Source organism: Streptomyces xantholiticus, from assembly GCF_014651015.1.
In the GTDB taxonomy this organism is placed as follows: domain Bacteria; phylum Actinomycetota; class Actinomycetes; order Streptomycetales; family Streptomycetaceae; genus Streptomyces; species Streptomyces xantholiticus.
Window position 1 is genome coordinate 313742 of the sequence record NZ_BMWB01000004.1, and the last position, 112893, is coordinate 426634.

A 112893-nucleotide genomic window follows, 5' to 3' on the forward strand; every position below is an offset into this window, starting at 1 on the left:
CCCCCCCGCGGCCCCTGCCGGCGCATCACCCGCGGCGTCACACCGATCAGGCTGCTGGTGGACCTGGTGAGGGCCGGGATCGGCGTCGGGATCGCGCCACGCCGGATCGGCGAGGACGCCGGGCTGCCGTGTGTGACGATCCGGCAGCCGGAACAGGGCAGGCAGGTGGTAGAGCATCACCGCGCCTGCGGAAGCCCGCGGCCGCGGAGCTGCTCGACCACCTGACGGGTGCTACGGCCGCAGCGCCCTGAGCAGCATGTCGGCGAGGTGGTCGGCGACCTGCTGCTTGGTGAGCGGGCCGTCGGGGCGGTACCAGGTGGACAGGTGGTGGATCGAGCCGAAGTGGTAGTCGACGACGAGGTCGGCGGGTGTGGCGGAGGAGAAGACGCCGCTCTGCTGTCCCTCCTCCACCAGCGCGCGGAAGCGCTCGTGGTAGCGGCGGCGTTCGGCGCGCACCTGCTTGTGCTTCTCGGGGCTCAGGTGGTGCATGGAGCGGAAGAAGATGTCGGCGTCGTCGAGGTTGTCGATGGTGGTGACGACGACGTCCGCCGCCGCGCCGCGCAGCCGCGTCGCGACGGGTTCTTCGGCGTCCGCGTAGGCGTCGAGCCGCTGCTGCTGGACCCGCAGCACGCGGGCGTAGACCTCGTGGAGGAGGTCCTCCTTGGAGCCGAAGTAGTGGTACAGCGCGCCCTTGGTGACGCCGGCCGCCTCCACGATCTCCTGCACCGAGGTGCGGTCGTAGCCGCGCTCGGCGAAGAGCCGGGTGGCAGCGGCCAGCAGCCTCTGCGGCACGGGGGTGCCGTCCCCGTCCGTCGTCCTGGCCATTGCCGCAACCGCCTTTCTTTCTGTTCTTCGTTGCCGTTGCCCGATGCCTGTTACGCCGGGGAACGCAGTTCCCGCCTGAGGATCTTCCCACTTGTCGTCTTCGGGAGCTCCGGCAGTACCTCGACTTCACGGGGGTACTTGTAGGCGGCCAGCCGCTCGGCGCAGTACGTGGAGATCTCCGCGGGGTCGACGAGGGCCCCGGGACGCAGGCTGACGAAGGCCTTCACGCTCTCGCCGCGGTAGGAGTCCGGGATGCCGACGACGGCCGCCTCGCGGACGGCGGGGTGGGTGTAGAGCACGTCCTCGACCTCGCGCGGCCAGACCTTGAACCCGGAGGCGTTGATCATGTCCTTCTTGCGGTCGACGACGTAGAGCCATCCGTCGGCGTCCATGAAGCCGATGTCACCGGTGCGCAGTTCACCGTCGGGGAAGGCTTGAGCGGTGGCCTCGGGCAGCCGCCAGTAGCCGGGCACCACATGCGGGCCGCGGATCGCGATCTCGCCCTGTTCACCGAAGGGCACGTCCTGACCGTCCTCGTCGACGATCCGGACGATCGTGTCCGGGCCGGGTATCCCGACGGAGAGGGTGCCGGAGGCCGGGTCGACGGGGGCCTCCTTCTCCGGGGGCACGGAGGCGCAGGGTGCGGTGCATTCGGTGAGGCCGTAGCCATTGCGGATGTACGGCCCGAAGCCGGCCCGGAACTTCTCGACCAGTGCCGGCGGCACCGGCGCGCCGCCGGAGGAGATCACAGCGAAGGAGCTGAAGTGCTCCCGGGTGGCGGCAGGGTGGGCGGCGAGCGCCATGAAGGCCGTGGAGGGGCCGACGGTGTACGCGGGGCGGTGTTCCAGGAACGCGTCGAGGACGACACCGGCATCGAAGCGGTACGCGAGCGCCAGGGTGCCCGCGTTGGCAAGGCAGACGGCGAGCTGGCAGACCATGCCGGTGATGTGGAACAGCGGCGCGAGCACGAAGTAGCAGGCGCCTTCGGGCACCGGGTGGCCGGTGCGCTGGCGTTCGGCGTTGTAGGTGATGCCGCCGTGCAGGTTCATGGCGCCCTTGGGGGTGCCGCTGGTACCGGACGTGTAGCTGATCAACGCCACGTCGCCCGCGGCGGGTTCGCGTCCGGTCGGGGCGGGCAGGCCGCGGCGGGCGACGGCGAGCAGGTCGTCGGCGTCGGCGGCGGGCGCGCTGCGCTCGAAGCCGAGGACCCTCTCGTCGCCCCGGGTCTGCAGGTCGAGTTCGCAGGCGGTGAGGGCGATCCGTACGGGCGAGGCGGCGGCGCAGTCGCGCAGGTACGCCTCCCATGCCCGGTCGGAGCAGATCAGCGCGGTCACCTCGGCATCCGCGAGGACGTGCGCGACCTCGCCCGACTTGTACATCGGGTTGAGCGGGACGACGGTGGCCCCGGCCTTCCACGCTCCGAGGAGGGCGATCACGAAGTGCGGGGTGTTCTGCAGCATGATCGCGACGCGGTCGCCGCGCGAGACACCGCGGGCGGCGAGGTGGCCGGCCACCGCGTCGGACAGTTCGTCGGTCTCGCGGTAGCTCAGCCGGCCGTCGAAGTAGGCGAGAGCGGTGTGTTCGGGGGCGCGGGCGACGGCGGCACGGAAGGAGTGCACGACGGTCGGGTGCGGGTCGATCGGCGCCCGCTGCGCTTCGCTGAGCTGGGAGAGCCAGGGTTTGGCCGCGTAGATCGAGCTCATCGGCCGGTCTCCTCCCACTTCTGCTGGATGTGGTTCATGCCGGCCAGCCAGCGCTCGTTCTGCGTCGCGCGGGCCGCGTAGTACTCGGCGACCTCGGGATGCGGAAGGACGAGGAAGCGGTCCTCCGTCATGGCCTCGAAGAGGGAGGCGGCCACGTCCTCAGGCTCGATCGCGGTGGGTGTGAGGACCAGTTCGCCCGCCGTGCCGCTCGCGGTCAGCATGTCGGTGCGCACGCCCTGGGGGCAGATGGCGTGGACCTTGAGGCCGCGGTGCCGGTAGGTGAGGGAGAGCCACTCGGCGTAGGCGAGCGCGCCGTGCTTGGTGACGCTGTAGGGCGCGGCGCCGATCATGGTGAGGAGGCCGGCGGCGGAGACGGTGGAGACGAAGCGGCCGCTGCCGCGCTCGAGCCAGTCGGGCAGCAGCGCCCGGCTCGCCCGCACGTGCGCCATGACGTTGACGTCCCAGGCGGCGGCCCATACGTCCTCGTCGGCGAAGGCGTCGCCGCCGGAGCTCAGTCCGGCGTTGGCGCAGTAGACGTCGACGACGCCGTCGAGGGCGTCGCGGGCCTCGTCCACGATCTGCGAGGCGTCGCCCGGTACGGCGGTGGCGCCGATCTCGTCGGCGACGGTCTTGGCCTTGCCCGCGTCGATGTCGTTGACGACCACCCGGGCGCCTTCGGCGGCGAACCGTCGGGCCAGCGCGGCTCCGATACCGCCGCCCGCGCCCGTGACGACGACTCCAGCGCCCTGCACCGTACTCATCGGCTCAGCCTCTTCCTGGCTCTCGTACACCGGTCCCCGGCAGACTAACCAGTCGGTATGTCGCTGCGGAAGAGGAGAGACACAACCACGTGCCGGGATCGTTCCCCGGGGCCGACATGAGCGCTAGCGTGCAGTGGTCATGACACACGGTGTTCACGGAGGTAGCTCTATGAGCCTGTCCAGACGGGGTTTGCTGGTCGTGGGCGGCGCGCTGGGGGCGCTGGCCGCCACCGGCTCGCCCGCCGCGGCCCACTCGGGCCACGGCCGGGTCCGCACCGGATTCGAACGCCTGGCCGCCGACGGGTACGCAGCACTGTCCGGGCAGCGGGTCGGAGTGGTCACCAACCCGACGGGCATCACCCGTGAGGTCCGCCACATCGTGGACGTGATGCACGCCGACGACCGCGTGGACCTCGTCGCGGTCTTCGGCCCCGAGCACGGTTTCCGCGGCACCGCACAGGCCGGCGGCTCCGAGGGCCGCTACGACGACCCGGCGACCGGACTGCCCGTCTACGACACGTATCTCAAGAGCGGGCAGCCGCTCGCCGACATCTTCACGGCCTCCGGCGTCGACACGGTCGTCTTCGACATCCAGGACGCGGGCGCCCGCTTCTACACGTACATCTGGACGCTGTTCGACTGCATGCAGTCGGCGGCCCTCGCCGGCAAGCGCTTCGTCGTCCTCGACCGGCCGAACCCGGTGACCGGCAGAACCGCCCTCGGACCGGTGCTCGACAAGGCGTTCTCCACCTTCGTGGGCCGTGAGCCCATCTCACAGGCGCACGGAATGACGGTCGCCGAGCTGGCGCTGCTGTTCAACGGCGAGTTCCTCACCCGCCCCGTCGAACTCGAGATCGTGCGGATGAAGGGCTGGCGGCGGAGCGACTTCTTCGACGAGACGGGCCTGCCCTGGGTGCCACCGAGCCCCAACATGCCCACGCCGGAGACCGCGCTGGTCTACTTGGGCACCTGTCTGTTCGAGGGCACGAACCTCTCCGAGGGCCGCGGCACCACCCGCCCCTTCGAACTGCTGGGTGCCGAGGGCGTCGGCCCGGCCTGGGCGGAGGCCGCGAACACGCTCGGCCTGCCCGGCATCCGCTTCCGTGAGGCGTATTTCACGCCCACGTTCTCCAAGTTCCAGGGGAAGACGGTCGGCGGCGTCCAGCTGCACGTCCACGACCGCGCGTCCTGCGACCCGGTCCGCACGGGCATCGGCCTCCTGGTGACGGCGAAACGCACCTGGAGCGGCTTCGCCTGGCGCTCCGACAACTGGATCGACAAGCTGACGGGCTCCACCAAGGTGCGCACCCTGATCGACGCGGGCGCGGACACCGACGAGGTCGTCGGCGCCTGGCACGACGAACTGGCCGCGTTCAGCACCGTACGGAAGCAGTACCTCCGCTACTGACGCGGGGCACGCCGGGCGCGGTGCACGGTACGAGGTATGGCCGTTTCTCCTCTTGCGCAGGATGCTGGGTCGGCAGCGCAACGCAAGGGGAGGGGCGGGCCATGGCGGGGACGGGCATGCGGCCGTACCGGGAGATCTGCTTCGACGCGGACGGCGATCCGGGCGGCGGTCCCTACAACCTGCTCGCCGGTCTCGACGTCACGGACCTCGTCGTGTTCGCACATGGCTGGAACAACTCCCCCGCCACCGGCCGCCGGCTGCACTCGGCGTTCTTCGCGCCCTTCCCGAAGCTGCTGGCGGGCGCACCCGGCACGCGCGCCGCCTACGCCGGCGTGCTGTGGCCCTCGATGCGGTTCCCCGACGAGCCGTTCCCCGGCGCCGAGCGGGCCGAGGACGCCTCGGCGCCGACGGGCCGGGGGCTGGACAAGACGACGCGGGACCTGCTCTCCTGCCTCTTCCCCGGGCACGGGGCGACGGTGGACAAGCTGGCGTGGCTCCTCGACGAACAGCCCGGCTCCCGGGCGGCGTTCGCCGAGTTCGGGTTGCTGGCCCGGCAGCTGACGGCGGTGCCGCCGGGCGGGCTGGAAGCGGCGTTCGCGGAGGATCTGCCGCGGGACGAACAGAGCCCGCCGGCCGTCCTGTACGAGGACCCGCTCACGCTCTGCGGACGGCTGGCGGCGGCCCTCGGCGCAAAGGCGCCGGACGGCGGGCCGGGCACGGCCTGGCGGGGTGCGAGGGAACTGCTGCGGCAGACGACGTACTACGCGATGAAGCGGCGGGCCGGCACCGTCGGCGAGCTGGGCCTCGGCCCGCTGCTGGGTCGGCTGTCGCGGTCCGCACCCCACGTACGCGTCCATCTCGTCGGTCACAGCCACGGCGCGCGGCTGGTGGCGTTCGCGCTGCGAGGGCTGCCGGAGGGCGCGCGGAACGTGAAGTCGGTGACGCTGCTCCAAGCGGCCTTCTCGCACTACGCGTTCGCCACCGGTCTCCCTCACGCCCCGCACCGCTGCGGGGCGCTCGGCGCCCTGCAGCACCGGGTCGAGGGGCCCGTGGTGGCCTGCCATTCGCGGCACGACACCGCGCTCGGGGTGTTCTACCCGCTGGCGTCGAGTCTCGCCGGCGACACGGCCGCCGCCGCCGGGGCCGACCAGCGGTGGTGGGCGATGGGGCATGACGGGATCCGGGCCGTCGCGGACACGCCACGCCTGACGCTGGATGAGGCACTGCGCAGTGGGCTGCCCGCAGCCGGCTGCGTCAATGTCGACGTCTCCGCCGTGGTGCGCCACGGGTGGCCGCCGACGGGTGCGCACGGCGACATCTGCCATGAGGAACTGGCCCGGGTGGTGCTGACGGCGGGCCGTTTCACGGACGCCGCGACAGGGTCGTGATCCGGCCGAAGCGACACCGATCCCTTTTCGATGGAGCCGAAACGGGCACTCCTACGTCCATTCCTCAACGCCGATGTACCAGCGACGGAGGTGTCGTTACGATGGCAGGTTTCCGGAGTCTCGCGAGACAGGTGCGCGACCCGCGGTGTGATCTGGCGCTGCGGCGCTATTCCCTGCGCAAGTGCCTGGAACGGTTCGCCCCTTATGGGCACCGAGCCACCTGGGACCACCTGTGCGTCAGGCACCGTATCGATCCGGAGGACAGGGCTCCCGATCCGGCGCGGCTGGTGGCCGCGCTCGAGGAGCTGGAAGACGCGCGGGCCGTCTGGCTCGCCTACGAGGACAACTTCGCGGACCGTCGCAAACGGGAGAAGCACCACGGGCTGCGGCGGCCCGGACACATCGACGACTGGCACCGCAGGACCTGGGGCGGCAACGGCGTGGCCCGCTGTGACACACCGGCGGAGCACCCGTCCGCGCCGCTCGGCGAGGTGCTGCGCAGGCTGATCGGCGCGCTCGAGGCGGAGCCGGGGGCAGCGTGCCCGGTGTGCGGCCAGACGCACATCGTGTGGCGCCAGGACCTGGGGCACGAGCCGTGGTCCGGTCCGGTCTGCACCGGCTGCGGCATCGTCGTGCCGCAGCCGGTTCTGGCTCCGGAAGCCATCACGGCCGCGCGGCGGGCGGCACAGCGCGAGCTCGCGTCGGTGGCGTGATACGGGGCCCGGCCGTCGGCCGGGCCCGGTTCCGGCCCTGGAGGCCGGAACCCGGAGGGTCACGCGGGCGCGCGGGACCAGGTCTCCTCGGTGAAGCGCTGCTCGTGAGGGAGCGCCAGCAGGCCGACCTTGAACAGCAGCACCGGGTCGGCGTCCCGGGCACGGAGCCGGGCCGGTGCGTGTTCGAGGATCCACGCCTGCAGTTCGGGCAGCGGCTCGTCGCGCGTGTGGTCGCACCACCAGGGGACGACGTTCGTGCTGTCGTCGAGGAGTTCGTCGATCCACCACTCGACGAACAGCTCGAGACAGGCGTCCGCCCTGCCGCCGACCGGCTGCTCGGCCCATCGGGCGAGATACGGCGTGACGGTGCTGCTCGCGGTCACACAGGCCTGGAACACGGTCATCGCGTCCCACGGTTCGTCCTGCGTGTTGAGGGTGTGGGTCCACCAGGCGTGCAGGAAGTCCGCCACGGCGCCGGCCTGTTCGGCGGGCCAGCTCTGCCAGCCGGAGCGTCCGAGTCCGGTCAGGTCGTAGGCGTCGAGGTCGGCGAACCTGCCGTCGGCGAGTTGCTCGGCGAGCTGCGGCAGGATCCGGCGCATGGCGGCCTGGTGGTCGTCGAAGTGGCTCGGCACTTCGTGGGCGAACATCCGCAGGACGTCGTCGGGCAGTTGCGCTCCAGGCGTGCTCAACAGCGCCGTTTCCTCCGGCAGATGGCACATTCCGCAGCCCGTCTCCCCGGGGCTGGTCATACCGGCGAAGACCGTCCGGATGTGCTCGACCGCCGCGTCGAGTGCTGGTGAGGCCATGTGCGCCACGTCCCGTCGCCTACTCCGGTCGCGGCTCCCGCCCGCCGAAGAGCGCGACGCTACCAGTAGCGAAAACCGGTGGGCCAGCGGGATCCGCAGTGCGACAGTTGGCGGCGATGCGAACCACCACCGAGGAGCCCTGACATGTCGACGCTGCGCGTCACCGCCGAAGTACTGACCGTGCACCAGCACCCGAACGCCGATGCGCTGGAGCTGGCCCAGGTGGGCCTGTACCGGGCCGTCGTCGCCAAGGGCGTCTACCGCACCGGCGATGCCGCGCTCTACATCCCCGAGCAGGCCGTGCTCCCGGCGGCGCTCGTCGAGGAGCTGGGGTTGACCGGCCGGCTCGCGGGCGGTGACGCCAACCGGGTCAAGGCCGTTCGGCTGCGGGGGGAACTGTCGCAGGGGATCGTGTGCCGCCCGCGGGCGCTCGCGGACGTGGACCTGGTGCGCGCGGCGGCGGACGGCACGGACTTCGCGGACCGGCTCTCGATCACCAAGTGGGCGCCGCCGATCCCGCCGCGGATGAACGGCGAGGTCGAGGCGGCGCCGGACCTGCTGCCGTGGGTGGACATCGAGAACCTGCAGCGGTACCCGGACATCTTCGAGCCCGGCGAGCCGGTCGTACTCACCGAGAAGCTGCACGGCACCGCGTGCCTCATGACCTACAGCACGGCGGACGGCGGACGGGTGCAGGTCTCGTCCAAGGGATTCGGAGCCAAGGGGCTGGCCATCAAGGAGGATCCGGCGAACCTCTACTGGCGCGCGGTGCTCGGGCACGGTGTGCCCAAGATCGTGGCGCGCCTCGCCGAGCGGCTCGGTGCGAGCCGGGTGGGCGTGTTCGCCGAGGTGTACGGCGCCGGCGTCCAGGACCTCGGCTACGGCAAGAACGCGCGGGCGGAGAACGGGCTGGGCTATGCCGTCTTCGACATCTCGGCGGAGATCGACGGCCAGGTCCGCTGGCTGGACCCGGCGGCCGTGCTCCACGGGGAACTGCCGGTGGTGCCCCGCCTGTTCGCGGGTCCTTACGATGCGGACCAGGTGCTGGAGCTGGCGAGCGGCCGCGAGACCGTTTCGGGCCGGCGGCTGCATCTGCGGGAGGGCGTGGTCGTCCGTCCGGCGGTGGAGCGGTACAGCCCCGTCACCGGGGGCAGGGCGATCGCCAAGGTGGTCAGCCCGGCGTATCTGACCCGCAAGGGCGGTACGGAGTTCGAGTAGCGCGAGCAACGAGGCGGGCCCGTCACGGGGGTGCGGGCCCGCCTTCGGCCGTGTGAGGCCCGTCGTCCTTGGCGCGCCGCCGCTCCGCCTCAGGCCCCGTCGTCCTTGGCGCGCCGCCGCTCCGGCAGCAGGCGGGAGCCGGTCAGCCGGTCGCCGAAGACGTCGTCCGGGTTGGACAGCACACAGGTCTCCAAGGAGAGGCAGCCGCAGCCGATGCAGTCCGTCAGATGGTCGCGGAGCCGGCCGAGCTGCTTGATGCGCTCGTCGAGCTCACCGCGCCAGGCCTCGGAGAGCCGGGCCCAGTCGCCCCGGTCGGGCGTCCGTTCCTCCGGGAGCTCCGCGAGGGCCTGCCTGATGGTGGCGAGGGGGATCCCGACGCGTTGGGCGGCGCGGACGAAGGCGACCCGGCGCAGCGCGTCCCTGCCGTAGCGACGCTGGTTACCGCTGGTGCGGCGGCTGCTGATGAGGCCCTTGGACTCGTAGAAGTGCAGGGCCGACACGGCGGCGCCGCTGCGGGCGGAGAGCTGGCCGACCGTGAGCTCGTGGATCTTCTCTGGAATCTGTGGCACTCCTCGGAGCCTACTGGTCCGTCGTTGACAGGACGAAGCTCGCCCACCATGCTGAGCAAGCGCTTAGAAAGCATGACGAACGCTTGAGAGGCAGGGACCAGGGACATGGCTGAGCCGAGGATCTTCACCTCCCCCGAGGAGCTGCGCGCCGGTGTCGGCGAGCAACTGGGACACAGCGACTGGCTGGAGGTCGACCAGAAGCGGATCGACCTCTTCGCGGACGCCACGGGCGACCACCAGTGGATCCATGTGGACCCCGAGCGTGCCGCGAGCGGCCCCTTCGGCACGACGATCGCCCACGGCTATCTGACGCTGTCCCTGCTGCCCGCCCTGGTACCCCAGGTGCTGCGGGTCGAGGGCATGAAGATGGGCATCAACTACGGCAGCAACAAGGTCCGATTCCCCGCCCCCGTGCCCGTGGGATCGCGGCTGCGCGCCACGGCGGTGGTGCAGGACGTGACGGAGGCGGGCGGCGGCGTGCAGGTGACCGCCCTCGTCACGATCGAGCGCGAGGGCGGCGACAAGCCGGTGTGCGTGGCGGAGTCGGTGTCCCGCTACTTCTTCTGAGCACTCACCATGCGCAGGACGAGGTCGGCGTAGAGAGCGCCGACCTCGTCGGGCGTCCGGCGGCCCTGCGTGTTGAACCAGCGCGCCACGTCGATGCAGAGCGACAGCACGGCGACCGTGGTGCCGGGCACGTCCGGCACGTCGAACTCGCCCGCCTCCACGCCTTCGTTGAGGATGCGGCGCACCACGGCGTCGCTCTGTCTGCGCAATCCGAGGATCTCGGTGCGATGGGTGTCGCTCAGCGCGTCGAGTTCGTACTGGACGACGCGGGCGGTGGTGTACCGGCCGGCGTGCCAGCGGACGAAGGAGCGCACGGCGTCGGCGAGCCGCTCGGTGGGTGTGCCCACGCCGTCGTAGGCGGCGTTGAGGATCTCGAGGGCCTTGTCGTGGCCGATCCGGCTGATCCGGTGGAGCAGCTCTTCCTTCGTCTTGTAGTGGATGTAGAGCGCGGCCGGGCTCATGCCGGCGCGGCCGGCGATGTCGCGGGTGGTGGTGGCGTGATAGCCGCGCTCGGCGAAGGCCTCCACGGCGGCGACGAGCAGTTTCTTGGCCGCTTCAGGGGTGACCTCGTCCCACGGCTGCTCATCGCCGGCCGCCCGCTCCGCCGTCTCGTCCGCCGCGCTCATCGCTCGTTCGCCCCTTTCGTGGCCAGGCGAACACCATACCCCGAAGGTGAGCAAGCGCTTAGAGCTTGATCAGAGCTTCTGGAACGGATCATGCTCCGCGAGCAGCTTCTCCAGTCTGGCCTGATCCACTCGGCTCACGATCTGACCGGCCTCCTGCCGGTCCCTGACCACCTTGGCCAGGGTGAAGGCGGAGGTCGTGAGATAGAGGACCGCGATGCCGAGGAAGGCGCGCACCCAGGCGTCTGTCTCCATGTTGAAGATCCCGACGGCGACGGCCCCGAGAGCGATTCCGAAGGATGCGACGGCCTGACCGTAGTACGCCGCCGTGTTCTGCTGCTTGACCGGTGTCTCACTCATGCGGTCAGCTTCGCGGCGTGTCGCCGGGCCCACATGGGCGCTGGTACTCAGAACGGCTACTCAGCCTGCCCGGGCGGCGCGCCTCAGAACGCGGAGACCCCGGTCAGCGCCCGGCCGATGATCAGCTTCTGGATCTGGCTGGTGCCCTCGTAGAGGGTCATCACACGGGCGTCGCGCAGCAGCTTGCCGACGGGGTACTCGTCGATGTAGCCGTAGCCGCCGAAGACCTGGAGGGCGTTGTTGGCGGCGCGTACGGCGGCCTCGGAGGCGAACAGCTTCGCCTTGGAGGCGGCGGTGGCGAAGTCCTGGCCGCGGTCGATCAGATCGGCGACCCGCCAGGTCAGCAACCGGGCGGCGTCCACGTCGACGGCGATGTCGCTGAGCAGCTCCTGGACCAGCTGGTAGTGGGCGATGGACCTGCCGAACTGCTCGCGCTCCTTCGCGTAGCCCACCGCGGCATCGAGGGCCGCCTGCGCGATGCCGACGCAGCCCGCCGCGACCGACATCCGGCCCTTGGCGAGGGCGGACATGGCGATGGAGAAGCCCTTGCCCTCGGGGCCGAGCAGGGCGGACTCCGGCACCCGGACGTCCTCGAGCACCAGCTCGGCCGTGGCCTGGCCGCGCAGGCCGAGCTTGCCGTGGATGGTCCGGCGGGTCAGACCGGGAGTGTCGGTGGGGACGAGGAAGGCGGAGACGCCCTTGTGTCCGGGGGCGTCGTCGGTCCTGGCGAACAGCAGCACCACATCGGCCCAAGTGCCGTTGGTGATGAACATCTTGGAGCCGTTGATCACCCAGTCGCCGCCGTCGCGGACGGCCCGGGTGGTGAGACTGCCCGCGTCGGATCCGGTGCCGGGCTCGGTGAGGCCGAAACAGCCGAGCGCCTCCCCCGCGGTGAGCCGGGGCAGCCAGTGGAGCTTCTGGTCCTCGGTGCCGTACGCGGCGATCGTCTTGCTGACCAGTCCCAGCGACACCGAGACGATGCCGCGGACCGAGGAGTCGCCACGGCCCAGCTCCTCGGTGACGAGGCAGTACGAGAGGTGGTCACCGCCGCAGCCGCCGTACTCCTCCTCAATGGTGAGCCCGAGGAATCCGAGCGCGCCGAGCTTTTGGACGATGCCCCGGTCGACGTCCTCGGCGCGGTCCCACTCGACCACGTGCGGGGAGATCTCGCGGTCGACGAAGTCCTTCGCCAGCTGCCGGACGGCAGTCCGCTCCTCACCAAGCTCCAGATTCATGCGCGGTCACCCCACATTTAACTATCACTGCTAGTTTCTTTTGTGCAGGCCCTACTATGTGCCGCATGGCCCGACCGCGCAAGCCCCTCCTCAGCAGAGACCGCATCATCGAGACGGCGAGCGCACTCGTGGACGCCGAGGGGCTCGACGCGGTCTCCACGCGCCGGCTCGCCGCCGAACTCGGCGTCAGCGGCCCGTCGCTCTACAACCACTTCCGCAACAAGGACGAGATCCTCGACGCCGTCGCCGACGCGGTCAGCGCCCGTGTCGACCTGTCGATGTTCGACGAGGACGACGGCCGCGACTGGCGTACCGCGCTGCACGACTGGGCCGTCTCCTACCGCGCCGCCCTGAGCGCCCACCCCCACACCGTCCCGGTCCTCGCCCGCGGCCCGGGCCGCCGCCCGGCCGGCCTCAAGGTCGCCGACGCCGTCTTCGGCGCGATGGTCCGCGCCGGCTGGCCGCCCGCGCAGGCAACGTCCATCGGCGCGCTGATGCGCTACTTCATCACCGGCTCGGCGCTCGGCTCGTTCGCCCGCGGCTTCGTCGACGACGCATCGGCGTACGACCCGGCCGACTACCCTCACCTGGGCCAGGCCCATCTGCTCGCCGACCGGCAGGAGCAGGTCGACGAGGGCGCGTTCGAGACGGGGCTGCGGGCGCTGCTGGACGGGCTGGCGATGCAGTACGAGACCGTCGCGCAGGACGCGGCCGCGCAGGGCACCCTTCGGCGCCCACCGAAGAGTGCCTGACGCATCCTGGGAGGCATGACCTCCTCCCGGGACCTCGCCGCCTTCGCCGCACTGCTCGCCGACGAGACCCGTGCCGCCTTCGCCCTGGCGCTGCTCGACGGGCGGGCGTGGACCGCCGGGGAGCTGGCACGCCACGGCCGGGTCGCCCCGTCCACCGCGAGCGAGCACCTCGGCAAGCTCGTCGCGGGCGGGCTCCTCGCCGAGGAGCGGCAGGGGCGGCACCGTTATGTGCGGCTCGCCGACGACCGGGTGGCACATCTGGTCGAGGAGCTCGCCGCGTACGCCGCGCCGTGCCCCCTCCCGTCCCCGCGGAGCCTGCGCGAGTCCACCGCCGCGAACGCCATGGCACGCGGACGCACCTGCTACGACCATCTCGCCGGCCGGCTCGGCATCACGATCACCCGGGCCATGACCGACCGGGGACTGATCAGCCAGACGTCCGGGTTCGCCCTCACCGAGCGGGGCAGGGCCTGGTTCGGCGAACTGGCGATTCCGCTGGAGCACGCCGGCCGCCGGCCGCTGGCGCGCGGCTGCCTCGACTGGACCGAGCGCCTGCCCCATCTCGCCGGTGTCGCCGGCGCCCGGCTGTGCGGACACGCGTTGGAGGCGGGGTGGTGCGTGCGGATCGGCTCCGAACGGGCCGTGAAGGTCACCTTGGAGGGTGAGCGCGCGCTGAGCACCCTCCTCGGCATCGAGCCCGGGACATTGCGGTGAGCGCCGAAGCCTCCCGGCCGTACGGTCACCCCATGACGAACTCCAGCCGCCACGCGCGATGGCCCGCCCTCGTGGCCGCCGCCGTCACCGTCGTCCTGTGGGCCTCCGCCTTCGTGTCCATCCGCAGCGCCGGTGACGTCTACTCCCCCGGCGCGCTCGCCCTCGGCCGGCTGCTCGCCGGGGCGCTGGCCCTCGGCTGCGTCCTGCTGGTACGGCGCGAAGGTCTGCCGCCGCGCGCCGCCTGGCCCGGGATCGCCGTGTCGGGGCTGCTCTGGTTCGGCCTCTACATGGTGGTGCTCAACTGGGGCGAGCAGCAGGTCGACGCGGGCACGGCGGCCATGGTCGTGAACATCGGACCGGTGCTGATCGCCCTGCTCGGCGCGCGGCTGCTGGGCGAGGGCCTGCCGCCCCGGCTGGTGGCAGGCATGGCGGTCTCCTTCGCGGGCGCGGTGGTCGTGGGCCTGTCCATGTCGGGCGACGGCGGATCGTCCGCGCTGGGAGTGCTGTTGTGCCTGCTGGCGGCGGTGGGGTACGCAGGCGGGGTGGTCGCGCAGAAGCCGGCGCTGGTCCATGCGAGCGCGCTCCAGGTGACCACCTTCGGCTGCCTGGTGGGCGCGGTCGTGTGCCTGCCGTTCGCCGGGCAACTGGTGACCGAGGCCTTTGACGCCCCGCTCTCGGCGACGCTGAACATGGTGTACCTGGGGGTGTTCCCGACCGCGCTCGCGTTCACGACGTGGGCGTACGCGCTGGCGCGTACGACGGCCGGCCGCATGGGCGCGACCACGTACGCCGTCCCGGCGCTGGTGGTCCTGATGTCCTGGCTGGCCCTGGACGAGGTTCCCGGCCGGCTCACCCTCGCGGGCGGCGCCTTGTGCCTGGCGGGCGTGGCGGTGTCGCGGTCGCGCTCCCGTGCGGCCTCTGCGGCCGGTGCCGGGCAAGCGCCGACGCCGGCCGGTGCGGAACGCCGGTCACCTTCGCACTGAGTGCCCGCGGCCGGCCGAGTGCCGACCCGCAGCGGGCGTCGGCAGGTGCGCTTCCCGGCCGCGACGGGGCGCCGCGGCCGGGAAGCCCGCCTCACTCGGCGGAGGCCGCCGCGGGGACGGCCCCCGGTGCGGGGGCGTTCCGTGCGGCGCGGGTGGCCAGAATCCTGATCGACACCAGGGCGATCACGGCGAGCCCGATGATGTAGGCGGACACGGCCATCGACGTGCCGGTGGCCTCCAGCAGCAGGACCATCATGAACGGCGCGAGGCCACCACCGAAGACGGCCGCGATCTGATAGCCGAGGGACGCGCCGGTGTAGCGCATCTCCGCGGTGAACAGCTCGGCGAACAGCGCGGCCTGCGGCCCGTACATGATGCTCAGGAAGCAGCTGGTGACGAAGGTACCGACGCCGAGCCAGAGCAGCGAGGCGGTGTCGATCAGCAGGAACATCGGCACCGCCCAGACCAGCAGGCCGATCGCGCCCGCGGCGTAGATCCGCAGCCGCCCGATGCGGTCGGACAGGGCCGCCGCGGCGGGTATGAGCACGAGCTGGGTGAGGCTCACGCACAGGGACACCGCCAGCACGGCACTGCGCTTCATGTCCAGCTCACGGGTCGCGTAGTCCAGCACCCCGGTGATGATGATGTAGAAGGTGGCCGTGTTGACGGCGAACGAACCGCCCGCGAGGAACACGGTGCCGAGGTGGTTGCGCAGGATCGTGCGCAGCGGGGAACGGGCCGCGCTCTCGCCCTTCTCCTGCTCGGCGAGCGCGCGTTCGGCCTCGCGGAACGCGGGCGTCTCCTCGACCTTGGTGTGGATGTACCAGGCGAGACCGAGAACGAGGAATCCGACGAAGAACGGGACGCGCCAGCCCCAGGCGGCGAAGGTGCTCTCGCTGGTGACGGAACCGGCGACGAGGAAGACGGTGTTGGCCGTCACCACGCCGATGGGGACGCCGAGCTGGACGAGGCTGCCGTACAGGCCGCGCTTGCCCTCGGGGGCGTACTCCGTGGCCATGAGCATCGCCCCGCCCCACTGGGCGCCGACGGCGATGCCCTGCACGACGCGGAGCAGTACGAGAAGGATCGGCGCGGCGATGCCGATGGTCTCGTACGTGGGCAGTAGCCCGATCCCGGCCGTCGCGACGCCCATCAGCGTCAGCGCGAGGACCAGCATCGGCTTGCGGCCGCGCTTGTCGCCGAGCTGCCCGGCGATGACGCCGCCGACGGGGCGGGCGAGGAAGCCGACGGCGAAGGTGGCGAAGGCGGCCAGTACGCCGGCGGAGGAGCTGCCGGCGGGGAAGTACAGGTCGCCGAGGACGAGGGCGGCTGCGATGCCGAAGACGAAGTAGTCGTACCACTCGACGGCAGAGGCGAGCGCGGCAGCTGTGGCGACGCGGCGCCGATGGGGATCGGCCGGAGCGGTGGTCGGGACGGGGTTGGGAACGGGGGTGTCCATGCGTGCACACTCCACTGGGTGCGGGGACGAGGAGTGCGGGGAACATACCGACCGGTGGGTATGGAGTCAACCGGATGCACGGTGACGATTTCCGTGACCCGGCGCAGGCGTCCCCCGGCCCGCGGGCAGCACGAGAAACCCCGGCGGCGGCGCGTGCCGGGGCTCCGTGACCGGGGGCGTCAGAACACGATGAGCGCCCGCGCGCCCTTCCCCGCCAGCATGTTGTCGAACGCCGCCGGAATGCCGTCCAGCGCGATCTGTTCCGTGACGAGCGCGCTCAGGTCCAGCCGGCCCGCGCGGATGTGGTCCGCGAGGAGCGGGAGGTCCGCGGCCGGGTCGGAGTTGCCGTAGACGCAGCCGGAGAGCGTGCGGCCCCAGTGGAAGAGTTCCAGCGCGTTGAAGGTGACCTGCTGGTCCTTGCCGCCGATGCCGACGACCACCGTGCGGCCGCCGCGGCGGGTGGAGTCCCACGCGGTGCGGATGGTCGCGGCGCGGCCGACGCACTCGATGGCCACATCCGCGCCCCGCTTGCCGGTGAGCGCCCGGATCTCCCTCGCCGTGGTGTCGGAGGCGACGACGTACTCGGTGGCGCCCGCCCGGCGGGCGAGTTCCTCCTTCTCCGGGGAGACGTCGACGGCGATGACGGGCCCCGCGCCCGCGATCCGGGCCGACTGGAGGGTCGCGAGGCCGACCCCTCCGACGCCGAGGACCACGACGGACTCGCCCTCCCGCACGCGCGCCGCGTTGTGGACGGCGCCGTAACCGGTGAGGACGGCGCAGCCGAGCAGCGCGGCGTCGGTGAGCGGGACACCGTCGGGCACGGGCAGGACGCAGTTCGCGGCGACGACCGTCTCCTCGGCGAACGCGGCGACGTTCAGTCCGGGATGGAGCTCGGTGCCGTCCGCCGCGACGGCGTGCACGCGGCCCGCACCGGTCAGCGCGTCGGCGCACAGCCACACCTCGCCGATCGTGCAGGCGTGGCAGGCCCCGCAGGAGGGCGCCCAGTTGAGGACGACTCCGTCGCCGGGGGCGACATGGGTGACGCCCTCGCCGACGGAGACGACCGTGCCGGCGCCCTCGTGACCGAGCACGGCGGGAACGGGCACCCGCATGGTGCCGTTGGACAGGGACAGGTCGGAGTGGCACACCCCGGCGGCGGCGAGCCTGACACGGACCTGGCCGGGGCCGGGCTCCGGCAGGGAGATCTCCGTGATCTCCAGGGGAGATCCGACGGCGGGCAGGACGGCTGCACGGACCACGATGGTTTCCTTACCGCTCAGAGCTGTCGGAGCTGTCAGAACTGGAGGGACTTGGTCTGGAGATACTCGGCGAGGCCGTGCGGCCCGAGCTCGCGGCCGACGCCGGACTGCTTGTAACCGCCGAACGGCGCCAGCGGGTTGAACCGCCCGCCGTTGATGTCGACCTGGCCGGTGTCCATCCGGCGGGCGAAGGCCACGGCTTCGGCGTCGTCGCCCGCCCACACCGCGCCGGCGAGCCCGTAGACGGTGCCGTTGGCGATGGCGAGGGCATCGTCCTCGTCCTCGTACCTCAGGATGGAGAGGACCGGGCCGAAGATCTCCTCCTGGGCGATGGTCATGCCGGGGGTGACGTCGGCGAAGACGGTCGGGCTGACGTAGTAGCCCGTCTCCAGCGGCGCTTCGGGGCCGCCGGCAACGAGCCGGGCTCCCTCGGCGACGCCCTTCGCGATGTAGCCCCGGACTCGTTCCCGCTGCTTGGCGTTGACGAGCGGGCCCACCCGGTCGCCGGGTACGTACTTGGCGACGGCGGCCGCGGCGAGTGCGACGGCCTCGTCGTACCGGTCGCGGTGCACGAGCATCCGGGTCCATGCGCTGCAGGTCTGGCCCGAGTTGGACATCACGTTGGCGACACCGGCGTTCACCGCCTTCGCGAGGTCGGCGCTCGGCAGGATCACACTGGCGGACTTGCCGCCGAGTTCGAGCGCCACCCGCTTGATCGCGCCTCCCGCGGTGGCGCCGATCTGCCTGCCGACGGCGGTGGAGCCGGTGAAGGACACCAGGTCGACGCCTTCGTGCTCGGCGAGCGCCTGGCCGGCGACCGTCCCGAGGCCGGTGACGAGATTGAACACGCCCGCCGGGACGCCCGCGGCATGGACCGCCTCGGCGAAGAGCTGCGCGGTCAGCGGGGTGTCCTCCGCTGGCTTGAGCACGACGGTGCAGCCGGCTGCCAGCGCGGGTGCGACCTTGGCGACGATCTGGTGCAGGGGGTAGTTCCACGGGGTGATCGCGCCGACGACGCCGACGGGCTCCATCAGTACGGTGGAGTTGCCGAGCTTCTCCTCGAAGGAGTAGGAGCCGGCGAGCTCCGCGTAGGAGCCGGCGACCTTGACGGGCAGACTCGCGTGGACCGCCAGAGCCAGGGCGGGTGGTGCTCCGAGCTCGGCGGTGACCGTCTCGGCGATCTCCTCCGTCCGCCGTCCGAGCTCGTCGCGGAGTGCCGCGAGCCGCTGGGCCCGCTCGGCGGGCGGCGTCGCCGCCCAGGCGGGGAACGCGGCGCGGGCCGCGTGCACGGCGGCGTCGACGTCCTCCGCCGTGCCGGCCGGGACATGGCCGATGACCTGCTCGTCCGCAGGGTTGACGACCGCGATCGTGTCCGGTGCCGCGGCCGGCTGCCACTGGCCGCCGATGTACATGCCGTCGTGGGCCTTCATCGCTCTCCTCCACGCCTGGGGTAGGGTCCGCGCCCCAAACTAGCGCCGTTAGTTTTACGGCGCCAGAGGCATCCGGCGTGCCGACGGCCACTGTTTCAGCACGCACCGGGCGCTGACCACCGGGCCGCCCTCGCCGCGGTATCAGGCGTCGAGCCCCGGCAGGTCCATGGGGGCGGGGCAGATCCGGCGGCCCTGGTGGTCGAAGACGTAGAGGTGGGCGAGGTCGACGAGGAGCGGCACCTGGGCACCGGTGCGCAAGCTGAGGTCGGGGCCGGTGCGGACGACGAGGTCGCTCGGGTCGGCCGTCTGCCGCTCGCGGACGGGGGCGGGGTCCGGCTCGTCGAGCACCGCCACCGGCCCGGCGACCTGGGCGATCGCGCGGTCCTTCAGCCGGGTCAGCACCCCGGGGCCGGTACTCCTTCGCCGCCGCAGCGTCGCCTGCGGACGGGGGGATTCCAGATCGGCGACCACGGCAGGCCTGGAGCCGGTGTTGAAGTGGACCAGCGTCTCGTGCCCCTGGTACTCCGTGTGTTCGACGATCCCGGTCAGCGCGACCTCGCCCGGGCGGGCCTGGCTGGGCGGCGCGACCCGGGCGGCCTCCGAGCGCAGGCCCACGATGATCTGCCGTCCCTGCTGGATGCGGAGGAGTTGGTGGTCGGGGCTGAGGGGCTCCGGCAACGGCAGCCGTTGCCCGCCCAGGTCGATGGACATCCTGCCGTCGAGCGGCGCATGGACGACGGCCTGCAGCAGATTGATCCGGGGGGTGCCGATGAACGCGGCGACGAAGACGTTCGCCGGCAGGGCGTAGGTCTCGCGCGGGGTGCTGACCTGCTGCAGCACGCCGCCCCGCATCACGGCGACCCGGTCGCCGAGCGACATCGCCTCCGCCTGGTCGTGCGTGACATAGATCGTGGTGACGCCCAACTCGGCGGTCAGCCGGGCGATTTCGGCGCGCAGATGGTTGCGCAGCTTGGCATCGAGATTGGAGAGCGGCTCGTCCATCAGGAAGACGGAGGGCCGCCTCGAGATGGCCCGCCCCATCGCCACGCGCTGGCGTTCGCCGCCGGAGAGCTGTGCGGGGAAACGATCGAGGAGGTCCTCGATGCCGAGCATTCTGGCGGTGGCCTCGACGCGGGGATTGCGGTCGGCCCTCGGGTTCTCCAGCTTCAGCGGGAAGCCGATGTTCTCCCGGTTGGTCATGGTGGGGTAGAGCGCGAAGTTCTGGAAGACCATGGCCATGTCGCGCTCACGCGGCGGGAGGTCGTTGGCGTACTCGCCGTCCAGCAGCAGTTCGCCCTCCGTGATGTCCTCGAGACCGGCGATCATCCGCAGCACCGTCGACTTGCCGCAGCCGGAGGGCCCCAGCAGCACAAGGAACTCCCCCGGTGCGACACCGAGGGAGAAGCGGTCGACGGCGCGGGGAGCACGGCCGTATCTCTTGCTGACATTGTGCAGAGCGATGGCGCGAGTCATAGGGTCCCGCCCGGGATGAGAAGGGGCAGCTGCGTCGCCAGAAGCTAACCCACCGTGTCCCGTCAGGGAATGGATTGCGCACGGCGGAAAGTGCGCTTGTTACGCATGTGTCCACCATTCGAGACGGGTTCCGGCGAGCGGCCGGAAAGAGACGGTGCCGCACGCCTCACGGCCCGGCGCTCCGCCACTGTGCTCCCACCGCCCGGCGTCCGGCCGCGGGGCCGCCGCGCCGTACCGGCCGGCCCCGCGTGCCACGCGGTGGTCACACCTGTCGGACGTCCGTGAGATGCGCGAAGACGACGACATTGGCGGCGTATCCGGTCTTCTTGTCGAAGCTGCCGCCGCAGGTCAGCAGGCGCAGTTCGGGCCGGCCGGTGTGGCCGTACACCTCGGCGTCGGGGAAGTCCTCCTTCTTGTAGGTGCGCACCTTGTCGACGGTGAACACGGCCGTCCGCCGGTCCGCGCGTACGACGTCGACCTTGTCGCCCGGTTTCAGTGCGTTGAGGTTGAGGAAGATGGCGGGGCCGGTCCTGGTGTCGCGGTGACCGACCACCAGAGCGGTGCCCCGCTCACCGGGGGCCGGACCGTTGCGGTACCAGCCGACGATGCGCGGGTTGTTCACAGGAGGCGCGGTGAGCCGGCCGTGGCCGTCGAGACCGAGTCCCATCACCGGCGACTCGACGGTGATGGCCGGGATCGCCAGCTTCTTCGCCGGCGAGGGCGGCAGGGCGAGCACCGCCCCGCGCTGCGCCCCGGCCTGCTGCGCCGCCGGTGCCGGCTCGGAAGCCGGCGTCCCGGTCGCCGGCGTGGGCGCCGGGGCCGCGGAGCGGACGGTGAGCGGCGGCAGGTCGATGACGTTCGACCCGCGGGGGCCTGCCGCGCTGCCCTCTGCCGCCCTCCCGGCCTTGGCGTCGTCCGCCGCCGCATCGGCCGCGACGGTGGCCGGCGACGCGTCCGGGGACGGGTCCTCGCACCCCCGGACGAGGCCGGTGACCAGCATGGCCGTCACGCTGAGCGTGACGGTCAGTCGGCAGGCGCGGCTTGGTCCGCGCCGGCGGCGACGGCTGCGGATGTTACGCGGCGCCATGGGCGCGGCGGCGGGCCCGTCGGACGAGGACCAGCCCGGCCACTCCGGCGGCGCCCGTGACGACCGCGGTGGTCAGGCCTGTGGAGGAGCCCTTCTCCGCGCCGCTCCCACCGCCGCCGCCTGCCATACCGCCACCGCCTGCGGGCACGGCGCCGTGCGGCGAGTCCTCGGACCAGTCCGTGCCGTTGTCCTGGGGCTTGCCCTCCGGCCCCTTGGCTCCCTGCTTGTTGCCGTACTTGTCGCAGTCGACGGTGAAGACCTTCTGCTTGGGCTCGGTGTTGCCCGGGACCTCCCACGTGAGCAGGTAGTCGCCGTCGGGGAGCGCGTACTCCTCGGTGTGGCCGCGGCCGGCGATGAGCGCGATGGTGTCGTTCAGTGTGGGCCCGGAGGCCGACGGCGGCTGCGGAGTGATGGTCCACTCGAGCAGCTCCAGGCTTTCGAAGTTGAACGCGCTGAGGCTGAACTTGCAGACACCCTTGAGGTCGTCCCGCGTGTCCCAGTGCGGGACACCGGCGTTGTGGATCTTGAGGTCGCCACTGTCACCGGGCTGGGCGAACGCCGCCGGCGCGCCCGCCAGCGTCACTCCGGCACAGGCCAGAGCGGCGAGAGCGGCAGCCCCCGTGCGGACACGGCGGGGACGGAGAGTTGCGGTCCTGCTCATGCGAGGCTCCTTCAAGCCGATGCGATTGTCATACTGATCACGCGATCGCCTGACTAAATGTCACGGATTCGGCAGGAAACAGAGCTGAAACGCTGAGAAGCCGTCAGAAATGCCCCTACCAGGGGACACGACGTGTATGCCGACCGGGCGACTCCGCCCCGTTCGCACGCTGCGGTCCGCCGTCCTCCGCGGTCCCACCCGGGCGTCCGCCACCTGCGGGTTCATGTCCGGGTCTGCCCGTACGCGCGGCAATCGCACCCGAAGCGAACAGCAACGCGCCCAGCATCACGAACGGCGCCGCCGTACCGGCGACGCCGGCAATCAGTCCGGCACAGGCCGGTGCGGCCACCTGGCCGAGGCGGTTGCCGGTCAGCCGAAGGGCGAGCGCCGTCGACCGCGCCTGTACCGGGGCCGCCTGCACCACCGTCGTCATGGACAGCGGCTGCCCGACGCCCAGGCAGAAGCCGAGCGCCGCCAGCATCGGCGCGAGCGCCCACAGCGGCACCGGCAGGGCGATGCCCGCGCACAGCACACCTCCGAGCAGGCACGTCACGGTGAGAAGCACCGTACGGCCGAGCAGACGGATCAGCGGCGTCATCACCAGCCGGCACGCGATGGTGGCGGCGGCCCGCAGGCTCAGCAGAGCCCCCACGACGACGGGTTCGATACCGCGGTGCTCGCCGACCACCGGCAGGTACGCGGTGAGGATGTCGGTGGCCGAGAGCACGGCGAGGCTGATGCAGATCCCCGCCGGTACGCCTCGGGTGCGCAGGATGCGGTGCACGGGCACCTTCGCCGCCCGCTCGCCCTCCTGTGCACCGACTCCATCCACCGGGCGCTCGATACGCCACGACGAGGTCAGGGAGACCGCCGCGACACCGGCAGAGACGACGAGCGCCAGCGCGCTCGTACGGGCCATGTCGTCACCGATCAGCGCACCCGCGGCCACCGGCCCGGCCAGCTGACCGAGCGAGGCACCGATGGTGAAGTGCCCGAAGTTCCGGTCCTGTTCGGCCGGGGCGGACTGCCGGGCCACGATCGACTGTGCGCCTATGACGAAGCACAGATGGCCGAGACCCATCACGCCGCTCCACGCCGCCATCGCGGCGAGCGAGCCCGCCAGTCCGCAAAACGCACAACCGCCGGCGATCAGTACGACGCCGACCGGCAGCAGTGGCGCGCACCGGCCGCGGTCGGTCCTGCGGCCCAGCGGTACGGCGGCGAACAGCGGGAGCAGCGCGTACACACCGGCGATCACACCGATCGCCCACTCGTCCGCACCGAGCGAGAGCGCCCGGTACGAGACGGCCGGACGCGCCATCGACACCGCCCCCTGCGCGAAGCCGAAGGCGATGACGAGACGCAGCAGCCACAGTCGGCCCATGTCAGATGATGCCGAAGAGGATCCCGGCGCCGAGGACCACGAGGCAGGTGAGGGCGGCCCACTTGACGGTGAACCGGGTGTGGTCGCCGAATTCGACCTTGGCCATGCCCACGAGGACGTAGACCGCGGGGACGAGCGGGCTGGACATGTGCAGGGGCTGGCCGACGAGCGAGGCGCGGGCGATCTCCAGCGGTGAGACTCCGTGCGCGGCGCCGGCTTCGGCGAGGACGGGCAGGACACCGAAGTAGAAGCCGTCGTTCGACATGAAGTAGGTGAGCGGGAGGCTCAGCAGGCCCGTGACGATCGCCATGTGCGGGCCCATGGCCTCGGGGATGGCGCCGACGAGCCAGTCGGCCATGTGCTCGACCATGCCGGTGCCGGTGAGGACGCCGGTGAAGACGGCGGCGGCGAAGACCATGCCGGAGACGTTCAGGACGTTGTCGGCGTGGGCCGCGATACGGGCCTTCTGATCGGCCATCTTCGGGAAGTTGACGGTCAGGGCGAGGGCCGCGCCGAGCAGGAAGAGCACCGGGATCGGCAGCAGTTCCATGATCATGGCGGTGAGCAGGGTGAGCGTGAGACCGGCGTTGAACCAGTACAGCTTGGGGCGCAGGGTCTCACGCCGGGGGTCCAGGCCCTGGAAGGCGCCGTCATGGTGCGGGGCTTCGGCATCCGCGCCGGTGCCGGTGCCCGCACCGCCGGTCGCCGCGCCCGCACCGCCGGTCGCCGCGCCCTCGCCGCCGGCCTTGACGAGCACCGTCTCGGTCTGCGGCTGAAGCGCCTCGTGAAGGGTGAGGTGGCCGAGGCGGGTGCGCTCGCGCCGCCCCAGCACATAGGCGAGGACGAGGACGAACAGGAGCCCGACGCCCAGCGCGGGGATCATCGGAACGAAGATGTCGCCGGCGTCCAGCTTGAGCGCGGTGGCCGCACGGGCGGTGGGGCCACCCCACGGCAGGGTGTTCATGATGCCGTTCGCCGTGGCCGCGATGCCGGTCAGCACGACCAGGCTCATCTTCAGGCGCTTGTAGAGCGGATACATCGCCGAGACGGTGATCATGAAGGTGGTGGAGCCGTCGCCGTCGAGCGAGACGATCGCGGCGAGCAGCGCCGTACCGACCACGATGCGCAGCGGATCGGCCTTGCAGAAGCGCAGGATGCCCCGCACGATCGGGTCGAAGAGACCGACGTCGATCATCACGCCGAAGTAGACGATGGCGAACATCAGCATCGCCGCGGTGGGCGCGAGATTGCCCACGCCCTCGATGACGTAGTCCCCCAGCTGCGCGCCCTGCCCGACGGCGACACAGAAGAGTGCGGGGATGAGAACCAGCGCCGCGATCGGCGACATCTTCTTCATCATGATCAGGACCAGGAAGGTCGCGATCATGGCGAAGCCGAGGATTGTCAGCATGGGGACACCTAACGTTCATCCTTGAACGGCCACCGGCAGAAGCGGCCACCGGGTTGTGGTCCGGACGACGTTAGGTGTCCCCATCTGCTGTTAACAAGGTGTTGACGCATGAGCAATACGAGCAAAAGCCCAGGTCAAAGACTTGGCGTCACCTCAACCGGGATGGCGTTGAGCACCGCCGTACCGGACAGCGGGTCCAGCCGGGAGCCGTCCAGCAACTGGTTGACGTTGACCCCGGGGCGCTCGGCGGCCACCGACAGACGGGTGCCGGGGCGGTTGTGGCCCCAGCCGTGCGGCAGGCTCACCACACCGGGGCGTACGGCGTCCGTGATCTCCACGGGTGCCTCGACGCGCCCGCCGTCGGCGGCGACGCTCGCCGTGGCGCCGTCCTCGAGTCCCAGCCGGGTCGCGTCGTCCGGGTGGACATGGAGGGTGCAGCGGTTCGAACCGCCGTTCAGCGCCGGCACATTGTGGAGCCAGCTGTTGTTGGACCGCAGATGGCGGCGGCCGACCAGGACGAGGCCGGCGGGCCGCTCGGCAAGCGCCGCGCGGAGCCGGGGCAGATCGTCGGCGATCGGGCCGGGCAGCAGTTCGACGCGTCCGCTGCGGGTCCTGAGGATCTGCGGGACACGGGGCCGGAGGGGGCCGAGGTCTACTCCGTGCGGCGTCTGCAGCAGGTCCTCGAGGATGAGGTCGTACGGGCCGAGGCGGAGCATCATGTCCAGCCGCCGCTCCGGTCCGCTGCGGCCGCCCAGCAGGCGGGCCTGCTCCTCTGCGTCGGCCCCGAACAGCGGCGAGTGCGGGTCCGCGACCGCCTTGGCCAGCGTGTCGCGGATGACCATGTCGTCGACGGCGGACGGCTCGGCGCCGTGCATCCCGGACACGGCCAGGACCAGTCGCGCGTGGATCTCGCACTCGTCCATCAGCCCGGCCTCCAGCGGTACGGCGGCGGGGCTGTAACGGGCCTGGTTGGCGACGGCCAGCGCATTGAAGGCGAAGTCGAAGTGGGGGCTCTGGGCGGGCGGCGGCGGGGGCAGCACCACGTCCGCGTGGCGTGAGGTCTCATTGAGATACGGGTCGATGCTGACCATCAGCTCCAGCCCGGCCAGGGCCCGGTCGAGGCGGTCGCCGTCGGGTGCGGACAGCACCGGGTTGGCGGCGATCGCGATCACGGCGCGGATCTGTCCGTCTCCCGGTGTCTCGATCTCCTCCGCGAGAGCGGCGATCGGCAGTTCGCCCTTGGCCTCGGGGTGGCCGCTGACCCGGCTGCGCCAGCGGCCGAGCGCGAACCCCTTGCCGGGTGCCGCAGGACGGGGGGCGCGCTCGGTGGCCGCGAGCGGGAAGAGGGCGCCGCCCGGCCGGTCGAGATTGCCGGTCAGGATGTTGAGGACGTCGACGAGCCAGCTGGCGAGGGTGCCGTGCTCGACGGTGGAGCTGCCGATGCGCCCGTAGACGGCGGCGGTGGGTGCGCCGGCGAGCTCGCGGGCGATCGTACGGATCTCCTCGGGATCCATGTCGCAGGCCGCCGCGACGGCCTCCGGTGTGAAGTCCTTGACGGCCGCCTCGACCTCGGCGACGCCCTCGACGTGATCGGCCAGCCCGCCGAGGTCGGTGAGGCCCTCCTCGAACAGCACCTGGGCGAGCGCGGCGAGCAGCAACGCGTCCGTACCCGGGCGGATCGCGACGTGCCGGTCGGCGAGCTGTGCGGTACGGGTGCGGCGCGGGTCGACGACGGTGAGGGTGCCACCGCGGCGGCGGAGCGCCTTGAGCTTTCCGGGGAAGTCGGGCGCGGTGCACAGGCTGCCGTTGGACTCCAGCGGGTTGGCCCCGAGCATCAGCAGATGGTCGGTGCGGTCCAGGTCGGGCACCGGGATCGCGACGGCGCTGCCGAAGAGCAGTCCGCTGGAGACGTGCTTGGGCATCTGGTCGAGGGTGGAGGCGGAGAAGACGTTGCGGGTGCGCAGCGCGGAGAGGAGGACGGGTGGATAGAGGCCGCCGGCCATGGTGTGGACGTTGGGGTTGCCGAGCACGACCCCCACGCTGTTCGGCCCGTGCTCCTCGATCAGCGGCCCGATACGGGCGGCGATCAGCCCGAAGGCCTCTTCCCAGGTGGCGTCGCGCAGCTCGCCGTTCTCACGGATGAGGGGGGTGCGCAGCCGGTCGGGGTCGGCGTCGAGTTCACCGAAGGAGGCCCCCTTGGGGCAGATGAAACCCTGGCTGAAGACGTCGTCGCGGTCGCCCCTGGCGCGGGTGACGCGGGTGCCCTCGATGGTGAGGGTGAGCCCGCAGGTGGCTTCGCACAGGGGACAGACGCGCAGCGCGGTACGTGTCTCGCGGGCGTCGCGGGCGCCGGGTGCGCCCGGCGGGGACGTCGTCGTACGGGCGGCGGGTGCGGTGCGGGACATGAGCCCTCCCGGGGCGGCGGCAGCGGCGGCGGCAATGTGCCGGCCCGGCCGAGCATACCGACCGGTATGCATGCACGGAAGACCGTTCGCCGTACCCGCGGACCGTCCGCCCTCAGTCGAGGATCCGCGCCAGATAGGCGCGCAGCAGCTCACGCGTCTCGCTCACGATCGCCTCGTCCCCCGACGGCACCACCCGGAAGGCCAACTGGAGCAGCGCGTCCGCCGCCTCCACCGACACGAGGACCGCACGGCGAAGCTCCGCGTCCGCCGCCCGCCCCAGCTGCGCCGCGAGCAGTTCCGTCAGCCGCCCGGCCACTTCATGGTTGGCGCCGGCGGCAGGAGCGCCCACCGGGACCTGCGACCCGAAGTCGACCAGGGCGAACCCGGGCACGCTGCGCTTCATGGCCAGGTACTCGTCGAGCACGACGTCGACCGCACCGCGCCAGTCGTCGGCCCGTACGCCGGGCAGGCGTGCCGCGATCCGCTCGGCGTATCCATCCAGGTTGCGGCGCGCGAGCGCGTCGACCAGTGCACGCTTGTTGCCGAAGAAGCGGTAGACGGATCCGATCGGCACCCCTGCCCGCGCCGCGACCGTACGGGTGGACAGCTCCTCGTAGCCCTTCTCGTCGAGGACCTCCGCACAGGCGTCCAGGATCCGGGCGAGCCGGTCGGCGCTGCGCTGCTGGACGGGCGCGCGGCGCAGATGTGCCACGGAACGAAGCGGAGGACCGGCCTGGGACACGCGGTCCATCATGCCGCTCCGTTGCCGTTGACGGGGAGAACCTGTAATCCTACGGTTGTCCATAGGAATGGATTGCACAAATCCTTCAGCACCAGGAGCGGGCGATGAGCGGCACCGAGCAGGCGCGGAAGATTGTCGAGGGGCTGACCGATCAGTGGTTCTCCCCCGGCTTCGGCAACGAGCACAGTTCGGAGGCGGAGCCCGGCGCCCTTCCTCAAGGGCGCAACTCCCCCCAGCGCGCCCCCCACGGTCTCTATGCGGAGCAGCTCAGCGGCTCGGCCTTCACCGAGCCCCGCGCGCACAATCACCGCTCGTGGCTGTACCGGATCCGCCCCTCGGCCGCCCACCCCCCGTTCGTCCGCGTCGACAACGGCCATGTTCGCAGCGCCCCCTTCACCGAGACCGTGCCCGACCCCAACCGGCTGCGCTGGAACCCGCTGCCCGAGCCCGCGCCCGGCACCGACTGGCTGGCCGGTCTGTGGACCCTCGGCGGCAACGGCGACGCCACCCGGCGCACCGGTATGGCCGTGCACCTCTACCACGCCAATACGTCGATGACCGACCGGGTGTTCAGCGACGCCGACGGCGAACTGCTGATCGTTCCCGAGCGCGGCGGGCTGCTGCTGGTGACCGAACTCGGCCTGCTGCCGGCCCGCCCCGGCGAGGTCGCACTGATCCCCCGCGGTGTCCGCTTCCGCGTCGAGCTCCTGGACGAGACCGCCCGAGGCTACGTCTGCGAGAACTACGGCCGGCCCTTCCAGCTCCCCGACCTCGGCCCGATCGGTGCCAACGGACTGGCGAACGCCCGTGACTTCCTGGCCCCCGTCGCCGCGTACGAGGACGTCGAGCGCCCGGTGGAGGTGGTCAACAAGTTCTGCGGCAACCTGTGGGCGGCGACGTACGACCACTCCCCGCTGGACGTGGTCGCCTGGCACGGAAGCCATGTCCCGTACGTCTACGACCTGCGCCGATTCAATGTGCTCGGTTCGATCTCGTACGACCACCCCGACCCCTCGATCTTCACCGTGCTGACCTCGCCGTCCGACACCCCCGGCCTCGCGGGTGTCGACTTCGTCGTCTTCGCGCCGCGGTGGCTCGTCGGCGAGGACACCTTCCGCCCGCCGTACTTCCACCGCAATGTGATGAGCGAGTACATGGGCCTGATCGAGGGCGCGTACGACGCCAAGGCCGAAGGTTTCGTACCGGGCGGCGGCTCGCTGCACAACATGATGTCCGCGCACGGCCCCGACCGGGAGACGTTCGACAGAGCGAGCGCCGCCGAGCTGAAGCCGCAGAAGATCGACGACGGCCTTGCCTTCATGTTCGAGACCCGCTGGCCGGTGACCGCGACCGGGCAGGCGGCGAACGCCGACCACCTGCAGAAGGGGTACGACGACGTGTGGCAGGGTCTTGAGCGCCACTTCAGGCCGTAGTGGAGAGATGCCGTGTACGGAGATGCCGTGACCTCCTTCGCCCCCGACTCGCTGGTCCTGAACCGCAAGCTGCCGCTGTGGTATCAGGTCTCGCAGTCGCTGCGCGCCTCGATACTGGGCCGGACCCCCGAGGCGTCGCTGCGGCTGCCCACCGAGGAGCAGCTGGCCCAGCACTACGGCGTGAGCGTCCTGACCATGCGCCAGGCACTCAAGGAGCTGGAGGAGGAGGGCCTGATCAGCCGGCACCGACGGCGCGGCACCTTCATCGAACCGGGAGCACGGCGAGGAGCGCCCCGTCGGCTCCTCGGCTCCATCGACGCGATCGTCGCCCAGCAGTCCGGTGAGCACACCACCATCCTCGACCACGGCCCGGAGCCGGTGCCCGGCGAACTCACGGAGTACTTCCCGGGCGCCGCCGAGGTCGTGATGTACCGGCGGCTGCGCTGCGACGGCGACAGCGGCGAACCCACCAATTGGGCCGAGAACGCCCTGCATCCGGACGTCGCCGCCGGCCTGGACCTCGCGGATCTGGAACGCTGGCCGATGACCAAGGTGCTGCGGGACGCGCTCGGCGTCCGGATCAGCCGCATCACGGACACCGTGGAGGCCCGGCTCGCCGACCCGCGGACCGCGGAGCTGCTGCGGGTTCCGCTGCTGAGCCCGATCCTCCACTACACCGGGGTGACGTACGACGAGTCCGGTCGGGTCGTGGACGTGGCCCGCATCCGCTACCGCGGGGACCGGTTCTCCTTCTCCGTCACCTTGGACGCCGCGGAGTAGCCGGGCTGACTAGCATGCGACGGTGACTGCTCTCTCCGAGGACGTGCCGCTGCTCGACGACCTCATGCCGTGGTCCGTCGCGCCGCTTCGGCTGGGCCGGAGCTGGGTGATGGCACCGGATGCGGCGTCGCTGCGGGCCCGTTGGGACGCTCTGGTACGGGCGGAGGGCAGTGAGCGCGAGGCACTGTTCCGCCCGACCAGGCTGCGCGGACCGCAGAGCGCGGTGGCGCAACTTCCGGATCAGCCGACCGGTACGGGGCGCCTCGCGCGCGAGACCGGGCGCTGCCCCGAGCCCGTGAGGGTGCTGCACGGTGCGTTCGACGAGCAATGGCTGATCCCGGACCACCGGCTGATCGACGTGGCACGGCCCGAGCTGTGGCGGGTCCGGGACGAGCGGCAACTGTTCGTCGTCGAGACGGGGCCGGCCGTGGTGGTGTCCGGGCTGCTGCCGGACGGGCGTTCGCCCGCGGGCCGGCCCGGCCGTGTCCGGCCGCTGTACCGGCGGCCGGGCGGCCGCGACCCCAACCTGGCACCGGGCCTGACCGAGCTGCTGGGCGAGCGGTACGGACACGAGGTGGGCGCGGAAGATGTCGCCGCGTGGGTGGTGGCGGCCGCGGAACCGTCGGCCGCGGGATGCGTGGTGCCGCTCACCGCGGACGCCGACGTCTGGGCCCGTGGGGTCGCCCTGGGGCGCGAGCTGATCCGGGTCATGCTGCGCGGCGCGCGGGGCGGCGAACGCCCGAGACTGCCGGGCGGCCGCCGCCCGTACGTCCGTGCGGCCCTGCCGGCCCGGCCCGCTTCGATCGACTACGTCCCCGACGACGAGACGCTCGTCGTCGGGGACACCGGCCGCCTGTCCCCGGTGCCGGCGGGGGCGTGGGATTTCGAGGTCGGCGGGGTGCGGGTGCTGGAGCTCTGGTTCGGAGCGCGGGCGGGGGTGGCGCAGCCGGGGACGCTGGAGGAGGTGCGGCCCGCGGTCTGGCCGCAGCAGTGGACGTCCGAGCTGCTGGAGCTGGTCACCGTACTCGCGATGCTGGCGGAACTGGCGCCGCGGCGGGCGGCGTTGGCGGCGGCCGGCCATCGGCTGCCCGCCGCCGCGCTCCGCTCGGCGGGCATCCTTCCACCACCGGGCCGGTCGCGCCGGCCGGCGTCGGTCCTGGATCACGTGGAGGAGGGTCCGGAGGGCCAGTTCGCACTGCTGTGACGGTGGTACGCGCGGGGCGCGGGCCCCTGCGGCGGGCTTGTTCCGCCACCCGCCCCTGACCGGAACCGCGCTCCGCCCGGACCCGTTCAGGGGGGCTCCGCCCCGTGCAGTTTCCTAAGTGTCGGTTACCGGGCACCCTGCCGACACCCCTTTCACCAGCGAAAACACGATGACCGCCGCATCCGTCGCTACTCACGTCCTCACCGGACGTGAGTACCTGCGGGTGTCCCAGGACAACTCTGGCCATCAGCGGTCCGTCACAGAGCAACACGACGACAACGCGAGAACGGCCGAGCGCCACAACATCACGATCACTGGCACGCCGTACGTCGACAACGACCGGTCGGCCAGCCGGTACGCGAGCAACGCGCGCGACGACTGGGCGCGCCTGGTGGCTGATCTTGAGTCCGGCGCGTTCATCGAGGACGTACTGATCCTTTGGGAGTACTCCCCGGAACAGCCGTAAGACGTCTGAGCGGCTGCACCTGATGGAGCTGTGCGAGGCACGCGGAAAGAAGATCTTCATCACGAGTGACGGTCCTCTGTACGACCTGGCGCACTGGAAGGACCGGCGCAACCTGCGCGAGGACGCCTGGGACTTCGAGACGGAGTCCGACGAGGTGAGCATGCGCAACCGGCGCACGTCTGCCGCCCAGGCCGAGCAGGGGCGCCCGAACGCCAGAAGCCTGTGGCTGAAATCGAGGTGCAGTGATGGACGTGGGTAGTGAGGAAATGGCCAATGCGGTGCGAGGGGCAGGCGTATTCCCTCCGGAATGGGGCGTGCCTGCCGGACGTCAATTCAGTGAGGAGCGGGCGCGCTGGGTGCGTGACAGAGTCCGGGAACACATGGGACTGAAGAACGTTCAGCATCGAGCGGCAGCCCAGGCCGCTATCAGGGTCGAGCATCTGCGCCGCCGCATGCATCTGCACATGCTCCGATGCGAGCCGTTCTGATAGAAACTGGCCCCGTATCCCCTCGCGTATGCGGGGCGGATACCGGGGGCCATTTCGGCGTGCGGCTTTTGCCGCTGCCTGAGCCCTGGTGTAGTCAGCCGTGCTCCATGTTTTTCATGGTAACGTTGCCCGACGCAAAGTTGAGGACACGGCCTGGCCGGTCGCCCGTCCGTTCGCCGGCGCGGTGTGCTGCCGGTTGGTGCTGCCGGCGGTGCTGGGTGCCGCTTTCTGTGCTTTGATCCACCCGGTCCCGACCCCGCCCGCCACCCCCGGGTGGTGACAAAGGTGGCACGTACACGATATGCACGGCTGTCATGAGCCGACAGCCACAGCCACTGCCCCTCGACGGCATCACCGTCGTCGCCGTCGAGCAGGCGGTCTCCGCCCCGTTCGCCACGCGCCAGCTGGCCGACCTCGGGGCACGTGTGATCAAGGTGGAGCGCCCCGACGGCGGGGACTTCGCCCGCGGCTACGACACCGCCGCCCGTGGTCTCGCCTCGCACTTCGTGTGGTGCAACCGCGGCAAGGAGTCGATCGCGGTGGACCTGAAGGACCCCCGCGGCCTCGACATCGTGCACCGGCTCGTCTCGGACGCCGACGTGTTCGTCCAGAACCTGGCCCAGGGCGCGGCCGCCCGGCTCGGCCTGGACGCCGCGGCCCTGTGCTCCCGGCATCCGCGGCTGGTCGCCGTCGACATCTCCGGGTACGGATCGGCGGGCCCATACGCGCACAAGCGGGCCTACGACATGCTCGTGCAGTGCGAGGCCGGCCTGGTCTCCGTGACCGGCACGCCCGAGCAGCCGGTGAAGGCCGGCATCCCGGCGGCCGACATCGCCGCCGCGATGTATGCCTTCTCCGGCGTCTTGGCGGCCCTGCTGCGCCGCGGTGTCACGGGGCGCGGCGGGCCGGTGGAGATCTCCATGCTGGAGTCGCTCGCCGAGTGGATGGGGCATCCGCTGCACCACGGGATGCATGGAGGTGAACCCCCGGCGCGCACCGGTCTCGCGCACGCCGTCATCGCTCCCTACGACGCGTACGCCACATCCGACGGCGGCCAGGTGCTGCTGTCGGTGCAGAACGACCGCGAGTGGCGGCGGCTCGCCGAACAGGTGCTGGACCGGCCGGAGTTGGCACTGGATCCGGCGTTCGCCACCAACACGGCCCGCACGGCGAACCGTGAGCGGACGGATGCGGCGGTGGCCAAGGCGCTGGCCGGGCTGGACACCGAGGAGGCGGTCGCACGTCTGGAGGCGGCGGGCATCGCCTGCGCACGGCTCAACAGCATGACCGATGTGGCCGCTCATCCTCAGCTCGAGGCGCGTGACCGGTGGCGCGAGGTGGGGTCACCGGTCGGACCGCTGCGGGCGATGCTGCCCCCGATCACCCTGCCGGGCGGGGAGCCGGCTCGGATGGGGGCGGTTCCCGGCCTGGGCGAGCACACCGACGCGCTGCTGCGGGCCCTGGGGATGACGGATGAAGCTGCAGCGGTACTGCGCCGGGACGGTGTGGTCGCCTGAGCGGGGTGGACGCGGTCGTCCCGACGCCGGGGAGCCGGTGGGTTGCGAAAGCCGGGCCGGGTCAGCCGCGGCTGCCGAACAGTGAGCGGCGCAGCCGTCGCAGCGGCGCGAAGAGCGAGACCCGCGCGCTCTTGCTCCTGCGGCTGTGCGTCACATCACGTGAGGTCAGTTCGCGCATCAGCAGCGTCGCTTCGGCCGCCTCGCCCTGCGGGACGGCTGGGCCGCCGAGCACCGAGAGGTGGCGGTCGAGACGCGAGCTGGTCGCACCGCTCCCGCAGGTGATGGCAGGCACTCGCGCCCTGCTCCGCACTGTTATCTGTTCCATGTCACTCCCCACCCGTACGAGGCACCCGGCCCGGGCAGGTTAACCCTATCGCCCCGCCGGGACACCCGTGTATCCCGCCCGCATGATTCACCACACTCGTACGCGGGTTGACGACTACTCTCCGAATACGTCTGATTTGAGGGCGAGTTGGACAACGTACATGCGATTTCCGGTCTCCATCGTACTGATGACCCATCAAGCTCGCGTCACCGGCGCTGAGTTGAGTTAGCTTGGAGGGGTTTCCGCCGTGTTGCGGCTCTGGTTGCGGACAGGGGGATCGCCATGAGCGAAGTGCCGGGAACGCCGGGCACCGTACGGCTGGTCGCGGGCCGCTACCGACTGCTGAGCCCGCTGGCCGAGGACGGCGCGGGCACCCTGTGGCTGGCCCGCGACGACGTCCTGGGGCGCGAGGTCGCCGTCAGGGAAGTCAGGGCACCGGCCTCGCTCACGGCCGGGGACGTCCGCCGGCTGTACGAGCACCTGGAGGACGCCGCCCGCGCCGCCGGCCGCGTCTCGCACCGCAATGTCGTCGCGGTCCACGACGTGGCCACCGAGGACGACCGGCCCTGGATCGTGATGGAACTGGTGCGCGGGCTCACCCTCGCGGACGTCCTCGCCGCCGAGGGGCCGCTGGCGCCGCGCCGCGCCGCCCATGTCGGGGCGGAGGTGCTGGCCGCGCTGCGGGCCGCGCACGCCGCGGGTGTGCTGCACCGGGACCTGAAGCCGGCGAACGTGCTGATCGCGGGCGACGGCCGGGTGATGGTCACCGACTTCGGGACGGTGACGGCCCACGACTCCCCCGAGTTCGGCGCGCCGGAGACGGTGGCGGGTCGCGACCCGGGCCCCGAGTCGGACCTGTGGTCGCTCGGTGCGCTGCTGCACGCGGCGGTGGAGGGACACTCGGCGTTCGGCGCCGGTCCCGGCGCGGACGCGCAGGAGCCGTCGGCGCCGGGCAGGCCCGACGCCCTCGGTCCGGTGATCACCGGTCTGCTGCACCGCAACCCGGCGGACCGGCTCGATGCCGCGGAGGCCGAGCACCGGCTGCGTCTGGTGAGCGCCGGCGGCGGTGGCGTACGGACGGACACCCCGGCGACCGCGTCCGCGCCGCGGATCCCGCCGGACCCGGCGGGCGAGCCGGAACCCGCTCCAGGGGCGGCCGCGGCCGTGACCACGCCGACGGCCCCACATCCCGACGACTCCCGGCGCGCGACGACGGTCCTGGCCGTTGGGGTGGCACTGCTGCTGCTCTGCGTCGTGGCCCTGGTCTGGGCGGTGGTGGGCAGCGCCTGAAAGACGGACCGTGACCGGCCCGCGGCCACGGCCGCGGGCCGGTCACGGCTGTGCGCTCACGCGGTGGCGTCGAACATCGGCAGATAGCCGCCGGACTGGCCGGCCGCCGTCGGGTGGTAAGAGTCCCCGATGTTGAGCCAGTTGACGCTGTGCAGCCAGGACGCACCGGAGCAGATCTCATGACCGGTGAACGTTCCGACGACGCTCGCGAAGGCGTAGCCGTGATCGGCCGCGCGCTTGGCGGTCGCCGCGTTGAGATGGTCCGCGGCGCCGTTGATGGCGCGCCGCTCGTTCTCGCTCAGGCCGGCGACGCAGGTGCCGTTGAGCTTGTAGAAACGGGGATAGCCGAGGACGACGACCCTGGCCGCGGGTGCCTTGGCGCTGATCGCCGAGTACACCTGGTCGAGCTTTCCGGGCAGGGTCGAGTCGACGTACGCCTTCGCCTGTTCGATCCGGTTGAGACACGTGGACTCGGACTGCAGTACGCAGGTGGTCATGACGTCGGCGAAGCCGGCGTCGTTGCCGCCGACCGTGATGGAGACGAGGTCGGTGGCGGACGTGAGCGGGGCGAGCTGACTCGCCGTGACATCACCCGTACGGGCGCCGGAGCAAGCGGTGAACGCGAACGAGGAGGGTGAATTGGCGTTGGCCCAGAGCCTCGGGTAGGCCCGGGTGCTGCGCTTGCAGTTACCGCTCGCGCTGTCGTAACTGCCGGCTCCTACGCCTGAGGAGTAGGAGTCGCCGAGCGCCACGTAGTCCAGGGACTGGGGGGTGGCGTCGGCCTGCGCCGGGCCCGCTCCCGTGAGAGCGAGGACGGCGCCGAGAAGGAGTGAGGATGAGAATGCCGCGACTCGGGACAGTTTCATGGAACCTCCCTTTAGCAGGATCTCTGCCTCAACTTTCGTAGCAGCGGACAGACTTCACCGGAAGTGTCCATGCCAAGAATTGTTACCGACGAGTCAGTGGGGCGATTGGGGCGGTACCGCACAGGGACGCTGATCAACCGTCAAAAGCCTGAAAACAGGACTCTCTGAGGGGCGGCGCGGTGCCAGGGTCCGTACGCGCTGCGGCGGCTGACGGTGCGGCGCAGCACTGGACCGGCCGAGTTCGAACGGCTCGTCGAAGGGCGCGCCCCCATCGCGAACTTCGCCAAGGACCGGGCCCTCACCAAGGGCTGCGCCGTGGCGCGCCGTGCCCGACGGGCCGCCGCACCCGTCCGCCGCTGAACCGTCCACGGCCGCCGCACCGGGCAAAAGACGGTGCGGCGGCCCGGGCCGTGCCGGATCATGGGCGGCATGTCTGCCAACCCCAAGGACGCACTGCCGATCCGGCTCAACGTCGACGACAGCGACTCGCCGTCCGACGTCATCGACGCGCTGTTCCTCGGCCGTTTCGCGACGGGCGAGCAGCCGTACTCGCACAGCTCCTCGATCGACCGCGTCAGGCCCGGTGCGACGATACTGCCGGCCGGGGCCTCGGTCCTGCGTTCGGCGCGCGACGACGACCGCAGCGCCACGCTCGCCGAGGGCGACGGATGGACGCTGCTGGTCTCGCGCTGGAACCGCGGCGCGGACGTCACCGTCACGGCGGTCAGCTCCGAACTCGCCGAGAAGACCCTCAAGGAGGCGACGGACGGCGCGGCGGACGAACCGGAGCCGGAGCCCTCGAACGTGACCATGGGCTTCTGGTACGTCTCACCGCGCCGTGGCCCGCACCGCACCACACGGCAGATCGCGGCCGGTACGTGGGAGGAGGTCCGGGCCAACTACACCGCGCCGGTCGCCGACGCGATGGACCGCCTGATGAAGGTCACGCCGAACGACATCGCGGGCCGGCTGCTGCTGCTCCACGGTCCGCCCGGCACGGGCAAGACGTCCGCCCTGCGGACGCTGGCCCGCTCGTGGCGCGACTGGTGTCAGGTGGACTGCGTCCTGGACCCGGAGCGGCTGTTCAACGACGTCGGCTACCTGATGGACATCGCCATCGGCGAGGACGAGGGCACGGCCAAGGGCCGCTGGCGGCTGCTCCTGCTGGAGGACTGCGACGAGCTGATCCGCGGCGAGGCGAAGCACACGGCGGGGCAGGCGCTGTCCCGCCTGCTCAACCTGACGGACGGTCTGCTGGGCCAGGGCCGCAACGTCCTGGTCGGCGTCACCACCAACGAGGACCTCGAACGCCTCCACCCGGCGGTCGTCCGCCCCGGCCGCTGCCTCGCCCGCATCGAGGTCGGCCCGCTGACCCGGCCTGAGGCGGTGTCGTGGCTCGGCACGGAGCAGGGCGTGGGTCGCGAGGGCGCGACGCTGGCGGAGCTCTACGCCCTGCGCCGCGGCACGCCTCCGGCGTCGGTCCCGCCGCAGACGGGGGGCGGCACGGACGCGGGCCTGTACCTCTGACGCGGGCCGGGGCGGACTTGAGGCGCGGGGGTACGGGGCAGCGCCGCCAAGACCCTGCGCGGAGTGCCGTACGGGGCCCGCGGGTTGCCCCGCCACGCGGCGGAGCCGCACATCGGTACTCCGCACATCGGTGCAGCGGGAAGGGGCGACGTGCGGAACAGGCCGGCCGAGGCCGACCCGCGTGCTACGCGCCCCCGTAGACCGCCCGCACCGCCGCCTCCGCCGCCTCCCGCGCCTCCTCGCGGGAGAGGCCGAGGCGACGGGCCTGCGTCGCGAACTCCGCCGCCGCCTCCGCAGCACGCCGGGCCGCCGCGTCACCCGCCGCCGCCACGAACGTCCCGTTGCGCCCCCGCGTCTCGATCACCCCGTCGCTCTCGAGCGCCCGGTACGCCTTGGCCACGGTGTTCGCCGCCAGCCCCAGTCCCTGCGCGAGGCCCCGCACGGTCGGCAGCCGGTAGCCCACCGGCAGCGCGCCCGAGCGGGCCTGCTCGGAGATCTGAGAGCGCAGTTGCTCGTACGGTGCGTCGGAGGCGTCGGCGTCGATCGCGATGTTCAAGGTCACATCGGGAATTCTCCCCCATCGGCCGGTTAATTCGGAGGCGAAGGCCCCTGCGCACCCGTAGCGTGCGTGCTCATGACTGTGATCGTCCGTGATTTCCGTCCCGAGGACGCCGAGGCCGTGACCCGGGTACGGCGCGCCTGTATGCCTTTCGAGGTGACGACACCCGCGTCCCTCCTCTTCGGGGTCGAGACCGCCCACCCCGCCAAGAAGTACCGGCTGCTGGTCGCCGAGAAGGACGGGGAGCTGATCGGCACGGCCCACGCCGGTATCGCGTACGACTCCTCCGAGCCGGGCCAGTCGTTCGTCACTCCCCATGTGCACCCCGACCACCGCGGTCACGGCGCGGGCGGTCTTCTGCTGCGCGTCGCCGAGGAGCATCTCGCGGCGGAGGGCGCGACGAACGTGTACGCATGGGTGCTGGAAGACCCCGAGAACCTCGCGTTCGCACAGCAGCGCGGCTACCGCCCCACCCGCCCCGCGCACTTCCAGCGCCTCGACCTGGCGAACGGCCCGCTCCCCGAGGTGCCGGCCCTGCCCGCGGGCGTCGAACTGCGCACCGCCGCCGACTTCGAGGCCGACCCGCGGCCCATGTTCGAGGCGGACGCCGAGGCGACCTCGGACGAGCCGGGTGACATCAGCACCGACTTCGACGACTACGAGGACTGGATCAACCACACCTGGAACGACCCGCTGCTCGACCGGCGCCTCTCCACCGTCGTCGTGATCGACGGCAAGGTCGCGGCCTACACCGCCGCCCTGACCGACGGCGCCACCCGCTATCTGAGCGGCATGACCGGCACCATGCGCGCCCACCGGGGCAAGGGACTGGCCAAGCTCGCCAAGACCGACTCGCTGCACCGGGCCCGCGCGGCGGGCCTCACGGACGCGTTCACGAGCAACGACGCCGACAACGGCCCGATGCTCGCGATCAACAGGTGGTTCGGGTACCAGATCTGCGCGACGGAGGTCCGTCATGTCCGCGCCCTCGATTGACGTACGGCTGGTCAAGGCCGGTGCGACGAAGATCCGCTATCCCGCGGAGCTGCTCACCGACGACGGCACTCATCTCGCGGTCCGCGCCCTGTGGGCGGCGCCGGGCGTGCGCGACTTCGGCTTCGTACGCTTCGAGCCGGGGGACGTGTTCACCGAGCACTACTGGCGGGACCGCTGGTACTCGGTCAAGGAGGTCCGCAGCGGCGACGGCACGCTCAAGGGCTGGTACTGCGACATCACCCGGCCCGCCGTCCTGGCTCAGGGCGGCGGCGAGCTGAGCGTCGAGGACCTGGACCTCGACCTGTGGGTGTCCGCGGACGGCCGGGAGATCCTCCGGCTGGACGAGGACGAGTTCGAGGAGAGCGGCCTGGCCGGCCGCGACCCCAAGGCGGCGGAGCAGGCCGTCCTGGCCCTCGACGAGCTGGAACGGCGCGCCCGCACGGGCCGCTTCACCGAGTTGCTGAGGTCGTGAACGGGTGAGGGGCGGGACACCACGGTGACCCGCCCCTCATGTCCTGCCCGTCGTCGCGGATCAGGCGGCCGGCCGGCCGCGCACGACGAGCCTCTTCAGGCACGGCCAGGCGAGCAGCACCACGATCACCGCGTACACGGTCACCGAGAAGGGCGTGTTGACGAGTCCGACGGCGCTGCCGTCACTGATCTGGAGCGCGCGCCGCAGCTGCTGCTCCGCCGCCGGACCGAGGATGACACCGATGACGGCGGGCAGCACGGGCAGCCCGTAGCGCCGCATGCCGAAGCCGATCAGACCGATGATCAGCAGGATCACCAGGTCGATGGCCTCACCGCCCACCGCGTACGCGCCGACCGCCGCGAAGAACAGGATGCCGGCGTACAGGTACGGCCGCGGGATGCGCAGCAGCTTCGCCCAGAGCGGTGCGAGCGGCAGGTTGAGCGCGAGCAGCAGCACCATGCCGACGAACAGCGAGGCGATCAGGCCCCAGACCAGGTCCGCCTCGCGCTCGAAGAGCAGCGGGCCCGGCTGGATGCCGTACTGCTGGAACGCGGCCAGCATGACCGCGGCGACGGCCGTCGTGGGCAGGCCGAGGGTGAGCATCGAGACGAGCGTGCCCGCCGCGGACGCGGAGGCGGCCGACTCGGGGCCGGCCACGCCCTCGATGGCGCCCTTGCCGAACTCGTTCTTGTGCTGGGAGAGCCGCTTCTCCGTGACGTACGACAGGAAGGTGGGGATCTCCGCGCCGCCGGCCGGGATCGCACCGAACGGGAAGCCGATGACGGGACCGCGCAGCCATGGCTTCCAGGTGCGCTTCACATCGGACTTCGCCAGCCACGGCCGGCCGACCGGGATCGCGTCGCCGCTGGTGCGCCGCAGATGGGCGGCGACCCACAGGGCCTCGCCGATGGCGAAGAGTCCGACCGCGACGATGACGACGTCGATGCCGTCGGCGAGCTGGAGCGACCCGAAGGTCAGGCGCTGCTGGCCGGTCATCTGGTCGAGGCCGACGAGACCGAGGGTGAGGCCGATCAGAAGGGAGGCGAGCCCGCGGATGCGTGAGGAGCCCAGCACCGAGGTGACGGCGACGAACGCCAGCACCATGATCGCGAAGTAGTCGGGAGCGCCGATGCCGACGGCCAGTTCGGCCACCCTCGGTGCGAGCACGACCAGCAGGATCGTGCCGATCATGCCACCCGCGAAGTGGCCCCCCGCGGCGGCCGCCAGCGCCTGCGCGCCGCGCCCCGCCTTCGCCATCGGATTGCCCTCGATCGCGGCGACCACCGCCGCGCTCTCACCGGGCGTGTTGAGCAGGATCGAGGTGGTGGAGCCGCCGAACATGGCCCCGTAGTAGATGCCGGCGAACATGATGAACGCGCCGGTCGGCTCCAGGCCGTACGTCACGGGAAGCAGCAGCGCGACAGCCATGGCCGGCCCGATGCCGGGCAGAACGCCGATCGCCGTGCCGAGCAGGACGCCGATCGCCGCCCAGAGCAGGTTGATCGGGGTGAGCGCCGTGCCGAAGCCGTCGAGGAGGGAGTTCAGGGAATCCATCAGAGCACTCCCATCAGTGGGCCGCCGGGCAGCGGGACGCCGAGCAGGTTGTCGAAGACGTAGAAGGTGACGAGAGAGAGGACGGCCGCTATCAGCGGGTCACGGTCGATACGCCGACTGCCGAGCGCGTAGGCGGAGCCCCAGAAGAGCAGCGCTCCGGAGATCGGGAAGCCGAGCGGTCCGATGAGGACGGCGCCTGCGAGGAACACCCCGGCGAGCAGGAGCACCGTCCGCCAGTCGCCCGGCTCGGAGAGGTCGATGTCCTCGCCGCCCTCCGCCTCGCCCCGGCCGCCTCTGAGCACGTCGATCGTCAGGAGGACGGCGACGACCAGCAGACCGATGCCGATGGCGATCGGGACGGTCCTGGGGCCGACGGGCCCGCGCTGGGCGATGTCGACGTCCATGGTGAGCGCGTCGGTGAGGACGAGGACACCGATGACGAGCAGCAGCAGTCCGACGCCGAGCTCGGAGTGTTCACGCAGCCAGGAGCGCCGGCCCTGGGTCTCGGTCGTGCTCACAGCCCCAGCTCCTTCAGCACCTGGTCGACGCTCTCGTCCTGCGCTTCGAGGAAGTCGCCGAATCTGTCGCCGGTGAGGAAGGCGTCGTCCCAGCCGTTCTTCTTCATGGAGTCCCGCCATTCCTGCGAGTCGTGCAGCTTCGTGACAAGCCCGATGAGCTTGTCGCGCTCGCCGTCGGACAGGCCGGGCGGTGCGACGATGCCGCGCCAGTTGGTGAACTCGGCGTCCAGGCCCGCCTCGCGCAGGGTGGGCGCGTCGAGGCCGGGGACCCGCTTCGGCCCGGTGACCGCCAGCAGCCGCAGCTCGCCGGACCTGATCTGGTCGAGGTACTCGCCGACGCCGGAGACGCCGAAGGCGACCTTGTTGCCGAGGATCGAGGCGAGCAGTTCGCCGCCGCCGTCGAAGGGGATGTAGTTGACGGACTTGGGGGCGATCCCCGCGGCCCGCGCCATCAGCATCGGCGCGAGGTGGTCGGGCCCGCCGGGCGACGAGCCGCCGCCGACCGGCAGTTTGCCGGGGTCCTTCTTCCACGCCGCGATCAGCTGGTCGATGGTCTTGTACGGGGAGTCCTTGGACACGACGACGATGTCCTGCTCCTCCGTGAGCCGGGCGATCGGGGTGGTGTCGGCGAGCGTCTTGGGCGCCTTGTTGGTGTGCACGGCTCCGACGACGCCGAGCCCCATGGACATGGCCAGCTTGCCGTTGCCGTGTTCGCCGACGAGCCGGGCCAGACCGACGGTGCCGCCGGCGCCGGGGAGGTTGAAGACCTCGATGTTGTGGGTGAGCCCTGCGTCCTCGGCGTTCTTCGCGGCGGTGCGCGCGGTGATGTCGTAGCCGCCGCCGGGGGTGTTGGGAACCATGAACCGCAGACCGGGGATCCGGGTCCCGGTTTCGGCACCGCTGCCCGTGGTGAGCAGCGGCGGCCCCACGAGCACCAGCAGCGCCGCCCCGAGCAGGGCAATGGGGGTGCGCAATCGCACGGGATCGCCTCTCGTCGTGGATGTGTGAAGTGGCCCACATGTTGCCCGTGCGTCAAGAAGCTGTCTCTCTTCCGGAATCAACGGAGGTTGTGGTCCTTGTGGTCGCGGCTTAGCGTGTCGGCGTGACCAAGGTGCTGGTGGTGGACGACGACTTCATGGTCGCCAAGCTGCACAGCCGATATGTGTCCGCGACGGACGGGTTCACGGTCGTAGGGGTGGCCCACAGTGGCGCGGAGGCGCTGCGCGCCGCCGAGCGGCTGCGGCCCGACCTCGTGCTGCTGGACATCTATCTGCCCGACATGGACGGGATCGCCGTGCTGCGCGAATTGCGGGCGGCGGAGCAGCGTGACGCGGCGCGACCGACCGCGGACGCCCTGTTCATCACGGCCGCTCGCGATGCGTCCGTCGTCCGCTCCGCACTGCGTGCGGGCGCTCTGCACTATCTGATCAAGCCCTTCAACCAGGCCGCACTGCAGGAGCAGCTCCGGCACGTGGCGGCGCTGCGTTCACGCCTCGACAGGCTGGACGAGGCCCGTCAGGAGGACGTCGACCAGATCTTCGGCCCCCGCCCGCCCGGCTCCCGCGAACTCCCCAAGGGCCTCGCACCCCACACTGCGGAGCTGGTGGAGCGCATCCTGCGCGAGCACCCGGGCGACCTGTCCGCCTCCGAGTGCGCGGAGGCGGGCTCGCTGTCCCGGGTGAGCGCCCGCCGGTATCTGGAGTACTTCGCGGAGACGGGACGCGCCGAGGTGACCCTGCGGTACGGCGGCGCGGGCCGCCCGGAGCGGCGCTACCGTCGGATCGGCTGACCCGCACTCGCCTGCCGTGGAGCGCACTCCGGCTCCAGCGGTTCGGGCGACGGAGCCGCTTCGAACGCGGCCACCTCCCGGAAGGTCCTGAGAGCCACGCGCAGCTGCGGGTGCATCGTCAGGGCCGGCAGCAGCACTCACCGCCGCCGCAACCAAGGGCGAGCACACGCTCGTTGCCGCGTGGGAGACCGCGTTCCAGCAACTGGGGTACCGCCTCGTCATCGATGGGCGACTTCATCGGGTGATCGGCATGGGCGAGCCCGGAGGGCCGTTCTCGATTCACCGGCGCACCCTGACAGCAGCAGGCGTCACACGCACCTCGATTTCATCCTTGCGGAATACCCCTGGGGGTAAGGAGGTTGGGGACGGAGACCCAGTGATCTCCTGGGCGGCGGTCGGCGCCGAGTCATCGCGTCGCCGCTCCCGGGTCCCGAGACCGGAGCAGACATGATCCCCGACACGGCGCGTGGCAGGGACCGTTCCTTCCTCTTCGTCCTCGGCAGCTCCCGCCCTGCCGGCAACACCGAGATCCTGGCGCGGGCAGCCGCCGAGCATCTGCCCCCCGGGGTCCCGCAACGCTGGATCGACCTGGCCCGACTGCCGTTGCCCGACTTCCAGGACGGACGTCATGAGACCGACACGTGGCCGGTCAGGGAGAACGAGAAGGTGCTTCGGCAGGCCACTGTGGGGGCCACCGACATCGTCATCGCCTCACCCCTGTACTGGTACACCCTCTCCGCGCAGACCAAGCGTTACCTGGACTACTGGTCGGGCTGGCTGACGACGCCCGGCTCGGACTTCAAGGAGCGGATGGCGGGCCGCACCCTGTGGGGCGTGACCGTCATGGCGGACGACGACGAGGCCGTGGCCGACGGGCTGGTGACCAGCCTCAACCACACGGCGGCTTACCTGCGGATGCGCTTCGGCGGACTGTTGTTCGGCAACGGCTCCCGGCCCGGCCAGGTACGCCAGGACGAGCGGGCGCTCATCCGTGCCAAGACCTTCTTCGGGCGTGAGGCCCCGCTCGCCCGGTTCCCCCACGAGGAAGCGGCGGCCGGAAGGCGTTAGGACGTTGTCCCGGCCCCCGGGGACGGGACCCGCCCCGTATGGCCCCGATGGCCGACCTGCGGAAGTCAGGGCCATCGGGAGCCTGCGGCGATCGCCGATCACCATGGTCAGCGCCGTATGGGCCATGCCGGGCATCATCCCGGCCGTTCGGGGGATGCCCTGGCCGTCTCCGGCAGGCCGCCGGCCCCGGGGGCATCCATGGTGAAACGGAAGGGAGACGCGATGCCGCTCTATCTGTCGAGGTTCAGCTATACGCCGGAGACCTGGGCGAGGCTGATCGGCCATCCGGAGGACCGCGCAAAAGCCGCTCAGGCATACATCGAATCCGTCGGCGGGAAGCTCCATGGCTTCTGGTACGGCTTCGGCGCACACGACGGCTACAACCTGTGGGAGGCTCCCGACAATGTGTCCATGGCTGCGGTTGCGCTGGCGATCAGCGGAGGCGGCGCGCTGAGTTCGTTCGAGACAACCGTTCTCCTGACGGTCGATGAAACGATGGCCGCCCTGCGCCAAGCCGAGGGAATCCGCTACCGGGCTCCTGGCGCGTAGCGGTCGGGATCATTGGACGAAGACCGGTCAGGGCTTCGGCTGTGGTGCGGCGAAGAACAGCGACCGTGGGACCACCGAAGCACGTCACAGGCCACATGAGCGCGCACTTCCTGAGGCCCTCCTTACCGCTGCCTTAAAGGGGCCATAAGGATCGCCGTCACCCCGCCCCAGCAGGCGATTTCACGGGTGCGAGCGGCTAGCTTGCTGAGCGCCGGGGCCGGTTCGGGCAGTCGGTGCCGAAGTCCGCGGGGGGCTGTGCCGCCCGCTCGAGCCGGGTCCTTCGTCCCCCCATAGCCGCTTGAAGGAGAACGTCCCCATGACCGCTCGCCGCAAGGTCACCATGGTCGCCGCACTCGGTCTCGCGCCGCTCGCGCTCGCCGGTCTGAGCGCCGCGCCGGCGTCCGCGCACGGTTCGATGACGGACCCGGTCAGCCGGATATCCGCGTGTTTCGCGGAGGGGCCGGAGAGCCCGGATTCGGCGGCGTGCAAGGCGCTGGTCGCGGCGGGCGGGACGCAGCCGCTGTACGACTGGAACGAGGTCAACATCGCCGACGCGGCGGGGAACCACGAGCAGTTGATCCCGGACGGCAAGCTGTGCAGCGCAGGCCGTGACAAGTACAAGGGGCTGGACCTGCCGCGCGCGGACTGGCCGTCGTCGCCGATGGCGTCCGGGAACCACACCTTCCGTTACAAGGCGACCGCACCGCACAAGGGCTCCTTCGAGCTGTATCTGACCAAGGACGGGTACGACCCCACCCAGCCGCTGAAGTGGTCGGACCTGGAGGAGAAGCCGTTCGCCTCGGTCACGAACCCCAAGTTGGAAAACGGTACTTACGTCTTCGACGGCATCGTGCCGAACAAGTCGGGCAGGCACCTGATCTACTCGATCTGGCAGCGTTCCGACTCCCCCGAGGCCTTCTACACCTGCTCCGACGTGGTCTTCGGCAAGGACAACGGAGGCAGCGCGGCTGCCCCGGAGGCGAGTGCGCCCTCGGAGGAGGACATCAAGGACGGGGCGGAGAAGTCGACCGTCGACCACGGCGGTCATGGTGGTGACGACCACGGCGGGCAGGCGGCCGTGCAGGACGAGCAGCCGGCGAGGAACGCGCCGGAGGCGAAGGGGGCCGAGGAGCCCGCGGCCGTACCGCCGGCCCCGGAGACGTCCGGGGAGAACCTCGCGGAGACGGGCGGCGACAGCGGCACCACCTCCATGGCGATCGGCGGCGCGGCCGCCCTGGCGATCGGCGCGGCGGCGCTGTTCGGGCTCGGTCGGCGCCGTACCTCGACGGCGGGTGGGCGCCACAGCCGCTGAGCGACGACACGTGAAGGCCGGTCTCCGCTCGCAGAGAGCGGAGACCGGCCTGGTGCGTGCGGTCAGTCGAAGACCGACGCGCAGGTGGTGGGTTCCGCGTGCGCCGGGTCGAGCGCGTTGACGACCTCGTGGTACGCGATCAGGTCGAAGACGCCGATCGCGACGTGCTCGGAGAAGTCGATGGGGCAGAGGTCCTGGAGAAGTACGTTGCGGACGTTCGGCCCGCTGAGGTACTGCGACTGCCAGGGGGTGACCACCTCGTCGTAACGGGTGGCGATCACGGTGTACTTCACGCCGGGGACGGTGTCTCCGCCCTCGTTGAGCCTGGTGATGAAGTCGGATCCGATGACCTGGTCGGCGAGGCCGGGGGTGTGCTCGCCGAGCAGGGCCGCCGCGCCCGGGAAGTACGGCAGCAGCTCGGTGAATCCGTTCAGGGTGGTGCCGTGGTTGTTCGGTGCGATTCCGACGAGGGCGTTGACCTTCTCCGCTCCCCCCAGGAACTTGAGGTAGTAGCGCGGCATCATGCCGCCCTGGGAGTGGCCGACGATGTCTGCCTCCAACGCACCGGTGGCGGTGAGGACCCGGTCGACGTACCCGGAGAGTTGCTCTGCCGATTTGTCGATGGGGCCGAGGCCGTGGAAGAAGGGCACGTTCGGGAGCTGCCCGTAGTCCAGGGAGAAGACGCAGTAGCCGCGCTTCACCAGGTACGGCGCGAGGGCGAGCCAGTTGTCGACGGAGTTCCCGAGGGTGCCGTGGACGAGGACGACGGGGCGGGGGTGGGCGGCGGAGGGCTTGCAGTCGTAGTTGTTCCAGCCACTGCTGGGGGCGGCGGTGGTGGATGCGGCGGCGGCGGTGGCGGCAGGGGTCAGGGCGAGTGCCACTGCGAGCATGAGGGCTGACAGCGGTCTGAGCGCACGTTTCCAAGGCAGCATCGGTGGGGTCTCCTTGCGGCTCAAGGGAGTTCGATGGCTGGGATGTGCTGTTCTGCTCACGACAACTTACGGGTGAGTAACCACCACTGGGAAGTTACGCGTCGGTAAATACTGACTTTCTTTCAAGACTTACGAGACGCCCTGTAGCGCAGCTCAGAGGGGCGGCCGGTGCGGCTCAGGCCGCCAGCGACCCCGGCACGACGGCCCGCGGACCGAACTTCGCCCGGGCCCGGTCCGCCACCTCCTCGATCCGGCGCGCCCGGTCGTCGGCCGCATCGAAGGTCAGCTGCCGTGCGGCCCGTTCGGCGGACCTCAGGCCCTCGGCCCGCAGCATCAGACCCCGCACCCTGGCCCGTTGGAGCCCCAGTGCCGCGTGGAGCGCGTACGCGGTGCCGGCGAGTGCCGCCGAGTGGGCGGTCGGCTCGCGCAGGGTGCGGGTACGGGTGGTGGTGGACCGGTCGGCGTAGCGCACGGAGAGCGTCAGCGACCCGCACACCTGGCGCTCGCCACGCATCCGCGCGCCCAGTTCCCCGGCGAGCGAGAGCAGTGCCCTCCGGTGCTCCGCCTGTTCCAGCTCATCGATCCCGAAGGTTCGTTCGGCGGCCATCGACCGCGAGAGGGCGTTCGGCACGACCACCGTACGGTCGATGCCGCGCGCCCGTTCCCATGCCTCGCGCCCGGCCCGCGCACCCAGGATCCGCTGGACCACGGCGAGCGGCGCTCCGGCGAGCCGGCCGACGGAGTCGAGTCCGTATGCGCGCAGGGTGCGGGCGGTCACCGGGCCCACCCCGTCGAGCACGGCGACCGGCTTGGCAGCCAGGAAGGCCGCGGACTCCTCTTCCGACACCACCAGGGTCCGACCGGGCACGGCCTCCCGAGCCGCCATCCTGGCGAGCATGGGTACGGGGCCGGCGCCGATCACGCAGTCCACGCCGCAGTGCGCGAGCGCCCGCACCCGCAGCAGCGCGGCGAGCTGGGCCGCGTCCCGTCCGAAGTACCGCTCCGCGCCCCGGACGTCGACGAGCGCCCCGTCCGGCGGCAGGGCCTGGACGACCGGGCTGATGTCCTCGGCCAGGGCGAGCAGCGCGGGCAGCGCCGCCTCGGCCCCTGCCGTTTCGGGCGTCGGGGCGAGCAGGAAACGCACGTAGAGGATCATCCGGCGCTCCCAGGGCTCTGGTGCCACAACTTCCTTCCGCCTGCGGCCCCTTCGCCGGCAGGCTTGAGGTCGGCCCACGGGTTGAGTTCATAGCCGGTCGGCAGCTGGATACGGCGGCCGTTGTCGGCCCCGGACCCGTCCGCCTCCGGCACGGGCGCCGCCAGCCGGGCGGCGACCGCGTCGAGACCGCCGGTGCGCCGCAGTTCCACCAGCTCGGCGAGGTTCCAGGCGGCCGCGCCCACCACGCTGATGCTGCGCGGTCCGCGCCGCTGCACCACTCCGCGCACCAGCAGCAGCCACGAGTGGAAGACGGTGTGGGCGCAGGCGGCGTGGCTGTCGTCGAAGAAGGCGAGGTCGACCAGGCCGGTGCCGTCGTCGAGCGTGGTGAAGATGACCCTCCTGCCGGAGCGGATCGGCGGTGTCTGGGTGGCCGCCTTGGCGCCCGCGACGAGCACCGTCGCCCCGTGCGGCGCGCCGCGCAGCCGCTGCGCGGAGAGCACACCCAGCTCGGCCAGGAAGGCGTGGTGATCCGCCATCAGATGGCGGGAGGCGTCCATGCCGAGCACACCCAGCTCAGCGCTGAGGCGTTCGGCGTCGCCGAGATCGGGCAGACCGACGGGGGCGGTCTTCCGCCCCTCGGCGAGCGGGAGCTGACTGCCGTAGGAGGCGGCGCCGCGCTGGGTGCGGTGCAGTTCGGCAAGGTGCAGCAGCAGATCGCGGCGGTTGGCGCCGAAGGCGTCGAGCGCGCCGACCTGGGCGAGCCGCTCGGCGACCGGCCGCCCGGGGCGGGCCCGTTGCCAGAAGTCCAGCAGCGAGGAGTACGGCTGTCCGGCCTCGATACGGGCCGCCTCCGCCTTGCTGATGCCGTGGACGTCCGAGAGCGCGAGCCGCAGCCCCCACCTCCCGGAACCCGCACCACCGGACACCAGTTCGATTCGATGGGCGACCGCCGAACGGTTCACGTCCAACGGCAGCACCGGCACGCCGCGCCGCCGTGCGTCCGCCAGCAGCAGCCGCTTCGGATACATGCCCGGGTCATGGGTGAGCAGCCCGGCGTAGAAGGCGGCCGGGTGGTGCGCCTTGAGCCAGGCCGACTGATACGTCGGCACGGCGAACGCGACCGCGTGCGCCTTGCAGAAGCCGTACGACCCGAAGGCCTCGACGATCTCCCAGGTGCGGCCGATCACCTCGGGCGCGTATCCCTTCGCCCCGGCGTTCTGCACGAACCAGGCCTTGATCCTCCCCTGCGACTCGGGGTCGGACAGACCGCGCCGCACCCGGTCGGCCTCGTCCCGGCCGCAGCCGGTCATGATGTCCAGGATCTCGATGATCTGCTCGTGGAAGACCACCACCCCGTACGTCTCCCTCAGCGGCCCCTCCAGGTCGGGATGCGGATAGCGGGCGGGCGCACGGCCGTGCCGGGCCTCGATGAACGGCCGCACCATGTCGGCCGCGACGGGGCCGGGCCGGAACAGCGAGATGTCGACGACCAGATCGCCGAAGGTCTCCGGCTGCAGCCGCCCCACCAGATCGCGCTGGCCCGGCGACTCGATCTGGAAGCAGCCCAGCGTCTCGGTCGACTTGATGAGCCGGTAGGTGTCCGGGTCGCCCGGCGGTACGGCGTCGATGTCGACCTCCTCGCCGCTCGCCCTGCGTACCTCGGCGACCGCGTGCGCCATCGCCGACTGCATCCGCACACCGAGGACGTCCAGCTTGAGCAGCCCGAGCTCCTCCACGTCGTCCTTGTCGAACTGCGACATGGGGAACCCCTCGCCGCTGGTCGGCATCACCGGCGTACGGGTGAGCAGCGAGGCGTCGGAGAGCAGCACGCCGCACGGGTGCATGGCGATCCCCCGGGGCAGCGCGTCCAGTGCCTCGACCAGCTCCCAGAGCCTGCCGTGCTCCTCCCCCGCCACGTCGCGCAGTTCGGGCAGCTCCTCCAGGGCGGCGCGGGCGTCGCGCGCCCGGATGTGCGGGAAGGACTTGGCCAGCCTGTCGATCTCGGCCGGGTCCATGGACAGGGCGGCGCCCACGTCCCGTACCGCGTGGCGCACCCGATAGGTCTCGGGCATGGCGACGGTCGCGACCCGTTCCTCGCCGAAGCGGCCGATGATCGCCCGGTAGACCTCGAGGCGGCGGGCGGACTCCACGTCGATGTCGATGTCGGGCAGGACGCGACGGCGCTTGGACAGGAAGCGCTCCATCAGCAGTCCGTGCTCGACCGGATCGGCGTGTGCGATGCCGAGGAGGTGGTTGACCAGGGAGCCGGCCCCGGAGCCGCGGGCCGCGACCCGGATGCCCATTCCCTTCACGTCCTCCACCACCTGGGCGACCGTCAGGAAGTAGGAGGCGAAGCCGTGGTGGGCGATGATGTCCAGCTCGTGGTGCATCCGCTCCCAGTACTCGCGCCGGCCCTCGTAACCGCGCAGCACCATCCCGGCGGCCGCCCGGGAGGCCAGCACCCGCTGCGCCGTGCGGTACTCGGCGCCGACCAGGCCCGGCTCGGGGAAGTGGACGCTGCCGATCCCGAGGTCGTCCTCGGGGTCGACCAGGCACTCGGCGGCCGCCTCCTCCGTCATGGCGAGCAGCCGGTGCGCGGTGTCGCGTCGGAAGCCGGCGGCCTCGGCGACCCGCTCCGCGAGGTGGGCCATCGCCGCCGGGTCCTTGAGCCAGCGCTCGCCGCTGTCGAGGCCTTTGCGCGGGTCGATCGGCACCAGGCGGCGGGCCGCGTCGAGGACGTCGGCGACCGGGCCCTGACCGGGGTCGGCGTAACGGACGGCATTGGTCAGCACGGCCCGTACGCCCTGTTCGGCGGCGAGGCCGAGCGTACGGGCGGCGTGCCGCAGCGAGCCCGCGCCGGTGCCGGTGCGGCCGTGGTGCACGACCTCCAGACACAGCCGGTCGCCGTACCGCTCCCGCCAGGGGACGAGCAGTTCGGCGGCGTGGTCCGGGCGGCCGGCGGCCAGTGCGCCGCCCACCTCGGAGGACGGGCCGAGCAGCACGGTCAGCCCGTCGCCGTGGTTGTCGTCCCACGGCAGCAGCGGGCTGCGCGGGTCGATCGCATGGGCAGCGGTGATCATCCGGCACAGCACGGCCCAGCCGCGGCGGTCACGGGCGAGGAAGACGGTACGGGGCGCGGACTCGTCGACGAACGCTCCGCCGCGCACCGGTGTGCGGCGCCGCTCCGCGGGCCCGTGCTGCCGCTCCCGCTCCCCCACGGCGAGGTCCACCCCGAACAGCGGCCGCACACCCTCCTTGGCACAGGCCGAGGCGAAGCGGACCGCCCCGGCGAGGGTGTCGCGGTCGGTCAGCGCGAGGGCGTCCATGCCGCGTTCGGCGGCACGGACGGCCAGCCGCTCCGGGTGGGACGCCCCGTATCTCAGGGAGAACCCGGAAACGGTGTGCAGATGCGTGAAGCCTGACACCTGCACCTCCTGGATCAGCCGTTCTCACCTCCCCCACCTCCCACCATAGACCAGTTTCGAACATGCGTACGACACATTGTCCGCTGTCCGTCCGCCGGCCTATACGGTGGCCCGCGGCCGCGGCGAGGCGGTACCGGTACGGCCCGGCAGCGCGGCCGTCAGGAGCACGCCGACCGCTGCCACGGCAGCGAGGACCGTCAGCGTGGGCGCCGTCGCGGAGCCGGGCACTTCGGCAGCCCCGGCGAGGGCCGTCAGCGTGGTCGCCGCGGCCACTCCCAGCGTCGGGCCGATGTTCATGGCGGTCTGCTGGAGTCCGCCCGCCACCCCGGCGTGCTCCGCGGGCGCATGACGCACGACGACCGCCGTCGCGGTGACCATCACGGCCCCGAAACCGGCACCCACCAGGAAGAAGCCGGTACCGATAGCCACCGCGCCCGACGCCCGGTCGAGGCCGGAGAGCTCGAGGGCACCCACGGCGAGGAGGCCCATCGCCACCGCGGCCGTCCGGCGCGGAGCGCAACGACGCAGCAGTACGGCGCAGACCGGCGCGCCCAGGACCATCGCCACGGCACCGGGCAGCGCCCGCAGAGCGCTGCGGAAGGGGTCGAGACCGAGGACGTCCTGCAGGAAGTAGGTGCCGGTGAACAGGGCACCGAACAGCACCGCCGACCCGGCCACCAGAATGCCGAGGGCCGAGGCGACGGCCGCCGACCCGAGCACCTCCGGCGGCACCAGGGGGCACCGGGTGCGCCGTTCGTGCCGTACGAACGCGACACCGGCGATCACGGTCGCGGCGAATCCCACCGCGGTCGCCGCCGCCCGGCCGGCTTCCGGCATGCCGACGAGCGTGTGCACCAGGCAGACCAGGGTCACCGCGAGCAGGCAGGCCCCGGCCAGGTCGAGCCGGGCGCCGGACGCCGCGGCGGGCTCGGGGTCGGTGGACACAGGGTCGGCGGACTCCGAGTCCACAGGCTCCCGTACGGCAAGGACGAGCAGTCCGATCGTCAGCGCCGGTACGACGTTGAGGAGGAAGACCGCCCGCCAGCCGAACTGCGCCGCGAGCGCCCCGCCGGCCAGCGGCCCTGCGGCGGCCGCCACGCCGATGACGCTGGTGCGCAGCGCGATGGGCATCCCCAGTCGGTCGGGCGGGAAGGCCGCCCGCAGCATCCCGAGAGTGGCCGGCTGCAGCAGCGCTCCGAAGACGCCCTGGGCGACGCGCAGCGCGATCACCCAGCCGATGTCCGACGCCAGGCCGATTCCCGCAGAGGCCGCGCCGAAGCCGAGGATCCCGGCGACGAACACCTGCCGGTGGCCGTACCGGTCACCGAGGCGGCCGGCGAAGACGAGCAGGCTCGCCACCGCGATCAGATAGCCGGTGCTGGTCCACTGGACCTGCTCGAAGGAGGCGTGCAGATCCCGTTGCATCGTGGGCTGCACGATGGTCAGCACCGTTCCGTCGAGAGCGACGATCCCGGCGCCCACGACACTGCCTGCCAGCGTGATCCGGCGGTGGGACACGCTCACCGGGCCACCGGACCGAGGTGGGCGTCCAGCACGGCTCGCAACAGCGGCTCGACGTCGTCGGTGCCGGTCGCGAGCTGGAGGCTGCCCCAGCCCCACAACTGGGCCACGCCGTGCAGATTCGCCCACAACGCGGTCGCGACGACCTGCGGCGGGGCCTCTCCGGGACGCGGCCGCACCTGGGCCACGGCGTCCACGAACCTGCCGAAGAGCGGCAGGCTGGTCTCCCGCAGACCGAGCTGGCCGCTTTTCAGCAGGTCATGGCGGAACATCAGCTCGAACATGCCGCCGTCGGTCCGTGCGAAGTCCAGATACACGCGGCACAACTCGGCGACCCGGGCGCGCGGATCCTGCTCGTGGGCCTCGCCGACCTCGGCGGCCCTGCGCGCCAGGTCGGCGAAACCCTCCCGGGCGATGGCGGACAGCAGGGACAGATGGGTCGGGAAGTAGCGGCGGGGAGCACCGTGCGAGACGCCCGCGCTGCGGGCGATCTCCCGGAGGGACAGCGCCTCCACTCCCCTACTGGTCACCAGCTCGACCCCCGCAGCCACCAGCCGGGCCCGCAGGCCCTCGTCCTGTTCAGTCATAGACACTGTCTACCGCAGTCGGTAGACAGTGTCTACCCTCCAGGGGGGGCCATGCCTGCTTGGTCCATTCGGCCCCGCACCGCCTGCGGCGGCCATGGACGCCGGCGACCGTCTGGGCCATGGCCCAGACGGTCGCCGGCCCGCGGCACTGCGACGCCGCGGTCCGGCGCCTGCCCCGCCCGGCTGACGACCGCCGCAGGCGCCACCCACCCGCGCACACCTGGTGCCCCGCCCACGGCGAAGGGCCGGCCCCGCCACGTTCGACGTGACGGGGCCGGCCCCCTCGAAAGCAAACGCCGTCAGCCGATTTCAGCGCCGAAGACCGACAACGCCTCCGTCACCGGCTGGAAGAACGTCTCGCCGCCCGACGTACAGTCCCCGCTGCCGCCCGACGTGAGGCCGATCGCGGTGTCGCCGGAGAAGAGCGAGCCGCCGCTGTCGCCCGGTTCGGCGCAGACGTTCGTCTGGATGAGGCCTTCGACGATGTCGCCGTTGCCGTAGTTGACGGTCGCGTCGAGACCCGTCACCTCACCGTCGTGGACCTGGGTGGTGGAGCCGCTGCGCGTCACCTGCATGCCGACGGTCGCGTCGCCCGCCCGGGTGATCGCCTGCGAGCCGCCGTCGTAGAGGTTGACCTCACTCGGGTGCTCCGTCGCGCCGTCGTACTTCACCAGCGCGAAGTCGTTGCCCGGGAACTGCGAGTCGACCATCGTGCCGATCGCCGCGCCGCCCGCGGAGTCGGACCACTCGCTGCCGGACTGCCCGCAGTGCCCGGCGGTGATGAAGTGCGGCTCACCGTCCTTGACCACGTTGAAGCCGAGCGAGCAGCGTCCGCCGCCGGAGTGGATGGCGTCGCCGCCGGCGATGAAGGGCTTGAACTCGCCTGCGGTCTTCTTGAGCTCCGCCTTTGCGCCGAGGCTCTTGACGACCTCCTGCAGCTTGGTCCAGTCGGTCCCCTCGACCGTGCGGTCCGCGGTGACGACCACCTTGTTGGTGACCGGGTCGGTGGCCCAGGAGGTGCCCGGTATGGTCGCCTTGTCGGAGAGCGTCTGCCGTGCGCTCTTCAGCTCGACGAGGGTGTTCTCGACGATTCTGGCCTTGCCGCCCGCCTCGCGCACCGTCTGCGCCGCGTCCTCGCTCAGCACGTTCACGATGAGCGCCTTGGCCTTGGCGTCGTAGTACGCCCCGGCCTCCGCGGCACCCAGGTCCGCCTTCAGCGTGAGCGCGAGGTCACCGGCCGCCGGGGCCGTGAGGGCCTTCACGTCGAACTGCTCGGTGCTGTCGCTGGCGTTCGCGCTCTGGAGTGTGACGCCCGCGGCGACGACGGCGACGATCACGCCGCCTGCCACTGCCGCTTTCCGTTTGGGTATGCGTCGGTGCTTCAACTTCGACCTCCTGTGGGGGCCGCGCCCGAACAAGTGGGGTGCCCGGACGCGGAGGATGAGCCGCCCACTATTCCGAGGCGCCGCACTCGCACACAAGGTCGACCACCGGACGGACACACGACAACACGGGTGCGTTCACAGCCTCTTCACAGGGGTCCGGGAGGCCGGGAGCGGAATCAGGCGGCGTGCCCCTCTCCTGATGGGTAATCATCGGACGTGCGGGGAAGCTCATGATGTCCGCACGGGACATCTGCACGGGTGCACGGTGAAGGGGGCGTTCGGGTGCGACGTCGGGTGCGCGTGGCGGACGGGCGGCATCTGATGGTGGAGCGACTGGGCGATCCGCGCGGCAGACCGGTCTTCCTGCTGCACGGCACGCCGGGCAGCAGGCTCGGCCCCGCGCCGCGCGGCATGGTGCTCTACCAGCGCGGCACACAGCTCATCGTCTACGACCGCCCGGGGTACGGCGGTTCCGACCGGCTCGCGGGCCGCAGCGTCGCCGATGTCGCCCAGGACGTACGGGCGATCGCCGACGAGTTGGGACTGGAGCGGTTCGCCGTGGTGGGCCGTTCCGGCGGCGCGCCGCACGCACTCGCCTGCGCGGCCCTGATGCCCGACCGGGTCACCCGTGCCGCCGCACTGGTGACACTCGCACCCAGGGACGCGGACGGTCTGGACTGGTTCGAGGGCATGGCCGCGTCGAACGTCACCGAGTACACCAGTGCCTCCGCAGACCCGGCCGGTCTCGTGGAGCGGTTCACGCTGCGCTCCGCCGAGATCAGGAAGGACCCGGTGCGGCTGCTGAACGACCTGCGCAGGGAGCTCACCGACTCCGACCGCATGGTCGTCTCCGACGCCGGCCTCAGATCCATGCTGCTGCGCAACTACCAGGAGGCGCTGCGCACTTCGGCGTACGGATGGATCGACGACGCGCTGGCCTTCTGCAGCCCGTGGGGTTTCGACCCGGCGGACATCCAGGGACCGGTGATGCTGTGGCACGGGGAGAAGGACGTCTTCTCCCCGGTGGGCCACTCCCGCTGGCTTGCCCAGCGCATTCCGGGAGCGACGGCCGTCCTGGAGCCGGCCGCCGCACACTTCGACGCCTTTCACGCGCTGCCCCGCATCCTCACCTGGCTGCTCGAGGACTGAGCTCCCCGCGCACCCGCCCGGCAGGGCCGGGCGGGAAGGGCGACCGCCCGGCCCCGACGCAGGGGCCGGCACCGGGACGGTGACAAGCGGCCCCCGCCGCCCCGGCTCACACCGCGAGCGGCTCCAGGTCGCGGTAGACACGGCGTTCGTCCTTCGCGATCCGGGTGAGCGCGTGCTCCTCGCCCATCAGCCGCTGCAACTCCTCCACGGTCTCCGCCCGCGTCTGCGCCGCCTCGTCCTTGCGCCCGAGCAGACCGAGCGTGACGGACATGTTGGAGGCGATGCCGAGCACCTCGGGGTGGTGCGCTCCGAGCACGTCGCGCAGCCGGGCCACGGTCCGCTGCTCGATCTCCAGGGCTTCGTCGCAGATGCCCAGGTCCGCGAGGGCGTTGGCGAGGTTGATCGTGCTGTAGAGGGCGTGCGGATGGTTCTCCCCCAGCACCTCCCGCATCGTCGCGACGACGTTCTGCAGCAGCCGCTCCGCGGTCTCCGGCGTCCCGCAGCCCCACTCGTAGATCCCGAGGTTGTTGATCGCGGCCAGGGTGTACGGGTGCCGTTCGCCCGGCACCTGCCGGTACTGGTCGACGACCTCCTGCGCCAGGTCCCGTGCCGCCACCGGCTCTCCTGCGGCGAACAGGTCGGCCGCCAGGTTCAGGTCGCAGGCCAGCGAGTCCGGGTTGGCGGAGGTGTACTTGGCACGGTAGCGGTTGCGGGTCGCGGTCGTCAGCCTGCGTGCGTCCTCCAGTCGGCCGGCCCTGCGCAGCGACACCGCGAGGCTCTTGGCCGCGGCCAGGGTGCCGGGGAACGCCCGGCCCAACTGCTCCTTGTAGACGTCGTAGGTGCGGCTGAGCACGGCCACGGAGTCCTCGTACCGTCCGACCTCCCTGAGGTCGCGGGCGAGGTTCATCGCGGAGGAGAGGGTGTACGGGTGCTCCGGGCCGAGCACCTCGGTGCGGCGGTCGAAGACCTCCTGGTCGATCTCGCGGGCCCGGGCGTACTGCCCGACCATGCGCAGGTTCAGCGCCAGGTTGTTGGCGGCGGCGAGCGTACGCGGGTGGGACTCGTGGAAGATCTGGCTGAATCCCTCGTGCGCCTCGGTCGCCAGCTCCATCGCCTTGCCGTAGTCGCCGAGCGTGCCGAGGTCCATCGCCAGGCCGCTGGTGGTCATGTACGTGTGCGGGTGGGTGGGGCCGAGGACGGCGCGCTGCCGATCGAGGGTCACCTCGTCGAGCTCCTTGGCCTCCACGTAACGGCCCTGGGAGCGGAGGATGTTGGAGAGATGGAAACGCAGGTACAGATACTGCCGGTCATCGTTGCCGAGCATGTCCTTCCACGCCTCGCGCAGATCGCTGGCGAGGGAGTAGGCGGTCTTCCAGTCACCGCGCTTCCACAGGTATCGCACCCGGTCGATCAGCAGCCTGCGGGTCTCCGGCTCCTTGCAGAACCTGGCCTCCGAGGGGCCGAGGTGCGGCCAAATGGTGTTGAACCGCGGCCAGGTCTCCGGGTTGTCGATCGGCTCGTCGTCGTCGGGCCTGGCACCGGCGAGAATGCGGTGGACGGCGTGCCGCGCGTCCATCTGCTCCTCCTCGCTCAGCTGCGCCCTGATGACGGCCTGCACGAGCCGGTGCACCTGGATGGAGTTGGACACCTGGTCGACCTTGGCGAGGGCGAACCGGCCGATCTCCCGGATGACCCGGCCGAGGACCAGCTTCTCCTCCAGGGAGGCGTCGTACGGCTTGAGGGCGTCGATCATCTCCTTGCTGTAGAGGAGGTTCGCGGAGATCGGCTCGGGTGCGAAGAAGGCACACAGCTGGAGAAGCCGGACCGCCGCGGGCGAGCGCTCCTCCAGCCGCTCGATGGACACGTTCCAGGTCGCGGCGACCGGCTCCGGGTAGCCGACGGGCTGGTTGAGCGCGAGGACGCTCGCGGCCTGTTCGCGCAGCTGCTCGAGGTAGGCGGAGACCGGTGTGGCGGTCTCCGCGATCCAGGCCGCGGCCTGTTCGACGGCGAGGGGCAGGTCTCCCACGGCGGTCGCCACCTGGTCGGCGTCCTCCGCGCTCAGACCCCGGGCACGCCGCTGGATGTGCTCGATGGACTCCTCGCGCAGGAAGACGTCGACGGGGAGCGCGTCGCCGTACTGCGACCAGGTCTGGTTCCTGGAGGTGACCAGCACGTGCCCGGGCCCGCCGGCGGGGAAGAACCGCTTCAGCTGCTCGGGGTCGTCCGCGTTGTCGAAGACCAGCAGCCAGCGCTTCGACGGCACTCCGCGCCGCAGCAGGTCTATGGCCTCCTGGGAGGCGGCGGCCATGTCCTCGCCGCCCTGCGCACCGAGCCGGACGGCCAGTTCGGCGAGTCCGGCGACCACGTCGTCGGGCTGCTCGGCCGAGATCCACCACACCAGGTCGTAGTCGGCCATGAAGCGGTGGACGTACTCGAGCGCGACCTGGGTCTTGCCGACGCCGCCGAGGCCGTAGAGGGTCTGCGGCTGCGGCAGCACCGCGGCCACGGCCATGCCACCGCCGAGCTGGTCCCGCATCCGCTCCAGGACCACCGAGCGGCCGGTGAATCCGGGGTTGCGGGGCGGCGCGTTCCAGATCTTGGGCACCGTTCCGGGGAACCGCGGACCGGGCGAGGACGGCTCCGGGAGCTGCACCGGGCGGTCGAGGGCGCGCAGCAGCGAACCGGTGGCGTGCACCTCGTCGAGCCGGAACAGGTCGACGGGGTTGCGGTCGATGTAGGGGGTGGTCAGCCTGACGTCGCCGACCCGGATCGGCAGCAGATGCCGCCGGCCACCGCTCGGGTCCTCGGAAGCGGCCCGCTGGAAGACCTCGACGGCCCGTGCGGACTTGAGGTACGCGCTGGACAGCAGCACGACCGTGCGTGCGGCGTTCTCCGCGGCGGCCGCGTCGATCTCCACCGGATCGCGTTCCGCCGACACGTCGCGCGGCACGACCCGGAAACCGGCCCGGCTGAGCACGTACTCGACCCAGTCGGCCCACATGCGGTTCTCTGCGACGTAGCTGAGGAAGAGGTCGGCGGGCAGGGCGGGGCGGCGGCGGGTGAAGGCGTCCCTGATGCGCAGCCGGACGTCCTCGTTGACCGGCGGCATCGAGGTGATCTGCCCGTCTGTGACGACGGAGGTGAGCCGCTCGAAGGCGGAGAGCAGTGAACTGGTGAGTCCGGCCTCGTCGCCGAAGGTCGCGAGCGTCTCCTCGTAGGCGTAGTAGGGCCGGTAGGGGATCTCCACCGCACCCCAGTAGGCGGTGGCCTCCTCGGCGGTGAGACCGCTGGGGAAACGGTCGAACTTGAGGCGCGCGAGGGCCCGTCCGGCGTCGGCCTTCTCCTTCTCTCCCTCGTCGATGCGCATCGGCACGGGGAGGATCTTGATGCCCCGGCCGCCGTACCGCTCGTCGATCTGCCGGGCGACGGAGGCGGCACCGTCGATCGACTGGTCGCTGAGCGTGAAGCAGTCGACGAGGACGTCGGGCAGATGGACGGTGCAGATGTCGGCGATGTCGCTGAGTCCGGTGCGGCTGTCGATGAGCACGTAGTCGTAGTTGGCCTTCATGTCGTCGCGCAGCGCGTCGAAGAAGTGCCCGCCGCCGAGGCGGTCGTAGAAGTTGTCCCAGTCGAAGGTGGACACGGTGGCGGAGTATTCGCGGTTCTGCTTGCCCGCGGAGACGAAGTCGAGCGTGCCGCCCTCGGGGAATTCCCAGCCGAGGCTCTCGGGGGTGAGGGAGACGGCGTGCGGCTGAATGCGCGCGTAGTCCAGGTGCCAGTCGGGGCGGCGCGGCTCGGGATTGGTCGCGGCCCAGGCGAACTCGGTGATCAGGTCGATCACACCGGTGGTGGCGCCGAGGGTGGACGGGTCGAGGAACGGGTGGAAGAAACGGTGCAGGCCGGGCGCTTCCAGGTCCCAGTCGACCGCCAGGACCCGCTTGCCGTTCGCGGCGAGGATCCAGGCGACGTTGGCCATGGCCATCGTGCGCCCCGTGCCTCCCTTGTACGAGTAGAAGGTGACGATGCGCCCGTCACGACTGGCTGTCATCCGTGTCCTCCGCATCAGGGGCGATGTCACGCACATTCGGGACGTAGTGGGTGGCGCCGTAGTCGGCCATCGGGCCGCGCAGACGCGGGCGTTCGCTGTGGCTGCCGCCGCCCGGTGGGGCGGGCGGGAAGACCTCCGCGTGGCGCAGGTACTCCTGGGCGGCCGCCTCCGCCACCTGGGGCAGCAGTTGCCCGAAGGCCTCCATCGTGTACACGCCCTTGGCCGCCGCCTGGCAGGCCGCCCGGCCGTGGCTCATGTGGTGCGGCATGGTGCGCTCCAGCTTCTCGATCAGCGCGGCCTCCGATTCGCGGCTGCTGTCCGGGTCGTCGCGGTTCCAGGGGACGACCACGCTCACCCAGGGGCGCGGCACCGCGTCGAAGGCGGCGAGTTTGCGCCGCCGGTCCTCGTTCTCCAGGGCCCAGCGGTCGACGAGCAGGATCTCGGGGCGGGTCGGCGGCTGGCCGGCGGCTGCCAGGGACTCGTGGTCGAACGAGGAGACGGTGGGCTGGTAGTTGAGCGAGCGCACCAGGTCCTGCGCGATGGACGCCAGCGGGCGCGCCGAGTCGGGGTGGTACGGATTCCAGTCCTGGGGTTGCTTGCCGTAGAAGTCGGCCGCCCGGCCGGGTGGCAGATCGTGGCTCGTGGGCGCGGCAACGGTGATGTGCATGGGCCGCGGACCGACGCTGGGCCTGCCGAAGGCGCTGGGTGCCTGACGGAATTCGACGGGACTGCCGGGCGCGAGCCGGGTGGTGTCGGCGACGCTCACAATCCGTTTCGCCAGCTCGTAGACGGCCGCCTCGTACTCCTCGGCGAATATCCGGAGCTTGATCAGCCCGTAGAGCCCGTCGGTCACATAGCGGTCGCCGAAGGCGCGGTGGTTGAACTGCAACCGCTCGGCGGGACCCGGGAGTTGTTCGGGAGGCATCGGCACCCATAACGCGGGGACGATCGCCTCCGCAGGGCGGTTGCTCTTCGCGTGATGGTAGATGGCCCGCTGGGCGAAGGCGTACCACTCCTTGCCGCACATCTCGCTGGCGAAGTAGCGGGGGGAGAAGAGCGGGACGAACACCCGGCAACTGGCGAGAACTTCACCCAGCCGTTCCGACCAGCCCTCTCCGGAGCGTATCTCCCGGTCCATGAAGCCGGCGGGAGCACCGGCCGGCAGATCGGTCATGGCCATCACATGGCCGACCAGGTCGCGGAAGAGCCGTTCGACCCACATGTCGGGGTCCGGGCCTCCCGCCCCGTACCGCGGTGTGTGCGCGTAGCTCAAGAAGAAGTACGGCCGATGGTCCGCCGCCCGCTGCGCTGAATCCGACACACGACCCCCGTCCTGCGTGAACGCCCGGCCCGACAGACACGATCGGCGAAGAACGGACGCGAATTAATCATTCCGGAGCGGACCGCGCTCCATCCCCCCGCCGTTCGGTCAATCATCACCGCTTTTCGGTCATCCAACCCTTCGCGTGGTCTACCGCGTCCCTGAGCGAGAACAGTCTCGCGGTTCTTCGACCAAGTTGTCCGCTTCGTTCCACCCCCCAGGAGAAGGCCGCACCGACCGCCTCGAAATCACTGTCGTCCAGCACGACGTCGGTGTACTCGGTCCACTCGGAGCCGCCCTCCGGCCCCCTCACCACACAACGGTAGGTGCGCAGCGCGGATTTGACCCGGTATTCGGCAAGATGGAATGCGCTGCACTTGGCGAAACCCACATTGATCATGAGCACCTGCGCCCCGGCCCGGTAGAGCGCACCCAGCGGTGAACGCTCGCCGAGATGGCAGTCCAGAGGGTGCTCGGCGAGCAGCTCGGCGGCCTGCTGGCCGAGCGCCGCGAACGACGTCTGCGGATGCGCGCTGCGCAGGGCCCCCGCCGCGGTCCGTACGGACTCGGCCAACCGGCCCATCCCCTGACTGGGCGTGGTGGCCGGGTCGAAGGCCGGCATGTCCGCCCGGAAGGCCGCCGCCTGCACGGGTGTCATGCCGCGCACTCGCGCCAGATACGCGGAGGAGGTGTCCGAGTTCTCCTCGGTGAAGGCGGGCACCACCAGCGTGCCGTCGGGGCCCAGGACCTCGAGCAGCGCGTCGCGCACGGTGCGGGCATCGAGCCCGGTGGTGTGCAGGGAGGCGTGGACGAGAAGGGTCGCGCCCCTGCGCACGCCCAGGGCGCGCAGTGCGCGGACCGGGTCCCGGGTTCCTGACGGGTCATCCACCGGCTGCCTCCGCGTGCAGAGCGGCGATCAGGCGCTTGCCGCTGACGGTCGGTTCCGGTGCGTCGCGCAGGGTCTTCAGGGCAAGGACGGCGTGGGCGGCGGACGCCGGGTCGAGGGCCGCGAGTACGACGCGTTCGTACGCCCCGGCCAACAGTGCGGAGGCGGGCAGCGGCTCGTCCTGCCAGGGAGCGGGATGCAGCCAGGCGCCGTCCTCCGCCAGAAGGTCCGTGACTTCGCCGACGGCACGGAGTTTCGCCCGGGCGAAGCCCCGCAGCAGGGCGACCGCCAGGTCGGCGGGCGGGCCGTGAAGGCCGAGGCCGAGGGCGCCGTAGGCATGCCTCCCGACCGAGGGCCCGGCGCCCTTAAGAGGCGTCAGGGTGGTGATGGACGCCGCGAGTTCGGCCGCTCGCCCGGGCGCGCTGTCCCGCAGCAGGGCCCAGGCCGCGGCGAGGGACTCGGTGTCCCCCGCGGGGCGTACCGGTTCGCCGTAGCAGTCCCGGTAGGGATCGAGGTCGTCGAGCACCAGCTGCGGCCAGCCGTCGAGTCCGGGCCGGTGCAGGGGCCGCCAGCCGGCCCGGCGCTTCTCCGGGTGCACGCGTAACGTCTCGCGTCCTGCCACCCGGACGACCAGCTCGTCCAAGGTGCCGCCGACTTCGGCCTCACAGGGTTCGCCGTCGGCCGACAGCCGCAGCTCGCCCAGGGTGGGCAGCATGAGAGTGCCGGTGGGGCAGCCGACCCGCACGGACAGGCCGAGTCCGCTGCGTACGACCGCGGCGGCCACACGGGACTCCAGGCGGAGGGCGAGTGCGACGGCGTCGGGCCGCTGCCGGCGCAGGGCTTCCAGGCAGTCGTGGAGCCAGGTGCGGGTGTAGGGATGGGCGTAGATCTCGTCGAGACCGAGCGAGGACTCGTCGATCGTGGACGCGAGCTCCCAGGCGGCCGACCATCGTTCGCCCCCGCGGCCGTCGAGCTCCTCGTTGAGCCGGGCGAGGGTGTAGCGGGTCAGATCCTGCTGGAGGATGAGCAGGGCCTCCGGGTCGGTCACGGCCGGGGACGCGGTGACGGGTGCCGTGCGCTCCTCGATGCCGAGGATCAGCGCCTTGAGGTCGTTGCAGTACACCGAGGTGTTGTCGAAGCCGGAGCCGGTCGCGTACCGGTGTGTGTAGAGCCCGCCGCCGCAGGAGCGGACGACCGGGCACTGACGGCACGTCGGGCTCACGCCCTCCAGCCCCAGTTGTCGGGCCCTGACCCCGGGGTGGCGAGCCACCTCGTCGAAGTGGTGCCGGAAGACGTCGAACCCGGTGGCGGCCGCGCCCTCGTAGGCGCTCTTCAGCGAATCGACCTGCTCCAGGCTGCCGTCGGTCTCGACGACGACGAGATCGGAAGGGGCCAGTCCGAGAGACTCGGTGAGGCTCGGGCCGCCGGCCAGTGTGGAGAGAACCGACTCGAAGAGCCGCACCGGCACGGGCCTGCCGCGGGCGTCCCAGCGGTCGAAGATCTTGAGGATCCAGTCGGCGTAGGCGGTGGGTGATCCGTCCGGGCGGGCCGGCGGGTCGTCCCAGGTGGCGTGGGGCAGCAGGAAGTCGATCCGCGGGGGCTCGAGCTCGGCGAGGGCGTCGTACACGGTGACCGGGTCGTTGGCCACGTCGATGGTGCACAGCAGGCCGAGGTAGAGGTGCCGGTAGGGCTCCTGGCGGAGGAGGTCGACGGCCCGCAGTACGAGCGGATGGCTGGTGCGGCCGTCCGCGTAGCGTCGGTGGCGGTCGTTGGCGCTGCGGTCTCCGTCGAGGGAGATGCCGACCCGGACGTCGAATTCGTCGAACAGGTCGAGATAGCGGCTGCTCAGCTGGATTCCGTTGGTGTGGATCCGCAGGTCCAGCTCGGCGACGTCGTCGAGGGCCGCGGTGAGCTCCTCGCAGACGCGGCGCAGACGGGCGGTGCCCGCCAGCAGAGGCTCCCCTCCGTGCAGGATCACTGACACGGAGGGCAGGGCATGACTCTTGGCATGCTCGGCCAGTCGCAGAGCTGTCCAGGAAATCGCTTCGTCAGAGATTGCCTTCGGGCGGGTTCGCCAGCTCTGATCAGCGTGTTCGTAGATGTAGCAATGATCGCAGGCAAGATCGCACCTGCTGTGCACCTTCACAACAATCTGCTGGAAGGGGACCAGTTCGGGCCCTGTCATTGCACCAGTCTAGGGTCGGTCCAAAGCCCTCCGGGGTGCTTTCAGAGCGCAGAGTTGAACGTGGCGGCACGCATGATGCGCTCTTCGGAAGCGGGCAGGACACGGGCGAGCTTGCGTGCAGCATCGGCACCACGCACGTCGATCTGCGCCAGTGGAACTCGATTCTTCTTCGCAACGGCGAAGGAGGCGGAGGTGTGAAGGGTCATTGGAGGCCGTCCTTGATGTTGTGTCCAGCTCAATGCTGTGCCCAGCGGGGATACCACGCACCGTTGCGATGCCGGCGGCACGACTTTACTCTCATGGCCACTCTCAGCAACTCAGCACGGGGATAAGCAACAAAAGAGTTGCACCGCATTCTCGCAGGACCGCAAGGAACAAGCGATTCCGCCTAAAGAGTGACGACAAAACCGCAGACGGGGGTGCGTATGAGCGAGCTTTCGAGCCCTTTGCAGAGCATGGTCCTCCGCAACGGCGATCTACCGGTTCTCTACCACCGCACGGACACCATCGCCGTCGCCCGCCAGCGCGAGGCGGTCGCCGGGACCCGGCACCGGCTGCTCCTCCTGGTCGCCGGCGCCGCCCTGGCGGCCCTGCCCACCTCGCTGAGGCTGGGTGGGTCCTTCCAACTCGCCTCGTTCCTCAGCGCCTTGGCCTATGCCGGAGTACTGGTGCTGGGGTACCGCGCCACCCGCCGCAGAGCAAAGTCGCAATGGCAACTGAACCGCTCTGCCGCTGAGTTCATCAAGTCCATGTGCTGGCGGTACGCGGTCCACGGCGCACCCTTCGACTCACGTCTTACGGAGGTCGAAGCCGATGATCTGTTCACCGCCCGTATGGAGGACGGGTTACGGGAGTTGGCCAAGGTCGGCTGGGAGGATCCGCGTACGGCGGGCGGCGACGCCGCGGCGAGTGACCTCATCACCACCCCCATGCGCCGGCTGCGGGCCAAACCCTTCAGCGTCCGCAAGGAGACCTACGTCAGGGACCGGCTGATCGAGCAGCGCAACTGGTACCACCGGCGTACCGAGATGTCCCGGCGCGCGACCGCGCTCTGGTCCGCGTCGATCGCGCTGCTCACCCTCATCGCCCTGTTCTTCGCGGCGCTGCGCACGTTCTCCGTGGCGGACTCCTTCCATGCGCAGGGCGTACTGTCGGCCGCGGCCGCCGCGTGCCTCGCGTGGAGCGAGACCCGCCGCCACCAGCCGCTGATCGCCGCGCACTCGCTCGTGGAGGAGGACCTGGCCGCCATGCACACCGCGATGGAAACCACGGTCACCGATGCACAGTGGCCCTCCGCGGTCTACGAAACCGAGCGCATCGTCTCCCCCCAGCACACGGACTGGCTGGTGAGACACCGCAGCTGACGTGGCGACAGGGTCAGTCGCGCAGCAGACCCTCCCGCCAGATGACCGTCACGGGCCTCCCGAGGTCGCGGGCGTAGCGCACGATGTCGCCGGTGCCGCCGTGGCCGCGGGCCGGGAGGCCGTCCCAGACGGCGAGCAGCCGGTCGCAGTGGTCGGCGATGTAGGCACCGGCCGCGTAGTAGGCCTCGTCGGTCGAAAAGGGGAAGGCCAGTCTCACCTCCCGGGTGGCCAGCCTCTTGAGCCGCAGGTAGTCGGCGAGCTCGCCGGGGGCGGTGAAGCCCTGTTCGTAGTCGCCACTGGGGATGACGGCGGTCAGTTCGGCGCCGCAGTCCAAAGCGATGTCCGCGAAGAGCTGGTCGGCCCCCACGGCAAGGCTGGACAGGGCTTCCAACGAGCCCTGGTGGCTGCAGAGCGCGGCCCGCAGCCCGGCGCGGACATGGGCCAGCGCCTCCGGCGGAATACCCCGGTGGCCGGTCACTCCGATGCGTTTCACTTCGCGCTGCAACCCCCGTCACTTCGGCCGCCCCCCGGCCGTCCTGACATCCTCCGAAAAACGGGACGGAACGTCGAGCCCCCGTCCTGGTGGTGAAGGACGGGGGCTCCGTTGCCGTCGGCCGTCTGCGGCCGATCGCGTCAGTAGACGCTCACTCCGTACCGGTTGAGCGCCTCGACCACCGGCTGGAAGAACGTCGTACCGCCGGTGCTGCAGTTTCCGCTGCCGCCGGAGGTCAGGCCGATGGCCCGGCTGCCGGAGTAGAGCGGGCCGCCGCTGTCGCCGGGCTCCGCGCAGACGTTGGTGCGGATCATGCCGTAGACGATGTCACCGCCGCCGTAGTTCACGGTGGCATTGAGACCGGTGACCGTGCCGCTGTGGGTTCCTGTGGTGGAGCCCCGGCGGGTGACGGACATGCCGACGGTGGCGTTGGCCGCGCTGGTGATGTCCTGGCTCCCGACCGTACCGGGGTGGGACAGCGAGGTGTTGGAGTAGCGGACGATACCGTAGTCGTTGCCCGGGAAGCTGGAACCGGCCGTGGGGCCGATGACCGTGGAGCGGGAGGAGTTGGTGTACCAGGTGCCCGCGCCGTCGGTGCAGTGGCCGGCGGTGAGCAGGTAGTAGGTGGTGCCGCTGCGGACGTTGAAGCCGAGCGAGCAGCGCCAGCTGGACGCGTAGATCGCGTCGCCGCCGGAGATCAGTTTGGAGAAGGTGCCCGGGGTGCGTTCGATGCGCAGGGCGTCGGCGTTGGTCCCGGCCTGGCGCTTGATCTTGGCTATCTCGGCCTTCGAGACGGTGCTGTCGGCCGTGACGACGAGCGTGCCGGTGTCCTGGTCGACGTGCCAGGCGGTACCTGCCACGTCCGCCTCGAGGACGGCGTCGCCGGCGGCGGTGAGCTGCTGGGCGCTGAAGGTCTGTGCCTCGTCGGCGTCGGCGGTGGGGACGGCCAGAGCTGCGGCAGCTGTCAGGCCGGTGGCGACCGCGATCAGACGGGTGCGTCTGTGGGCGCCGGTGCGGGGGATGGTGCGCCTGATCCTCACTTGTCGTTCCTCCCGAGGGGTGGACGGCCCGTCCGTGGGGGGGGCCTGTGAGGCGCAGCCAGGAGCAGTTTCGACGTCCGGACCACCCGGATATCGGACAAACTGTGCTCCTGGCAAGCGCTGTTCGGGAGTATTCGCGGCGTCAACCAACCACGCAAGGGTGTCTTTCGGCCGCGGTGCACATGCACGGCGCATGGCCCCGGCTGCTGTACTGCCCGCCGGGGCTGTGCTTGCTTCGGGACGCTCCTGTCTTGCTCTGGACGTGTCACGCCGTCAGAAGGTTCCCGTGCAGCCGCCGGAACCAGGAAAGACAGGGTCTTGCCGGGCGGCGGGAAGGGCAGATGAGGCGTCGGCGAAGGCGAACGGCGGCAGCAGGGCGCGGTTGTGGTCGATGCCCACGGTGCCGTCGGCCGCGGGTGGCTTCCGGCGCAGGAACCGGAAGCGGTAACTCCTGTATGCCCTGGTCGTGTCGGCGACGACCGCCCGCGGTGAGCCGTCCTCCCCTACGACGACGCGCAGGGTGTGCTGCTGTCCGTCGACCTCGAAGGCGACCTCCCCGCCGAGGCCCAGCCCTCGCTCCGGCCCGTCCGCGTTCTCCGCCCGGACCCCGCGGTCCGCCTCGTCGGGCCGGAAGCGGCCGGGAAGCACCCGGCGGGGGTCGTACGGCGTGACCTCGATGCCCCTGAACGCCTCCGTGCCGGGGCCGTCGGGCCGAAGTCCCGGACCGCCCAGAGCTCTTCCCCGCGCAGCAGGACGAGCCGGCGTCCGCCGTGCGCCACATGAGCACGGCGATCGGGCCGTGGTCGACGGTGAGGCGATGTGGCCGGTGAAGGGCTTGTCGTCGAGATGGAGGCCGTCCTCGGCGATGGCGCCGAGCACAACCTCGTCGCCGTACGCCACCCACTCCTCCGGAACGGCCGGAATTCGCCCCTGCGGGTGGGCGGAGAGCCAGTGCGTGCCCATGAGGGAGAGCGGCCCGTACGGCCCCGAGACGGCGGCGAGCCGCCGCTCCTGCCGGCGCTGCCATGTCGGCTCCGCCGGGCGTCATGCCGCCCACCTCGCACACCGCCCCGGCTGCGCCGCGGCCCGCGGCGCGCGTCCTGCGCTGCGTCAGCAGTCGCAACCGCAGCCGTCACAGCAGCAACCGTCGGAACAACCGCTGCAGCAGTTGCAACATTCGCCGCAACCGGAGCAGTCCATCCTGCTGCACAGGCCCTCACGGTGCTCACCGCTCCAGGGGTCCTCATGGGTGCCGCAACACATCTGGCAGGTACAGGCCAGTCCTGCCCAGACCAGGCAGCCGGCGATCAGACCCCTGCGGTCGCGACGAGGCGGCTCCGGCGGAAGCGGCCCCCCGGGGCCGCCGGGACCGGGTGCGTATGGATTGCCCGGAGCCGGCGGACCGTAAGGACCTGGCTGGTGCGCGCACGTCGCCGTACCGAAGGCACGGTCCACCGAGGTGCGCAGCTCGTGGGCGAGGAGCACATGCACCAGCTTGTCGTCGGTGAAGTGCACGTCCCGCAGCGCCAGGCGGATCCCGTGGAGCGCGTCGTCGGCGAGGCGGCGGGCCTCGGTGAGCGGAGTGCCGGTCGCGGTGAGCGGGTTCCACGCACCGGACACCTCGTCAGCTTCCTGGTCCTCCACGGCGTCCAGCAGATGCGCCAGCCTGCCGAACAGCCGTCCGGCCTCGGCGAGCGGTGCCACGTTCTCCGGCCGGCCGGCGAGCACAGCGGTGTGCGCGAAGGCCGCGGCCGTTGCGGTCTCGGTGGGTTCCGTGACGGTCAGGACGGAGGTGCCCGGTCCGGCCAGCGCCTCGATCCCGGTCTGCCGGTCGACCGCGTCGAGCAGCACCGCCGTGTCGAAACCGAGGGCGGCGCCGGCGCGTGCGCCCGCGCGGTCCCAGCCGGCGGCCACGCGGCGGGCCGCGGCGGCCATCGGCCTGCGCGCCAACACGCCGTCGCCGTCGGCGACGTGGTCGCGCACCTTGGCCGACGCGAGCACCAGGGACACCGCGGCGGCCAGGCGCGCGCCCTCACCGCGGGCGACGGGCGCGGTGCGCATGGCGCGCAGCGGGCAGGGTCCGGCGGTGCGCCGCTGCGCCGGGGTGCGTTCGGTCTGAGCCTCCGTCAGGACCGAGACGATCAGGCCGTCGTAGTTGGTGACGACGCGTGCGAACTGTCCGTGGTCGGCGCGAAGTGCCAGACACAGTCCGCACAGATGGGCTATCCACTCGGTCTTCAGCCCGTCCGTGAGCCGATGTGAGCATGGTCTGACGATTCCGAACACGACGGTCCCCCGCGAGTCACTGAGATGGGCGGTGGGCATCGTATCCAGCCGGTCGTTCACCCGTACGTGCCCAAGGTCACCCGTCCGGCGCGACTTTTATATTTTCATCCCGTCACGGGCCCTGTGGCGGCCGGACCTTGACGAATCGCCACATCTTCTGCACCAGTACCGTCACGAATCCCCTGCGCGGCGACTATCCACTTGGCGCCCGATCCGCATCATGGACGACGATAGGGGATATGCGGAACCACAAGTGACCGCGATGAAAGGAGGCGTCCATGGGATCGGTGCGTAAGGCGAGCGCCTGGCTGGGACTCGTCGAGGACGACGGGCGTTACTACGACGACGAGTACGCCGAGGGTGCCGAGACGGGTGACGCGTGGGTCACCGACCCTCGGGTTCGTGTCGCCTCCGAGTCCGCCCGACAGGAGGGCCGCCGGATCGCGACGGTGTCCCCGGACGGTTTCCGGGACGCCCGCGGAATCGGTGAGCTCTTCCGTTCGGGCGTCCCGGTCATCGTGAACCTCACGTCGATGGAGCCCGGCGACGCGAAGCGGGTCGTCGACTTCGCCGCGGGTCTCGCCTTCGGACTGCGCGGTTCGATCGAGCGCGTCGCTACGCGCGTGTTCCTGCTGACCCCCGCCGACACCGAGATCGTCAGCGGGGACCCGGCAGGCCGTTCCCCGGACGGCTTCTTCAACCAGAGCTGAGCAAGGCACTTGCCCGCCGCGGCGGGGCGCTCCTAGCGGAACGCGTCGAGGCCGGTGAGCGCCTTGCCCAGCACGAGCTGGTGCATCTCGACGGTGCCCTCGTACGTGAGCACCGACTCGAGGTTCGTCGCGTGCCGCATCACGGGGTACTCGAGCGAGATCCCGTTCGCGCCGAGAATGGTGCGTGAGGTGCGGCAGATCTCGATCGCCTCCCGCACGTTGTTGAGCTTTCCGAAGCTGACCTGCTCCGGCCGCAGCTTCCCGGCATCCATCCTCATGCCGAGGTGGTGGGCGAGCAGGATCCCCTTGTGCAGTTCGAGGGCCATGTCCGCCAGTTTGGCCTGGGTGAGCTGGAAGCCGCCGATCGGCCGACCGAACTGCTCGCGGGTGCGCGCGTACGACACCGCCGCCTCGAAGCTGGAGCGAGCCGCACCCATCGAGCCCCACACGATCCCGTAGCGGGCGTGGCTCAGACAGCTGAGCGGGCCGCGCAGGCCGGTGACCTCCGGCAGTACCGCGTCACCGGGCAGCCGGACCTCGTCCATGACGAGCTCGCTGGTCACCGAGGCCCGCAGCGACCACTTGTGCTTGATCTCGGGCGCGGAGAAGCCCGGGGTGTCGGTGGGCACGACGAAACCGCGGATGCCGTCGTCGGTCTGCGCCCAGACCACTGCCACGCCGGCGACGGAGCCGTTGGTGATCCACATCTTGCGGCCGGTGAGCACCCAGTCACCGCCGTCGCGCTTGGCGTGGGTGCGCATGGCGGCCGGGTCGGAGCCGTGGTCGGGCTCGGTCAGGCCGAAGCAGCCGATGATCTCGCCGGCGGCCATACCGGGCAGCCAGCGCTGCTTCTGCTCCTCGGAGCCGTAGCGGTGGATCGCGTACATGGCGAGGGAGCCCTGTACGGAGACGAGGGAGCGGATGCCGGAGTCGGCGGCCTCGAGCTCGAGGCAGGCCAGTCCGTACTGGACGGCGGTGGCGCCGGCGCAGCCGTAGCCGTCGAGCGACATCCCGAGCGCGCCGATGGAGCCGAGTTCACGGGCCAGCTCGCGGATGCCGGGGAGCTCTCCGCGCTCGTACCAGTCGGCGATGTGCGGCAGGACGCGGTCGGCGGCCCAGCTGCGGACGGTGTCGCGGACGGCGAGGTCCTCGGCGTCGAGCAGGTCGTCGATGCCGAGCGGGTCGCCGGGATCGAAGGGCGGAAGCTTCGAGGCTCTGGACATGAGGTGACCTCCGGCGGCTCTCACACTGGCACTCCCCCGGCCGGTGGGCCGCAGGAAGGGAACGGACGACGCGGCCTGAAAACTAGCACTGCTAGTCAGACGCCTCGCCAGACGTTACGGCTCAGTGTGCCGTGCGTCCAGACCCCGCCGCCTCGGCGGCCGCGGGCATGCCGTGGACGGACGGCCTGCGGCCGGCCGGCACACCTGCCCCGTGTCGCTGGTCCGGGGCGCCGGACCGCCGGGCACCGGAGGCGTCGCTCTCGCGGCTCGCCGGGATCTTCGCCGGATCGGCCTGTCGTGGCTGGGGGCACATGTCCGGCGTGCCGCACTCCATGATCCGCGGCAGCCGCAGCGCGGCGGCCGCGCCCAGGAGCAGCAGCCCCGCACTGACGAGCAACGTGATGTGCAGACCATGGACAAAGGAGTGACGGGCCGTGGACCGCAGCAGTTCCCCCGCCGGGCCGTCGAGCCGCTCGGCGACCTGGTACGCCTCGCCCAGGGAGTGGGCGGCGGCCTCGCTCGCGGACCGCGGAACTCCGCCCAGGGACGACAGGGCAGGGGCGTACGCGGCGTTCATCACGCTGCCGAGCAGGGCGATGCCCATGCCGGCGCCGAGCTGGTAGGAGGTCTCACCGATCGCGGCGGCCCCGCCCGCCTGGTCGGCCTGGGCTTCGCTGAGCATCGACTCGTAAGCGCCGAACAGGGTCGTCTGCAGCCCGAAACCGAGCAGGACGAAGGCGGCGGTCAGCAGCCACGGGCGGTCGTGCTGGCCCATCGCGGTCAGCACCAGTACGGCGGCGGCGGTCAGCACGAAACCCCAGCCGACCATCCGGCGTGGACCGAGACGGCTCAGGGTGTACGAGCCGGTGGCGCCCGCGGCCATGGCGGCGAAGGTCAGCGGCAGCAGCCGCAGGCCGGTCTCCAGCGGGCTGAGCCCGAGGACCAGCTGCAGGTACTGGACGGCGATCAGCTCGAGGCCGACGAGCGCCAGCATGGCGAGGACTATGCAGCCCACGGAGGTGGAGAAGGCGGCTCTGGCGAACATCCGCATGTCGATGAGGGGATGCCGGCGGCGTTTCTGCCGCCCCACGAACAGCACCAGCAGCGCGGCGCCGAGGATCAGCGGGCCGAGCACTCCCCGCTCGAACAGACCGGAGCCCGCGCCCAGCCGCTTCACACCGAAAACCACGCCGAGCACTCCTCCCGCGGCCATCAGCGCGCCGAGGACGTCCCAGGGGCCGTCGGCACCGCCCCGGGACTCGGGCAGCAGCCAGCGGCCGGCCGGGACGATCAGCGCCATCAGCGGAATGTTGATCAGGAAGACGGAGCCCCACCAGAAGTTCTCGACGAGGAAGCCGCCGAGTACGGGTCCGGTGGCGGCGCCCACGGCGGCCACCGCCGTCCATATGCCGATCGCGGTCGCGCGTTCACGCCGGTCCGGGAAGACGGCCCGCAGGATCGAGAGCGTCGCGGGCATGATCATCGCGCCGCCGACGCCGAGCAGGGCGCGGGCGCAGATCAGCACCTCGGGGGTGGGCGCAAAGGCGGCGACCGCGGAGGCGGCGCCGAATATGCCGTAGCCGAGCAGCAGCACACGGCGCCTGCCGACCCGGTCTCCGAGCGTGCCGAACAGGATCAGCAGCGCGGCGCAGACCAGGGGGTAGGCGTCCACGACCCACAGCAGTTCGACACCGCTCGGGCGCAGGTCCTCCGTGACTGCGGGGACCGCGACATGCAGCACGGTCGCATCGAGGGCCACCAGCAGGAGGCTCACGCAGAGGACGAAGAGGACGACCCAGCGGTTGGCACCGCCGCCGACGGAGCGCAGGCGTGCGCCGGCCGTGGGCGTCACGGACATGTACGTACCTCCCGGTGAATCCCTCGCACTCGGCGGACCGGCCTGGACGGTGGTGCGGGGATGTCCCGACTGGGCGGCCCGGCATCGACGGGCGAGTGAGTCGCCAGCGTACGCGAGTTCGCGAGCGGTGCACGTGGTCGATCTCTCACCGGTCGGGCGGCCCGGTGTGGCGTACGCCACTCGCCGGCGCCCCTTGAACGATCCCGGCGGGTCCTGAACATCCCGGAAATTCCGCACGGGATCCCGGTGAACCATTCACGGTCCGCAGAAGGAAGCCTTCCGTGAGGACCGTCGGACAAATGCGGGAACAAGGCCGCCCGCTTTTCCTGACGGCCCGTGAATGAAACTGGACCTGAGACAAACTCCACATCACATAGGCATCACGAAGAGAGTGGATCGACCTGACCGCACACTCACTCGCTGTAACGTCGATTAGGTGCGTACCGACTTCTTTGCCCGGCTGGACCGGGAGCCGGAACCGCCGAAGATTGAGATCCCGCGGATGAGCCGCACGCGTCTCGCCCTCTTCGGCGGGACGTCGGCGTTCTATCTGGCCATCGTCGTCGCCGTGCTGGCGTCGACGTGGCTCGTAGCCCTCGACTGGAAGCTGATGCTCTTCCGGCCCTACGAGCAGTGGCCCGAGCAGCACGCCTTTCTCGACTACTTCGTGGTGCTCGGCCAGCGCGGGCCGACGGCCGTCATGGTCGCGGCATGGCTGGGCTGGCGCTCCTGGCGCCAGCACACCCTGCGCCCCCTTCTCGCGCTCGGCGCGGCCCTGCTGCTGCTGAACGCCACGGTGGGCGCGGTCAAGATCGGACTCGGCCGCCTCGGCCCCCACTACGCGACGCAGATCGGCTCCGCCGAGCTCTTCGCCGGCGGCGATATATTTCCTTCCGGACACACCGCCAACGCCGTGGTGACCTGGGGAATCCTGGCGTATCTGGCCACCACCCCGAGAGCCAGGCGCTATCTGTCGGCCCTCTCCGCCGTAGTGTCACTGGGCGTCGGCCTGACCACCGTGTATCTCGGTACGCACTGGCTGAGCGATGTACTGCTCGGCTGGGCGGCGGGACTGCTGATCCTGCTGGCTCTGCCCTGGTGCGAGCCGCTGATCGGCCGCGCGGAGGCCTGGATCCTCGGCATGCGCGACCAGTGGAGCGCCCGCCGCACGTCGGCGCCCTCGCTGCCCGTCGCGTCGGGCGGGCCGCGTCCCGCGGTGTTCCCGCAACGCGGCACCGACGCCTCCCCGGCGGACGACCCGGCGCGCGAGCCGGTGGCGACCGTCGGAACCACCACCCGGCCGGCGCCGGGTTCCGCGACCGGCCCGGCGGCAAGCACCAGGACGACCACGCACGACCGGTCCCGGGCGCACCCGCGCTCGGAGCGGACTCCGGTGACCCCCTCGGGCACCAGACGGCCTCCCCATTCGCGGCCGCTGACGGGCGGCTGAGCGCAGGCGGGCGACCGGCCCGCGTGCGACACGACGCACGAAGGCCCCGGTACTCGTCGAGTACCGGGGCCTTCGTGCGTCGTCCGGTCGGCTCAGCCCTTCCAGCAGCGGATGACAGAGCCGTCCTTCACCTCGAAGTTCAGCCGGCCGACCATGTACTCCATGGTGATGATCGAGCCGGGCGGCAGCGCCCTGACGGTCGACCAGCCGCGCTCACGGGCCTGCCGCTCGGCTTCTGCGGCGTCGAGGCCGACGTACGACTCCGGGCTGTCGTCGGGCTGTGGGGGAGGGGTCGGTATGGGTGCCATGGACCCACCGTAGGCGGCAGCGGACGGTGACGGAAGCGGAACGGGCGACGCTCCCAGCAGCCCCGTATACCCCACCGGTCACGCTTCTGTCACAGGACATCGACACATGTTCTGTTCGAACCCGTTCACCCGAACGGGCTCTCCGGCGGCGTTCGTACGCCATTCGGAGCACCGCGGTCGATCATGAAGAATTGCATTTCATCTGCCTTTTCCAATTCACGTCGGACGCCGCTCCCGAAGCAATTCACACGACCTGAGGAATTCACCGTTCTTTCACAGAACCCACTCGACTCATGGGCTTTCCGCCAGAGCACGGGACAGCCGGTCCCGGGCGGCCCTGATGTGCTCGCTCAGCTCCGGCGGCTCGACGACCTCGAAGTCGACCCCCATGAGCATCACGTGGATGACGAGCACGTCCAGGCTCGCGGCCCCGGTTCGCAGCAGGCACTGCGTGTCGTCGACCGCCTCCAATACCCCGTCGGACGGCCCGACGACGTCGGCCGCACGCTCGGCGGAGGTGTGCAGCCTGATGACCGCCTGAGCCGTGTACGCGCGGGTGGAGACGCCCTGGGAGACGTAGCCCGCGAGATCGTCGGCGGGCGGCGTACGCGGTGCGAAACGGGGGCCGTGCGGGGGCTTCGGGACGATCCGGTCGGCCCGGAAAGTGCGCCAGTCGTCGCGCTCGACGTCCCAGGCCACGAGGTACCAGCGGCGCTCCGTGCACACCAACCGGTGCGGTTCGACGGTGCGCCGCGTGGCCGAGCCTCCGTGGTCGCGGTAGTCGAAACGCAGCCGCTCGCTGTCCCGGCATGCGTTCGCCAACTCGGTGAGCACACCGGCGTCCACGGTCGAACGCTGCTGTCCGCGCAGCATCGGGACGGTGAAGGAGTTCAGCGCGCTCACCCGCCGCCGCAACCGGTTCGGCAGCACCTGCTCCAGCTTGGCCAGGGCGCGTACGGAGGTCTCGCCGATGCCCTCGATGCCCTGGCCGGCCGCCGTGCGCAGACCGACGGCCACCGCAACGGCCTCCTCGTCGTCCAGGAGCAGCGGCGGCAGTTCGGCGCCCGCGCCCAGTTGGTAGCCGCCCCCGGTGCCCGGGCTCGCGTTGACGGGGTAGCCGAGCTCGCGCAGCCGGTCCACGTCCCTGCGGACCGTGCGCGGGGTGACACCGAGCCGGTCGGCCAGGTCGGCGCCGGACCATTCACGGTGCGCCTGCAGAAGGGACAGCAGACGCAGCAGTCGTGCCGAGGTTTCCAACATGCGAGGGAGTCTGCCAGCGGTCGAGGACAGTCTCTGTCCTCGATCCGCGCCGCCAGGTGCTCCGCCGCGGCTGTCAGGGAACCGTGGTGATACGGACGCAGAGGCTGTTGTCGCCGGTGTAGCAGGGTGCGGCGGTGCCACCTGCGGTGCGCTGCTCCGGGTAGACGAAGATCGACTTCTTGTCCCAGACGTCATCCAGGATGCGGGAGATCCGCACCTCGGCGACGTCCGGGGCGGGACGCAGCCACAGCTCCCACAGCTGCTCCTCAGCCGCTCCCTCGGCCAGCGGCCCGAACGGCAGGGTGAAGCCGAAAGCACGACCGTCGCCGGTCACCGGCACCTCGTGCACCCGCTCGCCCGACCGCAGCCGTGCGCGGGCCACCGCGCCCTCGCCGAGCTCCGCCCCGTACAGGACTCCCTCGACCGTCATGGCGACCTGGTCGGGGGCGAGCTCGATCGCACCGGCCTCTGCGTGCGGTGCCCGCACCCAGCAGCGCACGGCGAGGCGGCCGTCGGCCGTCGGGTAGGGGACGCGTACGGCGACCGGCCCGCGGACCGGGTCCTGGTCGACGATGGCGCGCAGATCGCGGATACCCGACTCCAGCACCTCGCCGGACTCCGCGCAGACGTCCCAGCGGCCCTCCGCGAGCTCGGCCGAGGGGGCCAGCACGGCTCGTGCGGCTCCGTCACCGGAGCCGGTGAGCGGCAGTCGCAGCTCGTCGGCCGTGCCTTTGCCGCCGCGCCGCTTCAGGAGGAGCGCCGTGCCGGTGGCAGCGCCACCGGCGACGTCGAAGGTGATGGTGCCGTCGGCGTGGGCGAGGCAGTCTGCGCGCGGTATCGGACGGCCCGTGGATGTCATGGGCATGCTCATGCGCTCTTCTTCCCTCTTCGGATCACGTCCGCGGCAAGATAACGCAGCGAGTACGCCTTGTCGTACAGCGCGCTCCGGCCGCGGTGCAGCACCTCGCGCAGCGCACCGCGTGAACGCGCGCCCTCCCCGCGCGCGACGAGTTCGGTGAACAGCGCCTCGTGGCGCTCCGCGATGGGAGCCGGGTCGAACCGGGCCGAAGCGGCCAGTGCCGCACGGCCGGCGCGCTGCCGCAGTTCGTCGTCGCCTATCAGCGCGAGCAGCGCGTCGGCGATGGCGTCCACGTCCCCGACCGGGACCAGCCGGCCGTCCACACCGTCCTCGATGATCTCCGCGGGCCCGTGTGGGCAGTCGGTGGAGACGACCGGCAGGCCGCAGCGCATCGCCTCGACGATGGTCATGCCGAACGACTCCAGGCGGGAGGTCACGGCCGCGATCGAGCCCTTGACCCACTCGGCCTCCAGCGGGTTCGCGGGCCCCATGAGGAAGACGTGGTTGTGCAGCCCGCGCTCGTCGATGAGGGCGCGCAGCGCCTGCTTCTCGTTGCCGCTGGCATCGCCGCTGCCGTAGATCCGCAGCCGCCAGTCGGGGCGGGCGGCGACCACCTTGGAGAAGGCCTCGACGAGCAGGTCGTACCGCTTGACGCGGGTGAGACGGCCCGCCGCGACGACCCACTTGGACGTGCAGTCCGCGGGAGCCACGGCGGGGGCCGGCACGCTGTTGGGCACCGCCTCGATACGCACGCCGGGCAGCTTCAGCCGCTCGCGGTAGGAGCGGGCGTCCGCCTCCGTGACGGTGGTGACCGCGTCGAGCATGGTGTAGCGGTGGGCGATCTCGCGGCGCAGCCGGTAGCCGTGGCTGTCCAGCGTCAGATGCTCCTGGCCGACCCGCACCACGCCCCGTCGGGTCTGGCGGGCGATGGTGACGTTGAGGCCCGGGCGGGTGCCCACGACCATGTCGGCGTCAAGGGACGACAGATGGGCGGCGATCCTGACGTCGGTGAGCCGGCTGTACTGCTTGTGCCGGCCGTCGCCTCGCGGGAAGACCTTCGCCGGCAGCTTGGCGAGCGGGTCGTTGCCGTCGTAGCCGGGGCTCTTCTTCCGCAGGTCGACCAGATGCTTCATGGTGACACCGGCCGGGGCGCCCATGGCCGGCTCGTCACGGTGGCGGAAGACGGAGACGATCTCGACGTCGTGCCGTTCGGCGAGGGCGTGGGCGAGGTTGAACGTCGTCCTGATGGTGCCGCCGATGCCATAGGCGTTGTGGAGCAGAAATGAAATGCGCATGCGTCGCCGCGTCCCCCCGTGGTCCTGCGGATCCTCCTGGTCGGGAGGTCTACGCCACGACTTTACTCGGCTGCTGCGGGCGGTACGGAATCTGCGGTACGCCGAAGCAGTTGCGCTTCCTGTGACCGCACTGGGCACCCGGCCGCGGCCGTCCTCCGATCGCCAACGGACTGACGAGGGCGTCGAGTCGAGGGGGCCTTCTCCAGGTGTTCGGACGAGACGGGCAGCAGCGGTCCACCTGCGGTGCACGGCTGCGGGTGGTGCGGACAGCGCTCGGCACAGGCCCCGGCGAGGCGGGCGGAGCAGGACTTGGCCGCGTCGGTGCAGCACATGACCGCCGCCCGGCCCCCGATGCGAGGGGGCCAACTCCTCACCTGGCACAGCCTGCCGGAACGCGCACGCCTGCGGTCGCCGACCGCACGTACGAACTGCTGCGCGGGCTCGTCGCCGCGGTCGTCGCCGAACAGCGGCTTCCCGACTCCCTGGCGCCGCGGCCGCGGCGCGCCGGTCCTCGTGCACGAACTGCGCCGCGGCTCGGTCCTGTTCAGTGGCGAGCCGGCCGAACCAGCCGGCCCCGTGCCCGGTGCCCCTCCCCGGCAAGCGTGCCACGGCCGGGGGGGCGGCGCGGAGCGACGCCGTCCGCTTCATTCGTTGCCGTTCCGGGCGTGACCCGCACCACGGATCGCCCGTTGAACCGTTGAGCCGGGACCCGCCCGGCCCACCCGATCAAGTCCGAGGAGCCACCCGTGCCGCGCATGCTCGACGTCAGCGAGGACGTACGCGCCGAGATCGGCGACGAAGAAGCCGACCGACTGCTCGCCGGCCTGAACGCCCCGGGCAGCTACGACTGCACCTCCTGCCGCACTCCGGGCGACTCCGAGCAGGAGCGCACCAGCACCGTGCTGTTCGTCGGCGACGAAACGGCCGTGCTCGCCTTCGCCCACGCCACCTGCATCCCGTCCCAGGTCGTACAGGTGGCGGAGGACCAGCTCCAGGGCGCTGTCCGCTCCATCACCGGTGAGGAGCCGCGGATCCCGGGTGCCGCCCCCCGGCAGGCCGTGCTCGGCGTGACCAGCGGTCTGATCCTCATCGACGCCGATGTGTACCCCGCCCTCGTCGTGGAACCGACCGCGCCGATCGCCCGCCCGGGCACGACGGGCAGCGGCGGCGACGACTTCCTGCCGCTCCTGATCGAGCAGGGCTTCCTGCCGGTCACCGATGTGAACCAGCGCCCGTCCCAGCTGCCCGGCTGGTCGGTGCTGGTCGCCATGGGGCAGTTGCACGCCGTGCTCCAGCCCGGTACGGGCGGCGGCAGCCCGGTCGCCTGGTGGCAGGCGCACCAGCCGCTCCAGGTCACCGAGGGCTGGCGGACCGCCGTCAACAAGACGCAGACGGTCCTGGTGTTCGCCGCCCCCGTCGGCTCGATCGGCCAGCAGCCCCGCGAGGACCTGTTGCGCGACGCGTTGGAGAAGGCGGCGGCCAACGGCCGCCTGGTCGCCGCGGCGATGCCGCTCGCAGGGACCTGAGCCACGCGCAGGCCACGCGGCCCGATCCGCCGGACGTCCTGGACCGACGCCCCTGGATCACGGGGATGCCGGCCGACCGGCCCGGCAGTCACAGGACGTTCGCCGGGGCGGCCCTCCCGCCCCGGCGAACCGGTGTGCCCGCCCGAGCCCGCGTTCCCGTACCGTCCCCCGGAAGAATGCAGCCGGCCGCAGCCCGCATCCGGGAGACGGCGGCGTCGTTGCAGGTACGTGCACTCATACGACCCCTCCCCCCAGCCGTTCCAGAGTCAGATCCCCTCCATGCGCCCCTCGCGCGACGGATCGCCCGGCCGTTCGGCCACGCCGATCTACGACGCGCTGTACTCCGAGTACCTCAGGGCGTTCCGGACGCTGCCGGGTGACCGCAGCGGCGAGGAGGACATGGACTTCAAGGGGTTCGGTACGAGCCTGCACAGCGGCCGCGGCAACTTCTTCGGCTACGGAAGCCATACGGGCCACACCGGGCACACGAGCGGCCACGACGGCCACACCGACTATCCGGGTGAGCAGGCGAACTCCGGCGGACGCGGTTGGCACCCGCACCAGACCGGCCGGCACGCCGCCCACCAGCCCGCGGCGCTTCCGCCGGCCCCCCGCAAGGGGCTCTGACCGACGTCCTCTACGCCGCTGCCCCGGTACCTGCGATCGCGGGTACCGGGGCAGCGGCGTCGAGAACTACTTCTTGCGGCCGCGCTTCTCCCGCACCCGGACCGAGATGTGGATCGGGGTGCCCTCGAAGCCGAACTCCTCGCGCAGCCGGCGCTCGACGAAGCGGCGGTAGCCGTGCTCGAGGAAGCCGGACGCGAACAGCACGAACCGCGGCGGCTTGGTGCCGGCCTGCGTGCCGAACAGGATGCGCGGCTGCTTGCCGCCCCGGATCGGGTGCGGATGCGCGGCGACGATCTCGCCGAGGAACGCGTTCAGCCGGCCGGTCGGGACACGCGTCTCCCAGCCTGCCAGCGCCGTCTCGATAGCCGGGACCAGCTTCTCCATGTGGCGGCCGGTGAGCGCGGAGACGTTCACCCGGGGCGCCCAGGCGACCTGCTGCATCTCGGTCTCGATCTCACGCTCGAGGTAGTAGCGGCGCTCCTCGTCGAGGTCGTCCCACTTGTTGTAGGCGACGACGATCGCGCGGCCGGCCTCGACCGCCATCGTGATGATGCGCTGGTCCTGGACGCTGATGTTCTCCGTCGCGTCGATCAGGATGACCGCGACCTCCGCCTTCTCGACGGCGGCGGCCGTGCGCAGCGAGGCGTAGTAGTCGGCGCCCTGCTGGAGGTGGACGCGCTTGCGGATACCGGCGGTGTCGACGAACTTCCAGGTCACGCCGCCGAGTTCGATGAGCTCGTCGACGGGGTCGCGGGTGGTGCCCGCGAGCTCGTTGACGACGACGCGCTCCTCACGGGCGACCTTGTTGAGCAGCGACGACTTGCCGACGTTCGGACGGCCGATGAGGGCGATCCGGCGGGGACCGCCGACGGCGGTGCCGAAGGTCTGGGCCGGCGCCTCCGGCAGGGCCTCGAGGACGGCGTCGAGCATGTCGCCGGTGCCGCGGCCGTGCAGCGAGGAGACCGGGTGCGGCTGGCCGAGGCCGAGCGACCACAGCGCCGTGGCGTCGGCCTCGCCGCTGGGTCCGTCGACCTTGTTGGCGCAGAGCACCACGGGCTTGCCGGCCCGGCGGAGCAGCTTGACGACCGCCTCGTCGGTGTCGGTCGCGCCGACCGTCGAGTCGACGACGAAGACCACGGCGTCGGCGGCCTCGATGGCGTACTCGGCCTGAGCGGCGACGGAGGCGTCGATGCCGAGGACGTCCTGCTCCCAGCCGCCGGTGTCGACGACCTTGAAACGTCGGCCGGCCCACTCCGCCTCGTAGGTCACACGGTCGCGGGTGACGCCCGGCTTGTCCTCGACGACCGCCTCGCGGCGGCCGATGATGCGGTTCACCAGAGTCGATTTGCCGACATTCGGGCGGCCGACGACGGCGAGGACGGGAAGCGGGCCGTGCCCGGCCTCCCCGATCGCGCCTTCGACATCCTCGATGTCGAAGCCCTCTTCCGCGGCGAGCTCCATGAACTCCGCGTACTCGGCATCGCCGAGCGCTCCGTGGTCGTGCTGGTCGTTCATGAAGTCCGTTCCTCGTCCGTCACTGGGCCGCGTCCGGCGGCCCATTACTCAAGTCTGGCTCAGCGCCCGGTCAGGCGCTTCGCGTTTTCCAAGTGGGCGGTCAGCCGCTCCTGGATGCGCACCGTCGCTTCGTCGAGCGCCTTGCGCGTACGGCGCCCGCTCCGGTCACCGGCCTCGAAGGCGTCCCCGAAGACCACGTCCACGCGGCTGCGCAGCGGAGGCAGCGCCCGTATCAACCGTCCGCGCCGCTCGGTGCTTCCCAGCACCGCGACCGGCACGATCGGGGCGCCGCTGCGCACCGCGAAGTACGCCAGTCCGCCACGCAGCGACGCGAAGTCGCCCTCGCCGCGGGTGCCCTCGGGGAAGATCCCGAGGACTCCGTCCTTCTCCAGGACACCGAGCGCCGCCGTTATGGCGGTGCGGTCGGCGATCGTACGGTCCACCTTGAGCTGTCCGATCCCTGTCAGGAACGGATCGAGGGGGCCGACGAACGCCTCCTTCTTGATCAGGAAGTGCACGGGCCTGGGCGCGGTGCCCATCAGCATCGGCCCGTCGATGTTGTGCGAGTGGTTCACCGCGAGGATGACCGGCCCAGCGGCCGGGACCCGCCACGCGCCGAGGACGCGCGGCCTCCACAGCCCGTACATCAGCCCGATCCCGATGCCCCGCCCGACGGCCGCGCCCTTGGGCGAGGGTACGGTCACTTGGCGGCCCGCTTCTCCTCGACGAGAGTCACGACGCATTCGATGACCTGCGGCAGCGTGAGGTCCGTGGTGTCGACCTCGACCGCGTCGTCCGCCTTGGCGAGCGGAGAGGTCTTACGGCTGGAGTCGGCCGCGTCCCTCTTGATCAGGGCCTCGCGGGTGGTCGTGAGGTCGGAGCCCTTGATCTCGCCGCTGCGGCGGGCGGCCCTGGCCTCGGGCGATGCGGTGAGGAAGATCTTCAGGTCGGCGTCGGGCAGCACGGTCGTACCGATGTCACGGCCCTCGACGACGATGCCCTTCTCGGCCGCCTTGGCGATGGAACGCTGCAGCTCCGTGATGCGGGTGCGCACCTCGGGCACCGCGCTGACCGCGCTGACCTTGGAGGTGACGTCCTGCTCACGGATCGGGCCGGAGGCGTCGAGACCGTCGACGGTGATGGTCGGCGCCGACGGGTCGGTGCCGGACTCGATCACCGGCTTGCCGGAGGCGCTCGCGATCGCGTCCGGGTCCGCCACGTCGATGCCGTTGGTGATCATCCACCAGGTGATCGCACGGTACTGCGCGCCGGTGTCGAGATAGCTCAGCCCCAGTGCGGAGGCGACGGCCTTGGAGGTGCTCGACTTGCCCGTGCCGGAGGGGCCATCGATGGCGACGATCACGGATTCCACGGTGTCGGACACCTTCCTGGTTCGCGGTAATGGGCATGGCAGGGTGCCGGGTCGCCCACCACAAGGTTACCGAGTGCCGGAGACCGCTTCTGCACCCGTACGCCCCGGCTGCGGCAGGCTCCGGGACCGGCCCGTGCCGCGAACCGCTACTGGCGGATCGACCAGCCCCTCTCCCGCAGCGCCGCGGTGAGGAGCGGCGCCGCCGCCGGGTCGACCATCAGCTGGACCAGGCCGGCCTGCTGGCCCGTCGCGTGCTCGATGCGGACGTCCTCGATGTTCACACCGGCCCGGCCGGCATCGGCGAAGATACGGGCCAGCTCGCCCGGCCGGTCGCTGATCAGTACGGCGACGATCTCGTAGGCGGTGGGCGCCGTGCCGTGCTTGCCCGGCACCCGGACCCGGCCGGCGTTGCCGCGCCGCAGGACGTCCTCGATTCCCTCGGCGCCGTCCTGACGCTTGGACTCGTCGGAGGACTGCAGGGCGCGCAGCGCGCGGACCGTCTCGTCCAGGTCCGCCGCCACCCCGGCGAGCACATCCGCCACCGGACCGGGGTTCGCGGAGAGGATCTCCACCCACATCCGGGGGTCGGACGCCGCGATACGGGTCACATCGCGGATGCCCTGCCCGCAGAGCCGTACAGCGGTGTCGTCGGCGTCCTCCAGCCGCGCCGCGACCATCGACGAGATCAGCTGCGGCGTGTGCGAGACGAGGGCGACCGCCTTGTCGTGGGCGTCCGCGTCCATCACCACGGGCACGGCCTTGCAGAGGGCGACCAGCTCCAGAGCGAGGTTGAGGACCTCGGTGTCGGTGTCCCGGGTCGGCGTCAGAACCCATGGGCGGCCCTCGAAGAGGTCCGCGGTGGCCGCGAGCGGGCCGGAACGCTCCTTGCCGGCCATGGGGTGCGTGCCGATGTAGGCGGTCAGGTCGACGCCGAGTGCTTCGAGGTCGCGTCGCGGACTGCCCTTGACGCTGGCCACGTCGAGGTAGGCGCGGGCGACGCCGGCGCGCATGGCATCGGCGAGCGTGGTGGCGACGTGCGCAGGGGGCACGGCGACGACGGCGAGGTCGACGCGGCCCTCCGGCTGCTCGTCGGTACCGGCCCCGAGGGCGGCGGCGGTGCGGGCCCGTTCGGCGTCGTGGTCGACCAGATGTACGCCGACGCCGCGTCCGGCGAGGGCCAGCGCGGCGGACGTGCCGATCAGCCCGGTTCCGATGACGAGCGCGGTCCTCACTGGGCGATGTCCTTGCGGAGGGCGGCCGCGGCCCCGAGGTAGACGTGGGCGATCTCCGCCTTGGGCAGGTCGGACTCGACGTGCGCGAGTATCCGCACCACACGCGGCATGGCACCGGCGATGTCGAGTTCCTGGGCGCAGATCAGCGGCACGTCGACGATGCCGAGCTTGCGCGCGGCGGCCGCCGGGAAGTCGCTGTGCAGGTCGGGGGTGGCCGTGAACCAGACGCTGATCAGATCGTCGGCGACCAGGCCGTTGCGCTCCAGGACGGCGGTGAGCAGCTCGCTGACCTGCTCGTCCATGTGTACCGCGTCGTCCCGTTCCAGCTGGACGGCTCCACGGACCGCTCGTACCGCCACGTCGTGCTCCTTAGGGTCCGGCCGCGCGGTTCCTGCGCGGGTGCTTGCGTTTCAGCGTAGTCAGCACACGGCGCCGAAGCCGCGTCGACCGCTCTGCGAGACAACGAGACATATCGCGGCGGCTCGGGGCGCCTCACTGCGCTACAACTGGACGCATGATCTTCCACGCCGTGCCCGCCGCCGAATGGACCGCGGATACCGAGCGGCCCTACACCCCCGCCTCCCTTGCCGCCGAGGGCTTTGTGCACTGCTCCGCGGACGAGCCCACCGCCTTCGCCGTCGCCGACGCCCGCTTCCGCGACGTGCCGGACCTGCAGGTGCTGGTGATCGACGAGGCACGGCTCGGTGCGGAGGTCCGCCGGGAGGGCCCCGGTGGGCGGTTTCCGCATGTGTACGGGCCGGTGGAGCGTTCCGCCGTTGCGGCCGTGCGGGCTGTCCACCGGGACGCGGACGGCCACCCGCGTCGGCTCACGCCGCGGGACCGGCCGCCTGCCACAGGTTCCGGGGGCACACTGGGCTGACGGGCGGACATTCGCTGCCCGGTTGCTTCTTCTCCGCCCGTTCAAGGGTCACGATGCTCATGGCCCCGAGCCGGTCGGGGTCACGAGCCGAGGAGAGTGCCATGGACACGGGCCGACGGACGGTCCTGGCGGCAGGCGCGGCCGGAGCGGCAGCCCTGGTGGTGGGCTGCGGAGGCGGAGGCGGGGAGGATCCGGCGACGCAGCCGCCGACCGGCCCCGCCACGAGGGACTCGGAGGAGGACGGCGCCACGCCCTCCCCCGCCGGCGAGGAGCTGGCGAAGACCGGGGACATCCCGGTCGGCGGCGGCAAGGTCTTCGCCGACAAGAAGATCGTGGTGACACAGCCGGAGAGCGGGGACTTCAAGGCGTTCTCCGCCGTCTGCACCCATCAGGGCTGCACCGTGGCGAACGTCTCCGACGGGACCATCAACTGCCTTTGCCACGCCAGCAAGTTCACGATCACGGACGCCGCCGTGGCCAGTGGCCCGGCGACCAAGCCGCTGCCGCCGGAACGGATCAGCGTCTCCGGGGACTCGATCCGCCTCGACTGACACGGCGGGGCCTCCGTAACCTCTCGCGCATGACGCCCGAGAAGCTGGTCCGCGAACACACGGTCTACTCCTGCGTCATGGGGTCGCGGGCCTTCGGCCTGGCCACCGACGACAGCGACACCGACCGGCGTGGGGTGTTCGTTGCGCCCGCACCGCTGTTCTGGGGTTTCGAGAAGCCGCCCACACACATCGACGGGCCCGCGCAGGAGCAGTTCTCCTGGGAGCTGGAACGCTTCCTGGAGCTGGCACTGCGCTCCAACCCGAACGTCCTGGAGTGCCTGCACTCCCCCCTCGTCGAGCACATCGACGACACCGGTCGCGAACTGCTCACCCTGCGCGACGCATTCCTGTCGCGCCGGGCGCACGAGACGTTCGTGCGGTACGCGACCGGGCAGCGCAGAAGGCTGGAGGCGGACGTACGACAGCACGGGAAGCCTCGTTGGAAGCACGCCATGCACCTGCTCAGGCTGCTGGCCGGCTGCCGCGACCTGCTGCGCACGGGTGAGCTGGTGATCGACGTGGGCGCGGGCCGCGAGCGGCTGCTGGAGGTCAAGCGGGGCGAGGTGCCCTGGGAGCGGGTGGAGACCTGGATGACGCGCCTCGCCGAGGAGGCCGACGCGGCAGCGGCCGGCTCCCCGCTCCCTTCCGACCCGGACCGGGCCCGCGTGGAGGACTTCCTGGTGCGCACCCGCCGCGAGTCGGCCCGGTGAGACCCGGCTGAGCGCGGGGCATCGCTGCCGTCGCGTCAGGCGTCCCAGAGCGCCCCCAGCGTCACCAGCTCCCCCCGGTACTCGATCCGGTCCGCCCATGCGCTGGGCCAGGCCCGCGACCCGAGGTGCGCGCCCGCGAAGGCGCCGGCCAGGCAGGCGATCGAGTCGGAGTCGCCCTTGGTGCAGGCGGCCCGGCGGAGGGCCGTCAGGGGCTCCTCGGGGAACATCAGGAAGCACAGCAGGCCCGTGGCGAGCGCCTCCTCCGCGATCCAGCCGTCACCGGTGGCCAGGCACGGGTCGAGCTCCGGCTCGGGCGAGCGCAGTGCCGTGGCGAGACGTTCGAGGACCTGCAGGCACTCGTCCCAGCCGCGGGCGATGAATGCCTCGGGCGTCGGGTCGTGTGCGTACGTCCAGAGGTTGCCCAGCCAGCGGTGCAGATAGCGGCCGCGGTTCTCGTAGGCGTACGAGCGCAGTTGGCCCACCAGCCCGGTCGGCTCAGCGCCTTGGGCCAGCAGGTGCACCGCGCGGGCCGTGAGGTCGCTCGCCGCGAGGGCGGTCGGGTGGCCGTGGGTGAGCGCGGCCTGCAGCTGCGCCGCGCCCGACCGCTGTTCCTCACTCAGTCCCGGTACGAGACCCACGGGCGCCACGCGCATATTGGCCCCGCAGCCCTTGGAGTCGATCTGGCTGGCCTCCTGCCAGGGCCGGTCGCTGTCGAGCTTCTGGCAGGCGACCAGACAGGTGCGGCCGGGGGCCCGGTCGTTCTCCGGGGAGTGGTACCAGTCGACGAACTCCTCGCGCACCGGCCGGACCAGCCTGGAGCCGACGAGCAGGCCGCGGGACATCGCCGTGCGGATGCCGCGCGCCAGTGCGAGCGTCATCTGGGTGTCGTCGGTGACGATCGCCGGCGTGGGCAGTTCCATCTGCCGCCACGGCCCGCACTTGGCGAGGATGGACGGCACGTCGTTGAACTCGGTGGGGAAGCCGAGGGCGTCGCCGAGCGCGAGCCCGGTCAGCGCCCCGGTGGCGGCCTGCTTGGTGATCGTCCTGGTGCTCCTCGTGGTGGTCATGTCTGTTGCCGTCCCTCCGGTCGCAGAAGTGGTGGGTACAGGGCGGAGGCGGCTCCCGCCCGGTAGAGCGCGGCCGGTTTGCCACGGCCGCCGGTGCGGCGCGGTTCGCCCTCGACGGCCTCGACGAAGCCGGGGGTCGCGAGCACCTTGCGCCGGAAGTTGGGACGGTCGAGCTCGACGCCCCAGACGGTCTCGTACACCTGCTGCAGCTCCCCGAGCGTGAATTCGCGCGGGCAGAAGGCGGTGGCGAGACAGGTGTACTCGAGCTTGGCGCCGATGCGCTCGTGCGCGTCGGCGAGGATCCGGTCGTGATCGAAGGCGAGAGAAGCGAGAGGGGGGTCGCCTCGGCCGAAGGCCGGCAAAGGCGCCGCCGTCGGCAGCGGCATCCATCGGGCGTGCGCCGCGTCGCCGCCGCCGCGCGGCTCCGGCAGGTCCGGTACGAGCGCGGTGTACGCGACGGAGACGACGCGCATCCGCGGGTCGCGGTCCGGTTCGCTGTAGGTGCGCAGCTGTTCCAGATGGAGGTCGGCCGCGGTCCGTTCCGTCAGTCCGGTCTCCTCCGCCAGCTCGCGGCGCGCGGCCGTCTCCGCGGACTCCCGGGGCAGCAGGAAGCCACCGGGCAGCGCCCACGCTCCCCGGTAGGGCTCCTGCCCGCGTTCGACGAGCAGGACGTGCAGCCGGCTCTCCCTGACCGTGAAGACGGCCAGGTCGACGGTGACGGCGAACGGTTCGAAGGCGTACGGGTCGTAGCCCTCGGGGCGGGTGGCGCTCATCGTTTCTCCGGAAGAGGATCCGCAAGGTCCCAGCCCTCGCCGATCAGTGCGTCCACGGCGGCGACCGCGGTGGCGAGCCGCTGCTCGTGCGGTCCGGTGAGCTCCACCGTGCGGCGGCCGGTGCGGGCCAGCTCCTCACGGAAGCGGCCAGTCATCCAGGGCCGCAGGTGCTCCCCGTCGCGCAGGCCGTCGTCCTCGAAGGCGACACCCTCGTGGTCGGTCAGCAGCCACAGGTGCTGTCGACAGGGCTCGGGGGCCACCGGGTAGCGGGCGCCCAGATAGCGCTCGTGCCAGACGGTGGTGGCGAAGGCGTCGGTGTCGCAGAAGACGACGGGAGACCCGGCACGCGCCGCCGCCTCCTCCAACTCGGCCTGCCGGCGTGCGATCAGCGGGAACTCGTCGGACGTGAACTCGACCTCGTCCCAGCCGGCGCCCGGCCGCAGTCGCCGCAGCGCGGCCAGCTTGTGCTCACTGAACTCCCGCCCGTACTCGGCGACATACCGGGTCCGCGTCCACACGCCGCCGCGCCGCCGGTAGTGCTCGGCAAGCGCCCAGGCCATCGTGGTGGTGCCGGTGGACTCGGCACCGAGCACGACCACCCGGCGGGCCAGCGCCGCGCGCACCGGCGGCTCGAGAAAGTCCCAGCAGCCCACGGGGTCCTTGCGCACCGCCGTCCCGGACACCGGGAAGACGCCCCGGTCGGGGTCGACGCAGACGGGCTCCGCGCCGAAGCGGCGGCCGAGTTCCTCCCCGTACGCCTCCGAGCTGAAGACGGCGTCGACGCGCTCGGGGACGGCGGTGCGGAAGACGGCCATGTGCGCCTCCCAGACCTCGGGGTCCTTCACGTCCACCGGGATGTCGTCCACGGCGCCCACGACGCGTACGCCGGGGTGCACTTCGCGCATCCAGGCGACCCGGTCGGCGAGTCGGATCGACTCGACGCTCGCGGCGCACACGAGGACGGTGAGCCGCTCGCAGCGGTCGGCCGCGGTGCGTACGAGATGGTGGTGGCCGGCGTGCGGCGGATAGAACTTGCCGAGGACCAGGCCGTGTCCGTATCGCCTCATACGGCGACCACCTGACGCCGGGCGTCGAGGTCGCGCGACCAGTTCAGCAGGCCGGCGACGCACAGCGCCATGAAGCCGGTGCAGAGCAGGGAGGTCAGATAGAGCTCCTTGTACGCGTACAGCGGCACGTACACCACGTCGGCGGCGATCCACAGCCACCACGACTCCAGGCGCTTGCGGCACTGCCCGTACGTCGCCATCAGCGACAGCGCGGTCGTAGCAGCGTCCCAGAAGGGAACGGTGGAGTCGGTGGCGCGGTCGAGCAGGAGGGTGAGCGCGACGGTCCCCATCACCCCCGCCGCGAGCAGCCAGGTCCACTCGGTGCGGGTGGTGCGCCGCACCGGCAGGACGGAAGAGCCTGGTCCACCCCCGTGGGTCCAGGTCCACCAGCCGTACACGGCGAGGGTGATGAAGACGACCTGCAGGCCGGCGTCGGCGTACAGGCCCGCCTGGGTGAAGAGCAGAACGAAGAGGACGTTGTTGGCGATGCCGATCGGCCAGTTGGCGATGTGCTGGCGGGCGACGAGCCACACACAGAGCGCGCCGCTGCCGAAGCCGAGGAACTCAGCCCGGCTCACCGGGGTGTCGAGCACGGTGAACAGCGGCTGCTGCAGCGGCTCGAGGATGCCCGTGAGACTCACACCCGCCTCCTTAATGGTCATTTTGACTATAAAGCGAGGGCGGCGGTCGCCACAAGGCCGCAAGACGGAGAAGAGCCCGTGACCTGAGCAGGTCACGGGCTCTTTCGATGCGTTTGTACGGCTACAGACCGACTTCCTTCATCAGCATGCCGACCTCCGTGTTGGTCAGCCGGCGCAGCCAGCCGGACTTCTGGTCGCCGAGCGTGATCGGCCCGAACGCGGTCCGCACGAGCTTGTCGACCGGGAAGCCGGCCTCCGCGAGCATGCGGCGCACGATGTGCTTGCGGCCCTCGTGGAGGGTGACCTCGACGAGGTAGTTCTTGCCGGTGTTCTCCACGACACGGAAGTGGTCCGCGCGGGCGTAGCCGTCCTCCAGCGCAATGCCCTCCTTGAGGCGCTTGCCGAGTTCACGCGGCAGCGGCCCCTGGATGGCGGCGAGGTAGGTCTTCTTCACGCCGTACTTGGGGTGGGTGAGGCGGTGGGCCAGCTCACCGTGGTTGGTGAGCAGGATGATGCCCTCGGTCTCCGTGTCGAGCCGGCCGACGTGGAAGAGCCGGGTCTCGCGGTTGGTGACGTAGTCGCCGAGGCACTGGCGGCCGTCGGGGTCCTCCATGGTGGAGACGACACCCGCGGGCTTGTTCAGCGCGAAGAACAGGTGGGACTGAGTGGCGACGGTCAGACCGTCCACCTTGATCTCGTCCTTCTCGGGGTCGACGCGGACCCCCTGCTCGATCACGATCCTGCCGTTGACCTCGACACGGCCGGCGTCGATCAGCTCCTCGCACGCCCGGCGCGAGCCCATGCCGGCGCGGGCGAGCACCTTCTGGAGCCGCTCGCCCTCCTGGTCGCCGAAGGTCTTCGGGGTCTTGATCACCGGCTTGTCCGCGTAGCGCTCGCGGTTGCGCTCCTCGGAGCGGGCGTCGTACTCGCGCGAACGCGCGGGCGCGGTGCGGCCGCCGCCGCGCTGCGGGGACTGCCTGGGGCCCCCCTTGGCGCCACCACGGGCCGCGTCGCCACGCCCCTTCCTCGGCGCGTCGGAGGAACCGCCCACGTCGTAGCGGCGCTCCTCCGGACGGGGCTTGCCCGCGCGCTTCTGCTTGTCGTCGCGGTCGTTGCCGGCACCGCGGTGGTTACCGCGCCCACCGCCGCTGCCGCGCCGCCCTCCGCTGTTGCCGCTGCTGTTCCTGCCGCTGCTTCGCATCAAAGTTCCGTCGTCGTCTTGTCGTCATCGTCTGTGTCCGGAGCGTCCGGATCGAACGACGGAACGCCTTCCTGCGTCTCGGCCTCGATCGCGTCCGCCTCGGGAAGGAAGGGCGCGAGCTCCGGAAGCTCGTCCAGGCCACGCAGGCCCATCCGCTCCAGAAAGTAGTTCGTCGTCCTGTACAGGATCGCACCTGATTCGGGTTCCGTGCCCGCCTCCTCGACCAGACCCCTCTGGAGGAGGGTGCGCATGACGCCGTCGCAGTTCACCCCGCGCACCGCGGAGACGCGTGAACGGCTCACCGGCTGCCGGTACGCGACGACCGCAAGGGTCTCCAACGCGGCCTGGGTGAGCCGCGCGTGCTGCCCGTCCAGCACGAAGCGCTCGACGGCGTCGGCGTGCTCGGGACGGCTGTAGAACCGCCAGCCGCCGGCCACGAGCCGCAGCTCGAAGCCACGGCCCTGGACCGTGTACTCGTCCGCGAGCTCGCGCAGCGCGTCCGCGACGGCCCTGCGGGGTTGCTCCAGCACCTTCGCGAGGTGTTCCTCCGTCGCCGGCTCGTCCACGATCATGAGGACGGCCTCGAGGGCGGGCTTGAGATCGCTCACTGCTTCTCCTCCACCACTTGGTCGAACTCGTCCGTCACGGTCACCGCCTCGGCCCGCTCCGCCGCCCAGACCACCGTCAGCTCGCCGAGGGCGTCCTCCTGGTCGAGCGCGACCGCCTTCTCCCGGTACAGCTCCAGCAGAGCGAGGAAGCGGGCGACGACGGTCAGCGTGTCCTCCACGCCCTCGGTCAGCTCACGGAACGAGGCCCGGCCACGTGCCTTGAGCATGGCGACCACCACCTCGGCCTGCTCCCGGACACTGACCAGCGGCGCGTGGATGTGGTCCACGTACACCTGCGGCTTCGGCCTCGGCTGCATGGCCTTCACCGCGAGCTTGGCGAAGCCCTCGGCGCCGATGCTGATGACGACGTCCGGCAGCAGCTCGGCGAGGTGCGCCTCCAGCCCGACGGTACGGGGGAACCTCCGGGCCTCGTCGTCCAGCCTCCGGTCGAAGATGTCGGCGATCTGCTTGTACGCGCGGTACTGCAGGAGCCGCGCGAAGAGCAGGTCCCGCGCTTCGAGCAGCGCGAGGTCGGCCTCGTCCTCCACCTCGGCGGCGGGCAGCAGTCGCGCGGCCTTGAGATCGAGCAGCGTCGCCGCGACGACGAGGAACTCCGTGGTCTGGTCGAGATCCCAGTCGGGCCCCATGGCCCGGATGTACGCCATGAACTCGTCCGTGACCTTGGAGAGGGCGACCTCCGTCACGTCCAGCTTGTGCTTGGAGATCAACTGCAACAACAGGTCGAACGGCCCCTCGAAGTTCACCAGCTTGACCCTGAACCCCGCGCCGCCGGAGCCCGCGTCGGGTGTCTGGGGCTCGCCCCCCGCGCCGCCGCGCGGCGCAGCTGCGCAGGGCCCCATGGTTTCGCCCCCGGCGACGCCGGAGACACCCACCTCGGCCGCCCGGCCGCCCTCGAGACCACGCGGCGCAACCCCGCCGGACACCGGCATCCCGCCCTCGGCGGCGACGTCGACCGCCACCGGGCCGCTCCCTGCGCCACGCGGCGCAGCCGCATCGGGGGCGGGGGGCTCGCCACCGGTTTCGGAAAGGGGCGTGGCGGGTGGATCCTCCCCCCGCGCAGCCACCGCGGCGGCCGGGGGCTCGCCCCCGACAGAGCCGGTGTCGGCCTCTTCGGGGGCCGGGGGCTCGCCGCCGGTTTCCGGAAGGGGCGGGGTGGGCGAAACGCCTCCCGCCGGACGCGACGCGCCCGGCCCCCGCCCCAGGGCGCGGCGGCGGGTCGGGCTCGGCGGGTCGTCGTTCGGGGGCATGTGGGTCCAGGGAGCGGGAGGTACGGGGCGCGCCCGCAGGCTACCCGGTCAGCGGCCCCGCAGGCGTCTCACGAGGATGCTCGCGTCGCCCCGCTGCTCGAGGTCCGCGAGGACCACCGCCACCGCTTCGCGGACGATCCTGCCGCGGTCGACGGCCAGGCCGTGCTCGCCACGCAGCACCAGCCGCGCGTGTTCGAGGTCCATGAGCTCCTCGGCGGAGACGTAGACCGTGATCTTCTCGTCGTGTCGTTCCCGCCCACTGGGCCGGCGGTTCGCGCCGCGTCCCCGTCGACGCGGCGGGGCGCCGGCCGCTGCGTCCTGCGCGGCGGGGCGGGCATCGGCCGCTCCGCCCCGGCCGGACGGCGCCGCGGCGTCCGTGGCCCGGCTGCGCCCCTCCCCGGGGGCGTCCGCGTCCGCCGCGGAGTGCTCCTCGGACGAGGAGGGCTGCGGCGCCGACCCCTCGCCAGGCTGCTCACCCTGCGCCGGCACGCGCGGCTCGCCGCCGCCCGCCCCCGGGTTCCCCTGCTTGCGCGGGGACGACGCCTGCAGCGGCATGCCCCCGGTCGTACGGAACAGCTCGTCGGCCCCGGGCAGACTCACTCGGCGTGACACCGGGCGAGCACCTCCCTGGCGAGCTGGCGGTACGCGGCGGCGCCCACGGAGTTCGAGGCGTACGTCGTGATGGGCTCGCCGGCGACCGTGGTCTCCGGGAAGCGGACCGTCCGCCCGATGACCGTGTGGTAGACGTGGTCGTCGAACGCCTCGACGACCCGCGCCAGCACCTCGCGGCTGTGCACGGTCCGCGAGTCGTACATCGTCGCGAGGATGCCGTCCAGTTCGAGGTCGGGGTTGAGCCGTTCCTGGACCTTCTCGATCGTCTCGGTCAGCAGCGCGACACCGCGCAGCGCGAAGAACTCGCACTCGAGCGGCACTATCACCTTGTGCGCCGCGGTCAGCGCGTTGACCGTGAGCAGGCCGAGCGACGGCTGACAGTCGATCACGATGTAGTCGTAGTCGGACATCAGCGGCTTCAGCGCACGCTGCAGCGTGGACTCGCGCGCGACCTCGCTCACCAGCTGCACTTCCGCGGCCGACAGGTCGATGTTGCTGGGCAGCAGGTCCATGTTGGGCACGGCGGTCTTCAGGAGCACCTCGTCCGCCGACATGCCCCGCTCCATGAGCAGGTTGTACACGGTGAGGTCGAGTTCCATCGGGTTGACGCCGAGGCCCACGGACAGCGCGCCCTGCGGGTCGAAGTCGACGAGCAGCACCCGCCGTCCGTATTCGGCGAGCGCGGCGCCCAGGTTGATGGTCGACGTGGTCTTGCCGACGCCGCCCTTCTGGTTGCACATCGCGATGATCTTCGCGGGGCCGTGGTCGGTCAGCGGGCCCGGGATCGGGAAGTACGGCAGCGGACGCCCGGTGGGGCCGATCCGCTCGCGGCGCTGGCGGGCAGCGTCGGGCGCGAGGGTGGCCGCGTACTCGGGATCGGGCTCGTACTCTGCGTCGGGGTCGTAGAAGTGCCCCTCGGGGACTTCCTCGTAGGCGGCGAAGTGGGTGGACTCTCGGCCACTCTCGTTGCCGGCCATGGCGTTCACGTGTTGGCCGTCCATCGTCTTCATCGTGTGGGCTGTCGTCATGTGCGTCGTGTGCCGGCGCTGGTGCGTGGCGAAGGGGCGGACAGCGACGGAGCCGACAGCCTCGAGACCGGACGACGGGTCCTGGCCCGCCGTACCCGTTCCTGGTTGACCACCCCCGGGAGTAAATGTCGACTCATTCACAAGTCGTCTTACCTCCTTGGACGGTGACCAGGAAACTTATCGATAGGTCAGCGTGGCACCATGCCGACGGTTGGCGACTCTATGGCGTGTCACCGGTCCGCAGCAACACAATCCGCCGGACCCGGCCCGATGTGTCGGCAATCGAACGCCCCCCTGTCAAGGGCGCACGCACCGTTCCGTGCGCCTCGGCCGACACGTTTCGGGGGTGCGCGAAACGGTTAAAGGGATACGTTCGAGGCGAGTTGAGCGACCACCACAAAGCGGACACCGACGAGTCCGGCCGGACCTTGCTCGGCAAGGTCCGGCCGGACTCGTGAGGTTGACGACGCGGGTTGACCGCTCAGGCGAGCAGCGCGCTCAGCTCGATGCTCTCGAGGCCGTGCGCCTCGGCGACCTCACGGTAAACCACCTTGCCGTCATGGGTGTTGAGGCCCATGGCGAGCGCGGGGTCACGGCGCAGCGCCTCGACCCAGCCGTTGTTGGCCAGGGACACGATGTAGGGCAGCGTGGCGTTGGTCAGGGCGTAGGTGGACGTGTTCGGCACCGCGCCCGGCATGTTGGCGACGCAGTAGAAGACCGAGTTGTGGACGTTGAACGTCGGCTCGGCGTGGGTGGTCGGACGCGAGTCCTCGAAGCAACCACCCTGGTCGATTGCAATGTCGACAAGTACACTTCCGGGCTTCATCTTGGCGACGAGCTCGTTGGTGACCAGCTTCGGCGCCTTGGCACCGGGGATGAGCACGGCACCGATGACGAGGTCGGCCTCGACGACGGCCTTCTCCAGCTCGAAGGCATTGGAGACGATCGTCTGCACCTTGGTGCCGAAGACCTTGTCCGCCTCCCGCAGCTTGTTGATGTCCCTGTCGAGCAGGGTCACGTGGAAGCCCATGCCGACGGCGATCTGGGTGGCGTTCCAGCCGGAGACACCGCCGCCGATCACCACGGCCCTGCCGGGCTGGGTGCCGGGGACACCGCCCGGCAGCACGCCACGGCCACCGGCCGAACGCATCAGGTGGTACGCGCCGACCTGCGGGGCGAGGCGCCCCGCGACCTCGGACATCGGGGCGAGCAGCGGCAGCGCGCGGTTCACCTCGACCGTCTCGTAGGCGATCGCCGTGGTGCCGGACTCCAGCAGAGCGTCGGTGCACTCGCGGGAGGCGGCGAGGTGCAGGTAGGTGAAGAGCGTCTGGTCCTTGCGGAGACGGTGGTACTCCTCCGCGATGGGCTCCTTGACCTTCAGCAGCAGGTCGGCGGTGGCCCAGACCTCGTCCGCGGTGCGCAGGATCTTCGCACCCGCGGCGACGTACTCGTCATCCGTGATCGAGGAGCCGACACCGGCGTTCTGCTCGACGAGGACCTCGTGCCCGTAGCGCACGAGCTCGTGCACGCCGGCGGGGGTGATGGCCACCCGGAACTCGTTGTTCTTGACCTCGCGGGGGATGCCGACCTTCACGTCGATCACGGTCCTTGACTCAGGGGATATATCGGTCGATGACACGCGTACCCAGCTACGCACGGGCATACCGGGACACGCCACGAGAAGCCGTGGCGTTGCCAGTCTAATGAAGGATTTCCAGCTGTCTAGCCTTGCAAAGCATTAATCTTTGAGTGCACTGCCACGGATTTCGTAGGTTGAATCCTCTGTTCCAAGCATTCTTTCCGCAGCGCTGCGGTGCAGCCGGGCCGCTGCGGGGTCGCCGAGCCGGTCGAGGGTGTCGGCAAGCCTGAGCTGCAGCGCCGCATGCAGCCGTACCTCGCCCGCCCGGCGCGCCAGCTCCATCGCCTCCTGGCAGGTACGCAGGCACTCCTCCGGCCGGCCCGCGTACTCCTGGACCCGGGCGGCCTCACTCAACGCCCGTGCCTGGGACGGGAGATCACCGACCCTGCGGTATCCGGCGACCGCCGCCCGCCAGCTGCGCAGCGCCTCCCCGTACCGGCCCGAGTGGGTGTACGCGGCACCCAGCCGCCCGTACAGCCGCGCCTCGTCGGCGTGCTCGCCGCGCGCCTGACGCTGGGCGAGGGCCCTGCCGTACCAGTCGGCCGCCCGCTGCCAGTCGCCCATCTCCTGGTGTGCACCGCCTACGGATTCCATCGCGCGGCCCGTCGCGTACGGGTCGTTCGCGGCGCGGCCCGCGTCAAGCGCCGCCCGGTAGCGGGCCAGCGCGTCAGCGGTGCGTCCGGTCTGCGCGTCGAGATCGGCGAGATTCAGCAGCGCGGCTGCCTGCTCCCGGTGCAGTCCGCGGCGCTCGGCCACGTCCAGCACCAGCTGGTGCAGCCCGTACAGCTCCGGAGCCGCCGCCTCGGTGCCCCAGTGCGCCGCGAGCGCCCTGACCAGGGCCGCGACCAGTCTGCGGGCCAGCGTGTCCAGCTCCCCGTCGTCGACGACGAGCCGCGCGGACGCCAGCAGCTCGGACCGGCTCGCGCGCAGCCATTCGGCGGCCGCCCCCGGGGAGGAGAAGCGCAGGGCGCGCGGCAGGGCGGCCACTTTCCTGCGGGCCGGGGAGCCTTCGGGCTCGGTGACCGCCCGGCAGGCCTGGAGCCGCCGTACGGTCCGCTCCAGCATCCTCGCGCGGGCCAGTTGCACCTCGGCGGGGCGGTCCGTGGACTCCATCAGCGTCCGCAGCAGCGGCGCGAGCGCGCCCGGCACTTCGAAGGAGCTCCCCGCAGGACGCACCAGCCCCAGTGCGGCGAAGCGCTCGAGCATCTCCTGTGCGGCCGGGACGGAACCTCCGGACAGCGCCGACGCGGCGTGCGCGTCCGCACGTCCGGCGGGCGCGAGCGCCAGCAGCCGCAGCGTGCGGGCGGCGGACTGCGGAAGCGACTCGTAGACCAGGCGGAAGGCTCTCGCCAGGGGCCTGGCGCCGGTGGGGTGCTCCTCGTCCGGCGGCAGTCCGCGCAGCCGCTTGGCTGCGTCGGCGACGGAGGCCCCCGGGCGGGCGGCCAACCAGCCGCCGACCAGCACCAGCGCGGCGGGCTCACCACCGCACTCCTCGGCGATCGCCTCGGCGGCCTGCGGGTCGACCGTGATCCGCACGGAGCCGGTGAAGGTGGTGAGCAGCTCGATCGCGGACTTCGCGTCCAGGCCGCCGAGCGTGCACGGCCGTACGTCGGGGATGCCGGTGAGGGGGCCGCGGGAGACGGCCACCACCAGGCAGTCCGGGTTCTGCGGCAGCAGCAGGTCGACCTGTTCGGCTTCCGTGACGTCGTCGACCAGAAGCAGCACCCGGCGCACGGCCAGCGCCTCGCGCACCATCTCGGTCAGTTCGTCGTCGCCCGCGCCGGGCGGGGAGGTGATCCGCAGCCGGTCCAGCAGCCCGCGGGCCGCCTCCTCCATGGGAACCGGCCGGCCGCCCGGCTCGGCAAGCCTGACCCGCAGGATGCCGTCCGGGTAGCGATCGGCGAGCGTGCGGGCGAGTTGCTCCGCCAGCGCGGTGCGCCCCGTGCCGGGCCGCCCGGCGATCAGCAGCACCCGCGCGCGGGGCGCCTTGCGCCCGGCGAGCGTATCGAGCCCGGCCTGCTCGATGTCTGCGGCCAGCGCCTTGAGCTCCCGCTGCCGCCCGAAGAACACGGGCTCCTTACACCCCGGCCCGCCCTGTGCCCCTCCCACGTGGCGGTCGTCGGATCCCGGCTCCGCCCCCGGCACGTGGTCGGCGTCGGATGCTGCCCCGGGCCGGGTGCCCGACGCAGGGTTGGCCTCGCCCGCATCCCGCGAGGCGTCGGCGCCGCCCGCCACATCTGCCACCTCGACCGCGTCAGGCCCGCCACTCCCGGTGCCCGACGCCGGGTCCGGCACGCCCGCACCGCACGAGCCGTCGGCACATGGCGCCGTAGTCGGTGTCGCGGATGCGACCCGTTCGTCGGGCACGGGCGAGAGACCCGGGGCCATGTCTCCGGTGGCCGAGTCGTGCCCGTTGTCGGCCCCGCTCGCGGTCGCCGGGACGGCAGCGTCCGTCCCCTCCACCGCGAGACCCTCCGACCGGCCATCGGCAGCGGCCTCCCGTTCGCCCGCGCCGCCGACGGGACCGGCTCCGGCCGTCGGGGCGCCCTCGGGCGGTCCCTCCGTCGTCACTACGTGGGCAGTGGCATCGCCGGGCGTGCCGGTCTTGGGCCCGGCCGAATCCGCCGCACCCGCCCCCGATGCCGGATCGGCCCCCCGCGTCGCGAGTGGGACGCCGGTGCCGTCGCCGTCGGCGTTCGTCGCCGGGACGGAGACGGATGGTTGTTCCGGCCCGGAAGACGGGGACCCGTCGGCTGACCCCGGCCGGCCGGTTGCGTCGTCGGAGGCACCGGTACGGGAAGGCCCGGCCGGCCGGCGGTCGGAGTGGGAGCGGGCTCGGGCGACGGCCGGCCGGGGCGTTGCTTCCGCGGCGGACGACCGGTCGGGACCGTCCAAGTCCAGCGCCTGATCCGTCACGGGCCACGCTCCAGTCCGCCGTGCGAGCCGAGCCCGGCGGGGCTCCGCGCGGGCGGTTCGAGCGTAGTTCACGCTCTGCGACGATCCGTGCGGAGCACGGCAGCGTACGGCGGAGTCATCACCCGATCGGATCAGCAGATTGTCACGTCAGATGCGCGACAGGGGTATTCACGCCTCGAACGGCCGCGCCGGCCACGGCGCCTCCGCGGGGCGCAGTGCGTCGAAACCGTCGCCGCCGCGCGCCGCGACCGCGGACAGGACGCCGACGACCAGGCACGTGTTGTGGAGTTCACCGGCGAGCACCCCCCGCACCAGTTCCTCCAGCGGAACCCGCGCCAGCTCCATGTCGGCCTCCTCCTCCGAGACCTCGAAGCGTTCGCCGTCCGCCTCCGACAGCTCGCGGGCGAGGAAGACCCTCACGGCCTCGTCGCAGCCGCCGGGCGTGGTGTAGACGTCGGTGAGCACCCGCCAGTCCTCGGCCTTGACGTGCGCCTCCTCGTACAGCTCGCGCTGTGCGGCGTGCAGCGGGTTCTCACCGGGTACGTCGAGCAGCCCGGCCGGGATCTCCCACAGCCGCTGGCGCACCGGGTGGCGGTACTGGCGGAGCACCAGGACCCGGCCCTCGGCGTCGAGGGCGAGCACGGCGACCGAGCCGGGGTGGACCTGGTAGTCGCGCTTGACGACCGTGCCGTCGGGCATGACGACGTCATCGGTGCGGACGCTGGTCTTGTTGCCCCGGAACGGCGTCGCGGTCGCGGTGACCTGCCAGTGCTCGGGCGTGTCCTTGATGGCCATCGAAAAGCGTCCTTCCAACCGCACAACGGAAACCGGGGTACGAACCCGTCGCAGGCCCGTACCCCGGTCAACCGTATCGCTTGTGTCCTACCGGCCCGACTTGCGCTCCACGGCCGCCTTCACCAGACCGGCGAACAGGGGGTGCGGACGGGTCGGACGGGAACGCAGCTCCGGGTGCGCCTGGGTGGCGACCAGGTACGGGTGCACTTCGCGCGGGTACTCGACGTACTCGACGAGCTTGTTGTCGGGGGACGTGCCCGAGAAGAGGATGCCCGCCTTCTTCTCCAGCTCCGCGCGGTAGGCGTTGTTCACCTCGTAGCGGTGGCGGTGGCGCTCCTCGACGTACGGCTGGTCGCCGTAGACCTCGCGCACGATCGAACCCTCGGCGAGCTTCGCCGGGTACAGGCCGAGCCGCATGGTGCCGCCGAGGTCGCCCGCACCCTCCACGTACGCCAGCTGCTCCTCCATCGTGGAGATCACCGGGTGCGCGGTGGCCGCGTCGAACTCGGTGGAGTTGGCGTCCGGGATCTCCGCCAGGTTGCGCGCCGCCTCGACGACGATGCACTGCAGACCGAGGCACAGGCCCAGCAGCGGGATCCTGTTCTCGCGGGCGTACTGGATGGCGCCGACCTTGCCGTTGACGCCGCGCTCGCCGAATCCGCCGGGGATGACGATCGCGTCGACGTCGCCGAGCTGCTTGGCGGCGCCGGCCGGGGTCTTGCAGTCGTCGGAGGTGACCCACTTGACGTGGACGCGGGCCTTGTTGGCGAAGCCGCCGGCCCGCATGGCCTCGGTGACGGACAGGTAGGCGTCGGGCAGGTCGATGTACTTGCCGACGAGCGCGACGGTGACCTCGTGGTCGGGGTTGTGGACCCGGTCCAGCAGGTCCTCCCACACCGTCCAGTCGACGTCCCGGAACGGCAGGTCCAGCTTGCGTACGACGTACGCGTCCAGGCCCTCCGTGTGCAGCACCTTGGGGATGTCGTAGATCGACTTGGCGTCGATGGCGGCGACGACCGCGGCCTCGTCGACGTCGCACATCAGGGAGATCTTGCGCTTGATCGCGGTCGGCACGTCACGGTCCGCGCGCAGCACGATCGCGTCCGGCTGGATGCCGATGTTGCGCAGCGCGGCGACCGAGTGCTGGGTCGGCTTGGTCTTGAGCTCGCCGGAGGGGCCGATGTAGGGCAGCAGCGAGATGTGCACGACGAAGACGTTGTCCCGGCCGACCTCGTGGCGGACCTGGCGGACGGTCTCCAGGAACGGCAGCGACTCGATGTCGCCGACCGTGCCGCCGACCTCGGTGATCACGACGTCGACGTCGTCCGTCGCCATCCGGCGGATCCGGGACTTGATCTCGTTGGTGATGTGCGGGATGACCTGCACCGTGTCGCCCAAGTACTCGCCACGCCGCTCCTTGGCGATGACCTGCGAGTACACCTGGCCGGTGGTGACGTTGGCCGAGCCGTCGAGGTCGACGTCGAGGAAGCGCTCGTAGTGGCCGATGTCCAGGTCGGTCTCCGCGCCGTCGTTGGTGACGAACACCTCACCGTGCTGGAACGGGTTCATCGTGCCGGGGTCGACGTTGAGGTACGGGTCGAGCTTCTGCATGGTGACCCGCAGGCCCCGTGCCTTGAGCAGCGCGCCCAGGCTGGAGGCCGTGAGGCCCTTGCCGAGGGAGGAGGCGACACCCCCGGTGACGAAGATGTGCTTGGTCGTCATGGATTTGGGCGGCATCGCCAAGAGGGGGCTCCCGTGGTTCGCGAGGTGAGGTGCGTGCCGGCCGCCGACCCGGATCGGGGGGTGCCGTCGCTGCGGTTTCGGTGCCTTGCGGCCACCGGTCCACGGGGTACCAGGGTATCAGCGACGGGGGTGGGCCGCCTCCGGCCACGCCTGCGCACGCGCCTGCCGGGCGTCCGCGGGGGTACCGTGACGACGACGCATGGGAACCGCTCAGCGGGGGTCACCTACCGCTCACCCGTTCGGCGCCCCCATGTTGCCGGGACACTCGTACAGATCACCTACATGCGTCGTATCCTGCTCGGACACTCGCTGCCGAGCCGGACGTGTGAACGGCCTCCATCCCCAGGCCGTACCAACCGGAGAACGGCACCCCCCACCAGGCAAGTGGCAACGCCTCCCGCGTGGTGTTTTTGGGGTAGCCGCGACTCGTCAACGACCCTTGACCGCAAGGAACCGCAGAAACCGCAGTAAGCGCCCCGTGGGGCGGACGTGGCCGTTCGACTGGAGATGCACGTGGCCGGGCGCATCGAGGATTACGCACTCATCGGAGACATGCAGACCGCAGCACTGGTCTGCCGGGACGGCACGGTGGACTGGCTGTGCCTGCCGCGCTTCGATTCGCAGGCCATCTTCGCCGGGCTGCTCGGCACCGAGGAGCACGGCTTCTGGCGACTCGGGCCCGCCTACGGCTCGCACGCCCAGGCGCCGGTCGCGACCCGCCGCAACTACCGCGGCGACTCCCTGATCCTCGAATCCGAGTGGGACACCCCGCGCGGCACCGTCCGTGTGACCGATTTCATGCCGCCCCGTGACGGCGCGCCGCAGCTGATCCGGATCGTCGAGGGCGTCTCCGGGCGGGTGCCGATGCGCTCCGCCCTGCGGATGCGTTTCAGCTACGGACGGATCGTGCCGTGGGTCCACAAGGTCGACAACCGCACGGTCGGCGTCGCAGGCCCCGACTCGGTGTGGCTCGACTCCGACGCGGACACGTACGGCAAGGACCTCACGACCTACTCGGACTTCACCGTCGCCCCCGGCGACCGGATCACCTTCACCCTCAGCTGGCAGCCCTCGCACAAGGAACCGCCGGCCCTCCCGGACCCCGACGGCTCTCTGGAGGCCACCGCCGAGTTCTGGCGCGAGTGGGTCGACCACTGCACGTACCACGGCCCGTACCGCGAGGCGGTGGTCCGCTCGCTGATCACGCTGAAGGCCCTGACCTACGCGCCGACCGGCGGCATCGTCGCCGCGCCGACCACGTCCCTCCCGGAGGAGATCGGCGGCGTCCGCAACTGGGACTACCGCTACACCTGGCTGCGGGACGCGGCGATCACCCTCTCCTCGCTGCTGCGCACCGGCTACCGGGAAGAGGCTCGTGCCTGGCGCGAATGGCTGCTGCGCGCGGTCGCCGGCGACCCGGAGAACCTGCAGATCATGTACGGCATCGCCGGCGAGCGCGAGCTCGGCGAGGCGGAACTCGACTGGCTGCCCGGCTACGAGAACTCGGGCCCGGTGCGCGTCGGCAACGGCGCCGCCCACCAGCTCCAGCTCGACGTGTACGGCGAGGTCACCGAGGCCCTGCACCTCGCGCACATGACGGGCCTGGCCCGCAACGACTACGCATCACTGCTCCAGCTGAAACTGATCCGCTATCTGGAGAAGCACTGGAACCAGCCCGACGAGGGCATCTGGGAGGTCCGCGGGCCGCGCCGGCACTTCGTGCACTCCAAGGTGATGGCGTGGGTCGCGGTCGACCGGACGATCAAGCTGATCGAGTCCGGCGACGCGGACGGACCGCTGGACCGCTGGCGCGAACTGCGCGACGAGATCCACCGTGACGTCTGTGAGAAGGGCTACGACCCGGAGCGCAACACGTTCACCCAGTCGTACGGCTCGAAGGAGCTGGACGCGTCCTTGCTGCTGATTCCGCAGATGGGCTTCCTGCCGCCGGACGACAAGCGGGTCATCGGCACGATCGAGGCGATCCAGCGCGAGCTGTCCACCGACGACGGTTTCATCCTGCGGTACCCGACGGAGGGGGCCGATGAGGGTGTGGACGGTCTTCCGGGCGACGAGGGCGCGTTCCTGGCGTGCTCGTTCTGGATGGCGGACGACCTGGCGATGATCGGGCGGGTGGACGAGGCGCGTCGGCTGTTCGAGAAGCTGCTGTTGCTGCGCAACGACCTCGGTCTGCTGGCGGAGGAGTGGGACCCGAGGCTGCAGCGCCAAGTGGGCAACTTCCCGCAGGCGTTCAGCCACGTCCCGCTGATCGACACGGCGCTCCGCCTGACCGCGTCCGGGGCGTACGGCGGTTGAGGCGTCGCGAGATCCCCGTCCGGTTCGTCAACCGGACGGGGATCTCTTCTTCTTCGATCGTTGCGCGTTCGATCGTGGCGCACCGCGTCGCAGACGCGGCGTACGAATGGGCGGCGAGACCCTACAGGCGCGAGGCTGCTGTTGTCCTTGGAACTGCCGCCCCGGTAGCGTCCTGAGGCATGGAAACGCAGGGCGGCATCACCGTGCGTCGGGCACTCGAGCTGCCCGGCCTCCGCAGCGGTCTCCCAGAGGTACTCGCCGGGGCGGACCGGCTGGAGCGCACAGTGCGCTGGGTGCACGCCGGCGAGGTGCCGAACATCGCCTCGCTGCTCAAGGGCGGCGAGCTGCTGCTGACGACCGGTCTGGGTCTCGGCACCCGCCCGGCGGAGCAGCGTGGCTTCGTGCACCGGCTCGCCGAACGCGGCATCGCGGCGCTCGTCGTCGAGCTGGGGCCGCGTTTCTCCCGGCTGCCGGCATCGATCGTGGAGGCCGCGCGGGCCGCCGGGCTGCCGCTGGTGCAACTGCACCGCGAGGTGCCGTTCGTGACCGTGACGGAAGAGATCCACACCGAGATCGTCAACGGCCACTACGCGCTGCTACAGCAGGCGGAGGAGGTGCACCGCCGCTGCACCGAGGCCCTGCTCGGCGGGGGCGGCGTGCCCCAGGTGCTCGGGATCCTCGCGTCGTTCACCGGCGACCCGGTGTTCCTCGAGACACCCGACGGACAGCTGCTGTACGCCGCCGACCTGCCGGGCGGCGAGACCGCGCCCGCCGACCCTCTCCAGGTGTGGGAGGGCCTGCGCGGCGGCCGGCACGACGGCCCGCCGGCGAACGCCGTCCTCGTCGACGTGCCCGGCGGCGGGCTCGGGGCAGGCGCGGTCCGTGCCCGGCTGGTGCTGCTTGCCGTCTCCTCCCCGCTGCTGCCCGTGCACCGGATGGCCGCGGAGCGGGCGGCGGGCATCCTCGCCGTGGTCCTGATGCAGGCCCGCCAGGAGGAGGAGCTCGCCGCCCGCGGACGGGGCGACTTCCTCACCGACCTGGCGGAGGGCCGCATCGCCCCGGAGGCCGCGCCCGCCCAGGCGCGGGTCCTCGGCTTCAAGCCTGGTACGGGGCCGCTGCTGCCCGTGGTGATGCGGCTCGCTGCCGAGCTGACGCCTACCGGCAACTGGGCGGTGCTCGCCCGCGCCGTCTCCGAGGAACTGTCGTCCCTCGGGGTGCCGGTGCTGCTCGGTGTGCGACCGGTCGAGGGCAGGGTCCCGCTCCTGGTCGGCCTGCGGACCGAGACCGACCGGGCAGCCGTCGCCGACCGGGTCGCGGAGGCGCTGCGTGCCGGGGTGGCGCGGGCCGGACTGGAACGCGCGGGCGCGCACCCGCCGGTCGTCGTGGTCGCCGCCGCGGGCGGCTGGGCCGTGGCGAGCGCGGCCCTGCGGCACGCGGCGGAGACGGCGACCGCGGCGCAGGGCCTGGGCGACCGGCCCTGGTACGACGCCCGCCGCCTCGACATCGACCTGCTGCTGTGGCGGCTGCGTGAACATCCGGATCTGGCGGCGTTCGTCGACCGGGCGATCGGGCCGCTGCGGGCCCATGACGCGGCGTCACGGCCGCCGCTGCTGCCGACGCTCGAGACGTATCTGGCGCACGCGGGCCGCAAGGCGGAGACCGCGCGGGAGCTGCATCTGAACCGTCAGACGCTGTACAACCGGCTGGCACGGATCGGGGAGCTGCTCGGCACGGACCTGGAGGACCCGGAGACGGTCCTGGCGTTGAGCGTGGCGCTGCGGGCGCGCCGCCACACCCGCTGACGCCCGGCCAGGCCGCTGCGCGGGCTTGTTCCCCTCCCCCTTACCGAACCGGTGCGAGCCCCGAAGGCGTTACGGCTGGCCCGGGGGCGTGGGGGCCGGCACTCGTCCTCGGCACGGCAGGGCTGCCCGCAGCGGTCAGAGCCGCGCCGTCAGCTCGTCGTACATGCTCAGGACCTGTGCCACCGTCTCGTCCTCCGTCGGCCATGTCCCGGCCTGCGCCCGCCCCGCCGCCGACAGCCGATCCCGCCGCGCCGGGTCGGACAGCAGCCGCGTCACCGACGACGACAGCGCGACACAGTCGCCGTACGGCACCAACTCCGCTGCCTCGCCGACAAGTTCGGGGACGCCGCCGACCGCCGTGGCGACCAGGGGCACGCCGAGCCGCAGCGCCTCCTGTGCGAGCAAGGGGCGGGCCTCCCAGCGGGAGGGGAGGACGGCCACGTCCGCCGCGGCCAGCAGTTCGGGAATGTCCGCGCGGCGGCCCAGCAGATGCACCTGGAGGTCCTCGTCGGCGATGCGGCGTCGGAGCGCCTCCCGGGCCGGGCCCTCGCCCGCGATCATCAGCAGCGGCGCCGGGTCCTGTCCGCTCCACGACCGGGCGGCGTCGAGCAGCGTGCCGTAGCCGCGGTGCCGCTCGAGCGCGCCGACGGCCAGCAGCAACGGGCGCTCCACGACGCCCAGCTCGGCCCGGAGCTTGCCGCCTGCGGCGGCCCGGGCGCACGATGCCGGCTGTGTCGCCACCGGAGCGAGCCTGGCGTCGCGCGCACCGCAGGCCCGGGCCCGGTCGACCAGTTCGGAGCATGTACCGAGGACGACCGTGGCCGCCCGCACGGCCCTGCGCTCCAGCAGTCGCAGGACCGCTTCCCGCGCCCCGTGGGCGCGGGTGTGCCAGGTGACGACGAGCGGGACGCGGGCGCGCTGCCCGCCGAGGGCGAGCGCGGCGCGCACGGCGGCGTGCAGCCCGTGCGCGTGCACCACGTCCGCCCCGGCGCACGCCGCCCGCAGCACGGCGACCGTCGACGGGTCGCTCCGGCGCGCGACGGCCGCGAACTGCGCGCCGGCGCCCCGGAAGTCGTGGACGTGGTCGATATCGGCGGGGGCGCACACCGTCACCCGCACGCCCCGTGCCGCCAGCCCCGCGGCCAGCGACCTGACGTGCGCGCTGCTGCCCGCACTGCCGCCGCCCAGCACTTGGACCGTACGCAGCTGTGTCACGCGCCAAGGATGCCAGCCCGTACGGACGTTCCGGCACCGTCCGTGTGTCGTGCCTGTGTACGGAAGCTGGTCAGGCTGACCGGGATCACTCACATGGGTGATCCCGGTCCGCGCCGGACGAGATGGGCCTACCCGTCCGCCCGTGCCGTCGCCAGCAACTCCTCCGCGTGGGCGCGGGCGGTCTCGGAGTTCTCCTGGCCGGCCAGCATGCGGGACAGCTCCCGCACCCGGTCCTCGCCCTCCAGGGCGGTCACGCCGCTCCTGGTGACCGTGCCGTCATTGGTCTTCTCCACCAGCAGCTGGCGGTCCGCGAACGCCGCGACCTGCGGAAGGTGTGTCACCACGACGACCTGCGCCGACTTCGCCAGCTTGGCGAGCCGGCGCCCGATCTCGACGGCCGCCTTGCCGCCGACGCCCGCGTCGACCTCGTCGAAGAGGTACGTCGGCACGGGATCGCTCCCCGCGAAGACGACCTCGACCGCGAGCATCACCCGGGACAGCTCGCCGCCCGACGCGCCCTTGGCGATCGGCCGCGGCGGGGCCCCGGGGTGCGGAGCGAGGAGCAACTCGACCTCGTCGACGCCGTGGGGCCCGTACGCCACCGGCCGGCCGCCGACCTCGACGCCGTGCGGATCCTCCGTCTGCCGGATCGCGAACGACACCCGGGCGTGCGGCATCGCCAGCGAGGCCAGCTCCTCCGTCACGGCCTCGGCGAAACGTGCCGCGGCCTCCGTGCGTGCATCCGTCAACGCCTGGGCCAGACCGGACAGTTCGTCGCGCAGTGCGTCCCGCTCGACCGTCAGCTCGCCGATGCGGTCGTCGTCCCCGTCCAGTTCGGTGAGCCGGGCCGCGCCCTGCTCCGCCCACGCGAGGACGGCGGCGATGTTCTCGCCGTACTTGCGGGTCAGCTGGGTCAGCGCGGCCCGCCGCTCCTCGACGGCGGCGAGCCGCAGCGGGTCGGCGTCCAGATTGTCGGCGTACCCGGCGAGCTCGCCGGCCACGTCCCCGAGCAGGATGGAGATCTCGCCGATCCGGTCGGCGAGCGCCGCCAGCGCCGGATCGTGGGAGCGTACGGCGTCCAGCGCCCGCCCGGCGCCGGCGACGAGTGTCGTGGCGTCGACGACCTCCGGGTCCTCCGGGTTGCCCGCCAGGGCGGCGTGCGCGACGGACGCGGCGGACGCGAGTGCCTCCGCGTGGCCGAGCCGCTCCGCCTCCGCGGCGAGCTCGACGTCCTCCCCGGCACGCGGCTCCACGGCGGTGACCTCGTCGAGGCCGAAGCGCAGCAGGTCAGCCTCCTGGGCGCGCTCGCGTGCGCGCGTCGTCAGCTCGTCGAGCTCCGCACTGACGGCACGCAGCCGCCGATAGGCGGCAGCGTACTTGGCGTGCGGTCCGGAGACGGCGTCACCCGCGTACCGGTCGAGGGCCTCCCGCTGCCGAGCGGGACGCAGCAGGCCCTGCTGGTCGGTCTGGCCGTGCACGGCGACGAGTTCGTCGGCGAGCTCGGACAGCATGCCCACCGGCACGGAGCGCCCTCCGAGATGGGCCCGGGAGCGCCCCTCGGCAGAAACGGTCCGGCTGATCAGCAGGGTGCCTTCGTCGAGCTCGGCCCCTGCCTCCTCCGCGCGCAGCGCGGCCGGGGCGCCCGGGGACACGCTGATCCGCCCCTCCACCACGGCCGACTTCGCGCCGATCCGCACCAGCGCGGGGTCGGCGCGCCCGCCGAGCAGCAGCCCCAGGCTGGTGACGACCATCGTCTTGCCGGCGCCCGTCTCGCCGGTCACCGCCGTGAATCCGGGCGACAGCTCGACAACCGCGTCGTCGATGACCCCGAGTGACCGTATCCGCATCTCCTCCAACACGGACACGACCATACGAGGTCCGGCCCCTCGTGTGCGACGGACCCCGGTGTCCGATTCACTCTCCCGGGACGGAACGGTTCAGTGCGGGGCCCCGCGCCAGCCGGAGACCGGGAGGGCGAACTTGGCCACCAGCCGGTCCGTGAACGACGCGTGGTGCAGCCGGGCGAGGCGTACGGGTACGGCGCCCCGACGGACTTCCACACGCGCCGCGTGCGGCAGTTCGACGGTCCGGCGCCCGTCGCACCACAGGACCCCGTGCGGGGTGTGCGGCTGGATCTCCACCGCCAGCACCGACGTGGGCGAGGTCACCAGCGGCTTGGCGAACAGCGCGTGCGCGCTGATCGGCACCATCAGCAGCGCCTCCACCTCGGGCCAGACCACCGGCCCGCCGGCCGAGAAGGCGTACGCCGTCGAGCCGGTCGGGGTGGCGCAGACGATGCCGTCGCAGCCGAAACCGGTCGCCGGCCGCCCGTCGATCTCGAGGACGACCTCGAGCATCCGCTCGGGCGAGACCTTCTGCACGGCCGCCTCGTTCAGCGCCCAGTCCCGGTGCACGATGTCGCCGTTGCTACGCACCACGACATCGATGGTCATGCGCTCCTCGACCTCGTAGGCGCGGGTGACGACCCGGTCGACGACCTTGTCGAGGTCGTCCCGCTCGGCCTCCGCGAGGAAGCCGACCCGCCCCAGGTTGACGCCGAGCATCGGCACCCCTGACGCACGGGCGAACTCGGCACCGCGCAGCAGCGTCCCGTCGCCGCCGAGGACGATCAGCAGCTCGCAGCCGTCGAGTACCTCAGGGGTCGCGTCGGCCACCGTCTCGACCGAGGCCGGCAGCGGCAGGTCGGCCGCCTCCGCGGCCAGCACGCGTACGCCGATGCCGCTGCGCAGCAGCCCCTGGACGACGAGCTCGGCGCTGCGGATGGCCGCAGGCCGGCCGGTGTGCGCGAGCAGGAAGACAGTACGTCTCGAGGTGGTGCCCTGTGTTGCATCTGTTGTCGTGGTCAACGAGGTCCCTCCGCCACTGCGCGGTCGACGTCCGCCGGATCGAGCTCGGGCGCACCGGCCCTGAGCCACAGAAAGTATTCGACGTTGCCGGAGGGACCCGGTAGTGGACTTGCGGTCACTCCGCGCACCCCGAGCCCGAGCTCCGCCGCCCTCTGCGCGACGGCCCGGACGGCTTCGGCCCGCAGCTCCGGGCTGCGCACCACTCCCCCGCTGCCGAGGCGCTCCTTGCCGACCTCGAACTGCGGCTTGACCATGAGCACAAGGTCCGCGTCGGGAGCGCTGCAGCGCACCATGGCGGGCAGCACGAGCCCGAGCGGAATGAAGGACAGATCCCCCACCACAAGGTCCACCGGCACTCCGTCGATCGTCTCCAACGTCATTTCACGAACGTTGGTACGGTCCTTGACCGTGACGCGTTCATCGCTCTGCAGGGACCAGGCGAGCTGCCCGTAGCCGACGTCCACGGCGACGACGTGCCCGGCGCCGGCGCGCAGCAGCACATCGGTGAAGCCTCCGGTCGACGCGCCGGCGTCCAGCGCCCGCCGACCCTCCACCTTCAATCCCAGCGGCGTGAACGCGGCGAGCGCGCCTGCCAGCTTGTGCCCGCCGCGCGACACGTAGTCGGGGTCGCTGTCGTCGGCCGCGACGACGATCGCGGCGCTGGTCTCGACCTGGGTGGCGGGTTTGGTCGCCGTGTTGCGGCCGACGGTCACCCGGCCCGCGGCGATCAGCTGGCTCGCGTGCTCGCGCGAACGCGCGAGTTTCCGGCGTACCAGCTCTGCGTCGAGACGGCGGCGGGCCACTCCTGCCACGTGCGGTTCAGCTCCTGTGGTTGTGCGGTACCGGCTGGGGCCCCGGACGGGTGTCCAGCGCGGTCAGCGCGTCCCTGAGCCCCCGGTGTACATCCTCGTACACCTCGAGGTGTCCGTCGGCAGCGAGGTGGTCGACATCGGCCAGCCGCTCGAGCAGCACGTCGACGCCGGTGTCGCCGGTGGGCACACGCGATACGCCGAGAGGCGCGGGGTGCGCGGGGTCCTGCGCCGGCGCCGGTTCGGGCATCGAGTCGCTCATGTCGCTCATGCCCAGACGCTACCGCGAAGCCCTGCGGTACCGTCGCTGCCGATGGCCACCACGCAGGAGTGCCGCGGCGCGCTCGACAGACTCTCGGACAACCTGGCGAAAGCGGACGGCGACGTACGGAGCGCTGCCGCGCTCGACCGTTCCCTCAGCTGCCACATCACGGACCTGGACGTCACGTTCACCGGCCGTATGGACAACGGCCGGATCGAGGTGACGGACACCACACAGGGGCCGCCGCGGGAGAAGGCCCAGATCCGGCTGGCGATGGCCGGGGACGACCTGGTGGCGATGGTGGACGGCTCGCTGAACTTCGCGAAGGCGTGGGCGTCGGGGCGGGTCCGCCTGGAGGCGGGCTTCCGCGACCTGCTCCGCCTCCGCACCCTCCTCTAGTGTCCTGCGCCGGAGATCCGTCGGCAGAAGCGGGCGAGGGATTCGAGGATTTCTTCGGCGGT

Annotated in this window: 101 protein-coding genes and 3 pseudogenes; 36 read left to right on the top strand and 68 right to left on the bottom strand. The window is 71.5% G+C overall.

Going from position 1 to position 112893, the window contains the following annotated elements; genetic code table 11:
* A pseudogene (locus IE198_RS35080) lies at nucleotides 1–225 on the top strand (hypothetical protein); the annotation flags it as partial.
* A gap of 6 nt (nucleotides 226–231) precedes the next feature.
* Here the strand turns inward: IE198_RS35080 and IE198_RS10055 are convergent.
* From IE198_RS10055 to IE198_RS10065, 3 genes are read right to left on the bottom strand one after another with little or no spacing between them, the layout of a single operon-like run.
* Complete coding sequence (locus IE198_RS10055; protein ID WP_189884908.1) at nucleotides 232–825, bottom strand: TetR/AcrR family transcriptional regulator; 594 nt, start codon at nucleotides 823–825, stop codon at nucleotides 232–234.
* Nucleotides 826–875: 50 nt separating this feature from the next.
* The gene (locus IE198_RS10060; protein ID WP_189884910.1) at nucleotides 876–2528 is read right to left on the bottom strand and encodes an AMP-binding protein; all 1653 of its coding nucleotides are present in this window, start codon (nucleotides 2526–2528) and stop codon (nucleotides 876–878) included.
* Nucleotides 2525–3289: an SDR family oxidoreductase gene (locus tag IE198_RS10065; protein WP_189884911.1), complete on the bottom strand. Its 765-nt coding sequence runs from the start codon at nucleotides 3287–3289 to the stop codon at nucleotides 2525–2527. The genes IE198_RS10060 and IE198_RS10065 overlap by 4 nt, the downstream gene beginning before the upstream one ends.
* Nucleotides 3290–3458: 169 nt before the next feature.
* Here IE198_RS10065 and IE198_RS10070 point away from each other — a divergent pair, with 169 nt between their 5' ends.
* The 3 genes from IE198_RS10070 to IE198_RS10080 all read left to right on the top strand — a co-directional run bounded on the left by IE198_RS10070 (nucleotide 3459) and on the right by IE198_RS10080 (nucleotide 6798).
* Nucleotides 3459–4697, top strand: coding sequence for an exo-beta-N-acetylmuramidase NamZ family protein (locus IE198_RS10070; RefSeq protein WP_189884913.1), 1239 nt, complete (start codon nucleotides 3459–3461; stop codon nucleotides 4695–4697).
* 101 nt (nucleotides 4698–4798) lie between these two features.
* Nucleotides 4799–6085, top strand: a complete 1287-nt coding sequence (locus IE198_RS10075; RefSeq protein WP_189884916.1) for a serine-threonine protein kinase — start codon at nucleotides 4799–4801, stop codon at nucleotides 6083–6085.
* A gap of 101 nt (nucleotides 6086–6186) precedes the next feature.
* Complete coding sequence (locus tag IE198_RS10080; protein ID WP_189884918.1) at nucleotides 6187–6798, top strand: hypothetical protein; 612 nt, start codon at nucleotides 6187–6189, stop codon at nucleotides 6796–6798.
* 59 nt (nucleotides 6799–6857) lie between these two features.
* Here the strand turns inward: IE198_RS10080 and IE198_RS10085 are convergent, their stop codons facing one another.
* Entirely contained in the window at nucleotides 6858–7604 is a 747-nt protein-coding gene (locus tag IE198_RS10085; protein WP_189884920.1) for a hypothetical protein, read from the bottom strand.
* Nucleotides 7605–7748: 144 nt separating this feature from the next.
* Here IE198_RS10085 and IE198_RS10090 point away from each other — a divergent pair, with 144 nt between their 5' ends.
* The gene (locus IE198_RS10090; RefSeq protein WP_189884923.1) at nucleotides 7749–8822 is read left to right on the top strand and encodes an RNA ligase (ATP); all 1074 of its coding nucleotides are present in this window, start codon (nucleotides 7749–7751) and stop codon (nucleotides 8820–8822) included.
* 89 nt (nucleotides 8823–8911) lie between these two features.
* On the opposite strand, the gene soxR is transcribed toward IE198_RS10090, so the two are convergent.
* On the bottom strand, nucleotides 8912–9391 hold the full coding sequence (gene soxR, locus IE198_RS10095; protein WP_189884925.1) for a redox-sensitive transcriptional activator SoxR: 480 nt from the start codon (nucleotides 9389–9391) through the stop codon (nucleotides 8912–8914).
* A gap of 105 nt (nucleotides 9392–9496) precedes the next feature.
* Between soxR and IE198_RS10100 the strand changes: the two genes are divergently transcribed.
* A complete protein-coding gene (locus IE198_RS10100) occupies nucleotides 9497–9958 on the top strand; it encodes a MaoC family dehydratase (protein ID WP_189884927.1) in 462 nt (153 codons plus the stop codon).
* On the opposite strand, the gene IE198_RS10105 is transcribed toward IE198_RS10100, so the two are convergent.
* The 3 genes from IE198_RS10105 to IE198_RS10115 all read right to left on the bottom strand — a co-directional run bounded on the left by IE198_RS10105 (nucleotide 9946) and on the right by IE198_RS10115 (nucleotide 12176).
* Nucleotides 9946–10584 carry a TetR/AcrR family transcriptional regulator gene (locus IE198_RS10105; RefSeq protein ID WP_189884929.1) on the bottom strand — a complete coding sequence of 213 codons (639 nt, stop codon included), beginning with the start codon at nucleotides 10582–10584 and terminating at the stop codon, nucleotides 9946–9948. The two genes, IE198_RS10100 and IE198_RS10105, sit on opposite strands and share 13 nt — an antisense overlap.
* Before the next feature lie 69 nt (nucleotides 10585–10653).
* Complete coding sequence (locus IE198_RS10110; protein WP_100106388.1) at nucleotides 10654–10941, bottom strand: YiaA/YiaB family inner membrane protein; 288 nt, start codon at nucleotides 10939–10941, stop codon at nucleotides 10654–10656.
* 83 nt (nucleotides 10942–11024) lie between these two features.
* The gene (locus IE198_RS10115) at nucleotides 11025–12176 is read right to left on the bottom strand and encodes an acyl-CoA dehydrogenase family protein (protein WP_189884931.1); all 1152 of its coding nucleotides are present in this window, start codon (nucleotides 12174–12176) and stop codon (nucleotides 11025–11027) included.
* A gap of 65 nt (nucleotides 12177–12241) precedes the next feature.
* Between IE198_RS10115 and IE198_RS10120 the strand changes: the two genes are divergently transcribed.
* From IE198_RS10120 to IE198_RS10130, 3 genes are read left to right on the top strand one after another with little or no spacing between them, the layout of a single operon-like run.
* Nucleotides 12242–12928: a TetR/AcrR family transcriptional regulator gene (locus tag IE198_RS10120; RefSeq protein ID WP_189884934.1), complete on the top strand. Its 687-nt coding sequence runs from the start codon at nucleotides 12242–12244 to the stop codon at nucleotides 12926–12928.
* Between the two features lie 15 nt (nucleotides 12929–12943).
* The gene (locus IE198_RS10125; RefSeq protein ID WP_189884936.1) at nucleotides 12944–13642 is read left to right on the top strand and encodes an ArsR/SmtB family transcription factor; all 699 of its coding nucleotides are present in this window, start codon (nucleotides 12944–12946) and stop codon (nucleotides 13640–13642) included.
* Nucleotides 13643–13674: 32 nt separating this feature from the next.
* Nucleotides 13675–14625, top strand: coding sequence for a DMT family transporter (locus IE198_RS10130; RefSeq protein WP_189884938.1), 951 nt, complete (start codon nucleotides 13675–13677; stop codon nucleotides 14623–14625).
* Between the two features lie 91 nt (nucleotides 14626–14716).
* On the opposite strand, the gene IE198_RS10135 is transcribed toward IE198_RS10130, so the two are convergent.
* The 10 genes from IE198_RS10135 to IE198_RS10180 form a co-directional block, all read right to left on the bottom strand.
* The gene (locus tag IE198_RS10135; RefSeq protein ID WP_189884940.1) at nucleotides 14717–16084 is read right to left on the bottom strand and encodes an MFS transporter; all 1368 of its coding nucleotides are present in this window, start codon (nucleotides 16082–16084) and stop codon (nucleotides 14717–14719) included.
* A gap of 179 nt (nucleotides 16085–16263) precedes the next feature.
* A complete protein-coding gene (locus IE198_RS10140) occupies nucleotides 16264–17343 on the bottom strand; it encodes a Zn-dependent alcohol dehydrogenase (RefSeq protein WP_189884941.1) in 1080 nt (359 codons plus the stop codon).
* A 35-nt stretch (nucleotides 17344–17378) separates the two neighbouring features.
* Entirely contained in the window at nucleotides 17379–18773 is a 1395-nt protein-coding gene (locus IE198_RS10145) for an aldehyde dehydrogenase family protein (protein ID WP_189884943.1), read from the bottom strand.
* A 141-nt stretch (nucleotides 18774–18914) separates the two neighbouring features.
* Nucleotides 18915–20246 carry an ABC transporter ATP-binding protein gene (locus IE198_RS10150; RefSeq protein WP_189884945.1) on the bottom strand — a complete coding sequence of 444 codons (1332 nt, stop codon included), beginning with the start codon at nucleotides 20244–20246 and terminating at the stop codon, nucleotides 18915–18917.
* A 262-nt stretch (nucleotides 20247–20508) separates the two neighbouring features.
* Nucleotides 20509–21246, bottom strand: a complete 738-nt coding sequence (locus tag IE198_RS10155; protein WP_229833811.1) for a class F sortase — start codon at nucleotides 21244–21246, stop codon at nucleotides 20509–20511.
* A gap of 73 nt (nucleotides 21247–21319) precedes the next feature.
* A complete protein-coding gene (locus tag IE198_RS10160) occupies nucleotides 21320–21994 on the bottom strand; it encodes a hypothetical protein (protein WP_189884951.1) in 675 nt (224 codons plus the stop codon).
* A 115-nt stretch (nucleotides 21995–22109) separates the two neighbouring features.
* Entirely contained in the window at nucleotides 22110–23378 is a 1269-nt protein-coding gene (locus tag IE198_RS10165) for an MFS transporter (protein ID WP_189884953.1), read from the bottom strand.
* A gap of 1 nt (nucleotide 23379) precedes the next feature.
* Nucleotides 23380–24789 (bottom strand): CitMHS family transporter, encoded by a 1410-nt coding sequence (locus IE198_RS10170; protein WP_189884955.1) that lies wholly within the window; start codon nucleotides 24787–24789, stop codon nucleotides 23380–23382.
* Between the two features lie 134 nt (nucleotides 24790–24923).
* Nucleotides 24924–27194, bottom strand: a complete 2271-nt coding sequence (locus IE198_RS10175) for a molybdopterin oxidoreductase family protein (protein ID WP_229833812.1) — start codon at nucleotides 27192–27194, stop codon at nucleotides 24924–24926.
* Nucleotides 27195–27306: 112 nt separating this feature from the next.
* Entirely contained in the window at nucleotides 27307–27945 is a 639-nt protein-coding gene (locus IE198_RS10180) for a TetR/AcrR family transcriptional regulator (RefSeq protein WP_189885113.1), read from the bottom strand.
* Nucleotides 27946–28040: 95 nt separating this feature from the next.
* Between IE198_RS10180 and hmgA the strand changes: the two genes are divergently transcribed.
* From hmgA to IE198_RS10210, 6 genes are all read left to right on the top strand, one after another.
* The gene (hmgA, locus tag IE198_RS10185; RefSeq protein WP_189884956.1) at nucleotides 28041–29369 is read left to right on the top strand and encodes a homogentisate 1,2-dioxygenase; all 1329 of its coding nucleotides are present in this window, start codon (nucleotides 28041–28043) and stop codon (nucleotides 29367–29369) included.
* A gap of 27 nt (nucleotides 29370–29396) precedes the next feature.
* Nucleotides 29397–30149, top strand: coding sequence for a GntR family transcriptional regulator (locus IE198_RS10190; RefSeq protein WP_189885115.1), 753 nt, complete (start codon nucleotides 29397–29399; stop codon nucleotides 30147–30149).
* Nucleotides 30150–30213: 64 nt separating this feature from the next.
* Nucleotides 30214–31353 carry a type ISP restriction/modification enzyme gene (locus IE198_RS10195; protein ID WP_189885116.1) on the top strand — a complete coding sequence of 380 codons (1140 nt, stop codon included), beginning with the start codon at nucleotides 30214–30216 and terminating at the stop codon, nucleotides 31351–31353.
* A gap of 169 nt (nucleotides 31354–31522) precedes the next feature.
* Nucleotides 31523–31819 carry a recombinase family protein gene (locus tag IE198_RS10200; protein ID WP_189884958.1) on the top strand — a complete coding sequence of 99 codons (297 nt, stop codon included), beginning with the start codon at nucleotides 31523–31525 and terminating at the stop codon, nucleotides 31817–31819.
* 22 nt (nucleotides 31820–31841) lie between these two features.
* Nucleotides 31842–32078 carry a hypothetical protein gene (locus IE198_RS10205; protein WP_189884960.1) on the top strand — a complete coding sequence of 79 codons (237 nt, stop codon included), beginning with the start codon at nucleotides 31842–31844 and terminating at the stop codon, nucleotides 32076–32078.
* A 543-nt stretch (nucleotides 32079–32621) separates the two neighbouring features.
* Nucleotides 32622–33824 (top strand): CaiB/BaiF CoA transferase family protein, encoded by a 1203-nt coding sequence (locus IE198_RS10210; protein ID WP_189884962.1) that lies wholly within the window; start codon nucleotides 32622–32624, stop codon nucleotides 33822–33824.
* A 61-nt stretch (nucleotides 33825–33885) separates the two neighbouring features.
* On the opposite strand, the gene IE198_RS10215 is transcribed toward IE198_RS10210, so the two are convergent.
* A complete protein-coding gene (locus IE198_RS10215; RefSeq protein ID WP_189884964.1) occupies nucleotides 33886–34149 on the bottom strand; it encodes a hypothetical protein in 264 nt (87 codons plus the stop codon).
* 282 nt (nucleotides 34150–34431) lie between these two features.
* On the opposite strand from IE198_RS10215, the gene IE198_RS10220 reads away from it, so the two are divergent.
* Nucleotides 34432–35439 carry a serine/threonine-protein kinase gene (locus IE198_RS10220; RefSeq protein WP_189884966.1) on the top strand — a complete coding sequence of 336 codons (1008 nt, stop codon included), beginning with the start codon at nucleotides 34432–34434 and terminating at the stop codon, nucleotides 35437–35439.
* Between the two features lie 56 nt (nucleotides 35440–35495).
* Here IE198_RS10220 and IE198_RS10225 read toward each other — a convergent pair whose 3' ends face one another.
* A complete protein-coding gene (locus IE198_RS10225; protein WP_189884968.1) occupies nucleotides 35496–36305 on the bottom strand; it encodes an SGNH/GDSL hydrolase family protein in 810 nt (269 codons plus the stop codon).
* A 171-nt stretch (nucleotides 36306–36476) separates the two neighbouring features.
* Between IE198_RS10225 and IE198_RS10230 the strand changes: the two are divergent.
* A pseudogene (locus IE198_RS10230) lies at nucleotides 36477–36665 on the top strand (polysaccharide deacetylase family protein); the annotation flags it as partial.
* Between the two features lie 69 nt (nucleotides 36666–36734).
* A complete protein-coding gene (locus IE198_RS10235; RefSeq protein WP_189884970.1) occupies nucleotides 36735–37832 on the top strand; it encodes a DUF5925 domain-containing protein in 1098 nt (365 codons plus the stop codon).
* Nucleotides 37833–38016: 184 nt separating this feature from the next.
* Here IE198_RS10235 and IE198_RS10240 read toward each other — a convergent pair whose 3' ends face one another.
* Entirely contained in the window at nucleotides 38017–38394 is a 378-nt protein-coding gene (locus tag IE198_RS10240) for a GntR family transcriptional regulator (protein ID WP_189884972.1), read from the bottom strand.
* Nucleotides 38395–38466: 72 nt separating this feature from the next.
* On the opposite strand from IE198_RS10240, the gene IE198_RS10245 reads away from it, so the two are divergent.
* Nucleotides 38467–39387: a GNAT family N-acetyltransferase gene (locus IE198_RS10245; RefSeq protein WP_189884973.1), complete on the top strand. Its 921-nt coding sequence runs from the start codon at nucleotides 38467–38469 to the stop codon at nucleotides 39385–39387.
* Nucleotides 39368–39859, top strand: coding sequence for a ribonuclease FAU-1 family protein (locus IE198_RS10250; protein WP_189884975.1), 492 nt, complete (start codon nucleotides 39368–39370; stop codon nucleotides 39857–39859). Before IE198_RS10245 ends, IE198_RS10250 begins: the two co-directional genes overlap by 20 nt.
* 60 nt (nucleotides 39860–39919) lie before the next feature.
* Here IE198_RS10250 and IE198_RS10255 read toward each other — a convergent pair whose 3' ends face one another.
* Genes IE198_RS10255 through IE198_RS10265 form a run of 3 tightly spaced genes read right to left on the bottom strand, consistent with a single transcriptional unit; the run spans nucleotide 39920 to nucleotide 42911 of the window.
* Nucleotides 39920–41413, bottom strand: coding sequence for a tripartite tricarboxylate transporter permease (locus tag IE198_RS10255; RefSeq protein ID WP_189884977.1), 1494 nt, complete (start codon nucleotides 41411–41413; stop codon nucleotides 39920–39922).
* Nucleotides 41413–41931: a tripartite tricarboxylate transporter TctB family protein gene (locus IE198_RS10260; RefSeq protein ID WP_189884979.1), complete on the bottom strand. Its 519-nt coding sequence runs from the start codon at nucleotides 41929–41931 to the stop codon at nucleotides 41413–41415. The genes IE198_RS10255 and IE198_RS10260 overlap by 1 nt, the downstream gene beginning before the upstream one ends.
* Nucleotides 41928–42911 (bottom strand): Bug family tripartite tricarboxylate transporter substrate binding protein, encoded by a 984-nt coding sequence (locus IE198_RS10265; protein ID WP_189884981.1) that lies wholly within the window; start codon nucleotides 42909–42911, stop codon nucleotides 41928–41930. Before IE198_RS10265 ends, IE198_RS10260 begins: the two co-directional genes overlap by 4 nt.
* 155 nt (nucleotides 42912–43066) lie before the next feature.
* On the opposite strand from IE198_RS10265, the gene IE198_RS10270 reads away from it, so the two are divergent.
* The 4 genes from IE198_RS10270 to IE198_RS10285 all read left to right on the top strand — a co-directional run bounded on the left by IE198_RS10270 (nucleotide 43067) and on the right by IE198_RS10285 (nucleotide 46649).
* Nucleotides 43067–43720: a response regulator gene (locus IE198_RS10270; protein ID WP_373299818.1), complete on the top strand. Its 654-nt coding sequence runs from the start codon at nucleotides 43067–43069 to the stop codon at nucleotides 43718–43720.
* Nucleotides 43721–44167: 447 nt separating this feature from the next.
* On the top strand, nucleotides 44168–44788 hold the full coding sequence (locus IE198_RS10275) for a flavodoxin family protein (RefSeq protein WP_189884983.1): 621 nt from the start codon (nucleotides 44168–44170) through the stop codon (nucleotides 44786–44788).
* A 222-nt stretch (nucleotides 44789–45010) separates the two neighbouring features.
* Complete coding sequence (locus IE198_RS10280) at nucleotides 45011–45337, top strand: GYD domain-containing protein (RefSeq protein WP_189884985.1); 327 nt, start codon at nucleotides 45011–45013, stop codon at nucleotides 45335–45337.
* A 316-nt stretch (nucleotides 45338–45653) separates the two neighbouring features.
* Nucleotides 45654–46649, top strand: coding sequence for a lytic polysaccharide monooxygenase auxiliary activity family 9 protein (locus IE198_RS10285; protein WP_189884987.1), 996 nt, complete (start codon nucleotides 45654–45656; stop codon nucleotides 46647–46649).
* Nucleotides 46650–46711: 62 nt separating this feature from the next.
* Here the strand turns inward: IE198_RS10285 and IE198_RS10290 are convergent, their stop codons facing one another.
* From IE198_RS10290 to IE198_RS10315, 6 genes are all read right to left on the bottom strand, one after another.
* Nucleotides 46712–47581, bottom strand: a complete 870-nt coding sequence (locus tag IE198_RS10290; RefSeq protein ID WP_189884988.1) for an esterase/lipase family protein — start codon at nucleotides 47579–47581, stop codon at nucleotides 46712–46714.
* A gap of 175 nt (nucleotides 47582–47756) precedes the next feature.
* Nucleotides 47757–48737, bottom strand: coding sequence for a DNA polymerase Y family protein (locus IE198_RS10295; protein WP_189885118.1), 981 nt, complete (start codon nucleotides 48735–48737; stop codon nucleotides 47757–47759).
* Nucleotides 48734–52162, bottom strand: a complete 3429-nt coding sequence (locus IE198_RS10300) for a DNA polymerase III subunit alpha (protein ID WP_189884990.1) — start codon at nucleotides 52160–52162, stop codon at nucleotides 48734–48736. The genes IE198_RS10295 and IE198_RS10300 overlap by 4 nt, the downstream gene beginning before the upstream one ends.
* 99 nt (nucleotides 52163–52261) lie before the next feature.
* On the bottom strand, nucleotides 52262–53686 hold the full coding sequence (locus IE198_RS10305) for an MFS transporter (protein WP_189884992.1): 1425 nt from the start codon (nucleotides 53684–53686) through the stop codon (nucleotides 52262–52264).
* A complete protein-coding gene (locus tag IE198_RS10310) occupies nucleotides 53683–54270 on the bottom strand; it encodes a TetR/AcrR family transcriptional regulator (RefSeq protein ID WP_189884994.1) in 588 nt (195 codons plus the stop codon). Before IE198_RS10310 ends, IE198_RS10305 begins: the two co-directional genes overlap by 4 nt.
* 299 nt (nucleotides 54271–54569) lie before the next feature.
* Entirely contained in the window at nucleotides 54570–55655 is a 1086-nt protein-coding gene (locus IE198_RS10315) for a S1 family peptidase (RefSeq protein WP_444545423.1), read from the bottom strand.
* A 282-nt stretch (nucleotides 55656–55937) separates the two neighbouring features.
* Between IE198_RS10315 and IE198_RS10320 the strand changes: the two genes are divergently transcribed.
* Nucleotides 55938–56804: an alpha/beta fold hydrolase gene (locus tag IE198_RS10320; protein WP_229833813.1), complete on the top strand. Its 867-nt coding sequence runs from the start codon at nucleotides 55938–55940 to the stop codon at nucleotides 56802–56804.
* Between the two features lie 106 nt (nucleotides 56805–56910).
* Here the strand turns inward: IE198_RS10320 and fxsT are convergent, their stop codons facing one another.
* The 5 genes from fxsT to fxsA all read right to left on the bottom strand — a co-directional run bounded on the left by fxsT (nucleotide 56911) and on the right by fxsA (nucleotide 65450).
* On the bottom strand, nucleotides 56911–60852 hold the full coding sequence (fxsT, locus tag IE198_RS10325) for an FxSxx-COOH system tetratricopeptide repeat protein (protein ID WP_189884996.1): 3942 nt from the start codon (nucleotides 60850–60852) through the stop codon (nucleotides 56911–56913).
* Nucleotides 60836–62173 carry a TIR-like protein FxsC gene (locus IE198_RS10330; protein ID WP_189884998.1) on the bottom strand — a complete coding sequence of 446 codons (1338 nt, stop codon included), beginning with the start codon at nucleotides 62171–62173 and terminating at the stop codon, nucleotides 60836–60838. The genes fxsT and IE198_RS10330 overlap by 17 nt, the downstream gene beginning before the upstream one ends.
* A gap of 115 nt (nucleotides 62174–62288) precedes the next feature.
* The gene (locus IE198_RS10335) at nucleotides 62289–63062 is read right to left on the bottom strand and encodes an AAC(3) family N-acetyltransferase (RefSeq protein WP_189885000.1); all 774 of its coding nucleotides are present in this window, start codon (nucleotides 63060–63062) and stop codon (nucleotides 62289–62291) included.
* On the bottom strand, nucleotides 63055–65244 hold the full coding sequence (fxsBH, locus tag IE198_RS10340; RefSeq protein ID WP_189885002.1) for a radical SAM/SPASM protein FxsBH, inactivated beta-hydroxylase extension form: 2190 nt from the start codon (nucleotides 65242–65244) through the stop codon (nucleotides 63055–63057). Before fxsBH ends, IE198_RS10335 begins: the two co-directional genes overlap by 8 nt.
* Nucleotides 65245–65285: 41 nt before the next feature.
* Nucleotides 65286–65450 carry an FxSxx-COOH cyclophane-containing RiPP peptide gene (fxsA, locus tag IE198_RS10345; RefSeq protein ID WP_189885005.1) on the bottom strand — a complete coding sequence of 55 codons (165 nt, stop codon included), beginning with the start codon at nucleotides 65448–65450 and terminating at the stop codon, nucleotides 65286–65288.
* 249 nt (nucleotides 65451–65699) lie between these two features.
* Between fxsA and IE198_RS10350 the strand changes: the two genes are divergently transcribed.
* Nucleotides 65700–66608 carry a DUF4231 domain-containing protein gene (locus IE198_RS10350; protein WP_189885124.1) on the top strand — a complete coding sequence of 303 codons (909 nt, stop codon included), beginning with the start codon at nucleotides 65700–65702 and terminating at the stop codon, nucleotides 66606–66608.
* Between the two features lie 13 nt (nucleotides 66609–66621).
* On the opposite strand, the gene IE198_RS10355 is transcribed toward IE198_RS10350, so the two are convergent.
* From IE198_RS10355 to IE198_RS10370, 4 genes and pseudogenes are all read right to left on the bottom strand, one after another.
* The gene (locus IE198_RS10355) at nucleotides 66622–67101 is read right to left on the bottom strand and encodes a hypothetical protein (RefSeq protein WP_189885006.1); all 480 of its coding nucleotides are present in this window, start codon (nucleotides 67099–67101) and stop codon (nucleotides 66622–66624) included.
* 140 nt (nucleotides 67102–67241) lie between these two features.
* Complete coding sequence (locus IE198_RS10360; RefSeq protein ID WP_189885008.1) at nucleotides 67242–68141, bottom strand: S1 family peptidase; 900 nt, start codon at nucleotides 68139–68141, stop codon at nucleotides 67242–67244.
* A gap of 272 nt (nucleotides 68142–68413) precedes the next feature.
* Nucleotides 68414–69167: pseudogene (locus tag IE198_RS10365) on the bottom strand (DUF1684 domain-containing protein); the annotation flags it as partial.
* An 84-nt stretch (nucleotides 69168–69251) separates the two neighbouring features.
* A complete protein-coding gene (locus IE198_RS10370) occupies nucleotides 69252–70466 on the bottom strand; it encodes a DUF5685 family protein (protein ID WP_229833814.1) in 1215 nt (404 codons plus the stop codon).
* Nucleotides 70467–70705: 239 nt separating this feature from the next.
* Here IE198_RS10370 and IE198_RS10375 point away from each other — a divergent pair, with 239 nt between their 5' ends.
* Entirely contained in the window at nucleotides 70706–71137 is a 432-nt protein-coding gene (locus tag IE198_RS10375; RefSeq protein ID WP_189885010.1) for a cell division protein SepF, read from the top strand.
* A 32-nt stretch (nucleotides 71138–71169) separates the two neighbouring features.
* Here the strand turns inward: IE198_RS10375 and IE198_RS10380 are convergent, their stop codons facing one another.
* Complete coding sequence (locus IE198_RS10380) at nucleotides 71170–72360, bottom strand: acyl-CoA dehydrogenase family protein (RefSeq protein ID WP_189885012.1); 1191 nt, start codon at nucleotides 72358–72360, stop codon at nucleotides 71170–71172.
* Between the two features lie 121 nt (nucleotides 72361–72481).
* Nucleotides 72482–74218 carry an MFS transporter gene (locus tag IE198_RS10385; protein ID WP_189885014.1) on the bottom strand — a complete coding sequence of 579 codons (1737 nt, stop codon included), beginning with the start codon at nucleotides 74216–74218 and terminating at the stop codon, nucleotides 72482–72484.
* Between the two features lie 436 nt (nucleotides 74219–74654).
* Here IE198_RS10385 and IE198_RS10390 point away from each other — a divergent pair, with 436 nt between their 5' ends.
* Nucleotides 74655–75668, top strand: a complete 1014-nt coding sequence (locus IE198_RS10390; RefSeq protein ID WP_189885016.1) for a phosphatase PAP2 family protein — start codon at nucleotides 74655–74657, stop codon at nucleotides 75666–75668.
* Between the two features lie 92 nt (nucleotides 75669–75760).
* On the opposite strand, the gene IE198_RS10395 is transcribed toward IE198_RS10390, so the two are convergent.
* The 4 genes from IE198_RS10395 to IE198_RS10410 all read right to left on the bottom strand — a co-directional run bounded on the left by IE198_RS10395 (nucleotide 75761) and on the right by IE198_RS10410 (nucleotide 79390).
* Nucleotides 75761–75976, bottom strand: coding sequence for an I78 family peptidase inhibitor (locus tag IE198_RS10395; RefSeq protein ID WP_189885018.1), 216 nt, complete (start codon nucleotides 75974–75976; stop codon nucleotides 75761–75763).
* A gap of 291 nt (nucleotides 75977–76267) precedes the next feature.
* The gene (locus IE198_RS10400) at nucleotides 76268–77236 is read right to left on the bottom strand and encodes a helix-turn-helix transcriptional regulator (protein WP_189885020.1); all 969 of its coding nucleotides are present in this window, start codon (nucleotides 77234–77236) and stop codon (nucleotides 76268–76270) included.
* A 73-nt stretch (nucleotides 77237–77309) separates the two neighbouring features.
* Nucleotides 77310–78107, bottom strand: coding sequence for a hypothetical protein (locus IE198_RS10405; RefSeq protein WP_189885021.1), 798 nt, complete (start codon nucleotides 78105–78107; stop codon nucleotides 77310–77312).
* Nucleotides 78104–79390: a glycosyltransferase family 4 protein gene (locus tag IE198_RS10410; RefSeq protein WP_189885024.1), complete on the bottom strand. Its 1287-nt coding sequence runs from the start codon at nucleotides 79388–79390 to the stop codon at nucleotides 78104–78106. Before IE198_RS10410 ends, IE198_RS10405 begins: the two co-directional genes overlap by 4 nt.
* Before the next feature lie 746 nt (nucleotides 79391–80136).
* On the opposite strand from IE198_RS10410, the gene IE198_RS10415 reads away from it, so the two are divergent.
* Together IE198_RS10415 and IE198_RS10420 are read left to right on the top strand one after the other, a co-directional pair.
* Nucleotides 80137–80916, top strand: coding sequence for a DUF8842 C-terminal domain-containing protein (locus IE198_RS10415; protein ID WP_189885026.1), 780 nt, complete (start codon nucleotides 80137–80139; stop codon nucleotides 80914–80916).
* 279 nt (nucleotides 80917–81195) lie between these two features.
* Nucleotides 81196–81543: a hypothetical protein gene (locus IE198_RS10420; RefSeq protein WP_229833815.1), complete on the top strand. Its 348-nt coding sequence runs from the start codon at nucleotides 81196–81198 to the stop codon at nucleotides 81541–81543.
* A gap of 66 nt (nucleotides 81544–81609) precedes the next feature.
* Here IE198_RS10420 and der read toward each other — a convergent pair whose 3' ends face one another.
* The 5 genes from der to aroH all read right to left on the bottom strand — a co-directional run bounded on the left by der (nucleotide 81610) and on the right by aroH (nucleotide 86021).
* The gene (gene der, locus IE198_RS10425; RefSeq protein ID WP_189885031.1) at nucleotides 81610–83058 is read right to left on the bottom strand and encodes a ribosome biogenesis GTPase Der; all 1449 of its coding nucleotides are present in this window, start codon (nucleotides 83056–83058) and stop codon (nucleotides 81610–81612) included.
* 59 nt (nucleotides 83059–83117) lie between these two features.
* The gene (locus IE198_RS10430) at nucleotides 83118–83801 is read right to left on the bottom strand and encodes a lysophospholipid acyltransferase family protein (protein WP_189885033.1); all 684 of its coding nucleotides are present in this window, start codon (nucleotides 83799–83801) and stop codon (nucleotides 83118–83120) included.
* Nucleotides 83759–84442 carry a (d)CMP kinase gene (gene cmk, locus IE198_RS10435; RefSeq protein WP_189885036.1) on the bottom strand — a complete coding sequence of 228 codons (684 nt, stop codon included), beginning with the start codon at nucleotides 84440–84442 and terminating at the stop codon, nucleotides 83759–83761. Before cmk ends, IE198_RS10430 begins: the two co-directional genes overlap by 43 nt.
* A 134-nt stretch (nucleotides 84443–84576) precedes the next feature.
* A complete protein-coding gene (locus IE198_RS10440) occupies nucleotides 84577–85662 on the bottom strand; it encodes a prephenate dehydrogenase (RefSeq protein ID WP_189885038.1) in 1086 nt (361 codons plus the stop codon).
* Nucleotides 85659–86021 (bottom strand): chorismate mutase, encoded by a 363-nt coding sequence (gene aroH / locus IE198_RS10445; RefSeq protein ID WP_189885040.1) that lies wholly within the window; start codon nucleotides 86019–86021, stop codon nucleotides 85659–85661. The genes IE198_RS10440 and aroH overlap by 4 nt, the downstream gene beginning before the upstream one ends.
* A 155-nt stretch (nucleotides 86022–86176) precedes the next feature.
* Between aroH and IE198_RS10450 the strand changes: the two genes are divergently transcribed.
* The 3 genes from IE198_RS10450 to IE198_RS10460 all read left to right on the top strand — a co-directional run bounded on the left by IE198_RS10450 (nucleotide 86177) and on the right by IE198_RS10460 (nucleotide 87803).
* The gene (locus tag IE198_RS10450) at nucleotides 86177–86542 is read left to right on the top strand and encodes a DUF952 domain-containing protein (protein ID WP_189885041.1); all 366 of its coding nucleotides are present in this window, start codon (nucleotides 86177–86179) and stop codon (nucleotides 86540–86542) included.
* Between the two features lie 101 nt (nucleotides 86543–86643).
* A complete protein-coding gene (locus IE198_RS10455) occupies nucleotides 86644–87093 on the top strand; it encodes a Rieske (2Fe-2S) protein (protein WP_189885043.1) in 450 nt (149 codons plus the stop codon).
* Nucleotides 86979–87803, top strand: a complete 825-nt coding sequence (locus tag IE198_RS10460; RefSeq protein WP_268246467.1) for a nucleotidyltransferase domain-containing protein — start codon at nucleotides 86979–86981, stop codon at nucleotides 87801–87803. Before IE198_RS10455 ends, IE198_RS10460 begins: the two co-directional genes overlap by 115 nt.
* 35 nt (nucleotides 87804–87838) lie before the next feature.
* Here the strand turns inward: IE198_RS10460 and IE198_RS10465 are convergent, their stop codons facing one another.
* The 13 genes from IE198_RS10465 to pyrG all read right to left on the bottom strand — a co-directional run bounded on the left by IE198_RS10465 (nucleotide 87839) and on the right by pyrG (nucleotide 103155).
* The gene (locus tag IE198_RS10465; protein WP_189885047.1) at nucleotides 87839–88870 is read right to left on the bottom strand and encodes an ADP-ribosylglycohydrolase family protein; all 1032 of its coding nucleotides are present in this window, start codon (nucleotides 88868–88870) and stop codon (nucleotides 87839–87841) included.
* Nucleotides 88867–89643 carry an NUDIX hydrolase gene (locus tag IE198_RS10470; RefSeq protein ID WP_189885049.1) on the bottom strand — a complete coding sequence of 259 codons (777 nt, stop codon included), beginning with the start codon at nucleotides 89641–89643 and terminating at the stop codon, nucleotides 88867–88869. Before IE198_RS10470 ends, IE198_RS10465 begins: the two co-directional genes overlap by 4 nt.
* Nucleotides 89640–90710: an AAA family ATPase gene (locus IE198_RS10475; protein ID WP_189885051.1), complete on the bottom strand. Its 1071-nt coding sequence runs from the start codon at nucleotides 90708–90710 to the stop codon at nucleotides 89640–89642. Before IE198_RS10475 ends, IE198_RS10470 begins: the two co-directional genes overlap by 4 nt.
* A complete protein-coding gene (gene pnuC / locus IE198_RS10480; protein ID WP_189885053.1) occupies nucleotides 90707–91351 on the bottom strand; it encodes a nicotinamide riboside transporter PnuC in 645 nt (214 codons plus the stop codon). Before pnuC ends, IE198_RS10475 begins: the two co-directional genes overlap by 4 nt.
* A 121-nt stretch (nucleotides 91352–91472) precedes the next feature.
* The gene (locus tag IE198_RS10485; protein WP_189885055.1) at nucleotides 91473–92552 is read right to left on the bottom strand and encodes a pseudouridine synthase; all 1080 of its coding nucleotides are present in this window, start codon (nucleotides 92550–92552) and stop codon (nucleotides 91473–91475) included.
* Nucleotides 92552–93160: an SMC-Scp complex subunit ScpB gene (gene scpB, locus IE198_RS10490; RefSeq protein ID WP_100106449.1), complete on the bottom strand. Its 609-nt coding sequence runs from the start codon at nucleotides 93158–93160 to the stop codon at nucleotides 92552–92554. Before scpB ends, IE198_RS10485 begins: the two co-directional genes overlap by 1 nt.
* Nucleotides 93157–94428, bottom strand: coding sequence for a segregation and condensation protein A (locus IE198_RS10495; protein WP_189885057.1), 1272 nt, complete (start codon nucleotides 94426–94428; stop codon nucleotides 93157–93159). Before IE198_RS10495 ends, scpB begins: the two co-directional genes overlap by 4 nt.
* Before the next feature lie 48 nt (nucleotides 94429–94476).
* Nucleotides 94477–95040 carry a hypothetical protein gene (locus IE198_RS10500; protein WP_189885060.1) on the bottom strand — a complete coding sequence of 188 codons (564 nt, stop codon included), beginning with the start codon at nucleotides 95038–95040 and terminating at the stop codon, nucleotides 94477–94479.
* Complete coding sequence (locus IE198_RS10505) at nucleotides 95025–96209, bottom strand: ParA family protein (RefSeq protein WP_100106452.1); 1185 nt, start codon at nucleotides 96207–96209, stop codon at nucleotides 95025–95027. Before IE198_RS10505 ends, IE198_RS10500 begins: the two co-directional genes overlap by 16 nt.
* A 340-nt stretch (nucleotides 96210–96549) precedes the next feature.
* Nucleotides 96550–97662: an alanine dehydrogenase gene (ald, locus tag IE198_RS10510; RefSeq protein ID WP_189885128.1), complete on the bottom strand. Its 1113-nt coding sequence runs from the start codon at nucleotides 97660–97662 to the stop codon at nucleotides 96550–96552.
* Between the two features lie 144 nt (nucleotides 97663–97806).
* Complete coding sequence (locus IE198_RS10515; protein WP_444545424.1) at nucleotides 97807–100095, bottom strand: tetratricopeptide repeat protein; 2289 nt, start codon at nucleotides 100093–100095, stop codon at nucleotides 97807–97809.
* 696 nt (nucleotides 100096–100791) lie between these two features.
* Nucleotides 100792–101418, bottom strand: a complete 627-nt coding sequence (locus IE198_RS10520) for an NUDIX domain-containing protein (protein WP_189885062.1) — start codon at nucleotides 101416–101418, stop codon at nucleotides 100792–100794.
* An 87-nt stretch (nucleotides 101419–101505) separates the two neighbouring features.
* Nucleotides 101506–103155, bottom strand: a complete 1650-nt coding sequence (gene pyrG / locus IE198_RS10525; RefSeq protein ID WP_189885064.1) for a CTP synthase — start codon at nucleotides 103153–103155, stop codon at nucleotides 101506–101508.
* 519 nt (nucleotides 103156–103674) lie between these two features.
* Between pyrG and IE198_RS10530 the strand changes: the two genes are divergently transcribed.
* Both IE198_RS10530 and IE198_RS10535 read left to right on the top strand, forming a co-directional pair.
* Nucleotides 103675–105477: a glycoside hydrolase family 15 protein gene (locus IE198_RS10530; protein ID WP_189885131.1), complete on the top strand. Its 1803-nt coding sequence runs from the start codon at nucleotides 103675–103677 to the stop codon at nucleotides 105475–105477.
* Between the two features lie 179 nt (nucleotides 105478–105656).
* Nucleotides 105657–107279 carry a PucR family transcriptional regulator gene (locus tag IE198_RS10535; RefSeq protein ID WP_189885066.1) on the top strand — a complete coding sequence of 541 codons (1623 nt, stop codon included), beginning with the start codon at nucleotides 105657–105659 and terminating at the stop codon, nucleotides 107277–107279.
* Between the two features lie 135 nt (nucleotides 107280–107414).
* Here the strand turns inward: IE198_RS10535 and IE198_RS10540 are convergent, their stop codons facing one another.
* From IE198_RS10540 to IE198_RS10560, 5 genes are all read right to left on the bottom strand, one after another.
* The gene (locus IE198_RS10540; protein WP_189885068.1) at nucleotides 107415–108494 is read right to left on the bottom strand and encodes a glycosyltransferase family 4 protein; all 1080 of its coding nucleotides are present in this window, start codon (nucleotides 108492–108494) and stop codon (nucleotides 107415–107417) included.
* A gap of 128 nt (nucleotides 108495–108622) precedes the next feature.
* The gene (gene recN, locus IE198_RS10545) at nucleotides 108623–110365 is read right to left on the bottom strand and encodes a DNA repair protein RecN (RefSeq protein WP_189885070.1); all 1743 of its coding nucleotides are present in this window, start codon (nucleotides 110363–110365) and stop codon (nucleotides 108623–108625) included.
* Between the two features lie 66 nt (nucleotides 110366–110431).
* Nucleotides 110432–111361: an NAD kinase gene (locus tag IE198_RS10550; RefSeq protein ID WP_189885072.1), complete on the bottom strand. Its 930-nt coding sequence runs from the start codon at nucleotides 111359–111361 to the stop codon at nucleotides 110432–110434.
* Complete coding sequence (locus IE198_RS10555; RefSeq protein ID WP_189885074.1) at nucleotides 111358–112173, bottom strand: TlyA family RNA methyltransferase; 816 nt, start codon at nucleotides 112171–112173, stop codon at nucleotides 111358–111360. Before IE198_RS10555 ends, IE198_RS10550 begins: the two co-directional genes overlap by 4 nt.
* 7 nt (nucleotides 112174–112180) lie before the next feature.
* The gene (locus tag IE198_RS10560; protein WP_229833827.1) at nucleotides 112181–112432 is read right to left on the bottom strand and encodes a hypothetical protein; all 252 of its coding nucleotides are present in this window, start codon (nucleotides 112430–112432) and stop codon (nucleotides 112181–112183) included.
* A 51-nt stretch (nucleotides 112433–112483) separates the two neighbouring features.
* Here IE198_RS10560 and IE198_RS10565 point away from each other — a divergent pair, with 51 nt between their 5' ends.
* The gene (locus IE198_RS10565; protein WP_189885076.1) at nucleotides 112484–112831 is read left to right on the top strand and encodes an SCP2 sterol-binding domain-containing protein; all 348 of its coding nucleotides are present in this window, start codon (nucleotides 112484–112486) and stop codon (nucleotides 112829–112831) included.
* Nucleotides 112832–112893: the final 62 nt, after the last annotated feature.

Excerpts from the sequence above, each read along its gene's own strand:
- IE198_RS10055 (WP_189884908.1), bottom strand. The coding sequence starts at position 825 with ATGGCCAGGACGACGGACGGGGACGGCACCCCCGTGCCGCAGAGGCTG.
- IE198_RS10060 (WP_189884910.1), bottom strand. The coding sequence starts at position 2,528 with ATGAGCTCGATCTACGCGGCCAAACCCTGGCTCTCCCAGCTCAGCGAA.
- IE198_RS10065 (WP_189884911.1), bottom strand. The coding sequence starts at position 3,289 with ATGAGTACGGTGCAGGGCGCTGGAGTCGTCGTCACGGGCGCGGGCGGC.
- IE198_RS10070 (WP_189884913.1), top strand. The coding sequence starts at position 3,459 with ATGAGCCTGTCCAGACGGGGTTTGCTGGTCGTGGGCGGCGCGCTGGGG.
- IE198_RS10075 (WP_189884916.1), top strand. The coding sequence starts at position 4,799 with ATGGCGGGGACGGGCATGCGGCCGTACCGGGAGATCTGCTTCGACGCG.
- IE198_RS10080 (WP_189884918.1), top strand. The coding sequence starts at position 6,187 with ATGGCAGGTTTCCGGAGTCTCGCGAGACAGGTGCGCGACCCGCGGTGT.
- IE198_RS10085 (WP_189884920.1), bottom strand. The coding sequence starts at position 7,604 with ATGGCCTCACCAGCACTCGACGCGGCGGTCGAGCACATCCGGACGGTC.
- IE198_RS10090 (WP_189884923.1), top strand. The coding sequence starts at position 7,749 with ATGTCGACGCTGCGCGTCACCGCCGAAGTACTGACCGTGCACCAGCAC.
- IE198_RS10100 (WP_189884927.1), top strand. The coding sequence starts at position 9,497 with ATGGCTGAGCCGAGGATCTTCACCTCCCCCGAGGAGCTGCGCGCCGGT.
- IE198_RS10105 (WP_189884929.1), bottom strand. The coding sequence starts at position 10,584 with ATGAGCGCGGCGGACGAGACGGCGGAGCGGGCGGCCGGCGATGAGCAG.
- IE198_RS10110 (WP_100106388.1), bottom strand. The coding sequence starts at position 10,941 with ATGAGTGAGACACCGGTCAAGCAGCAGAACACGGCGGCGTACTACGGT.
- IE198_RS10115 (WP_189884931.1), bottom strand. The coding sequence starts at position 12,176 with ATGAATCTGGAGCTTGGTGAGGAGCGGACTGCCGTCCGGCAGCTGGCG.
- IE198_RS10120 (WP_189884934.1), top strand. The coding sequence starts at position 12,242 with ATGGCCCGACCGCGCAAGCCCCTCCTCAGCAGAGACCGCATCATCGAG.
- IE198_RS10125 (WP_189884936.1), top strand. The coding sequence starts at position 12,944 with ATGACCTCCTCCCGGGACCTCGCCGCCTTCGCCGCACTGCTCGCCGAC.
- IE198_RS10130 (WP_189884938.1), top strand. The coding sequence starts at position 13,675 with ATGACGAACTCCAGCCGCCACGCGCGATGGCCCGCCCTCGTGGCCGCC.
- IE198_RS10135 (WP_189884940.1), bottom strand. The coding sequence starts at position 16,084 with ATGGACACCCCCGTTCCCAACCCCGTCCCGACCACCGCTCCGGCCGAT.
- IE198_RS10145 (WP_189884943.1), bottom strand. The coding sequence starts at position 18,773 with ATGAAGGCCCACGACGGCATGTACATCGGCGGCCAGTGGCAGCCGGCC.
- IE198_RS10150 (WP_189884945.1), bottom strand. The coding sequence starts at position 20,246 with ATGACTCGCGCCATCGCTCTGCACAATGTCAGCAAGAGATACGGCCGT.
- IE198_RS10155 (WP_229833811.1), bottom strand. The coding sequence starts at position 21,246 with ATGCTGGTCACCGGCCTCGTCCGGGGGTGCGAGGACCCGTCCCCGGAC.
- IE198_RS10160 (WP_189884951.1), bottom strand. The coding sequence starts at position 21,994 with ATGAGCAGGACCGCAACTCTCCGTCCCCGCCGTGTCCGCACGGGGGCT.
- IE198_RS10165 (WP_189884953.1), bottom strand. The coding sequence starts at position 23,378 with ATGGGCCGACTGTGGCTGCTGCGTCTCGTCATCGCCTTCGGCTTCGCG.
- IE198_RS10170 (WP_189884955.1), bottom strand. The coding sequence starts at position 24,789 with ATGCTGACAATCCTCGGCTTCGCCATGATCGCGACCTTCCTGGTCCTG.
- IE198_RS10175 (WP_229833812.1), bottom strand. The coding sequence starts at position 27,194 with ATGTCCCGCACCGCACCCGCCGCCCGTACGACGACGTCCCCGCCGGGC.
- IE198_RS10180 (WP_189885113.1), bottom strand. The coding sequence starts at position 27,945 with ATGGACCGCGTGTCCCAGGCCGGTCCTCCGCTTCGTTCCGTGGCACAT.
- hmgA (WP_189884956.1), top strand. The coding sequence starts at position 28,041 with ATGAGCGGCACCGAGCAGGCGCGGAAGATTGTCGAGGGGCTGACCGAT.
- IE198_RS10195 (WP_189885116.1), top strand. The coding sequence starts at position 30,214 with ATGCCGTGGTCCGTCGCGCCGCTTCGGCTGGGCCGGAGCTGGGTGATG.
- IE198_RS10200 (WP_189884958.1), top strand. The coding sequence starts at position 31,523 with ATGACCGCCGCATCCGTCGCTACTCACGTCCTCACCGGACGTGAGTAC.
- IE198_RS10205 (WP_189884960.1), top strand. The coding sequence starts at position 31,842 with ATGGAGCTGTGCGAGGCACGCGGAAAGAAGATCTTCATCACGAGTGAC.
- IE198_RS10210 (WP_189884962.1), top strand. The coding sequence starts at position 32,622 with ATGAGCCGACAGCCACAGCCACTGCCCCTCGACGGCATCACCGTCGTC.
- IE198_RS10215 (WP_189884964.1), bottom strand. The coding sequence starts at position 34,149 with ATGGAACAGATAACAGTGCGGAGCAGGGCGCGAGTGCCTGCCATCACC.
- IE198_RS10220 (WP_189884966.1), top strand. The coding sequence starts at position 34,432 with ATGAGCGAAGTGCCGGGAACGCCGGGCACCGTACGGCTGGTCGCGGGC.
- IE198_RS10225 (WP_189884968.1), bottom strand. The coding sequence starts at position 36,305 with ATGAAACTGTCCCGAGTCGCGGCATTCTCATCCTCACTCCTTCTCGGC.
- IE198_RS10235 (WP_189884970.1), top strand. The coding sequence starts at position 36,735 with ATGTCTGCCAACCCCAAGGACGCACTGCCGATCCGGCTCAACGTCGAC.
- IE198_RS10245 (WP_189884973.1), top strand. The coding sequence starts at position 38,467 with ATGACTGTGATCGTCCGTGATTTCCGTCCCGAGGACGCCGAGGCCGTG.
- IE198_RS10250 (WP_189884975.1), top strand. The coding sequence starts at position 39,368 with ATGTCCGCGCCCTCGATTGACGTACGGCTGGTCAAGGCCGGTGCGACG.
- IE198_RS10255 (WP_189884977.1), bottom strand. The coding sequence starts at position 41,413 with ATGGATTCCCTGAACTCCCTCCTCGACGGCTTCGGCACGGCGCTCACC.
- IE198_RS10270 (WP_373299818.1), top strand. The coding sequence starts at position 43,067 with ATGGTCGCCAAGCTGCACAGCCGATATGTGTCCGCGACGGACGGGTTC.
- IE198_RS10275 (WP_189884983.1), top strand. The coding sequence starts at position 44,168 with ATGATCCCCGACACGGCGCGTGGCAGGGACCGTTCCTTCCTCTTCGTC.
- IE198_RS10280 (WP_189884985.1), top strand. The coding sequence starts at position 45,011 with ATGCCGCTCTATCTGTCGAGGTTCAGCTATACGCCGGAGACCTGGGCG.
- IE198_RS10285 (WP_189884987.1), top strand. The coding sequence starts at position 45,654 with ATGACCGCTCGCCGCAAGGTCACCATGGTCGCCGCACTCGGTCTCGCG.
- IE198_RS10290 (WP_189884988.1), bottom strand. The coding sequence starts at position 47,581 with ATGCTGCCTTGGAAACGTGCGCTCAGACCGCTGTCAGCCCTCATGCTC.
- IE198_RS10295 (WP_189885118.1), bottom strand. The coding sequence starts at position 48,737 with ATGATCCTCTACGTGCGTTTCCTGCTCGCCCCGACGCCCGAAACGGCA.
- IE198_RS10310 (WP_189884994.1), bottom strand. The coding sequence starts at position 54,270 with ATGACTGAACAGGACGAGGGCCTGCGGGCCCGGCTGGTGGCTGCGGGG.
- fxsT (WP_189884996.1), bottom strand. The coding sequence starts at position 60,852 with ATGACAGCCAGTCGTGACGGGCGCATCGTCACCTTCTACTCGTACAAG.
- fxsBH (WP_189885002.1), bottom strand. The coding sequence starts at position 65,244 with ATGACAGGGCCCGAACTGGTCCCCTTCCAGCAGATTGTTGTGAAGGTG.
- fxsA (WP_189885005.1), bottom strand. The coding sequence starts at position 65,450 with ATGACCCTTCACACCTCCGCCTCCTTCGCCGTTGCGAAGAAGAATCGA.
- IE198_RS10350 (WP_189885124.1), top strand. The coding sequence starts at position 65,700 with ATGGTCCTCCGCAACGGCGATCTACCGGTTCTCTACCACCGCACGGAC.
- IE198_RS10370 (WP_229833814.1), bottom strand. The coding sequence starts at position 70,466 with ATGCCCACCGCCCATCTCAGTGACTCGCGGGGGACCGTCGTGTTCGGA.
- IE198_RS10375 (WP_189885010.1), top strand. The coding sequence starts at position 70,706 with ATGGGATCGGTGCGTAAGGCGAGCGCCTGGCTGGGACTCGTCGAGGAC.
- IE198_RS10380 (WP_189885012.1), bottom strand. The coding sequence starts at position 72,360 with ATGTCCAGAGCCTCGAAGCTTCCGCCCTTCGATCCCGGCGACCCGCTC.
- IE198_RS10385 (WP_189885014.1), bottom strand. The coding sequence starts at position 74,218 with ATGTCCGTGACGCCCACGGCCGGCGCACGCCTGCGCTCCGTCGGCGGC.
- IE198_RS10395 (WP_189885018.1), bottom strand. The coding sequence starts at position 75,976 with ATGGCACCCATACCGACCCCTCCCCCACAGCCCGACGACAGCCCGGAG.
- IE198_RS10400 (WP_189885020.1), bottom strand. The coding sequence starts at position 77,236 with ATGTTGGAAACCTCGGCACGACTGCTGCGTCTGCTGTCCCTTCTGCAG.
- IE198_RS10405 (WP_189885021.1), bottom strand. The coding sequence starts at position 78,107 with ATGAGCATGCCCATGACATCCACGGGCCGTCCGATACCGCGCGCAGAC.
- IE198_RS10410 (WP_189885024.1), bottom strand. The coding sequence starts at position 79,390 with ATGCGCATTTCATTTCTGCTCCACAACGCCTATGGCATCGGCGGCACC.
- IE198_RS10420 (WP_229833815.1), top strand. The coding sequence starts at position 81,196 with ATGCGCCCCTCGCGCGACGGATCGCCCGGCCGTTCGGCCACGCCGATC.
- der (WP_189885031.1), bottom strand. The coding sequence starts at position 83,058 with ATGAACGACCAGCACGACCACGGAGCGCTCGGCGATGCCGAGTACGCG.
- IE198_RS10430 (WP_189885033.1), bottom strand. The coding sequence starts at position 83,801 with ATGCGTCGTGACTCTCGTCGAGGAGAAGCGGGCCGCCAAGTGACCGTA.
- IE198_RS10450 (WP_189885041.1), top strand. The coding sequence starts at position 86,177 with ATGATCTTCCACGCCGTGCCCGCCGCCGAATGGACCGCGGATACCGAG.
- IE198_RS10455 (WP_189885043.1), top strand. The coding sequence starts at position 86,644 with ATGGACACGGGCCGACGGACGGTCCTGGCGGCAGGCGCGGCCGGAGCG.
- IE198_RS10465 (WP_189885047.1), bottom strand. The coding sequence starts at position 88,870 with ATGACCACCACGAGGAGCACCAGGACGATCACCAAGCAGGCCGCCACC.
- IE198_RS10470 (WP_189885049.1), bottom strand. The coding sequence starts at position 89,643 with ATGAGCGCCACCCGCCCCGAGGGCTACGACCCGTACGCCTTCGAACCG.
- IE198_RS10475 (WP_189885051.1), bottom strand. The coding sequence starts at position 90,710 with ATGAGGCGATACGGACACGGCCTGGTCCTCGGCAAGTTCTATCCGCCG.
- IE198_RS10485 (WP_189885055.1), bottom strand. The coding sequence starts at position 92,552 with ATGCGAAGCAGCGGCAGGAACAGCAGCGGCAACAGCGGAGGGCGGCGC.
- IE198_RS10495 (WP_189885057.1), bottom strand. The coding sequence starts at position 94,428 with ATGCCCCCGAACGACGACCCGCCGAGCCCGACCCGCCGCCGCGCCCTG.
- IE198_RS10515 (WP_444545424.1), bottom strand. The coding sequence starts at position 100,095 with ATGGCCCCGGGTCTCTCGCCCGTGCCCGACGAACGGGTCGCATCCGCG.
- IE198_RS10520 (WP_189885062.1), bottom strand. The coding sequence starts at position 101,418 with ATGGCCATCAAGGACACGCCCGAGCACTGGCAGGTCACCGCGACCGCG.
- pyrG (WP_189885064.1), bottom strand. The coding sequence starts at position 103,155 with ATGCCGCCCAAATCCATGACGACCAAGCACATCTTCGTCACCGGGGGT.
- IE198_RS10535 (WP_189885066.1), top strand. The coding sequence starts at position 105,657 with ATGGAAACGCAGGGCGGCATCACCGTGCGTCGGGCACTCGAGCTGCCC.
- recN (WP_189885070.1), bottom strand. The coding sequence starts at position 110,365 with ATGGTCGTGTCCGTGTTGGAGGAGATGCGGATACGGTCACTCGGGGTC.
- IE198_RS10560 (WP_229833827.1), bottom strand. The coding sequence starts at position 112,432 with ATGAGCGACTCGATGCCCGAACCGGCGCCGGCGCAGGACCCCGCGCAC.
- IE198_RS10565 (WP_189885076.1), top strand. The coding sequence starts at position 112,484 with ATGGCCACCACGCAGGAGTGCCGCGGCGCGCTCGACAGACTCTCGGAC.